At 58.4% G+C, this 97976-nt stretch carries 93 protein-coding genes, 2 tRNA genes and 3 pseudogenes (1 of these 98 cut by a window edge); 44 read left to right on the top strand and 54 right to left on the bottom strand.

Features of this window, described 5'->3' with window-relative positions; genetic code table 11:
- Both PVA19_RS19940 and PVA19_RS19935 read left to right on the top strand, forming a co-directional pair.
- A pseudogene (locus PVA19_RS19940) lies at positions 1-1063 on the top strand (ice nucleation-like protein); the annotation flags it as partial.
- A gap of 538 nt (positions 1064-1601) precedes the next feature.
- Complete coding sequence (locus tag PVA19_RS19935; protein WP_274103922.1) at positions 1602-3644, top strand: O-linked N-acetylglucosamine transferase, SPINDLY family protein; 2043 nt, start codon at positions 1602-1604, stop codon at positions 3642-3644.
- 196 nt (positions 3645-3840) lie between these two features.
- Here the strand turns inward: PVA19_RS19935 and PVA19_RS19930 are convergent, their stop codons facing one another.
- The 8 genes from PVA19_RS19930 to PVA19_RS19895 all read right to left on the bottom strand — a co-directional run bounded on the left by PVA19_RS19930 (position 3841) and on the right by PVA19_RS19895 (position 10654).
- The gene (locus PVA19_RS19930) at positions 3841-4311 is read right to left on the bottom strand and encodes a hypothetical protein (RefSeq protein WP_113271973.1); all 471 of its coding nucleotides are present in this window, start codon (positions 4309-4311) and stop codon (positions 3841-3843) included.
- A 32-nt stretch (positions 4312-4343) separates the two neighbouring features.
- Positions 4344-6263 (bottom strand): 1-deoxy-D-xylulose-5-phosphate synthase, encoded by a 1920-nt coding sequence (gene dxs, locus PVA19_RS19925; RefSeq protein WP_130977833.1) that lies wholly within the window; start codon positions 6261-6263, stop codon positions 4344-4346.
- Between the two features lie 192 nt (positions 6264-6455).
- Positions 6456-7379 carry a pirin family protein gene (locus PVA19_RS19920; RefSeq protein ID WP_153311086.1) on the bottom strand — a complete coding sequence of 308 codons (924 nt, stop codon included), beginning with the start codon at positions 7377-7379 and terminating at the stop codon, positions 6456-6458.
- A 177-nt stretch (positions 7380-7556) separates the two neighbouring features.
- Positions 7557-7811, bottom strand: coding sequence for an exodeoxyribonuclease VII small subunit (locus PVA19_RS19915; RefSeq protein WP_113266139.1), 255 nt, complete (start codon positions 7809-7811; stop codon positions 7557-7559).
- Positions 7812-7813: 2 nt separating this feature from the next.
- The gene (locus PVA19_RS19910) at positions 7814-8749 is read right to left on the bottom strand and encodes a histone deacetylase family protein (RefSeq protein ID WP_112952172.1); all 936 of its coding nucleotides are present in this window, start codon (positions 8747-8749) and stop codon (positions 7814-7816) included.
- Positions 8750-8784: 35 nt separating this feature from the next.
- Entirely contained in the window at positions 8785-9348 is a 564-nt protein-coding gene (locus PVA19_RS19905) for a biotin transporter BioY (protein WP_112952173.1), read from the bottom strand.
- Complete coding sequence (locus tag PVA19_RS19900) at positions 9345-9977, bottom strand: energy-coupling factor transporter transmembrane component T family protein (RefSeq protein ID WP_112952174.1); 633 nt, start codon at positions 9975-9977, stop codon at positions 9345-9347. The genes PVA19_RS19905 and PVA19_RS19900 overlap by 4 nt, the downstream gene beginning before the upstream one ends.
- Entirely contained in the window at positions 9974-10654 is a 681-nt protein-coding gene (locus PVA19_RS19895) for an energy-coupling factor ABC transporter ATP-binding protein (protein WP_274103921.1), read from the bottom strand. Before PVA19_RS19895 ends, PVA19_RS19900 begins: the two co-directional genes overlap by 4 nt.
- A 112-nt stretch (positions 10655-10766) precedes the next feature.
- Between PVA19_RS19895 and PVA19_RS19890 the strand changes: the two genes are divergently transcribed.
- On the top strand, positions 10767-12023 hold the full coding sequence (locus PVA19_RS19890; RefSeq protein WP_153311087.1) for a winged helix-turn-helix domain-containing protein: 1257 nt from the start codon (positions 10767-10769) through the stop codon (positions 12021-12023).
- On the opposite strand, the gene ribB is transcribed toward PVA19_RS19890, so the two are convergent.
- From ribB to PVA19_RS19875, 3 genes are all read right to left on the bottom strand, one after another.
- Complete coding sequence (gene ribB, locus PVA19_RS19885) at positions 11995-13095, bottom strand: 3,4-dihydroxy-2-butanone-4-phosphate synthase (protein ID WP_062425907.1); 1101 nt, start codon at positions 13093-13095, stop codon at positions 11995-11997. The two genes, PVA19_RS19890 and ribB, sit on opposite strands and share 29 nt — an antisense overlap.
- A gap of 14 nt (positions 13096-13109) precedes the next feature.
- Positions 13110-14207: a chorismate synthase gene (aroC, locus tag PVA19_RS19880; RefSeq protein WP_274103920.1), complete on the bottom strand. Its 1098-nt coding sequence runs from the start codon at positions 14205-14207 to the stop codon at positions 13110-13112.
- Between the two features lie 131 nt (positions 14208-14338).
- Positions 14339-16702 (bottom strand): EAL domain-containing protein, encoded by a 2364-nt coding sequence (locus PVA19_RS19875; protein WP_274103919.1) that lies wholly within the window; start codon positions 16700-16702, stop codon positions 14339-14341.
- Positions 16703-17020: 318 nt separating this feature from the next.
- Between PVA19_RS19875 and PVA19_RS19870 the strand changes: the two genes are divergently transcribed.
- The gene (locus PVA19_RS19870) at positions 17021-17281 is read left to right on the top strand and encodes a DUF1344 domain-containing protein (RefSeq protein ID WP_062425904.1); all 261 of its coding nucleotides are present in this window, start codon (positions 17021-17023) and stop codon (positions 17279-17281) included.
- 319 nt (positions 17282-17600) lie between these two features.
- On the opposite strand, the gene PVA19_RS19865 is transcribed toward PVA19_RS19870, so the two are convergent.
- The 4 genes from PVA19_RS19865 to PVA19_RS19850 all read right to left on the bottom strand — a co-directional run bounded on the left by PVA19_RS19865 (position 17601) and on the right by PVA19_RS19850 (position 21034).
- Positions 17601-18209, bottom strand: coding sequence for a histidine phosphatase family protein (locus PVA19_RS19865; protein WP_274103918.1), 609 nt, complete (start codon positions 18207-18209; stop codon positions 17601-17603).
- A gap of 94 nt (positions 18210-18303) precedes the next feature.
- On the bottom strand, positions 18304-19122 hold the full coding sequence (gene fabI, locus PVA19_RS19860; RefSeq protein ID WP_062425901.1) for an enoyl-ACP reductase FabI: 819 nt from the start codon (positions 19120-19122) through the stop codon (positions 18304-18306).
- 131 nt (positions 19123-19253) lie between these two features.
- Positions 19254-20372, bottom strand: a complete 1119-nt coding sequence (locus tag PVA19_RS19855; protein WP_274103917.1) for a DnaJ C-terminal domain-containing protein — start codon at positions 20370-20372, stop codon at positions 19254-19256.
- A gap of 212 nt (positions 20373-20584) precedes the next feature.
- Positions 20585-21034, bottom strand: a complete 450-nt coding sequence (locus tag PVA19_RS19850; protein WP_082479170.1) for an RT0821/Lpp0805 family surface protein — start codon at positions 21032-21034, stop codon at positions 20585-20587.
- A gap of 57 nt (positions 21035-21091) precedes the next feature.
- On the opposite strand from PVA19_RS19850, the gene pdxH reads away from it, so the two are divergent.
- On the top strand, positions 21092-21712 hold the full coding sequence (pdxH, locus tag PVA19_RS19845; RefSeq protein ID WP_062599446.1) for a pyridoxamine 5'-phosphate oxidase: 621 nt from the start codon (positions 21092-21094) through the stop codon (positions 21710-21712).
- A gap of 168 nt (positions 21713-21880) precedes the next feature.
- Positions 21881-22192 (top strand): MazG nucleotide pyrophosphohydrolase domain-containing protein, encoded by a 312-nt coding sequence (locus PVA19_RS19840; protein ID WP_274103916.1) that lies wholly within the window; start codon positions 21881-21883, stop codon positions 22190-22192.
- On the opposite strand, the gene PVA19_RS19835 is transcribed toward PVA19_RS19840, so the two are convergent.
- The 5 genes and pseudogenes from PVA19_RS19835 to PVA19_RS19815 all read right to left on the bottom strand — a co-directional run bounded on the left by PVA19_RS19835 (position 22189) and on the right by PVA19_RS19815 (position 25923).
- Positions 22189-22863: an HAD family hydrolase gene (locus tag PVA19_RS19835; RefSeq protein ID WP_062599671.1), complete on the bottom strand. Its 675-nt coding sequence runs from the start codon at positions 22861-22863 to the stop codon at positions 22189-22191. The genes PVA19_RS19840 and PVA19_RS19835 overlap by 4 nt on opposite strands.
- A 9-nt stretch (positions 22864-22872) precedes the next feature.
- Entirely contained in the window at positions 22873-23310 is a 438-nt protein-coding gene (locus PVA19_RS19830) for a bleomycin resistance protein (protein WP_112359393.1), read from the bottom strand.
- 26 nt (positions 23311-23336) lie between these two features.
- A pseudogene (locus PVA19_RS19825) lies at positions 23337-23839 on the bottom strand (GrpB family protein).
- Between the two features lie 9 nt (positions 23840-23848).
- A complete protein-coding gene (gene tldD, locus PVA19_RS19820) occupies positions 23849-25264 on the bottom strand; it encodes a metalloprotease TldD (RefSeq protein WP_062599450.1) in 1416 nt (471 codons plus the stop codon).
- A gap of 140 nt (positions 25265-25404) precedes the next feature.
- Entirely contained in the window at positions 25405-25923 is a 519-nt protein-coding gene (locus PVA19_RS19815; protein ID WP_062425894.1) for an invasion associated locus B family protein, read from the bottom strand.
- A 367-nt stretch (positions 25924-26290) separates the two neighbouring features.
- Here PVA19_RS19815 and coxB point away from each other — a divergent pair, with 367 nt between their 5' ends.
- From coxB to PVA19_RS19755, 12 genes are all read left to right on the top strand, one after another.
- Positions 26291-27151, top strand: coding sequence for a cytochrome c oxidase subunit II (coxB, locus tag PVA19_RS19810; protein ID WP_062425893.1), 861 nt, complete (start codon positions 26291-26293; stop codon positions 27149-27151).
- A 17-nt stretch (positions 27152-27168) separates the two neighbouring features.
- Entirely contained in the window at positions 27169-28872 is a 1704-nt protein-coding gene (gene ctaD / locus PVA19_RS19805; RefSeq protein WP_111847567.1) for a cytochrome c oxidase subunit I, read from the top strand.
- A gap of 116 nt (positions 28873-28988) precedes the next feature.
- Positions 28989-29942: a heme o synthase gene (locus PVA19_RS19800; RefSeq protein ID WP_112519221.1), complete on the top strand. Its 954-nt coding sequence runs from the start codon at positions 28989-28991 to the stop codon at positions 29940-29942.
- Positions 29939-30073, top strand: coding sequence for a hypothetical protein (locus PVA19_RS19795; protein ID WP_153311095.1), 135 nt, complete (start codon positions 29939-29941; stop codon positions 30071-30073). Before PVA19_RS19800 ends, PVA19_RS19795 begins: the two co-directional genes overlap by 4 nt.
- A gap of 28 nt (positions 30074-30101) precedes the next feature.
- Positions 30102-30710 carry a cytochrome c oxidase assembly protein gene (locus PVA19_RS19790; RefSeq protein WP_112359397.1) on the top strand — a complete coding sequence of 203 codons (609 nt, stop codon included), beginning with the start codon at positions 30102-30104 and terminating at the stop codon, positions 30708-30710.
- A 109-nt stretch (positions 30711-30819) separates the two neighbouring features.
- On the top strand, positions 30820-31704 hold the full coding sequence (locus PVA19_RS19785; RefSeq protein WP_062425889.1) for a cytochrome c oxidase subunit 3: 885 nt from the start codon (positions 30820-30822) through the stop codon (positions 31702-31704).
- A 130-nt stretch (positions 31705-31834) separates the two neighbouring features.
- Positions 31835-32215 carry a DUF983 domain-containing protein gene (locus tag PVA19_RS19780; RefSeq protein WP_062599454.1) on the top strand — a complete coding sequence of 127 codons (381 nt, stop codon included), beginning with the start codon at positions 31835-31837 and terminating at the stop codon, positions 32213-32215.
- The gene (locus PVA19_RS19775; RefSeq protein ID WP_274103915.1) at positions 32184-32960 is read left to right on the top strand and encodes an SURF1 family protein; all 777 of its coding nucleotides are present in this window, start codon (positions 32184-32186) and stop codon (positions 32958-32960) included. Before PVA19_RS19780 ends, PVA19_RS19775 begins: the two co-directional genes overlap by 32 nt.
- A gap of 94 nt (positions 32961-33054) precedes the next feature.
- Entirely contained in the window at positions 33055-34101 is a 1047-nt protein-coding gene (ispH, locus tag PVA19_RS19770; RefSeq protein WP_274103914.1) for a 4-hydroxy-3-methylbut-2-enyl diphosphate reductase, read from the top strand.
- A 31-nt stretch (positions 34102-34132) separates the two neighbouring features.
- Positions 34133-35101 carry a homoserine kinase gene (locus PVA19_RS19765; RefSeq protein WP_274103913.1) on the top strand — a complete coding sequence of 323 codons (969 nt, stop codon included), beginning with the start codon at positions 34133-34135 and terminating at the stop codon, positions 35099-35101.
- A complete protein-coding gene (gene rnhA / locus PVA19_RS19760) occupies positions 35098-35541 on the top strand; it encodes a ribonuclease HI (protein ID WP_062425884.1) in 444 nt (147 codons plus the stop codon). The genes PVA19_RS19765 and rnhA overlap by 4 nt, the downstream gene beginning before the upstream one ends.
- A gap of 56 nt (positions 35542-35597) precedes the next feature.
- On the top strand, positions 35598-35903 hold the full coding sequence (locus tag PVA19_RS19755; RefSeq protein WP_274103934.1) for a Dabb family protein: 306 nt from the start codon (positions 35598-35600) through the stop codon (positions 35901-35903).
- Positions 35904-35986: 83 nt separating this feature from the next.
- On the opposite strand, the gene PVA19_RS19750 is transcribed toward PVA19_RS19755, so the two are convergent.
- From PVA19_RS19750 to PVA19_RS19730, 5 genes are all read right to left on the bottom strand, one after another.
- Positions 35987-36883 carry a metal ABC transporter substrate-binding protein gene (locus tag PVA19_RS19750; RefSeq protein ID WP_111847574.1) on the bottom strand — a complete coding sequence of 299 codons (897 nt, stop codon included), beginning with the start codon at positions 36881-36883 and terminating at the stop codon, positions 35987-35989.
- Between the two features lie 16 nt (positions 36884-36899).
- The gene (locus PVA19_RS19745) at positions 36900-37772 is read right to left on the bottom strand and encodes a metal ABC transporter permease (RefSeq protein ID WP_274103912.1); all 873 of its coding nucleotides are present in this window, start codon (positions 37770-37772) and stop codon (positions 36900-36902) included.
- Positions 37769-38512: a metal ABC transporter ATP-binding protein gene (locus PVA19_RS19740; protein ID WP_274103911.1), complete on the bottom strand. Its 744-nt coding sequence runs from the start codon at positions 38510-38512 to the stop codon at positions 37769-37771. Before PVA19_RS19740 ends, PVA19_RS19745 begins: the two co-directional genes overlap by 4 nt.
- A gap of 280 nt (positions 38513-38792) precedes the next feature.
- On the bottom strand, positions 38793-39278 hold the full coding sequence (locus tag PVA19_RS19735) for a peroxiredoxin (RefSeq protein WP_062425879.1): 486 nt from the start codon (positions 39276-39278) through the stop codon (positions 38793-38795).
- Positions 39279-39364: 86 nt separating this feature from the next.
- Positions 39365-40210: a protein-disulfide reductase DsbD domain-containing protein gene (locus PVA19_RS19730; RefSeq protein ID WP_274103910.1), complete on the bottom strand. Its 846-nt coding sequence runs from the start codon at positions 40208-40210 to the stop codon at positions 39365-39367.
- Positions 40211-40362: 152 nt separating this feature from the next.
- On the opposite strand from PVA19_RS19730, the gene PVA19_RS19725 reads away from it, so the two are divergent.
- The 3 genes from PVA19_RS19725 (at position 40363) to PVA19_RS19715 (ending at position 42539) form a co-directional block, all read left to right on the top strand.
- Positions 40363-40968, top strand: coding sequence for a YqgE/AlgH family protein (locus PVA19_RS19725; RefSeq protein ID WP_112952189.1), 606 nt, complete (start codon positions 40363-40365; stop codon positions 40966-40968).
- Between the two features lie 103 nt (positions 40969-41071).
- The gene (locus PVA19_RS19720; protein ID WP_062425876.1) at positions 41072-41263 is read left to right on the top strand and encodes a CsbD family protein; all 192 of its coding nucleotides are present in this window, start codon (positions 41072-41074) and stop codon (positions 41261-41263) included.
- Positions 41264-41405: 142 nt separating this feature from the next.
- Positions 41406-42539: a zinc-binding metallopeptidase family protein gene (locus tag PVA19_RS19715; protein WP_111847578.1), complete on the top strand. Its 1134-nt coding sequence runs from the start codon at positions 41406-41408 to the stop codon at positions 42537-42539.
- Here the strand turns inward: PVA19_RS19715 and PVA19_RS19710 are convergent.
- From PVA19_RS19710 to thrC, 4 genes and pseudogenes are all read right to left on the bottom strand, one after another.
- Positions 42540-45353 (bottom strand): annotated as a pseudogene (locus PVA19_RS19710) (EAL domain-containing protein); the annotation flags it as partial.
- Between the two features lie 98 nt (positions 45354-45451).
- A complete protein-coding gene (locus PVA19_RS19705) occupies positions 45452-46048 on the bottom strand; it encodes a GNAT family N-acetyltransferase (protein ID WP_062438376.1) in 597 nt (198 codons plus the stop codon).
- Between the two features lie 39 nt (positions 46049-46087).
- A complete protein-coding gene (locus PVA19_RS19700) occupies positions 46088-47386 on the bottom strand; it encodes a M16 family metallopeptidase (protein WP_111847579.1) in 1299 nt (432 codons plus the stop codon).
- 21 nt (positions 47387-47407) lie between these two features.
- Positions 47408-48805 carry a threonine synthase gene (gene thrC, locus PVA19_RS19695; RefSeq protein ID WP_274103909.1) on the bottom strand — a complete coding sequence of 466 codons (1398 nt, stop codon included), beginning with the start codon at positions 48803-48805 and terminating at the stop codon, positions 47408-47410.
- 255 nt (positions 48806-49060) lie between these two features.
- On the opposite strand from thrC, the gene PVA19_RS19690 reads away from it, so the two are divergent.
- Complete coding sequence (locus tag PVA19_RS19690) at positions 49061-49591, top strand: PilZ domain-containing protein (RefSeq protein WP_337993159.1); 531 nt, start codon at positions 49061-49063, stop codon at positions 49589-49591.
- A gap of 72 nt (positions 49592-49663) precedes the next feature.
- On the opposite strand, the gene PVA19_RS19685 is transcribed toward PVA19_RS19690, so the two are convergent.
- Positions 49664-50347, bottom strand: a complete 684-nt coding sequence (locus tag PVA19_RS19685) for an HAD family hydrolase (RefSeq protein ID WP_062438368.1) — start codon at positions 50345-50347, stop codon at positions 49664-49666.
- A 148-nt stretch (positions 50348-50495) separates the two neighbouring features.
- On the opposite strand from PVA19_RS19685, the gene PVA19_RS19680 reads away from it, so the two are divergent.
- Positions 50496-51176 (top strand): GntR family transcriptional regulator, encoded by a 681-nt coding sequence (locus tag PVA19_RS19680; RefSeq protein WP_062438366.1) that lies wholly within the window; start codon positions 50496-50498, stop codon positions 51174-51176.
- A gap of 22 nt (positions 51177-51198) precedes the next feature.
- Here the strand turns inward: PVA19_RS19680 and PVA19_RS19675 are convergent, their stop codons facing one another.
- Positions 51199-52281 (bottom strand): hypothetical protein, encoded by a 1083-nt coding sequence (locus PVA19_RS19675; RefSeq protein WP_274103907.1) that lies wholly within the window; start codon positions 52279-52281, stop codon positions 51199-51201.
- A gap of 182 nt (positions 52282-52463) precedes the next feature.
- Here PVA19_RS19675 and PVA19_RS19670 point away from each other — a divergent pair, with 182 nt between their 5' ends.
- Together PVA19_RS19670 and PVA19_RS19665 are read left to right on the top strand one after the other, a co-directional pair.
- The gene (locus PVA19_RS19670) at positions 52464-52919 is read left to right on the top strand and encodes a DUF5680 domain-containing protein (protein WP_274103906.1); all 456 of its coding nucleotides are present in this window, start codon (positions 52464-52466) and stop codon (positions 52917-52919) included.
- A 167-nt stretch (positions 52920-53086) separates the two neighbouring features.
- Complete coding sequence (locus PVA19_RS19665) at positions 53087-54232, top strand: site-specific DNA-methyltransferase (RefSeq protein ID WP_274103905.1); 1146 nt, start codon at positions 53087-53089, stop codon at positions 54230-54232.
- A 352-nt stretch (positions 54233-54584) separates the two neighbouring features.
- On the opposite strand, the gene PVA19_RS19660 is transcribed toward PVA19_RS19665, so the two are convergent.
- A complete protein-coding gene (locus PVA19_RS19660; RefSeq protein WP_153311110.1) occupies positions 54585-55196 on the bottom strand; it encodes an HAD family hydrolase in 612 nt (203 codons plus the stop codon).
- Positions 55193-56320: an A/G-specific adenine glycosylase gene (mutY, locus tag PVA19_RS19655; protein WP_274103904.1), complete on the bottom strand. Its 1128-nt coding sequence runs from the start codon at positions 56318-56320 to the stop codon at positions 55193-55195. The genes PVA19_RS19660 and mutY overlap by 4 nt, the downstream gene beginning before the upstream one ends.
- Positions 56321-56432: 112 nt before the next feature.
- Here mutY and PVA19_RS19650 point away from each other — a divergent pair, with 112 nt between their 5' ends.
- The 4 genes from PVA19_RS19650 to ppdK all read left to right on the top strand — a co-directional run bounded on the left by PVA19_RS19650 (position 56433) and on the right by ppdK (position 64181).
- Positions 56433-56942, top strand: coding sequence for a DUF721 domain-containing protein (locus PVA19_RS19650; RefSeq protein ID WP_274103903.1), 510 nt, complete (start codon positions 56433-56435; stop codon positions 56940-56942).
- 137 nt (positions 56943-57079) lie between these two features.
- Complete coding sequence (locus PVA19_RS19645; RefSeq protein WP_274103902.1) at positions 57080-57754, top strand: DsbA family protein; 675 nt, start codon at positions 57080-57082, stop codon at positions 57752-57754.
- Between the two features lie 84 nt (positions 57755-57838).
- Positions 57839-61303 carry a chromosome segregation protein SMC gene (smc, locus tag PVA19_RS19640; RefSeq protein WP_274103901.1) on the top strand — a complete coding sequence of 1155 codons (3465 nt, stop codon included), beginning with the start codon at positions 57839-57841 and terminating at the stop codon, positions 61301-61303.
- A gap of 172 nt (positions 61304-61475) precedes the next feature.
- Positions 61476-64181: a pyruvate, phosphate dikinase gene (ppdK, locus tag PVA19_RS19635; protein WP_274103900.1), complete on the top strand. Its 2706-nt coding sequence runs from the start codon at positions 61476-61478 to the stop codon at positions 64179-64181.
- Between the two features lie 8 nt (positions 64182-64189).
- On the opposite strand, the gene PVA19_RS19630 is transcribed toward ppdK, so the two are convergent.
- Positions 64190-64459 (bottom strand): hypothetical protein, encoded by a 270-nt coding sequence (locus PVA19_RS19630; RefSeq protein WP_062425861.1) that lies wholly within the window; start codon positions 64457-64459, stop codon positions 64190-64192.
- Between the two features lie 240 nt (positions 64460-64699).
- Here PVA19_RS19630 and PVA19_RS19625 point away from each other — a divergent pair, with 240 nt between their 5' ends.
- Positions 64700-65620: a DUF1499 domain-containing protein gene (locus tag PVA19_RS19625; protein WP_274103899.1), complete on the top strand. Its 921-nt coding sequence runs from the start codon at positions 64700-64702 to the stop codon at positions 65618-65620.
- Positions 65621-65633: 13 nt separating this feature from the next.
- Here PVA19_RS19625 and PVA19_RS19620 read toward each other — a convergent pair whose 3' ends face one another.
- Complete coding sequence (locus PVA19_RS19620; RefSeq protein WP_062599478.1) at positions 65634-66083, bottom strand: thiol-disulfide oxidoreductase DCC family protein; 450 nt, start codon at positions 66081-66083, stop codon at positions 65634-65636.
- Positions 66080-67000: an MBL fold metallo-hydrolase gene (locus PVA19_RS19615; RefSeq protein WP_274103898.1), complete on the bottom strand. Its 921-nt coding sequence runs from the start codon at positions 66998-67000 to the stop codon at positions 66080-66082. The genes PVA19_RS19620 and PVA19_RS19615 overlap by 4 nt, the downstream gene beginning before the upstream one ends.
- Before the next feature lie 266 nt (positions 67001-67266).
- Here PVA19_RS19615 and PVA19_RS19610 point away from each other — a divergent pair.
- Positions 67267-67341 (top strand) — tRNA-Gln (locus PVA19_RS19610).
- Positions 67342-67510: 169 nt separating this feature from the next.
- On the opposite strand, the gene mqo is transcribed toward PVA19_RS19610, so the two are convergent.
- Positions 67511-69157, bottom strand: coding sequence for a malate dehydrogenase (quinone) (gene mqo, locus PVA19_RS19605; protein ID WP_274103932.1), 1647 nt, complete (start codon positions 69155-69157; stop codon positions 67511-67513).
- Between the two features lie 452 nt (positions 69158-69609).
- Positions 69610-70014: a hypothetical protein gene (locus PVA19_RS19600; protein ID WP_111847948.1), complete on the bottom strand. Its 405-nt coding sequence runs from the start codon at positions 70012-70014 to the stop codon at positions 69610-69612.
- A 242-nt stretch (positions 70015-70256) separates the two neighbouring features.
- Between PVA19_RS19600 and PVA19_RS19595 the strand changes: the two genes are divergently transcribed.
- A tRNA-Pro gene (locus PVA19_RS19595) sits at positions 70257-70333 on the top strand.
- A gap of 129 nt (positions 70334-70462) precedes the next feature.
- On the opposite strand, the gene PVA19_RS19590 is transcribed toward PVA19_RS19595, so the two are convergent.
- From PVA19_RS19590 to PVA19_RS19565, 6 genes are all read right to left on the bottom strand, one after another.
- Complete coding sequence (locus PVA19_RS19590) at positions 70463-70822, bottom strand: hypothetical protein (protein ID WP_112359421.1); 360 nt, start codon at positions 70820-70822, stop codon at positions 70463-70465.
- A gap of 5 nt (positions 70823-70827) precedes the next feature.
- Positions 70828-70983 (bottom strand): hypothetical protein, encoded by a 156-nt coding sequence (locus PVA19_RS19585; protein ID WP_153311114.1) that lies wholly within the window; start codon positions 70981-70983, stop codon positions 70828-70830.
- Entirely contained in the window at positions 70980-71207 is a 228-nt protein-coding gene (locus PVA19_RS19580) for a hypothetical protein (RefSeq protein WP_207774028.1), read from the bottom strand. The genes PVA19_RS19585 and PVA19_RS19580 overlap by 4 nt, the downstream gene beginning before the upstream one ends.
- Before the next feature lie 88 nt (positions 71208-71295).
- The gene (locus PVA19_RS19575; protein ID WP_274103897.1) at positions 71296-71484 is read right to left on the bottom strand and encodes a hypothetical protein; all 189 of its coding nucleotides are present in this window, start codon (positions 71482-71484) and stop codon (positions 71296-71298) included.
- Positions 71485-71491: 7 nt separating this feature from the next.
- Positions 71492-72487: a dihydrodipicolinate synthase family protein gene (locus tag PVA19_RS19570; RefSeq protein WP_274103896.1), complete on the bottom strand. Its 996-nt coding sequence runs from the start codon at positions 72485-72487 to the stop codon at positions 71492-71494.
- Positions 72484-72882 (bottom strand): hypothetical protein, encoded by a 399-nt coding sequence (locus PVA19_RS19565; RefSeq protein ID WP_130977793.1) that lies wholly within the window; start codon positions 72880-72882, stop codon positions 72484-72486. Before PVA19_RS19565 ends, PVA19_RS19570 begins: the two co-directional genes overlap by 4 nt.
- Positions 72883-73307: 425 nt before the next feature.
- Here PVA19_RS19565 and PVA19_RS19560 point away from each other — a divergent pair, with 425 nt between their 5' ends.
- Positions 73308-74510, top strand: a complete 1203-nt coding sequence (locus tag PVA19_RS19560) for a glycosyltransferase family 2 protein (RefSeq protein WP_274103895.1) — start codon at positions 73308-73310, stop codon at positions 74508-74510.
- 87 nt (positions 74511-74597) lie between these two features.
- Entirely contained in the window at positions 74598-76841 is a 2244-nt protein-coding gene (locus tag PVA19_RS19555) for a capsular polysaccharide export protein, LipB/KpsS family (RefSeq protein ID WP_162236278.1), read from the top strand.
- Positions 76842-77362: 521 nt separating this feature from the next.
- Here the strand turns inward: PVA19_RS19555 and cysN are convergent.
- The 3 genes from cysN to PVA19_RS19540 are packed head-to-tail and all read right to left on the bottom strand — an operon-like array spanning position 77363 to position 80591.
- On the bottom strand, positions 77363-78838 hold the full coding sequence (gene cysN / locus PVA19_RS19550) for a sulfate adenylyltransferase subunit CysN (protein ID WP_062599483.1): 1476 nt from the start codon (positions 78836-78838) through the stop codon (positions 77363-77365).
- Complete coding sequence (gene cysD / locus PVA19_RS19545) at positions 78838-79791, bottom strand: sulfate adenylyltransferase subunit CysD (RefSeq protein ID WP_062425850.1); 954 nt, start codon at positions 79789-79791, stop codon at positions 78838-78840. The genes cysN and cysD overlap by 1 nt, the downstream gene beginning before the upstream one ends.
- A gap of 32 nt (positions 79792-79823) precedes the next feature.
- Positions 79824-80591, bottom strand: coding sequence for a phosphoadenylyl-sulfate reductase (locus PVA19_RS19540; RefSeq protein WP_274103894.1), 768 nt, complete (start codon positions 80589-80591; stop codon positions 79824-79826).
- 534 nt (positions 80592-81125) lie between these two features.
- Here PVA19_RS19540 and PVA19_RS19535 point away from each other — a divergent pair.
- The 4 genes from PVA19_RS19535 (at position 81126) to PVA19_RS19520 (ending at position 85053) form a co-directional block, all read left to right on the top strand.
- Positions 81126-82151 (top strand): sulfate ABC transporter substrate-binding protein, encoded by a 1026-nt coding sequence (locus PVA19_RS19535; protein ID WP_062425847.1) that lies wholly within the window; start codon positions 81126-81128, stop codon positions 82149-82151.
- Between the two features lie 130 nt (positions 82152-82281).
- Positions 82282-83139, top strand: a complete 858-nt coding sequence (gene cysT / locus PVA19_RS19530) for a sulfate ABC transporter permease subunit CysT (protein ID WP_062438305.1) — start codon at positions 82282-82284, stop codon at positions 83137-83139.
- The gene (cysW, locus tag PVA19_RS19525; protein WP_274103893.1) at positions 83132-84004 is read left to right on the top strand and encodes a sulfate ABC transporter permease subunit CysW; all 873 of its coding nucleotides are present in this window, start codon (positions 83132-83134) and stop codon (positions 84002-84004) included. Before cysT ends, cysW begins: the two co-directional genes overlap by 8 nt.
- An 11-nt stretch (positions 84005-84015) precedes the next feature.
- Positions 84016-85053, top strand: a complete 1038-nt coding sequence (locus PVA19_RS19520) for a sulfate/molybdate ABC transporter ATP-binding protein (protein WP_274103892.1) — start codon at positions 84016-84018, stop codon at positions 85051-85053.
- Between the two features lie 457 nt (positions 85054-85510).
- Here the strand turns inward: PVA19_RS19520 and PVA19_RS19515 are convergent, their stop codons facing one another.
- From PVA19_RS19515 to PVA19_RS19505, 3 genes are all read right to left on the bottom strand, one after another.
- Positions 85511-86497 carry an NAD(P)H-quinone oxidoreductase gene (locus tag PVA19_RS19515; protein WP_062438297.1) on the bottom strand — a complete coding sequence of 329 codons (987 nt, stop codon included), beginning with the start codon at positions 86495-86497 and terminating at the stop codon, positions 85511-85513.
- Between the two features lie 105 nt (positions 86498-86602).
- Positions 86603-88351: a GGDEF domain-containing protein gene (locus tag PVA19_RS19510; protein WP_376782220.1), complete on the bottom strand. Its 1749-nt coding sequence runs from the start codon at positions 88349-88351 to the stop codon at positions 86603-86605.
- Between the two features lie 213 nt (positions 88352-88564).
- Positions 88565-88792 carry a ribbon-helix-helix domain-containing protein gene (locus PVA19_RS19505; RefSeq protein WP_113326864.1) on the bottom strand — a complete coding sequence of 76 codons (228 nt, stop codon included), beginning with the start codon at positions 88790-88792 and terminating at the stop codon, positions 88565-88567.
- A 282-nt stretch (positions 88793-89074) separates the two neighbouring features.
- Between PVA19_RS19505 and betI the strand changes: the two genes are divergently transcribed.
- From betI to betA, 3 genes are all read left to right on the top strand, one after another.
- On the top strand, positions 89075-89686 hold the full coding sequence (betI, locus tag PVA19_RS19500) for a transcriptional regulator BetI (protein ID WP_274103891.1): 612 nt from the start codon (positions 89075-89077) through the stop codon (positions 89684-89686).
- Positions 89687-89703: 17 nt separating this feature from the next.
- Complete coding sequence (gene betB / locus PVA19_RS19495) at positions 89704-91167, top strand: betaine-aldehyde dehydrogenase (RefSeq protein WP_274103931.1); 1464 nt, start codon at positions 89704-89706, stop codon at positions 91165-91167.
- Between the two features lie 103 nt (positions 91168-91270).
- The gene (gene betA, locus PVA19_RS19490; RefSeq protein ID WP_113266093.1) at positions 91271-92923 is read left to right on the top strand and encodes a choline dehydrogenase; all 1653 of its coding nucleotides are present in this window, start codon (positions 91271-91273) and stop codon (positions 92921-92923) included.
- Between the two features lie 64 nt (positions 92924-92987).
- Here the strand turns inward: betA and PVA19_RS19485 are convergent, their stop codons facing one another.
- Together PVA19_RS19485 and PVA19_RS19480 are read right to left on the bottom strand one after the other, a co-directional pair.
- Positions 92988-93287 carry a type II toxin-antitoxin system RelE/ParE family toxin gene (locus tag PVA19_RS19485; RefSeq protein WP_112952211.1) on the bottom strand — a complete coding sequence of 100 codons (300 nt, stop codon included), beginning with the start codon at positions 93285-93287 and terminating at the stop codon, positions 92988-92990.
- Positions 93284-93565 (bottom strand): YlcI/YnfO family protein, encoded by a 282-nt coding sequence (locus tag PVA19_RS19480; RefSeq protein ID WP_112952212.1) that lies wholly within the window; start codon positions 93563-93565, stop codon positions 93284-93286. Before PVA19_RS19480 ends, PVA19_RS19485 begins: the two co-directional genes overlap by 4 nt.
- A gap of 132 nt (positions 93566-93697) precedes the next feature.
- Here PVA19_RS19480 and PVA19_RS19475 point away from each other — a divergent pair, with 132 nt between their 5' ends.
- The gene (locus PVA19_RS19475; protein ID WP_162722987.1) at positions 93698-95107 is read left to right on the top strand and encodes a chloride channel protein; all 1410 of its coding nucleotides are present in this window, start codon (positions 93698-93700) and stop codon (positions 95105-95107) included.
- Here the strand turns inward: PVA19_RS19475 and PVA19_RS19470 are convergent.
- Positions 95050-95829 (bottom strand): DUF3750 domain-containing protein, encoded by a 780-nt coding sequence (locus PVA19_RS19470; RefSeq protein WP_162722988.1) that lies wholly within the window; start codon positions 95827-95829, stop codon positions 95050-95052. The genes PVA19_RS19475 and PVA19_RS19470 overlap by 58 nt on opposite strands.
- A 74-nt stretch (positions 95830-95903) precedes the next feature.
- On the opposite strand from PVA19_RS19470, the gene PVA19_RS19465 reads away from it, so the two are divergent.
- A complete protein-coding gene (locus PVA19_RS19465; RefSeq protein WP_274103890.1) occupies positions 95904-96911 on the top strand; it encodes an asparaginase in 1008 nt (335 codons plus the stop codon).
- A gap of 58 nt (positions 96912-96969) precedes the next feature.
- Here the strand turns inward: PVA19_RS19465 and PVA19_RS19460 are convergent, their stop codons facing one another.
- A complete protein-coding gene (locus tag PVA19_RS19460) occupies positions 96970-97629 on the bottom strand; it encodes a glutathione S-transferase family protein (protein WP_113179309.1) in 660 nt (219 codons plus the stop codon).
- Positions 97630-97931: 302 nt separating this feature from the next.
- On the opposite strand from PVA19_RS19460, the gene PVA19_RS19455 reads away from it, so the two are divergent.
- Positions 97932-97976 carry the beginning of a diguanylate cyclase domain-containing protein gene (locus PVA19_RS19455; protein ID WP_113179310.1) on the top strand. The gene runs 1443 nt beyond the window's last position, so the window shows 45 of its 1488 coding nt (coding positions 1-45); it begins with the start codon at positions 97932-97934; its stop codon lies off the right edge, out of view.

The following is a 97976-nucleotide window of genomic DNA, read 5'->3' as shown; positions in this document are numbered from 1 at the left end:
GACGACCAGCCAGATCGATGCGCTGAACTCCACCCAGATCGCCAGCTTGAGCTCTGCCCAACTGGCAACGCTCGACAGCGCCGAACTCGCTCTCTTCTCTACGGGAGAGGTTGCATCACTCAGCACCAAGGCTATCTCAGGCCTTTCTGCAGCGGCTCTTACCAACTTGAGCAGCGCAAGCGCAGCAGCGCTGACCAAGGCACAGATCGCAGTCATGTCTTCGACACAGCTTAACGCTCTGTCGTCCGACGCGCTCAACACCTTCTCCAGCGATGAAGTCAAGGCCATCAGCGCCCAGGCACTTGCAGGCATCACCGTCAGCAAGTTGACCACCGGCAACATTGCAAACCTGAGCGCGACACAGGCAGCAGCCCTGACCACGACGCAGTTTGCAGCGATGACGACCAGCCAGATCGATGCGCTGAACTCCACTCAGATCGCCAGCTTGAGCTCTGCCCAACTGGCAACGCTCGACAGCGCAGAACTCGCTCTCTTCTCTACGGGAGAGGTTGCGTCACTCAGCACCAAGGCACTTTCCGGTCTTTCTGCAGCGGCTCTGACAAACTTGAGCAGCACGAACGCAGCAGCGCTGATAAAGGCACAGATCGCGGTCATGTCTTCGACGCAGCTGAACGCTCTGTCGTCTGATGCACTCAACACCTTCTCAAGCGAAGAGGTGAAAGCCATCAGCGCCAACGCGCTCGCCGGTATCACGGCCAGCAAGTTGACCACAGGTAACATCGCAAACCTGAGCGCGACCCAGGCAGCAGCCCTGACCACGACGCAGTTCGCAGCGATGTCGACCGACCAGATCCAGGCTCTGACCTCCACGCAGGTTGCTGGCCTCACCGCCGCTCAGGTTGGTACGCTGAATAGCACGGAGCTCGGCCTGTTCACCACGGGTGAGATCACCGCACTCAGTGCCAAGGCGGTTTCCGGCTTGTCCACGGCAGCCATCTCTGGATTGAGCACGTCGACGGCTCGTGGCATCACAGCGCAGCAACTGCAGGCAATGAGCGACGCTCAGGTCGAAGCAGTCATCAAGGCCTATAACGGGGTCTAAGACCTGGCACTTGTCCCAAATCGAGATCAATCTTTGATATCTCGAAACCAGGACGTGACGATATGGGGCGTCGGCAAGTGCAGATGATGCCCTGACCCAATAGCTTACGACGCGGCCAAGAGCCGCGTCGTCGATCTCCAGCTCAGAATAAACAAATGCTACGAGCCGCCTCCGTGACGTCGGCATTGCGCGCTTCTGCAGCAGGCAGAGGAGCTCCCGGACAACCTGCTTTACAAGGCAAGTGATGTTCGTTCGTCGCGTGCAAATGAACCCCGCGACGTCCGCACGTTCGTATGCCTTCTTAGCTCGCGACCCCTTTCACCACGATCTTCATAGCCGACAATACCGACGGCGCGTGCAAGAATATCTCCGTCGCTACGATGGGGGACAAACATCAAAGTAACCGTGACAATAGAAGCATCGGTCGCAAGCAACCCAAGCAACACACGCGGTAAAAATACATCCAGCCACAGGCAAGTTCTCTAGAGTAGCTGAAGATCAGCTATTCCTAGCCCTTTCCGCTCTGTCGCAGGATGCCATGACCGTCAGTCCCGTCTCATCTTCGAACGATCTCGTCGCCCCGTCCGCTCTTGATCTGGCACGGCATCAACGTTTGAGCCTGCTCGATCTGATGAGCATAGCGGAAGCCCTGAATGCCGCCGGCCAGCAGGCTGCGGCAGCAGAGCTCTATAAGACCTGGGCCGCCTTCAACGACGGTAATCCTGTCATTCACATGGCCTATTTCAATTACGCGGTCACGCTGAACAAACTCGGCGATCGTGCAGGTGCCATCCAGGCTTTCCGCGCGTCCATCAAGGCCGATCCGGACTTTGCGCCAGCCTACATCAATCTCGGGCGTGTGCTGGAGGATGCAGGGATGATCGGCCACGCGGTGGAGCAGTGGTCGCGCTACGCTCAGGCAGCAAAAAACGTCGATGCTGAAGCGGTTGGCAATCGGCATATGGCCTTGCAGAACATCGGTCGTGTTCTGGAAGGCACAGACAGGCTGGACGAGGCGGAAAGCACATTGCGTCAAGCATTTGAGCTTCGGCCGGACGCGCTCGAATCAGGGCAGCACTGGATATCGTTGCGCCAGCGACAGTGTAAATGGCCCGTCCTCGAGCCCTCGACATATGTGCCGGCCCGCAAGATGCTCGACGCCATGTCCTCGCTGACACTCAGCTGTTACGCCGACGACCCGATGTTTCAGCTTGCGAAGGCCTATCGGTACAGCAAGACATTGGTCGGCCGCCCCGACCTCACGCGCTTCCCGCGCAGAAAACCGAAACAAAAATCCGGCACCGGTCAGCGGTTGCGCATCGGTTACCTGTCGTCTGATTTGCGCGATCACGCCGTTGGCTTCGCGCTGTGTGAGGTTCTGGAGCTGCACGACAAGAGCAGCGTCGAAGTCTTTGCCTATTACTGCGGTCAAATCCGCACCACCGACAGCACACAGGCCCGGATGAAGGCTGTGGTTGACACGTGGCGGGATATTCAGGATCTCGACGATGCAGCGGCGGCGTCGCTGATCATTTCCGACGAGATCGACATTCTGATCGACGTCAATGGCTACACCAAAGACGCGCGCGCGAAGATCTTTTCTTACCGCCCTGCGCCAGTCATCGTCAGTTTCTGCGGCTATCCCGGATCGATGGGAAGCCCATTCCACCAATATCTGATTTCCGACGGCTACATGATCCCGCCGGAGAACGAGATCTACTTTTCGGAGAAGGTGCTTCGCATCGCCTGCGACCAGCCGCTCGACCGTAAACGTCCCATCGCTGCCCGGCCCAGCCGCGCTGACGTCGGCCTGCCGGACGACGCGTTTGTGTATGCCAGCTTCAACGGGATGCAGAAGATCACGGAGACCTGTTTTGCGCGTTGGATGACGATCCTGTCGGAGACGCCCGGCAGCCTGCTGTGGCTTCTGGCGGGGGATGAGACGGCCAACCAGCGTCTGCGCGAGCTTGCCGAACAAAGAGGGGTGTCGGCTGATCGGCTCGTCTTTGCCCCCAAGGTTCCGAACCCGCATCATATCGCTCGCATCGGCGTGGCAGATCTCTTTCTCGACACGTTCCCTTATGGTGCGCATTCCACGGCTTCCGACGCGATCACATCCGGCCTTCCGGTCCTCACCATGCCGGGCAAAACCTTTGCCGCGCGTTTCTGCGCGAGCATCGTTAAAGCAGCCGGCGTGCCGGAAATGATTTGTTCTTCCCCGGAGGACTATGTCGCGCGCGCTATAGCCTTCGAGCGAGACCGCAAGAGCCTGTTGGCCGTTCGAGAGTCGATCGCGCGACAGCGCGACACATGCGTCCTGCGCGACATCCCCGCCTTGGCGCGGCGTCTTGAGGAGCTCTTCTGGCAGATGCAGGGCGAGTGCGAGCGCGGCGAGACGCCGGTTCCAGATCTCACCAATCTCGATGTCTACTACGAAGTGGGGGCTGAAGCCGTGCTCGAGAATATCGAGTTCGAGGATGAGCAGAGCTATCGTAACCGCTACCTCAAAAAGCTCGCCCAACTCCACGACTACGCGCCTATCCCTTATGATCGCCGTCTGTGGCAGAAGCCAGGGAACTGAGCGCCGTCCTTCCCAACCAGACAGACAAAAGCCGCAGGGTTGTCTCTTAGCCCCTAACTTAGATGTGGAATACTTGCTGTAGCAAAAATCAGTCGCGAAATTCAAAGTCATGCGACCGGCTGTTGCGGTGGAAATCTTTCCAGATTTTCCGCAAAGGTGATTCTGAAGCGAAACTTAGGGAGTTTCAAGAATAGATCTATGTTGCCTGCCACGCTTTGAGGACGTGTAAAGCTGTAGGTTTAGATTCCGGCCAAAGCTGCACAAGGTATTGATCCTCGCCGTCAAGCCCGTCTTCACTCAGAGTGTCAAGACCGGAACAGCTTACGCGCACGCCAAGCAGTCCCGCTCCCACAACAAGGCGAGGTGATGTTGATTCATCGTCAGTCATGCCAGCCAGGACGAGCTGACCCGTGGGGCATCTGAATCCGGCATCTACCACATGTTGAAATGTGTCAAGATCGGACGTGGGGCGCTGGTCATGCCACTCAACAGACACAGGTACGCTCATGTTGCGCGCGGTATGGATAATGATCCCAGTAGGCCCGGCCATTAGACGGTGCGCAATGCTCTCTTCGGTGTAGTCATCTGGCAATTCCGAGTGAGCCTCGTCGCGCAGATATATCTGGAAGTAGTCGGCGAAAATGACGCCGTGGTAAAGTGTTCTCAATTATGGGCCTCCGATCGTTTCGAAGCAGAGACCTATCCTGCGAAGCCGACGCCGACCTGTTTCTGGCCCAGAGCCTGAAATACGGTCGTGATGATGCCGGCACGGTCGAGACCCGCTTCCGCATACATGGTTTCCGGCTTTGCCTGCTCGACCCACTGGTCGGGCAGGGTCAGCGTGCGAACCTTGATTCCAGTATCCAGAAGACCGGATCCTGCCATGAACTGAAGCACCTGCGCGCCGAAGCCACCGGAAGAACCTTCTTCAATGGTCACGAGAACCTCATGGTGGCTCGTCAGCTGGCGGATGAGGTCGAGATCGAGCGGTTTGGCAAAGCGTGCATCGGCCACGGTGGTGGAAAGCCCTGCGGCATCCAGATCCTCGGCGGCCGCCAGGCATTCGGCTAGACGCGTGCCGAAGGAAAGAAGCGCGATCTTCGAGCCGTCCTTGACGACGCGGCCTTTGCCGATTTCGAGAATTTCGCCGCGGGCCGGCATATCGATGCCCACACCTTCTCCGCGCGGATAGCGGAAGGAGATCGGGCCCTCGTCATAGGCCGCGGCGGTGCGCACCATGTGCTTCAACTCCGCTTCGTCGGAAGCAGCCATGACCACCATGCCGGGGAGGGTGGCAAGGAACGTGGTATCGAAGGAGCCCGCATGTGTCGGGCCATCGGCGCCGACGAAGCCGGCGCGATCGATCGGAAAACGTACCGGCAGGCCTTGCAACGCCACGTCATGCACCAACTGGTCGTAACCGCGTTGCAGGAAGGTGGAGTAGAGCGCGCAGAAAGGCTTGTAGCCTTCCGCGGCAAGCCCTGCGGCAAAGGTTACGGCATGTTGCTCGGCAATGCCGACATCGAAGGTGCGCTTTGGGAAAAGCTCTGCGAGCTTATCGAGCCCCGTGCCGCTTGGCATGGCAGCCGTGACGCCGACGATCTTGTCGTCGAGCTTTGCTTCCTGCACCAGCGCTTCGGCGAAAACGCTGGTATAGCTCGGCGCGTTCGGCTTTGCTTTAGCCTGCGTGCCGGTGATGACATCGAACTTGTTGACGCCGTGATACTTGTCGGCAGCGGCTTCAGCCGGGGCGTAGCCCTTGCCCTTTTGCGTCACGACATGGATCAGCACTGGACCCTTCTGGTTGTCGCGGACATTGCGCAGCACAGGCAGAAGATGGTCGAATGAATGGCCGTCAATCGGGCCGATATGGTAGAAACCCAGCTCCTCGAAGAGCGTACCGCCCGTCACATAGCCGCGCGCATGGGTCACGGCGCGGGTGATGGCGCGGTCGATGGTCTTGCCGAGATAGGCCGTCAGCTTCTTGCCGAAGTCGCGGAAGCCCATATAGGTGCGGCCGGATGCAAGGCGCGCCAGATAGGCGCTCATGGCCCCCGTCGGCGGCGCAATCGACATGTCGTTGTCGTTGAGGATCACGATCAGCCGCGCGTCCAGCGCACCGGCATTGTTGAGGGCTTCGAAAGCCATGCCGGCTGACATGGAGCCATCGCCGATAATCGCAATCACCTTGCGGTCGCTGCCGTCAAGTTCTGCCGCAACCGCCATGCCAAGGCCGGCAGAAATCGAGGTGGAGGAATGGCCAGCGCCAAAATCGTCATACTCGCTTTCGGCACGACGGGTGAAGCCGGAAAGGCCGCCTTCCTGGCGTAGCGTCCGGATGCGATCGCGACGGCCGGTCAGGATCTTGTGCGGATAACACTGATGGCCGACGTCGAAGATCAAGCGGTCGTCCGGGGTGTTGAACACCTTGTGTATGGCGATCGTCAGTTCCACGACACCGAGGCCAGCACCAAGATGTCCACCGGTCTTCGAGACCGCATCGATCATTTCGTCGCGCAATTCCCTCGCCAGTTGCGGCAGGTCGCGATCCTCGACTGCTTTCAGATCGGATGGGAGTTTCACCCGGTCAAGCAATGGTGTGTCTGGCATTCCGGTCAATCGTTCGGCCTTCGTGTTTTCTTTAAAACGCACCCTCAAAATGGGGAGGGCGCAGCCTTCGGCAAGCATGTTCCCGTTCTACAGCATCGGCCCAAAAATCGAAATCGATTTTCGGAAAAGCACGATGCGTAGGTTCAAAAGATTAGAGCATCCTTTATGCGTCAGAAAGGACGCACCGCGCTCTAACGGATTTCAACCTTTGGGCAAAGGCACAAATTCCTCTTCATCCCCCGGGACGATGTCGAAACGCCCTGTTCTCCACTCTTCCTTGGCCTGCTCTATGCGTTCTTTTGATGACGAAACGAAATTCCACCAGATATAACGCCGTGAATTCAATGCGGCACCTCCGAAGAGCATGACGTGACAACCGTCGACGCCACCCTTCAGCGTGATGTCGTCGCCGGCGCGAAAAGCCAGCAACTGATCCGCGGCAAACACATCGCCGGCAACCTCAAGAGAACCGGAGAGAATATAGATCGCCCGTTCCTCGTGATCGGCAGGGAAGGGGAATTTTGCGCCAGGCGTGAGCGAAAGATCGGCGTAGAGCGTGTCGGTGAATGTTCTTACCGGCGAGCGAAGGCCCGCAAAATCCCCGATGACAACACGTCCATTTGCACCAGCAATGTCGATCAGCGGCATGGCCTCGCGTTCGGTGTGAGAGAAGTCAGGAGCGATCTCCTCCTTGTCGTCCGGCAGCGCAAGCCACGTCTGCAAACCCGACATGGACAGGGGATGCCCGCGCAGGTTTTCCGGTGTGCGCTCCGAATGCACGATGCCACGACCGGCCGTCATCAGGTTGATATCGCCTGGTCGAACGACGACCTCCGTCCCCAGACTGTCGCGATGCTTGATTTCGCCATCAAAGAGATAGGTGACGGTGGAGAGCCCGATATGCGGATGCGGCTTGACGTCGAGTGCTTCTCCAGCCTTCAGGATCGCCGGTCCCATCCTGTCGAAGAAGATGAAAGGGCCGACCAAACGGCGGTCGCGCGTCGGCAAGGCGCGACGCACGGAAAAGCCGCCAATGTCGCTTGCGCGGGGAACGATCAGGTTCTCGATGGCATCACACGCGAAGGCGTCGCCGGCGGCGGGATCATTGCCTGGGAAAAACGACATGGATTGCTCCTCCACGGTGATCGATCCGCAGACTAACACGATTTGGCGCCGTGTGTGAGTGTTGTCTGATAAATGCTGCGTGTGGTGGTGTGGGTTTACCCGCTATCGTCAACAGCCGTCAGTCAAACTTAAAAGCGTATGGCGAAGGTTTTCAGCGAGGTCCTCAAACCGTGGGCATCATTCGCCGTCCAGCGGCTCGACGCCCTGGGGTTTGCCCGCACGATCCAGACGGATCTTCTCGATGCGCTTTTCGGCGGTTGTCAGAAGTGCTTCGCAATGCTTCTTCAGGGCTTCGCCGCGCTCGTAAATGGCAATGGATTCGTCCAGGGCGACATCGCCGCGTTCCAGGCGGGCAACAATGCTTTCCAGCTCAGCAACGGCCTTTTCGAAAGAATAACCGTTAACATCGGCTGTGTTGGCATTTTCCGTCATTTTCAACCCTTCATCATTCTCAAGATATGCATGGCCGCCGATTCCGCCAGCCCTTCCAGATCATAACCGCCTTCCAGCAGACTGACGACCCGGTTGCCGGCATATTTATCCGCCATCTCCAGAATTCGCCCCGTTGCCCAGTCGAAATCCTCACCCACCAGATTGATCTGGGCGAGCGGATCGCGGTGATGGGCATCGAAACCGGCGGAGATAATAATGAGGTCGGGCGAGAAATCGGCGATGGCAGGCAGAACCCTGGATTTGAACGCCTCACGGAAATGGTCGCTTCCCGTGTTGGGCGAGAGCGGCGCGTTGACTACGTTGTTCTTCACGCCGGTTTCGTTTTTGTCGCCGCTCCAGGGATAAAGCGGCATCTGGTGGGTGGAACAAAAAAGCACCGAAGTGTCGTTCCAGAAGATATCCTGCGTGCCGTTGCCGTGATGAACGTCCCAATCCACGATAGCCACGCGCTCCGCACCATGAACCTTCTGCGCGTGACGGGCCGCGATTGCTGCGTTGTTGAAAAGACAGAAACCCATCGCTTTTTCGGTTTCCGCGTGGTGGCCTGGTGGGCGGCTTGCGACGAAGACGTTGTCGGCTTCCCCGTTGAACACGTCATCCACGGCGGCCATCGCGGCACCGATGCCGGTCAGCGCTGCCTGCAGGCTTTTCGGCGAGGCATAGGTATCTGCCTCGATGCGGTTAATCTCACCTTCCTCTTCCGGAATCTGGCGCATCACTGAGAGAAGATGGCTTTCCGGATGAGCGAGAAGCACCGCATCTTCGTTGGCCTGCGGGGCTTGCTTACGAACCAGTCGCTCGAAATTCGGATGTTCAAGCGCGATGTTGAGCGAGCGCAGCCGGTCCGGTCGCTCGGGATGCCCCTCCGGTGTAATGTGTTCCAGGAAGATCGGATGCTCGTAAAGCCGTGTGGCCATGGGTCGCTTACTCCTGAAACGCGTGAAGGTTTGGATTACGTCCGCTGCGGCAGCAAAGGATAGCCAGCCATGACCGCGCGCCCGGCAAGGGCTGCCAAGACGGCCTTGATCAGGTCACCCGGTATGAAGGCCATGGAGCCAATGAACGCCTTGCTGAAACCGATACCGGTTGCGAAAGCGAGATAGGTGATGCCGAAGGCATAAAGAACGACGACGCCACCAGCGGCACTGGCGAGGAAAAAGCCAATGCCTTGTGTCAATGCGGGCTGGCCCGCTTTGACGAAGCGTTCGGAAAGGGTGCCGGTGACGAAAGCGGCGGCGATCCAGCCAATCAGATAGCCCGTGGTCGGGGTGGTGAAGATCGAAAGGCCACCTCTGCCGCCGGACAGAACCGGAAGGCCGATAGCCGCAATCAGGATTGTCAGCAGCACGGCAAGGGTGCCTCGCTTTGCGCCAAGGACGACGCCGGCCAGCATGACGCCCAGCGACTGGGCCGTGATGGGAACCGGAATGATGCCGAGTGTAATGGGCGGCAACAGGCCAAGCGCAATGATGATGGCTGAAAACAGCGATATCAAAACCAGGTCACGGGTGGTCATTGGGCGTCTCCCTTTTGTCTGAGTGAGGTTTGACCTCTGAAGCCGCGCGCGTCAATGGCATCCGCAATCGCGTCGGCATCCTTCAACGTCATTATGATGAGTGGGACGAGTATGCTTTTGAGCTTTATACGGCTACCGCGTGCGTGGTGTGCATCGCTCAACGTGTGATATCGGCTGACGATCTCGGGGACGAAGCGAACCACAAGGCCAACCGCAAGGCCCACATCGGCTGCCTTTGCCAGGCCGAGCTTCTCAAGTGGGCGAAGTGCGAATGTGATCTCATCCATGAATTGCGAGATGCTCACACTTGCGGTTACGGCGGTCGCCAGCAATGTCAGAGCGCTCAATCTCAAAAGCGTTACGGCGGCATCCATCGCAGGGATCAGCAGAAAGCTGAACGTGGCGATGATCGCGATCGTCAGAAAGACCGGGCGAAGGCGGGAGAGCGTTTCGCGCAACCCCAGTTGCGCCTGCCAGAGAATGAAGCCTGCCAGAATGACCGCAATGCAAAGGATCAACGGATCACGCGTGAGAAACAGGCCGGCGCTGAAGGCTGCCAGCGTCAACAGCTTCACGCGGGGCGAAAGCCTGTAGAGCCAGCCCGTTCCCTCGGCGTAAAGGCTTCTCATGAGAGCGCGATCTCACGGTACCGGGCAATCACCTCTTCCGGCTCGCCATCCAGAACAAGCCTAGCCTGATGAAAGAGCAGAACGCGGTCGAATGTTTGAAGCAGGGGATGGTCATGGGTAATGACCAACACATCCTGCTCCAAGCCGAGGATCGTCCGCTCCACCACCGCGCGGTTCTTCAGATCGAGTTGGTTCGTTGGCTCGTCCAGGATCAGGATGTTTGGGCCGGTGATGGATAGCGCCGCAAGCGCTGCAAGCTGCAACTCGCCACCCGATAATTCATGGGCACGGCGGTCTGAAAGATGGGCGATACCGAAGCGCTGCAAGATCGCCGCCACAGCCGCATCGACAGCGATTTTGCCGACGCCGCGGTTTTTCAGTCCAAACGCGATGTCGTCGCGAATGATCGGCAGGATGATCTGGTTTTGCGGGTTCTGGAAGACAAAGCCCACCTGTTTCAAGACAGCATCGGCATCCTTGATCGTATCAAGCCCATTGACGATGACCCTGCCGGTGCTGGGCTTGGTAAGGCCGTTGATCAATCGGGCAAAGGTGGTCTTGCCCGAGCCATTCAGGCCGATCACGCCAATGCGTCGCTCCGATAGCGAAAGATCGAGCGGCGCAAGCGCTGTTCGCCCCTCGAAGGTCACACTTGCATTCTGGAACTGAATGTCCACGCCGTTTCCCTTATCGTCCGTTGCGCTTCTATAAACACAAAGACGCCTTGGCGAAATCAAGAACAAAAAAAGAACATTGATTTCGAGGCGGGAGACTCCTAGAGTTCAGGGCATGGCGATTCTGGTTTCCAACGAAGCAGCACGGCGTATTTTCCTGGAGAGACAGGGGCTTTCGGCACCGCCGAACAGGGCGCTGTCGAAGGATGGATTGCTCGAACTTATTACTACACTGGGCTTCGTGCAGGTGGATAGCATCGCCACGGTGGAGCGAGCCCATCACCAGATCATTTTTTCCAGAAACCAGACCTACAAGCGGGAGCATCTGACCGCGCTCCTGGAAAAAGACCGAACGCTTTTCGAGCACTGGACGCATGACGCGTCGATCGTTCCGACAGCCTTTTATCCCTATTGGAAACATCGATTCCGTCGCCGCGAGCCGATCATGCAGGAGCGCTGGCGTAAATGGCACGGGGAGGGGTTCGATTCCGCCTTTGAGGAAACCTACCGGCACATTGCGGAAAACGGTGCCGTCATGTCGCGCGACATGAAGGCAGAGGATCATCAATCCGGTGGCTGGTGGAACTGGCATCCGTCCAAGACGGCGCTTGAATATATGTGGCACACTGGCAGGCTTTCGATTGCTCGCCGTGTGAACTTTCAGAAGGTCTACGATCTCTCAGAACGTGTCATTCTGAAGGCGCATTACGAGCGGGACGTCAGTCATGAAGGGTTCATCGATTGGGCCTGCCGTGAGGCGCTATCCCGTCTGGGCTTTGCGACATCGGGAGAGATTTCCGCTTTCTTCGATCTGGTAACGCCGAATGAGGCGAAGGACTGGGTGATGTCTCACCGGGACGAACTGGTCGAAGTCTCGTTGATCTCTGCCAATGGCGCCAAGGAGCGCGCGTCCTACGCCTTCGCGAGCTTCGAAGGGGAGATGGAGGCGGAGGCGTCACTCGAGCCGCCGCAGCGGGTCCGGGTTCTCAGCCCCTTCGATCCGCTGTTGCGCAACCGCGCCCGCACCGAACGCCTTTTCGGCTTCTTTTATCGTATCGAAGTCTTCGTGCCGGAGCCGAAGCGCCAGTATGGCTACTATGTCTTCCCACTTCTCGAAGGCGACCGCATGATCGGACGCATCGACATGAAGGCCGAGCGCAAGAACGGTTCGCTCGACGTCAGACGGCTCTGGCTGGAAAAGGGCGTGCGACCGTCATCCGGTCGGTTGGAAAAGCTGGATGCCGAGTTGAATCGGCTGGCAAAATTCACGGGTGTGGAGGGTGTGCGGTATCTCGATGGCTGGCTGGCAGGCCCGGACGATACCGCGCCTGCCGGTCTCGCTATTAGCAAAGCTCCGTCGAAGCAATCTTGATGCCGAAACCTTCCAGGCCCACGTAGTGGCGCTCGCGCGTGGTCAAGAGCTTGATGGAGCTGATGCCGAGGTCTTTCAGGATCTGCGCGCCAAGCCCAATTTCTAGCCATTCTTCTTCGCGGGAACGCGCCTGTTCGTGCGATTCGTCCGCATCACGCGACTTGCGCCGGCCCTCGACCTTGCCAACGCCGACCGAGCCCTCGCGAAGATAAACGATAACGCCGCGGCCTTCTTCGGCAATCTTTTGCATGTAATGGCGTACTGGCTGCTTGCTGCCGAAAATATCGTCGGCCACATTCTCCGGATGCAGGCGGACCGGAATATCGACGCCATCGCGGATATCGCCAAAGATCACCGCCATATGCTGCATCGGATCCCAGGGCAGGGAATAGGTCTGCGCCTTGGCCGGACCGAAAGGCGTGTCGATGGTGACCTGACTTTCCATCTCCACCAGCGTTTCCTTGCGCTGGCGGTATGCGATCAGGTCGGCAACCGAGACCTGCTTGAGACCGTGGGTTTCGGCAAAGCTCGAAACCTGCGGACCGCGCATGACGCTGCCATCGTCATTGACGAGCTCGCAGATGACGCCGATCGGCGGCAGTCCGGCAAGCTTGCAGAGATCGACGGCTGCTTCCGTGTGACCGGAGCGCATCAGCACCCCGCCTTCGCGTGACACCAGCGGGAAGATGTGACCGGGACGGGTGAAGTCCGCGGGGCCGACATTGGGGTTGGCAAGATTGCGCACCGTCAAGGTGCGATCATCCGCCGAGATGCCTGTCGTGGTCCCGTGCTTGAAATCGACGGAGACCGTGAAGGCGGTCGTATGGGCGCTGTCGTTTTCGGAAACCATGGCGTTGAGGTTCAGCCTCTTGGCTTCCTCGCGCGGCATGGGGGCGCAGACGATGCCGGAGGTGTGGCGTACGATGAAGGCCATCTTTTCACCGGTGCAATGCACCGCGGCAACGATGAGATCGCCTTCGTTCTCGCGCCCGTCATCATCCATGACCACAACGATCTCGCCTGCCTCGAAGGCGCGGATCGCTTCAACGACGCGTTTCTGATCGTATGCCATGCTGTTTCTCCTGTTTATTTCAGTCTGCCGGTCTGGCCGCGGTCGCGCAGGTAATGGTCGGCCACAGTGCAGGCGACCATCGCTTCGCCGATCGGAACGGCGCGAATGCCGACGCAGGGGTCGTGACGGCCCTTGGTGCGAACATCGACATTATTGCCATCGGCATCGATGGACTGGCGTTCGGTGAGGATCGAAGAGGTGGGCTTGATGGCAAAGCGTGCAACGATCGGCTGGCCTGTCGCAATGCCGCCCAGAATGCCGCCCGCGTGGTTCGACAGGAAGAACGGCTTGCCGTCATTGCCCATGCGCATCTCGTCGGCATTTTCCTCGCCGCTGAGTTCTGCAGACGCAAAACCTTCGCCGATCTCGACACCTTTGACGGCGTTGATCGACATCAGATTGGAGGCGATATCCTGATCGAGCTTGGCATAGATCGGCGCACCGATGCCTGCCGGAACGCCCTCGGCAACCACTTCCACCACAGCACCGATGGAAGAGCCCGCTTTGCGGATCGTATCGAGATAGTCTTCCCAGATCGGCACCATGTCAGGGTCCGGGCAGAAGAACGGGTTCTCGTTGACCTGTGCCCAATCCCAGTTATCGCGGTTGATCTTGTGCTTGCCGATCTGCACGAGGGCTGCACGAACGGTCATCCCAGGCACCACTTTGCGGGCAAGGGCGCCGGCCGCGACACGTGCCGCGGTCTCGCGCGCAGAAGAGCGCCCGCCGCCTCGGTAGTCGCGAATGCCGTATTTGAGGTCGTAGGTGAAATCTGCGTGGCCTGGACGGTAGCGCTTGGCGATCTCGCCATAATCCTTGGAACGCTGGTCGGTGTTTTCGATCAGCATGGAAATTGGCGTGCCGGTGGTGATCATGGTCTCGCCGTCCTCATCCAGCATCACGCCGGAAAGAACCTTGACGATGTCATCTTCGCGTCTTTGCGTAACGAAGCGGCTCTGGCCAGGCTTGCGCTTGTCCATCCAGGCCTGCACTTCCGCGAGCGTGAAGCGAATGCCGGGAGGGCAGCCATCCACCACACAGCCCAGCGCCGGACCATGGCTTTCGCCCCAGGTTGAAACGCGGAAGAGGTGACCGAACGTGTTATGCGACATGACAATAAAACCAGACCAGGCAGCGTTTCCTATAGAGAAACGCGAAATTTACAAAAATGCGCGGTCATCTCCTTAGTGGAAAATACCTGGAAGGCAAAAGCCTTTCTTTGATCGGAATAGGACCGCCTGCATCAGGACACGCGACGCAGTTCCTGTTGCATGGCATAGGCTGAAAATTCTTGAGCCGGTAGAGGTGCGGCGAAGGCATAGCCTTGCAGGATATCGCAGCCCATGTCTTTCAGCATAGCGGCATGTTCCATCGTTTCCACGCCTTCAGCGACGGTCTCGACACCAAGCGAGCGGGCAATATCGATGATGGAACGGACCAGCGCCCGTTCCTGCGGCGAACCGAGGATTGGCATGACCAGCTGACGGTCGATCTTGAGGCGCTTCGGCTTGAGGCGCAGCAGGCTGATGAGCGAGGTATGTCCGGTGCCGAAATCATCAATCTCGATGTCGATGCCGAGCTCTTTGACCTGGTCGAGATTTTGAACCACCTGCTCGTCGCTGTCGTCGAGAAAGATGGATTCGACCAGTTCGAAAACGACTTCGCCGGGCATGATGTAAAGCTGGTGGAGGCTTTCGAGCAACTGGGCGTCGTGCAGGCGACGGATTGAAACGTTGACCGAGACGCGAGGGATTTCCAACCCCTTCAGGCTCCATAGCCGTCTGTCTTGCAGGGCGCTCTGCAACGTCAGGCGGTCGAGCGCCTGAACGACGTCCAGCTCTTCCGCGATACCCAGGAACTTGTCCGGCGTCAGCAGGCCGCGTGTCGGGTGACGCCAGCGGACCAGCGCTTCCATGCCGGCGATCTCGCCGGTTCTGGCGCAGAGTTGCGGTTGGTACCAGGTTTCGAATTCACCCTTCTCCAACCCCGCCAGGATTTCGTCGGCAGTGCGCTTGTGATTGACGATCTCGGCCTGAAGATTTTGCGTGAAGAACTCGTAGCGGTTCCGGCCCATGGCTTTGGCGCGGTAGAGTGCGAGGTCGGCGTTGATGAGGATCTTGCGTGCATCATTGTCTTGGGCGTCGCCAAAGGCGATGCCGATCGAGACACCGCATCGACATGTGAACCCTTGAAAATCGAAGGGATGCTGGAAAGCCGCGATGATGTTCGACGCTATGGATGTGACGATGTACTTGTCCGTCACCTGAGAGACGAGGATGACGAACTCGTCCCCGCCAATACGGGCGATGACGCCGGCATCGCCCACATTGAGGCGAAGGAGTTCTGCTGCCCTGGCCAGTGTTGCGTCGCCTGCTGCGTGCCCCAGCGTGTCGTTGATCTGTTTGAAGCGGTCGAGATCAAGGTGGAGGATGGCAAAACGTGCCCGGCCAGCCGCGACAGGTGAGGACGTCAGATAGTCCAACTCCAGATCCAGCTTTCGCCGGTTTGCGAGCCCGGTCAGTGGATCGTGCAGCGCGTTGTGTTCGATGTGTGACTTCGCCTCGATCAGCTCCGCATTGCGTGCCTCGGCCTCTTCTTTTGCGGCCTTCAGCTCGTCGGCAAGGCGCACATCTGCGGTGATGTCGAAAGCAATGCCGATGACCTTGCGAAGTCCATCCCGGTCAATATGGATGCTGCCCACGGAGCGAACGTAGCGCACCTCTCCATCTTGAAGCAGCACGCGCTGAATGCTGGAGAAGGGTTCGTTGTTGGCCGCGCATCGGTCGGCGTCCGCAGACGCCTTCTCCCGGTCATCTGGATGAAGACAGTTCAGCCACGTCGCTCGATCTGTATAGCCGGTTGTATAGTCCAGCCCATAGAGCTGGTGCATACGGCGGTCCCAATAGGAATGGTCGGTCGAGAGATTGGCTTCCCATATGCCACAATTGTAGGATTGGAGCGCGAAGTCGAGCCGCCGCGACAGTTCCATGAGATCGTGTTCACGGGAAGACAGTTCCTGAAGCGCAAGCTCGAGTTCGGCGTTCTTCACGTGACTGCTATAGACGGAGTTCTTTAGTGTCTCGGCCACCTGCATATCCGAGGTGACATCCCAGATGATCCCGCTCGTGTGACGCGCGCCATCCGCTGTGCTGTAGTTTGAGCCTGCCGCTCGCAGATAGCGTAGTTCGCCAGAGCGCAATTGGACCCGGTAGACTTCGGAGTGGGTCTCCTCTCCCTGAGTACAGCGGGTCAGAAAGTCCGTGATCTTTACTCGGTCTTCCGGAACGACCGCTTCCAGCCATCGTGATAGAGAAAATTCGTTCTCCGTCGTCGGATAACCATGCAGTCCCGCGGCCCGCCCATCAAGGTAGCATGCGTCGTCACCATTCAGTTCCCAAAGGCCAATATTGGACGAATCCATCGCCAGCTTGAAGCGTTGGGAGAGTTCGAGAAGCTTGCTCTCGCGAATGTGGATCATTGTCAGATTGTGGTTTCGCTCGGCAACCAGAAGCAGAATGATCGTCAGAGGCAACGCAATCCAGAAGGACGCTGGGTCGATAAAGTAGATCAGCGCAAGCGATACTCCCGCCGAAGCTCCAAACAGCATCTTTTTCCGTGTGCTCTTCTCGCGGACACTACGCGAAAATGTCGATGCTGATGCCACGTCGGAGAGTCCTCAGTCCATGCCTGGAAAACAATTCTTGCGGACAACTCTAAAAGATAATCTAAAACAAATAGTATAGCAGGCCGCGCGCGCTGGTTTTCACGGCGCCAGGTACAAAAAAAGTCTAAGCGCTTGATATTGGTTAAAATCCATTCACCAATTATACCGAAATTGACATTGTTACGGGCAAATTCCGCCACATTCGGGAGAGAAATCTTGTCGCATGCAAAACTCGTAAAGAGCCTGAAGGAGGCTAGAACCATGCGCTTGATGATTGCCGCACTTTTAGCCACTGCAAATCTGTTTGCCCCTCTGAACAGCTTTGCCCAGAGCGTCGATGTCGAGTCGACCATCAGCAAGGTCGACGTGAAGGGCCTGAACATCACACTTGCCGACGGCAAGAATTACAAAGTGCCGGAAGAGTTCAATTTCGAAGGCCTGCAGCCCGGCGTGAAGGTCCTGGTGTTCTACACCGAAGTCGACGGTAAACGCGTCGTGGACGATCTCGAAGTCGTGCAGTAAGCCTGTGTCGCGTTCAGGCCGTTGCTTTGGTTAGGCTGTTAAACCAAGCACGGTTTACTTCGGCATTTCCAACTATCGCAAGCGTTGGGCACGCAGATCCGACATCAATTTTGGCGCGTCGGTCAGTTCGAAACCCGTCCTGTATTCCACTCGCGCTTCGGATGCGGGGAGGCTTGCCCAATCGGCGCCCGACAAGGAGCTTCGGTTCCTTGGCAAGATTGCATGGCCCAAGCAAAACTGTGCAGCGCTTTGCGATAACGAATGCGACAGAAGAAGGACCTAAAGCGTAAGGAGCGAATCTGAAAGATCGCAATACGCTTTAGACGGTCTCCCTGACATCGACCCATTCGGCCAGATTCTTGTCGGTCTCGACCTTTAAGATCTTGTCTTGCGGAATGGGAATCTCGGCCGCTTCGTCCTTGTCCATACCGGAGACCAGCCGGAACATGCTGCGGATCACGCCGCCATGGCAAACACAGATGGTCTTGCGCTCGACGGATGAAAGCCAGGCGCCGATGCGCCAGGACAGGATTTCGTAGCTTTCGGCGTTCTGGCCCGGCGGAATAAAGTCCCACTTTGCAGCTTTCCGGGCCCTGACGCGGTCGGGAAAGGAAAGCTTGAGCTCGGGCAGGGTGTAGCCTTCCCAATCACCGAATGACACTTCAACGAGTCGTTCGTCGGTGCGGTAATCGGTGGGGTCGAGGCCCATGGCACCGCGCAGAAGTTCCATCGTTTCACGCGTGCGGCCCAAGGGGCTGGCCACGTAGTCGAAGTCTGGGGCTGTCGGGCCGAGGATGGCGGAGAGAGTTTTGCCGTTGCCGACGGCTTGGGAGCGGCCGAAGTCGTTGAGCGGAATGTCCTTTTGGCCCTGAAGCCTTCTGATCGCGTTCCAGTCTGTCTGTCCGTGGCGGATAACATAGACCAGCACTGCACACCCCTGCTTTTTTAACTCTGTCCTTTAAAGACGTGACGGCGCCGCACGTCAAAAATGAGGCGGCGCCAATCGTTATCGCTGAACAATGTTAGTCTTTTACGACGGAAATATCGGGCGCGTCTACAGCCTTCATGCCGATCGCGTGATAGCCCGAATCCACGTGATGCACTTCGCCGGTCACGCCGGTGGAGAGATCAGACAGCAGGTAAAGCGCGGACTTGCCGACTTCCTCGATGGAAACGGTGCGCTTCAGCGGTGCGTTATACTCGTTCCACTTCAAGATATAGCGGAAATCGCCGATACCGGCGGCGGCAAGCGTCTTGATCGGGCCGGCGGAGACGGCGTTGACGCGAATGCCGCGATTGCCGAGATCGACTGCCAGATAGCGCACGCTGGCCTCGAGCGCTGCCTTGGCGACGCCCATGACGTTGTAGTTCGGCATGACTTTCTCGGCGCCATAATAGGTCAGCGTCACCATCGAGCCACCGTCATTCATGATCGGCTCGGCGCGCTTTGCAACGGCCGCCAAAGAATAGACGGAGATGTCCATGGTGCGGTTGAAGTTGTCGCGGCTCGTGTCGAGGTAGCGACCCGTCAATTCGTCCTTGTCGGAAAAGGCGATGGCGTGCACGACGAAGTCGATCTTGCCCCAATGCGCTTCGAGATTCGAGAAAACGGTATCCAACGTTTCGAGATCGGTCACATCGCAATGGCCAGCCATGAAGGCGCCAAGTTCCTGAGCGAGAGGCTCAACGCGCTTCTTCAATGCGTCACCCTGCCAGGTGAAGGCAAGTTCGGCACCCGCATCGGCACAGGCCTTGGCAATGCCCCAGGCAATCGAACGATTGTTTGCGACGCCCATGATGAGACCGCGCTTGCCAGCCATCAGGCCGGATGTCTGAGCCATGTAATGCTCCCTCATATTCCAAAATGATCCTGCCTATGGCATAGGCAGAACCACTGTTCAAGAAGGCCTCAGATCATCTCATGTAAGGGATCGTAACAAAGGGTGCGTTGTTCACCGCTTTCACGGAGTGGTCACAGGTAAAGGCCTTCGCGCATGTGGCGCATCAGATCTGTTACTTTAGCATCCGGTGTTTCAAGCAGCACGATCCGCAGCTCGACGACAAGATCGCCAAAGGTGCCATCGTCCTTCTGCAAGCCTTTTCCAGGCACATGAATAGCCTTATCCGAACCAGACCAGGCCGGTACCGAGAGCTGCTGTTCTCCACGAGGCGATTGAACCTTGGCCTCGCAACCGAGCACTGCATCGGCCAGTGCAATCGGTAGGCTCGTGTGGATATCGTAGCCCTTCACGGTGAACGCGTCGTCGCGTGCGGTCAAAACGGTTACGACGAGATCGCCACGTGGTGCGTCCGGCAGCTTGAGGCCCTGACCCTTCAGCCGAACCACATGTCCATCCGTAGCTCCGACCGGCAATTGGAAGCGCACGTCGCGCTCGTCTGGCATGCGGAGCGTCACCTGCTTCTGAGCGATAATATCGCTCACGGTTACGATCGCTTCCGCCGTCATGTCGGGGGCTTTCTCCACGACCGGTGGAGCCGGTTTGAAGCGCCGGATAAGTGCATTGAAAAAGCCGAACGCAACAGAGTTTCCGGCTTCCGCCGTCTCCTGAGCGGATGCGTCTTCGGCAGATCCAGCCACACCGCTCTTGCCCGAGTCCACGCCGCCCTTCACCTTGGCTTCGGCGCCAAAGATACGCTCCAGCATATCCTCGGGCGTTTCCGGCTTGGTGCTTCCGCTCGTCGCGTTGGCCGAAGGACCTTCTTCGCTTTCGGCGGTCGCTTTCTCGTTGCGCGCCTGCGCCCGAGCCAATTCTTCCATCAGCTTCTCGGCGGCCTTTGCACGTTCGGCAGCCTGGCGGGCGGCCTCACGTGCGGCTTCCCGCTTCTGCATGATGGTTTGTTCTCGCTGCTTGCCGTCCGAGGCCCGGCGCGCCTGGTCATAGAGACCGCGCTTCTTCGGGTCCTTCAACAAATCATAGGCCTGACCGATCTCGGTGAAGCGCGCGTTGGCATCCGGGTCATCGCGATTGTGATCGGGATGAACGATCTTCGCCTTGGAACGCCAGGCGGCCTTTATCTCGTCCGAATCGGCATCGCGCTTGACGCCGAGAATAGAATAGGGATCACGCATCCGAACCACCAGTTACGCCCGAGACTGCAGCCGCCTGTTGAAGCGACCTGAAACAGAAGAAACTCGAGACCTGAACGTGCCAACCTTCGAAAATGTTGCACGATCAGTGTCTTGAACTGGATGGGACTGTGGCAAGAAGTTGCTAACCAGACCTTTACACACGCATGACTGAGCGTGTCGCAGGTCTCATCTCGCAGAATAAGGTAAATGCTTTACTTCTGATCGAAGCGGGTCATCAGCCATTCGCCTGTCTCAGAAAGGCAGGCTTGCCCGGTATAGCTCGCCACGCCCTCGAAGGAATGGCGCGTGGTATTGAAGTTGCGGCAGACGAAGCCCGTCGTTCTGTCTTCGCGGATTGCTGTCACGACACCGGCACTGCCGGTCGCTGCATTCGCCCAGGGAACGGGAGATTCGGCAACCTTCACCAGGTCGGCAGATGTCACGGCATTGCGAATGGTGGCATCATCGGAGAGCGCCGGCTGGGTCGGCTGGTTTGGCACGGAGGCCGTGGAGAGCGAGCGGTCGACTTTTTCGCCGCCGAAAAGATCAAGGCTGACACAGCCAGTCAGTGCAACGGCCAGAAAGCCGGCGGCAAAAACATTGACGACCGATGACAGGAAGCTCTTTGTGCGACTGTTCGACTTTGCTATGACGATCACCATCTCTTACCCAGAACTCATCTCTGGTACGCAAATCAGCTTTGGAGCATTTTATTCAATATGTCGGAATCGGGGTTAACATCTAGTGACTTCACGGAAGAAAATGAACCATTTGCGCTTTTCGCCGAATGGTTGCGTGATGCAACCGCGTCGGAGATAAACGATCCGAATGCGGTGGCGCTTGCTTCTGTGGATGAGGACGGAATGCCGAGCGTGCGAATGGTGCTGCTGAAGGCGGCAGACGAACGCGGCTTCGTGATCTACACGAATTTTGAGAGCCGCAAGGGGCACGAGCTTCTTGGGCAACAGAAAGCCGGCTTGTGCTTCCACTGGAAAAGCCTGCGCCGACAGGTGCGTGTTCGTGGGCTGGTAGAGGTGGTGTCGGACGAAGAGGCGGATGAATATTATGCTTCGCGCCCGCGCGGCAGCCGCATCGGTGCCTGGGCTTCCAAGCAGTCCCGACCTCTGGAAAGCCGATTTGCACTTGAAAAGGCGGTGGCGGAATACACCGCCAAATATGCGCTGGGTGAAATCCCGCGTCCGCCATACTGGTCTGGCTTCCGCATCAACCCGCTGACCATCGAATTCTGGCACGACCGGAAATTCCGCCTCCACGACCGGGTGGAATTCCGGCGTGAATCCACCGACGCCCCATGGACGAAGGTCCGCATGTACCCCTAAGCGCCGCGCGTCTTGTTGGACGCACAAGGGGATGCGTCATCTTTCTAAATTGGCGCGTCGTGCTTTCCGAAAATCGGGTCCGATTTCGGCCCGATGCTGTAAGGGGAATGGCCGTCGACAGTGGCGGGCGAATCGTGGTCAGTGTCGCGTGAACGAAGGGGGAACGTGATGCTGGCTGACCTGATGCAAAAATTCGAGAAAGCTTCGGCGTCCTATGCTGCGTCAAACAGTATCGAGCGTGATTCTGACTGGTTCATGCTGAAGCTGCAGGAAGAGGTCGGCGAGGTGACGCAAGCGTGGAACCGCTTGACGGCGCGTGGTCGGACGAAGGGCAAAACACCAGAGGAAATGAGGCAAGACCTTTCCGATGAAGTGGCAGACCTGCTCGGCCACGTTCTTCTGCTTGCCCGTCACAACCAGCTGGATTTGATTGGTTCGATCGAACGCAAATGGCGCTTCGACCCAGCTTCTATCGACTAGCCGAGCGTCCTTTCATCACGAAGCAAGGCAGCGACCTCCGACAGGCCGGAGCAGATCGCAACGCACGTCTCCCGCATCCGCTCGGTGGCAGGCGCGACATCCGGCACCATCACCGTCATCATCCCGGCGGAGGAGGCGGATTGAACGCCGTGATAGGAATCTTCCAGCGCCAAGCATTCCGCAGGATCGACGCCAAGACGTTGGGCAGCGGTTAGATAGGGCATGGGGGAGGGCTTCGGCTCGGTATAATCCTCGCGCGCCACGATGTGATCGAAGCGAGCCAGGAGATTATGAGGCCCAAGATGTCGATTGACGGATTCGTGCCGGGATGAGGTGGCGATGGCGCGCGGCAGCTTAAGATCGTCCAGCAGGTCGAGCATCGTCACGACACCGGCCTTTAGTTCTACGCCGCCGGCCATGCTGACGGCCAGATGACGCAGCCACGCGTCACGAAACGCATCCATTGGAAAATCAGCGCCATGTTCGGCAATGATCGTGCCGCTGATGACATCCCAGGGACTTCCGCAGACACGTTGGTACAGTTCGACCGGCAAATCGTGCCCGCCATCCTGCGAAGCCGCCAGGAAGGAATCGCGATAAAGCGTCTCGGTGTCGATCAGAACGCCGTCCATATCGAAGACGACCGCTTTGGGCATGCGAGGCAGTGTCATGTCCATCCCTTACCCGAACCGGAAGACGCGTTCGCCGAGGCTCTCGAATGGGCGAATGAGATAGCCATCCGGATCTGGGACGACGAACTGCCGGTTACCGACCTCAGTCTCCCCTTTGCGGTACCATTTCTCTTCAAGCGGAAGAAAAAGTGGCACGCGCGCAAGCTCCAGCCTGTCGAGGATGGGTTGAAGGGACGGGACAGCGAGTTGCAGGTTCATGCCCCGTCCGAAGGGGAAGTGGATTGGCGCATTCTCCTGCTCGAAGGTGCGTCCGGCGCCGATCTGGTCGATCATCAACTGGGCGTCGCCGAGCGCAAGATAGGTGAAACCTTCTTCCGGTCGCTCATAGACGACATGAAAGCCGATCAGGTCACAATAGAATGTCCGGCTCTTGTGCCAGTCCGTGACGGCCAGTTCGGGAACGAGTGCATTGGAAACGAAGGTCATCTTTTCCTGATCGGGGGAGAGGGCGCTTAGGGCGCGGATGCGGGGGACGTGTCGGTATTCAGCGTCTCGCGAATGAAGTCGGACTTGGCGCGGGTATAGGCATCGCCATTGTCCGTGTATTGCTTGGCGAGAGCCATCTTAAGCGTCGCATAGTGATTGGCAAGAGAGGGGTTCTGGCGAAGGATATCACGGAAACGCAATCTGTTCTGCTGGGTGAGGCTATTGGGCGGGCAAAGATAAACGCGCAGACCCGGCAACGGATCCCGAAGCATAAAGGCAAACACCCCGTCATCGCGGCGAGACCCGCGCGGCTCGAGGCCAGCGGCTTGCATGCGCGCCCTGCCGTCTTCCATCTGCGTGGAATGTTTCAGAACAACGTCGATATCAATATAGGGCTTGGCGGCGTGCTGCCGACATGCTCGATGCCTTCGGTAATCTCGCCCAACAACGCTTCGAGACGGTCTTGGGTCTCGCGATAGAGGCGCGGCCAATCAGCATTATAGGGAACGATCTTGACGAGCGTCCCCATCTGCAGACCTCAGGCCTTGGTGCCGCCGACCGTGATCTGGTCCATGCGTAGATGCGGCTGGCCAACGCCAACCGGCACCCACTGGCCGGCCTTGCCGCAATTGCCGATGCCGGTGTCGAGCTTCATGTCGTTGCCGATCATCGTCACACGCTTCATCGCATCCGGTCCGTTGCCGATCAGCATGGCGCCCTTGACCGGCGCGCCGATCTTACCGTTCTCGATGAGATAGGCCTCCGTGCAGCCGAACACGAATTTGCCCGAGGTGATGTCCACCTGGCCACCGCCGAAGGAGACGGCGTAGATGCCCTTCTTGACCGACGCGATGATCTCGTCCGGTGTCTTGTCTCCGCCGAGCATGTAGGTGTTGGTCATGCGCGGCATAGGAACGTGGGAATATCCCTGGCGGCGTCCATTGCCTGTCGCCGTCATGCCCATCAGCCGGGCGTTTTGACGATCCTGCATATAGCCGACAAGCTTGCCGTTTTCGATCAGCACATTGTAGCCGGACGGCGTGCCCTCGTCGTCCACCGTCAGCGAGCCGCGACGGTTGTCGATGGTTCCATCATCCACCACTGTGACGCCAGGTGCTGCGACCATCTCACCAAGCAGGCCTGCGAAGGCCGATGTCTTCTTGCGGTTGAAATCACCCTCGAGACCATGCCCGACCGCCTCGTGCAGCATGACGCCGGGCCAGCCGGAGCCGAGCACGACATCCATTGTGCCGGCAGGCGCGTCGATTGCCGTCAGATTGACCAGCGCCTGGCGCAGCGCCTCGTCAGCGCCCCGCTGCCAGTTCTCGGTTGTAATGAAATCACCGAAGCCGACACGTCCGCCAATACCGTAGGAACCGGTCTCCTGGCGATCGCCTTCACCGGTGACCACGGAGATATTGATGCGTGTCATGGGGCGAACGTCACTGACGCGGTGCCCATCGGCGCGCAGAATATCGACGATCTGCCAGCTTGCCGCAATCGATGCCGTCACCTGGCGAACCTTGGGGTCTTTGTCGCGCAGATAGGTGTCGATCTCGGTCAGAAGCTTGACCTTTTCCTCGAAGGAGGGCGAGCCGATCGGGTTTTCGTCGCCGTAGAGCTTCTTGTTGGTGCGCTGGGGTGCCGCCGCATAGGAGCCGGAGTAGCCCTTGGTGACGGCGCCGACCGCATCGGCTGCGCGTTGCAGCGCGGCAGTCGAAAGCTCGCCCGCATGGGCGTAACCGACCGTCTCGCCGACAACGGCGCGAAGGCCAAAACCCTGATCGGTATTGAAACTGCCGCCTTTCAGGCGGCCATTGTCGAAGGTGAGCGATTCCGCCTGGGCATGTTCGACGAAGAGTTCGCCGTCATCGGCGCCTGCAAGGGCGTCCGCGACGCGGCTCCGCAAGGTCCCCTCATCGCAATCGAAAAGCGTCAGAAGGTCTTGGGTCATCGCGTACTCCAGGCGTCAGCATCCATCATCTATTCATGTGAGATTTAGGTGCTGGGATGAGCCGGCGCAAGCCGCCTCAGGGGTCTGTTTGGGAATTGTCGATCGGGCACAGCGCATCTGTCCGCCAGCCACAGCATACGTCAAGGGAGCGCGTCATAGCCTTCAGCAAAGCCGCTGAGTTCGATCGGAATACCCACGCGATCCTGGTCGACCGATTCACGCAATGCGAAAACCGCGTGCTTTCCCGCACGCAGAACCTTCATCAGCTCATCGTCGATGTCGACTTCCACATAGCAGCCCTCGGAAAAGCAGCGGGTGAAATAGGCACGGCCGATATTGTTATTGTCGATGTAGAGTTCCATTCCATCCTTGAGCAGCACGCCAAGCGGTGCGAGGATGCGAAGAATGCGGGATTTGCGGTCGGCGGTCTTCAGCACGACGACCGAAAGGCCGACTTCCGGGCGGTCGTCGGCAATGACGTTCTGCATCAATGCGCATTGCTCTTCGGACGCGCCCGCGGGCTTGTCGCAGATCACCGACCATGAGCCGTGCGTGGACTTCGGCGTACCAGGCGGCTGCTGGGCGACGCTCGCGCCGGACGCGAGAAGAGAGAAACCGGCGGCGACAAGAGCGGCGCGCGCAATCGGGGGCAGACGCATGGATACCTCTGGAATTCGAATCAGTGCGGCTATTTTGACGTCCGGTGCTGGAAATGAAAGAGCCGGGTCTCTCATTTCCAAGTGAGTACGGCCAAAATAGGACCTGTGGAGGCTTAAATCCAATACGGCCTCAGGAATGATGAGTGCCGTTTTTGGTTTTTCGATATGGTTTCAACGATGCGTGAGTGGGAAAAATTAGGGGGAAGAAAAATGCCACTCTGCAAAAGCTGGGCGATATTGCGGCGGCGGGCAAACTATGATTTGAGTCTAATACTATAAGCATGGATTCTGTGCCTGGGATTGATCATGACCGGGTGCGTGAGGGAGAGGTACCGTGATTACTAGGATTAACGCAGCGTTTGCGGGCATGATCTGTCTGCTCTCGGCTGTCGGCGCCCGCGCTGACCAGCCGAAGGATTGGCAGATGGGATTGCAGGAGGCCGCAACGCCAATCATGCACGAAATTCGTTGGTTTGAACAATATACCCTGTGGTTTATCGTTCCCGTCACGCTTTTCGTTCTCGTCCTGCTCATTCTCGTTGTTGCGAAGTTCAGGGCATCCAAGAATCCGGTACCGTCCAAGACCAGCCACAATACGGCGATCGAAATCATCTGGACGCTGGCTCCCGTTCTCATTCTTCTTTTCCTGGCATTCCCGTCCTTCAACCTGCTCAACGCGCAGCTGACGCAGCCGGAAAATCCTGACCTGACATTGAAGGCAACCGCCACCCAATGGCAGTGGAACTACGAATACCAGGCGGCAGAAGGTTCAGAGCCTCTGGCCTTCGACAGCTACTTGTTGAAGGATGCCGACCGCGCTGCTGCTGGCAAGGAAAACCGCGCGATCTATCCTCGCCTTCTCGCCGTCGATAATGAAATGGTTGTTCCGGTGAACAAGACGGTTCGTCTTCTCGTCACCGCTGCGCCGACGGATGTCATTCATGCGTTTGCGATGCCGGCCTTCGGTGTCAAGATCGATGCCGTTCCTGGCCGTCTGAACGAAACCTGGTTCAAGACGGAGAAAGAAGGACTTTACTACGGTCAGTGTTCCGAGCTTTGCGGCAAGGATCACGCTTTCATGCCGATTGCCATACGGGTGGTTTCCGAAGAGCAATATAAAACCTGGGCTGCTGCCGCTGCTTCTGATTTGAGCGGTGCCAACCGGGCGCTGATGGCTTCTGTGGATGGCGCAAGCGCCCTTCGCGTCGCTGCAAATGAAACCAACTAAGGCAAGGGGTGAGGACAATGGCTGGACATTCCGCACACGACGACCATCACTCTCATGATCGTGCCGCCCATGGCGCGCATGGCGACGATCACGCGCATCACGATCATATGCCGAGCTTTGCGCAGCGTTGGTTCTTCTCGACCAACCATAAAGATATCGGCACGCTCTATCTGATCTTCGCAATCATTGCCGGCATCATCGGCGGCGGCCTTTCGGTCGTCATGCGCATGGAGCTGCAGGAACCGGGCATCCAGATCTTCCACGGCCTGGCAACCATGGTCTATGGCTTCGAAGGTGATGCGGCCATCGACGGCGGCAAGCACATGTACAATGTGTTCACCACCGCGCATGCGCTCATCATGATCTTCTTCATGGTCATGCCCGCCATGATCGGCGGTTTTGCCAACTGGATGGTGCCGATCATGATCGGCGCGCCGGACATGGCTTTCCCGCGCTTGAACAACATCTCCTTCTGGCTGCTCGTGCCCGCCTTCATTCTGCTTCTTCTTTCGCTCTTCGTCGAAGGTCCGGCAGGTGCCTATGGTGTGGGTGGTGGCTGGACCATGTATCCACCGCTATCAACGAGCGGTATGCCGGGGCCGGCGGTCGATCTTGCGATCTTCGCGCTTCACGTTGCCGGTGCATCCTCGATCCTCGGTGCGATCAACTTCATCACCACGATCCTCAACATGCGCGCGCCCGGCATGACGCTGCACAAGATGCCGCTGTTTGCCTGGTCCGTGCTCGTTACCGCCTTCCTTCTGCTTCTGTCGCTTCCGGTTCTGGCAGGTGGCATTACCATGCTTCTGACGGACCGCAATTTCGGCACCACCTTCTTCTCTCCTGACGGCGGCGGCGACCCGATCCTCTACCAGCACCTGTTCTGGTTCTTCGGCCACCCGGAAGTGTATATTCTGATCCTGCCCGGCTTCGGCATCATCAGCCACATCGTGTCGACCTTCTCGCTGAAGCCGATCTTCGGTTACCTCGGCATGGCCTATGCCATGGTCGCGATCGGTGCCGTCGGCTTCATCGTGTGGGCACACCACATGTATACCGTCGGCCTCTCGCTTGAAGCGCAGCGCTACTTCGTCTTTGCAACCATGGTGATCGCGGTGCCGACCGGCATCAAGATCTTCTCCTGGATCGCAACGATGTGGGGCGGCTCGCTGACCTTTACGACACCGATGATCTGGGCAATCGGCTTCATCTTCCTCTTCACGGTGGGTGGTGTTACCGGCGTTCAGCTCGCCAATGCCGGTCTCGACCGTTCGCTGCACGACACCTATTACGTCGTAGCGCACTTCCACTACGTGTTGTCGCTGGGTGCCGTCTTCGCGATCTTTGCTGGCTGGTACTACTGGTTCCCGAAGATCACCGGCTACATGTACAACCAAAAGATCGGCAATCTGCACTTCTGGGTCATGTTCGTCGGCGTCAACCTGATCTTCTTCCCGCAGCACTTCTTGGGTCTGGCCGGCATGCCGCGCCGCTATATCGACTATCCGGATGCCTATGCGGGCTGGAACCTGGTCTCGTCCTACGGCTCCTACATCTCGGCGGTTGCTGTCCTGATCTTCCTCTTCGGCGTCTGGGAAGCCTTCGCCAAGAAGCGTATCGCTGGCGATAATCCCTGGGGTCCAGGTGCCACCACGCTGGAATGGCAGCTGTCGTCTCCTCCGCCGTACCACCAGTGGGAGCAGCTTCCGCGCATCCGCTGAGGCATTTTGTCCGAGCGTTTTGTCCGGCGTAACATGATAGATGTCAGTTTTACGCCGGGCGAAATGAGAAATGGCGCCGCATTGCAATGGGGCGCCTTTCGGGAAAGCAGGAAATAATGACCGTTATTGACAATCACGACACGCTGGCAATCGACTCCGCCTCGCTTTCGGAAGCCGGCGCGCGCGATTACTTCGAGCTCTTGAAACCCCGCGTGATGTCGCTCGTGGTTTTTACGGCCTTTGCCGGACTTATTCTCGCCCCGGGTCAAATCAACCCGATCCTCGGCGTGATTGCGATCCTTTGCATCGCGGTCGGCGCAGGCGCGTCGGGCGCGTTGAATATGTGGTACGATGCCGATATCGATGCGGTCATGTCTCGCACGGCCAAGCGCCCCATTCCATCTGGCCGGATTGCGCCGGGTGAGGCGCTTGCCTTCGGACTGACGCTCTCGGTCTTCTCGGTTGCTATTCTGGGTCTCGCGGTCAACTGGTTTGCTGCCGGTCTTCTGGCCTTCACCATCTTCTTCTATGCCGTCGTCTATACGATGTGGCTCAAGCGCTCGACGCCACAGAACATCGTGATCGGTGGGGCTGCAGGTGCTTTCCCGCCCATGCTCGGCTGGGCTTGCGTCACGGGTAACGTGTCCCTCGACAGCACCATCCTGTTTCTGATCATCTTCCTGTGGACGCCCGCGCATTTCTGGGCCTTGGCGCTGTTCAAGATGCGCGACTACGGCTCCGTCGGCATCCCGATGATGCCGAATGTCGCTGGTGAACGCTCGACCAAGAACCAGATGATTGCCTATTCCGTGCTGACCATGGCGGTTGCCGTGGCACCCTATTTCTCCGGTCTCGCCGGATTGGGCTATGGAATTTTCGCTGCCGTGCTGAGCGTCATCTTCGTCTACTGTTCTATCACCGTTCGGCGCATGCCGGATGGCGATGAAAAGATGATGCCGGCAAAGAAGATGTTCGCTTACTCGGTATTCTACCTGTTTGCGATTTTCTCCGCGCTTCTGGCCGATCATCTCGTGCCGTCCTTTGTCACGATGTTTGGGGGTGCGGCATGATCGAGACCGTAAAGCTCAACGAAGCGCAGAAGAGATCGAGGCGCGGGAGAAATATCGCGCTGGGCCTCACGCTCGCGGCCCTGGTGGTGCTCTTCTACATCATCACCATCATCAAGATCGGCGGTCACTAGACCGGACGACGCTCGGGAGGAGGGAGACATGGCAACAGCTCAAAAGACGACGGGAAGCAGAAAGACGAGCAACGGCTCGATCCTTGTGCTGTGTCTCGTCTTCGTCTGCGGCATGGTCGGCATGGCCTATGCCTCCGTGCCCCTCTACCGCCTGTTCTGCCAGGTCACCGGCTATAACGGCACCACCCAGCGCGTCGAGCAATATTCCGATGTCATCCTCGACAAGACGATGAAGGTGACGTTTGATTCCAACACCTCCAACGGTCTGAACTGGGACTTCCGACCGGTGAACAAGATGGTCGAGCCTCGGATTGGCGAGACGATCCAGGTGACCTTCAAGGCGACCAACCGTTCTCCCGTGGCAACGACGGGGACCGCCGTCTTCAACGTGACGCCGATGGAAGCCGGCGCCTATTTCAACAAGGTGCAGTGCTTCTGCTTCACCGAGACGACGCTTCAGCCGGGTGAGACGCTGGAAATGCCGGTGGTTTTCTTTATCGATCCGGAAATCGTCAAGGCTCGGGAAACGAAGAACATTCATACACTGACCTTGTCCTATACGTTTTACCCGTCGAAAACGGAAAAACCGGTTGCGTCCTTGCCGGCAAAGACGGAACGTGACGAAACGAGACTTTGAGAGAGGGAGGCGTGGTTGCAAGATCGCGCCAGGGAATGAACCGGTCGCCTGATATCAGGTCAGCGAGACGGGTTCGCGAAATTGGGAAGAGCCTTCGGGGATTGATCACATGGCAGATACGCATCAGAAGAACCACGACTACCATATCATAAGCCCGAGTCCATGGCCGCTTCTGGCATCGATCGGCGCTTTCGTGCTGACCTTTGGCGGCATCTGTTACATGCGCTACCTGAATGGCAGTTCCTTCAAGCTGTTCGGCTTCGAACTTGCCAATCCCTGGATGTTCTATATCGGCCTCGTGATCGTTCTTTACACCATGTATGCGTGGTGGGCGGATACGATCAAGGAAGGCGACGAGGGACACCATACGCCGGTCGTCTCGCTGCATCTGCGCTACGGCATGATCATGTTCATCGCCTCGGAAGTCATGTTCTTCGTGGCATGGTTCTGGGCGTACTTCGATGCGAGCCTCTATCCGCATGAAGCCATCCAGGCCGCGCGTCTTGCTTATACGGGCGGTCAGTGGCCGCCGAAGGGCATCGAGGTGATCGATCCGTGGCATCTGCCGCTCTACAACACCATCATCCTGCTGTTGTCGGGAACTTGTGTTACCTGGGCGCACCATGCTCTGCTGCACAATGACCGCAAGGGCATGATAACCGGCCTGGCTCTGACCGTTGCACTTGGCGTGCTTTTCTCGGCCGTACAGTTTTACGAATACGTCCACGCTCCGTTCGATTTCAAGAATTCGATCTACGGCGCGACATTCTTCATGTCCACGGGCTTCCATGGTTTCCACGTCTTCGTTGGAACGATCTTCCTGCTGGTCTGCCTGTTCCGTGCCATCGCTGGCGGGTTCACTCCGAAGCATCACTTCGGCTTCGAAGCAGCGGCGTGGTACTGGCACTTCGTTGACGTTGTCTGGCTTTTCCTCTTCTTCGCCATCTACATCTGGGGCGGCTGGGGCGCGCCACTGGCGGAGACTGGCCACTGAAGAGGCTTGTAGAGGGCGGTGCAATGCCGCCCCTACGCTTGATGGCGAAGGGCAGGTGTCGCTTCATCTAGCGGCGAAATGAGCGCGGCAGGTTGCCGCGCTTCTTGTGTCCAGGGATGGAGGAGCTAGGATGCACGATACTGGAGAGTTCCCTCCCGTCGATCCTATCAAGGTCGGACTGCAAGGCTGCTGCCCCCGCTGTGGGCGCGGCAAACTGTTCGATGGATTTATCAAGCTAAAACCACGTTGCAGCGCGTGCGGGCTGGATTATGCTTTTGCCGACGCTGGCGATGGTCCGGCCGTCTTCGTCATGCTGATCGTCGGTTTTCTGATCATCGGCCTTGCACTCTGGTTCGATTCCGTTTTCGCGCCGCCAGTCTGGCTTCATGCCTTGATCTGGCTTCCCTTGACGGTGATCGTTTCGCTACTTCTGCTGCGCAAGTTCAAGGGTATCATGGTGGCACTGCAATATCGCAACAATGCCAGTGAAGGTAAAATCGACCATGGGTGACCCCGCCGGTCTCAAGCCATCTCACCGGCGCTTATGGTTTGCCGGTCCGCTGGTGCTTTTGTTGCTGATTATTCTGCTGTCGCTCGGCACTTGGCAGGTGAAGCGCCTCTACTGGAAGGAAGCCCTGCTGAGCGAAATTGACCTCCGGGTCCATTCCGCTCCTATTGAACTGAGCGAAATCCAGGCGATCGCCTCGTCGGGTGGTAACATCGAATATCGCACCGTTCGGCTTTCTGGCATTTTCGATCACGCCAGGGAGCGGCACTTCTTCGCCACGCATCAGGGGCAGACGGGCTATTATGTCTATACGCCGCTGACGCTGGATGATGGTCGGGAGATCTTCATCAATCGTGGCTTCGTACCTTACGACATGAAAGATCCAGCCAAGCGTGAGCAGGGGCAGATCGCTGGTCGCGTCACGATCGAGGGGCTTGCGCGCGCGCAGCTTGCGGCCAAGCCATCCATGATGCTGCCCGACAACGACCTTGCCAAGAATATCTTCTACTGGAAAGATATTCACGCCATGGCCAAGAGTGCCGGCGTTCCTGCCGAAAAGCTCGTGCCGTTTTTCATTGATGCCAATGACGCACCCAATCCGGGCGGTTGGCCAAAGGGCGGCGTGACGCTGATCGACCTGCCCAATAATCACCTGCAATATGCGATTACATGGTACGGTCTTGCAGCCGCCCTTGTCTTCGTGGCCGGTTTTGCCTATGTGCGGAGCATGAAAGGCCCGAAGGAGTAGGGCAGCCTCGCTTGCACGGCTTGCTGCTGGCGGGCGACAATCATCGGGCAACGCTTGCGGTGTCTATGAAATGCGGCAGGCGAAAGGAGCAGGAATGAACAAGGCCGTGTCCAAGCCGCCTCTCACTATCAGGCTCTGTGGCCCGCGCGGTTTCTGCGCCGGTGTCGACCGGGCGATCCAGATCGTCGTGCTGGCGCTGAAAGCCTATGGCGCTCCGGTCTATGTGCGCCACGAGATCGTCCATAACCGTTACGTCGTCGAGGGGCTGGAAGCCAAGGGTGCGATCTTCGTCGAGGAACTCAACGAAATCCCTGCCGAACATCGCCAGCAGCCTGTGGTGTTCTCCGCCCATGGCGTGCCGAAATCCGTGCCGGAAGACGCGCAGGCGCGCAACCTCTTCTATCTTGATGCCACATGTCCGCTTGTCTCCAAGGTCCACAAGCAGGCCATGCGCCACCAGCGACTTGGTCGCCATGTCATCCTCATCGGCCATGCCGGCCATCCGGAAGTCATCGGCACCATGGGGCAGTTGCCCGAGGGCACCGTATCGCTGATCGAGACGGTGGAAGACGCAGCGCTTTATCAGCCGCTCGATGCCGAAAACCTCGGATTCGTGACGCAGACGACGCTCTCCGTCGATGATACGGCGGGCGTTATCGCCAAGCTGCAGGAACGGTTCCCGGCCATGCAGGCGCCAGCCGCCGACAGCATCTGCTACGCCACCACCAACCGCCAGGATGCGGTGAAGCAGGCGGCCCCCGGCTGTGACCTCTTCATCGTCGTCGGCGCACCGAACTCGTCCAATTCGAAGCGTCTGGTGGAAGTTGCCTTGCGTGCCGGCGCTCAGCGCTCCGTGCTGGTGCAGCGTGCCGCAGAAATCGACTGGAGCGAAATCGGCGACGTGCGCACCGTAGGCCTATCGGCAGGTGCATCCGCGCCGGAGGTCATCGTCGACGAAATCATTCAGGCCTTTAAAGAACGCTTCGACACGACACTTGATCTTGCCGTAACGGTAGAAGAGACCGAGCATTTTCTGGTGAATCGCGAGCTTCGCAATATTGAACTCACCACCGAAGACATGGCATTCGTCAATGGCAGTGCGAGCGACGCGCTTCCTGCGAAAGCCGCGCTGAACGGCTAATCCTTTTTCATTCCTTTTCAAGAGAATTCCATTGGCAGTTTACACGGACATCACCGAAGACGAGCTGAGACAGTTTCTTGGCCAATATGACGTCGGCGAATTGACCTCCTATAAAGGGATCGCCGAGGGTGTCGAAAACTCCAATTTCCTGCTGCACACGACGAAAGACCCGCTGATCCTGACGCTCTACGAGAAGCGCGTGGAGAAGTCTGATCTGCCCTTCTTTTTGGGACTGATGCAGCATCTGGCCGACAAGGGGCTGTCCTGCCCGCTGCCCCTGCCGCGAAAAGACGGTGCGCTACTAGGCGAGTTGTCCGGCCGGCCGGCAGCGCTGATTTCGTTTTTGGAAGGCATGTGGCTTAGAAAGCCTGAGGCTAAGCATTGCCGGGAAGTCGGCAAGGCGCTGGCGGCCATGCACGTGGCAGGCGAAGGATTCGACATCAAGCGGCCGAACGCTCTTTCGCTCGAGGGCTGGAAGGTGTTGTGGGAGAAGTCCGAAGCCCGCGCCGACGAAGTCGAAAGTGGTCTGAAGGACGAGATCGATCCGGAAATCGCCTTCCTCGCCGCCAATTGGCCGAAGGATTTGCCGTCGGGCGTCATCCATGCCGATCTCTTTCAGGACAATGTCTTCTTCCTGGGCGATGAGCTCTCCGGCCTGATCGACTTCTATTTTGCCTGCAACGATCTTCTCGCCTATGACGTCTCGATCTGCCTCAATGCCTGGTGCTTCGAGAAGGATGGTTCCTATAACGTCACCAAGGGCAAGGCACTGCTTGAGGGCTATCAATCGGTACGCCCGATGAGTGAAGCCGAGCTGGAGGCCATGCCGATTCTGGCGCGTGGCTCCGCACTGCGCTTCTTCCTGACCCGCCTCTATGACTGGTTGACGACGCCCGCTGGCGCTCTGGTGGTCAAAAAGGATCCGCTTGAATATCTGCGCAAGTTGCGCTTTCACCGCTCCATTGGCCATGTGGCCGAATATGGTCTGGTGGAAGAATGAAGCATGTCGATATCTTCACCGATGGCGCCTGTTCGGGCAATCCCGGACCGGGCGGCTGGGGTGCCGTACTTCGCTATGGCGAGGTGGAAAAGGAACTGAACGGCGGCGAGGCGGACACCACCAACAATCGCATGGAACTAATGGCGGCCATTGAGGCGCTCAACGCGCTGAAGGCGCCGTGCGAGGTCGATCTTTACACCGATAGCGCTTACGTCAAGGATGGCATCACCAAGTGGATTTTCGGCTGGAAGAAAAAGGGCTGGAAGACCGCCGACAATAAACCGGTCAAGAATGTCGAACTCTGGCAGGCTCTGGAGACGGCGCGCGAGCGACACAAGGTCACGCTGCACTGGGTCAAGGGTCATGCCGGACATCCGGAAAACGAACGCGCCGATGAACTGGCGCGAAAAGGCATGGAACCGTTCAAACGGCGGTCATGAAGCGATGGTGTAGTCTCGGACCGAGCTGCACAGTCGAAGAGGAGAGACACTTGACGATACTTCACTGCGTATTCCTGCGGTTTAAATCCGCAACCACCACGTCCGACAAACAGGCGATCTATGAGGCAATCATGGCGCTCAAGGACGTCATTCCCGGCATTTCCGACATCAAATGCGGCCAGAACGTATCGTCGGAAGGCTTGAACGGTGGGTTCCTGGATGGCTTCATCGTCACCTTTGAGAGCACAGAAGCGCGAGACGACTATCTCGTGCATCCGGAACACATCGAGGTTGGTGAACGCCTGGCTGGCCTGACCGATGGCGGCCTGGCCGGCATCCTCGTTTTCGACATGGCTGTCTGACCACACGCAGCCAAGTTTCCGACATCGATGATGAATGGCCCTCATCACCCGGCTTGGGGTAACGAGGGCCATTCAGTTTCAAATCAACTGGACTTGTTGATGGCATCGGCGATCTTGTCGACGTTGTAGCGGAACATCTTCTCATATGTCGGTGCAGGGCCATTCGCCTTGGAGAGGGACTCGACATACAGTTCACCGCCGGGGGCAGCGCCCGTTGCCTTGGCCACCTGCTTGACCAGTCTCGGGTCATTCGAGTTTTCGAAGAAATAGGTTTTGACGTGCTCTGCCTTGATCTGCTCGATCAGCTTTGCCACGTCGCCGGCAGAGGCTTCCGTTTCCGTCGAAACGCCGAGCGGCGAGAGAAACGTGACGTTATACTCACGGCCGAAATAACCGAAGGCATCGTGGCTTGTGAGGATCTTACGGCGATCCTGTGGGATGGGATCGAACTTCTGGTGCGCGTAACGATCCAATTCATCGAGCTTCTGAAGATAGGCGGCAGCATTTGCCTTGAAATCATCCTTGTCGGCGGGGTCGGCCGCGGCAAGCGTCGTCTCGATATTCTTTACCCATACCTTGACGTTGACCGGGCTGTTCCATACATGCGGATCGGTCACCGTCTTGCCGTCCTCATCCATCTCGCGCGTCTTGATGCCCTGGGACACATCGACAGGTGTTCCCTTGTAGCCCGACGCGGAAATCAGCCGGTCCATCCATCCTTCCAGACCAAGCCCGCTGACAAAGACGACATCTGCGGCATTCAGGCTTTTCGCATTCGCAGGCGACGGTTCGAATTCATGAGGGTCGCCATCCGGCTTGACCAGGCTGGTAACGGTCACATGCTTGCCGCCCACCTGCTTCACCACATCGGCAAGCACGGTGAAGGAGGCGACGGCTTTCACCTCTCCCGCCAAAGCGGCGGTGGAAAAGGCCATGGCGATGGGAAGTGCGGTAGAAAGAAGGAAGAGGCGTGGTGACATTGGCATTCTCCTAAAATTAGCCCTTTAGATGAGGGCGGGTGAAAATGCGGGAACCAAGGCCCGCTGGCGCAACCAGAATGGAGAGCCCGTAGAGACAGGTGGCCGCGATGATGATGGTTGGTCCGGACGCCGTCTCGAAATGGTAGGAAGCAACGAGGCCCAGATAGCCGGAGGCAGCGGCACTGCCGCTGGCAATCGCCAGCATGGCGGGCAGGCTGCGTGCCCAAAGTTGGGCGATAGCTGCTGGCAGCATCATCAGGCCGACAGCCATCAGTGTTCCAAGCGCCTGGAAACTGGCGACCAGATTGATGACGACGAGCAGCAGGAATGCCACATGATAGATTGGGCCCCGGCCGCCGACGGCGCGTAAGAATCCGGGGTCGAAGCACTCGGTGACCAGTGGTCGGTAGATGATTGCCATCACCACCACCGTCAGCGAAGTAATCGCACCGATCTGATAGAGCGCTGGCGCATCGATCGCGAGGATCGTGCCGAAGAGCACATGCAGCAGATCGACATTTGAGCCGTGCAGGGAGACGATCAGGACCCCAAGCGCCAGCGACGCCAGATAGAAACTTGCAAAGCTCGCATCTTCCTGAAGCGGAGTTACGCGGCTGACGATGCCGGAAAGAAGTGCAACCGAAAGCCCCGCAACGAGACCTCCAAGCCCCATGGCGGTCAGAGACAGCGAGCCGGCCACCAGATAGCCAATTGCCGCACCCGGGAGAATGGCGTGGCTCAGGGCATCCCCCATCAGGCTCATCCGCCGCAGGGCAAGCAGGACACCGATGGGGCTTGCGCCAACCGAGAGGCAAAGGCAGGCGACGAGTGCCCGACGCATGAAGCCGTAATCCTGAAACGGCGCAATCAAGAGATCATAGGCCGTCATGCGGCGGGCTCGCAGATGTCGCTATTCTCGTCCCAACGTTCGGCCATGGCGCGGGCGCGCAGGAGATTGGCGGGTGACATGACATCGGCAGTCGCACCCCAGCCAACGAGGTCGCGGGCGATCAGCAGCGTCTGAGGGAAGTGCGCCCGCACCTGATCGAAATCGTGCAGGACGGCAATCACGGTACGCCCTTCGCCATGCCAGCGCGCGACGATGTCGAGCAGATCCCGGGTCGTTCTGGCATCGATAGCGGTGAAGGGCTCATCGAGCAGAATGACCTTGGCATCCTGCACCAGAAGCCGTGCGAAGAGCACACGCTGAAACTGCCCGGCCGACAGTGAGCCAATCGGTCGTCTCTCGAAGCCCTCAAGACCGACCGCCAACAATGCGTGGCGACCTGCGTTCAACTGCTCAGCCGTGACGCGCCCAAATGCGCCCGCCGCCTTCCAAGCTCCGAGCAATACGGTATCGAGAACGGAAATCGGAAAGCGCCGGTTGATATCGGCGGCTTGCGGAAGATAGCCAAAATCGGAGCGCTTCAAGGAGTGAATGATCCGCCCCTCCGATGGCCGCAACTCGCCGATGATGGATTTGAGCAGTGTGGATTTGCCTGCACCGTTTGGTCCAGCGATGGCCGTCAGGCTTCCGGCATGAAAAGCACCGGAGATATGATGAACCGCCGGATGGCGCTCATAGGCTACGGTGAGGTTCTCGATCTGAAGAACGGGCGTGTCGATCATGGCAAAACCACAGCCCAATAGATCGCGGCCCAAAGAGGCAGGAGGAGCAGGAAAACCAGAAGAATTCGGTGCGCTGCGGATTGGCGCAGCAGGGGGGACGGGAAAAATAAACGCAACATGGCGCGCTCACAAAAATGTTATACCGTTACTGTTATGGTGTAACAATTGAGGCGGAAGAAAGGCGCGCTTCATCAGTTTCTTCGAGCGTCACGATGTCCCTTGAATGCAAAAGGCCCGACGCGATGTCGGGCCAATTTCGATGACGTATCGACCGTAAAGATCAGAGCTGTTCGATCATCGTGGCAGCGGAGGAAACCGTTGCCTGGCCGGGATTTTCTTCGATGTTCAGAGACTTGACCACGCCGTCATCCACTAGCATGGAATAGCGCTTGGAGCGCACGCCGAGACCGCCGCCGGAAAGGTCTGCATCAAGGCCAAGCGCCTTGGTGAAGGACGCGTCCCAGTCTGCGAGGAAGTGGATCTTGCCCTGGCCACCGCTCGATTGAGCCCATGCGCCCATGACGTGCCAGTCATTGACCGCAACGACGGCAATATCGTCCACGCCACGTGCGAGGATGGCGTCACGATTTTCCAGATAGCCGGGCAGGTGGTTCAAAGAGCAGGTTGGTGTGAATGCGCCTGGAACGGCAAAGACGACAACCTTCTTGCCGCTGAAAAGCTCGTCGGTCGTGGTTTCGACAGGGCCATCCGTGGTCTTTTCCTTGAAGGTCGCGGAGGGCAGCTTGTCGCCGATCTTGATGGTCATAATATCGCTCCTGTGGCAATGACGGCGCGACTATAGAGCATGATCGAGAAAACTGTGAAGCCGTTTTCTCGGATAGCTGAGATCCCTTACTGAGCAGGGAAATTCAGCGGTGCTTCCATGGCGCGCGCGCCGGATTTGACCAGAATGTGCCAGCTCTGCCCCTTTGGATTGTAGCTCTTCGGTAGACCCTTGATGTTCATGTAGAAGGAGAGTTTGCGCTTGTCGCGCACCAGGTTCTGCGGCTCGAAATAGGCATAGCCAGATGGCCCGGCGACATAGATGTCGGCCTCTTTCGGCGCTCCCTCGGGCAAATACAGCTCCACGCCGAGCAAGGTCTTGTCCGGCGTGATGTGAAAGTTGACCACCTTGAAATCGTCCGATGGCGCCTCTGGAAGATTTGCCTTGCTCGACTGGATGAAGGCGACCTCGTCTTCCGTTGCCTCTGCCTTCCTGTCGATGTCGAAGCTTGCTTCGAAAGGGATGCAGATATTGAGGCAGACGCCGATGAAAGCCGTCAGCTTTGCCGCGTCGGTGTCATGGCCTGCGCCGGACTGCAAGGTAATCGGAAAGTTCACCGGCTGGTCGTAGCCAATATCGGTGATGTCGTCATTCTTGATCAGCTTCGGCACGGGGAACGACATGGAAGACAGTGTCACGCCGCTTGCCGGGTCGGGCTTCAACTGCGGCGGTATGCCCGCTTCCCCCGGCTCACGCCAATAGGTGATCCAGCCAGGCTTGAGATCGATCTGAAGCACCGCCTCGATTTTTCCGCTGCTATCCGGCGGCAGGCTTACGACGCGCATGCGCCCGCCTTCGCTCGTTGCCCATTCGGTCGTGTCGGCCTTGGCAGCCTCTGCAATGACTATCGTTGAAACAAACGCGATAAAGGCGATCAGAAAGGTGCGAAGGGGGGAGGAGATCGAACGGGTCATACTCTTCGTCTAGCGCAACCCGGGTGAAGCGACCAGTTACGATTTTGTCTCATTCATCATTTTCGGTTGATTGATAGGTCGCTATGCCTCATCCTTACCAAAAGGTGAAACCACACCGGCGTCGCTATGGGGCGCTGAAAGGGGAGGCGCTCTTGGTTTTTTCGACCCTCATGGACAAGAAGGAACGGGGCTTTCTGGATGGTCAGTTTCTGATCGCCATGCCGGGGCTCGCCAACAGCGCCTTTGAGCGCTCTGTCATTTATATATGTGCGCATTCCCAGGCCGGTGCCATGGGGTTCATCATCAACCGCGGCCAGCAGATCACCTTCACCGATGTTCTCCTGCATCTGAAGATCATGGACAGCAACGATGCGATCATGCTGCCCAACCGCACGCGCGACTTTCCCATCCAGTTTGGTGGACCGGTGGAGACGGGCAGGGGCTTCGTGCTTCATTCCGATGATTACTCCAGCGAATCCAGTATTCCTGTCAGCGACGACATCTCGTTGACAGCCACACTAGACATCGTGCGCGCCATTTCGAACGGCCGAATGCCGCAGCGCGCCACCATGTTGCTGGGTTATGCCGGCTGGGCAGCGGGTCAGCTTGAAAACGAAATCGCCAATAATGGCTGGCTGAATTGCCCGGCCTCGGAAGAGCTGATCTTCGACCGGTCTTTGGATGACAAGTATGAGCGCGCGCTTGCTTTGATGGGGGTCGACCCACGCATGCTTTCGGCCGAAGCAGGGCATGCTTGATCTTCGCTTTGAAAGCGTAAGATGACGAGGAACAAAATTATATTCATGACGTTTTCTCCCCGGTAGCCAGCACCGAGCCTGGCATAAACTAGGGAGAATAGTCATGGGTAGCACATCCGATAAGATCGCTGGTAAGGCAAATGAAGTTGCTGGCAAGGTAAAGCAGGGCGTTGGCTCGGCTACCGGCAATGACCGCATGCGCGCCGAAGGTGCTGCTCAGGAAACCAAGGGCAAGGTCCAGACTGCTGCTGGCAAGGCCAAGGATGCCGTCAAGGATACCGTCGACAGAATGTAACAGGAGACGCGCTTCCTCTCAGTGAGGAGGCCGTACCTGAATGACCTCAAAGGTCACAGAGCGCATGTGTTGAAATACGACACATGCGCTCTTCGCTTGCGCAGTCAATTTCCCAATCAATCGTGATGCCCAGGAGATAGGGATGCAACTTTTCTCGTGTGCTGCCTGCGGACAGCCCGTTCACTTCGACAACCGCTCCTGTGTTCGGTGCGGCCATAGGTTAGCTTTCGTACCGGAGACGCTTTCAATGGAAGCGTTGGATCCAGCCGGCGACCCACTCTGGACGCTGGTATCGAAGCCGGATCATCAGGTCCGCTTCTGCGCCAATGAAGTCAACGACATCTGCAATTGGGCAGTCCCAGCCGATAGCGAAACGCCTTTCTGCCCCGCCTGTAACCATAACCGTCTTGTTCCGGATACCTCCACCCAGGACGGCATTGAACAATGGCGACGCCTTAGTCAGGCGCAGCGGCATCTCTTCTACTCGATGTTGCGCTTTAATCTGCCCCACCCGAACCGCGATGCCGATCCGCAGGGCGGCTTGGTGTTCGACTTCCTGGTCGACGAGATCGCTGCGGACGGATCCGTGATCCCCGCCATGACGGGCCATGACGAGGGCCTCATTGCCATCCGTGCGGCCGAAGCGGATGATGTGACGCGTGAGCAGGTTCGTGCCAATATGAACGAGCCCTACCGCACCATGCTTGGCCATTTCCGTCATGAGGTCGGGCACTTCATCTGGAACAAGCTGGTCCGTGACGCCGGCCGTCTCGAAGCGTTCCGCGCTGCTTTCGGTGATGAACGTGAAGATTACGGCGAAGCGCTGAAACGAAATTACGAAGAGGGACCGAAACCGGGTTGGCAGGAAATCTATATCAGCTCCTATGCCTCGGTTCACCCGTGGGAAGACTTTGCGGAGTGCTTCGCCCACTATCTTCACATCGTCGATACGCTTGAAACGGCCCATGCCTTCGGCATTGCCATCGAGCCGGAAGGCCATGAAGACATGGCCACCGAAGTGGCGTTCGACCCCTACCGTGCCCGCAGTGCACAGCGTCTCGTCAATGCCTGGGTGCCTCTCAGCGTCGCACTGAACTCCATGCAACGCAGCATGGGTGAAGCCGATCTCTACCCGTTCGTGCTGACGCCAGCCGTGGTCGAGAAGTTGCAATTCATCCATGACCTCGTGCATGGTAAAATTCCGGCAAACTCTGACCTCAACGCGCCGGCGCCAGTCTCAAACAACCAAGCTTTTCAGCCGCAGGCTGCAGAGTAATCAGGCGCGTTTGAAGACCTGAAAGCGCTCGCGCAGCAGGCGAAGAGCGGCTTCCGGAGTATCCGGCGTGCCGAAAAGGAAGCTTTGCCCGTAATGACAATTCATGCGGGCAAGCTCTGCTGCATCCTCAGGCGTTTCGATGCCTTCGGCCACCACCTGCATTTCAAGTGCACGCGCCATGGCGATGATCGAGCGGAGCAGCACATTCCGCTTGTCGCTGGTATTGGCGATCAGTGCCTTGTCGAGCTTGATGGTGTCGAAGGGGAAGCGGGTGAGATAAGCGAGCGACGAGTAACCCGTGCCGAAATCGTCGAGCGCAAGACTGAGGCCCGTCTCCTTGAGCTTCGCCAGCACAAGCCGCGCCTGCTCAGGATTTTCCATGACGATCGATTCCGTCAGCTCCAGCTTCAGCTGCTGCGGATTGCAGCGCGTCCGCTGTAGCATGCTGCGAACGTCATTGTAGAGTTCGTTGTTCAGCAACTGCGCGCTGGAGATGTTGACGGAGATGAAGATCGGCAGCTTGTCGATGGCATGTTGCCAATCCATCAGATCGTTCGCCGCCCGCTCCAGTGCAAACATGCCGAGCGGCTCGATAAGGCCGGAGGCTTCGGCAATCGGAATGAACTCGCTTGGCGGGATGTTGCCGCGCTTGGGATGTTCCCACCGCATCAGCGCTTCAAATCCGGCAAGATCGCCATTGTCCAGCTTGACGATCGGCTGATAGGCGAGCGTGAGCTCCTTGCGTTCAAGTGCGCGGCGCAGGTCGCTTTCCATCTGCAGACGGTCGGTCCCGGAGGTACGGAAGGCAGGCCGGAACGGCTCGACGCGGTTGCCGCCGGCGCGCTTGGCGCGATACATGGCAAGTTCCGCGTCGCTCAACAGACCGGCAGCACTTTCCTGCTGGTCGATCCAGGAGACGAGGCCGATCGAAGCCGTCAGAATGATCTCGCGATTGGCGAAATTGATCGGCACCATGATGGCCTTGTTCACCGCATCGGCAAAGTCGGCCACGCGCTGTGGGTCGCGCTCCGAGACGAGGATCAGGCCGAATTCATCGCCGCCTAGACGGGCCAGCGTATCCTGCGGTTTTAGAAGACGGCGCAATCGACGTGTCAACGCGATCAGAATGTTGTCGCCAGCAGCAATCCCAAGCGTATCGTTCACGAGCTTATAGCGATCGATATCGATCGCCATCACCGTGGGGCGAACCGTGTCGCCATCTGGCGCCAGGTTCAGCATGGATTGCAGACGGTCGAGGAAGACCTGACGGTTCGGAAGGCCGGTCAGATTGTCGTTCAGCGCGTCCTGCAACAGGCGCTCGACGGAATTCTTCTGTTCCGTAATGTCGGTGATGGTGCCAACGCAGCGGATGATTTCGCCGTTGGAACCGAGAACCGGGCGCGCGCGAATCTGTAGCCAGTGGAAGTGGCCGTCTTCGGCGCGAATACGGAACTCATGATTGAGCCGCCCTTTGCGATGATCCAGCAACACGTCGAGCGTTGCCTTGAACCGATCGCGGTCGTCCGGGTGCAGGCGCGGCAGCCAGTTGCGCGCAGCACCATGCATGGTGCCGGGGTGCAGTCCGAGCTTGATCGAAACGTCTGGCGTGGTGACGATGCGGTCACGCGTCACGTCCCAGTCCCACACCGTATCGCCGCTACCGGTGAGCGCCAGCGACTGCCGCTCGAGATCGGAGAATAGGCCTTGTTGATATGCACTTCCGGCGAAGGCATGCTGAATAACGGTAAAGCCGATCAAGAGCACGATCAGTACGAGACCGCCGCCGAGTGCCGGCTGAATGATGTCATTGTCCAGCTGTCCGGTGACCGTCAGCCAGCCGCCGAAGAGCCAGACCAGGATCAACGCCCAGGAAGGCACGAGCAGAATGGCACGGTCGTAGCGGTTGAAGCCGAGATAGATGATCAGCACGATCCCGACCGTGGCCGTCAACGCGAAGGAGACACGCGCGATACCCGACGCAATGGACGGATCATAGATTGCCACGCCGAAAAGCGCGCCCAGCCCGATGATCCAGGCGAATGTCGCGTAACCCAGATGCGCGTGCCACCGGTTCAAATTCAGATAGGTGAACAGGAAGACCACGAAGCTGGAGGCGAGCGCCACTTCGGCGCCCGCCCTCCACATTCGCTCGTCGCTTGAAGTCACGGTGATCAGCTTTTCGAGGAAGCCGAAATCCACGCAGATATAGGCAAGAACCGCCCAGGCGAGTGCTGCCGAAGCCGGCAGAACCGAGGTGCCCTTGACGACAAAAAGGATGGTGAGAAGGACTGCGAGAAGACCGGCAATCCCGAGCACGATGCCGCGGTAAAGCGTAAAGGCGTTGATCGTGTCCTTGTAAGCTTCCGGCTCCCACAGGTAGAGCTGTGGCAGTTGCGGCGTGGAAAGCTCGGCCACAAACGTGATGACAGCACCGGGGTTCAGCGTGATGCGGAAGACGTCGGCATCGGGGCTTGGTTGGCGATCCAATGCGAAGCCTTCACTCGGGGTGATGGCGATGATGCGCTGCGAGCCGAGATCGGGCCAGAAGAGCTTGGAATTGACGAGACGAAAGTGCGGCGCGACGATGACGCGCTCAAGCTGTTCTTCCGAAACGTTGGCAAGCGCAAACACAGCCCAGTCGCCCTGGTGGGCGGGAGAGCTTGCGCGCACTTCGATACGCCGGCGAATACCGTCCGGCCCGGGTGCGGTCGAAACCTGGAAGGCCTCGCCCTGGTTGGCGTAGATATCGGTGGTCGCGGTCAGATCGAGCGCGTTGTCGTCTCGGGAAATCTTGACCGGCTCGAAGGCAAGAGCTTGGCTGGAGAAGATGGCGCAGAAGCACAACAGCGCTGTGGCACATGCTTTCGCCGGTAGATGTTTCAACAGGCGCGACACGAGGCTCATATATGTCATCAATCTCGCTCAGTCCTGCCGGAACCGTGTTTATCGGCAATCAGCGAAAACATGACGTGGTCCCGCCACTCGCCGTTTATTTTCAGATATTCGCGCAAGAGGCCTTCCCGCTGAAAGCCGGCATTTTCGAGCAGCCGGATGCTTTTGAAGTTGTCTGGAATACAGGCTGCCTCAATACGGTGCAACTGAAGTCCATTGAAGATATAGGGTATTACCAGTTTTAATGCGGCAGACATATGGCCGTGACGCGCATGGGCTTCGCCCATCCAATATCCGATCATACAGCTCTGCGCCGCACCCCTGCGGATGTAACCGATGGTGATGCCGCCAATCAGCGTTCCATCCGCAAGGAACAGCAGAAGCGACACGGCCGTGCCGGAGGAAAATTCCTGATTGTTGCGGGTCACGCGCACCCGAAACGAGCTTTCGGTCAGTTCGTCGCTGCGCCAGGTCGGCTCCCATGGCTGAAGAAAGCTGCGGCTGTCCGAGCGCAGCCTGTGCCACTGCCGGTAATCCGAATATCGCGGCAGTCTCAGCAGATAATGTGCGTTGCGAAGTTCCGGCGTATCGCTGTTGCGGGAGAGAAAACGCAGCATCTAGTCATCCAACACCATGCTGCGGATCAGTCTCTGCCGTCAGCCGTTTGCCGTTATCTTCATGGATGGCGCCGCGGAAAGCCCCGCCGTGATGTCAGACAGCGGCGCGAGATTTTCCAGGGGACCGATTGCCGATAAGGTCGGAACTTTATCGAAAAACAGACGCCCTGCAAGATCGGTCAAGCGCTCACGGGTGATGTCTCCAAGACGCGTCATCATCTCGTCATTGGGGATCGGACGACCGTAGAGCATCATCTGGCGAGCGATCTGACCGGCACGCGCTGCCGGGCTTTCCTGGCCCATCAGCAACTGCGCGCGGATCTGCGCGCGAGCGCGGTCGATTTCTTCCTGATGGATGACCTCGGAGGACTTGCGCAGTTCCTCGGTGATAACCGGAACCAGTTCCGCCAGATCGCTGCTGCCGGTTGCTGCATGAATACCGAAAATGCCGGTATCGGAAAAACCCCAATGGAAGGCATAGACCGAATAGCAGAGACCGCGATATTCACGCACTTCCTGGAAGAGGCGAGACGACATGCCGCCGCCGAGAATGTTTGCGAGAATCTGCGAGCAGTAAAAGTCACGGGCGTGATAGGCCTTGCCCTCGAAGCCCAGCAGGATTTGCGCATCCATGAGATCGCGCGTCTCGCGGATTTCGCCACCGGTATAGATGGCTTTCTCGATGATCGGCGTGGCCTCCGGCTTTTGCGGCAGGCTGGAAAAGCGCTGCTCGACCTGCTTGACGAAGGTTTCGTGATCGACAGCGCCGGCCGCGACGACGAATATCCGGTCCGTCGTATAATTGCGACCGAGATAATGACGGATCTGCGCGGTGGTGAAGGACTGCACCGTCTCCGGTGTGCCGAGGATCGGACGGCCGATCATCTGGTCGCGATAGGCGACGCCGGAAAAATTGTCGAAAACGACGTCATCGGGTGTATCGGTGGCAGCACCGATTTCCTGCAGGATGACGTTCTTTTCGCGTTCCAGTTCCGCCTCGTCGAAAGCGGACTCGGTCAGGATATCGGCAAGGATATCGACTGCCAGCGGAACGTGATCCTTCAGCACGCGGGCATAATAGGATGTTGTCTCGGTGGATGTCGCGGCGTTGACTTCGCCGCCGACATTCTCGATCTCCTCGGCGATCTGCCGGGCGGTACGGCGCGCCGTACCCTTGAAGGCCATATGCTCGAGCAGATGCGCGATGCCGTGCTCGTCATCCGTCTCGTTGCGCGAACCTGATTTTATCCACACGCCGAGAGCAACGCTTTCGAGGTGAGGCATTCTTTCGGTGACGACTGTCAACCCGGACGAAAGCCGGGTTACGTTCACATTCATTTCCACGTCTTTCCGCGTTGGTCAGTCCTTGGCGCGAGCATGCTTGCCGATGAAAGTTTCCACGGCCTCAAGCTCTGCTTCCAGGACGTCGAAACGCTCCTCCCGGTTCATAAGATCAGCAAGCCATACTGGTAGGGCAGGATCGATTGCGCAAGCGGATTTTACGGCGTCAGGGAATTTCGCCGGATGCGCGGTGGAAAGAACGACCATCGGACTGTTTGTTTTTTCGTACTTTTTCGCCACGTGAACGGCCGTTGCCGTGTGCGGATCGAGCAGATAGCCGGTCTCGCTCAGCGTGTCGCGAATGGTCGCGGCGACCTGCTTTTCGGTCGCGCGACCTGCGCGGAAGTCGCGCTTGATCATCTTCATGGCCGCTTCGGAGATCTGGAAGGCGCCGGATTGCTTCAAACCATCCATTGAGCGCTTAATCTCGTTTGGTTCGCGATCATAGGCTTCGAACAGCAGGCGTTCGAAGTTCGACGAAATCTGGATATCCATGGATGGCGAGGTAGTGGCCTGAACGCCGCGCATCTCGTAACGACCCGTCTTCAGCGTGCGGGCAAGGATATCGTTGTCATTGGTGGCAATCACCAGCTTGTCGATTGGCAGGCCCATCTGCTTGGCCACATAGCCAGCAAAAATATCGCCGAAGTTGCCGGTCGGCACGGTGAAGGAGACCTTGCGGTCCGGCGCACCCAACGAAATCGCGGCGGTAAAGTAATAGACCACCTGCGCCATGATGCGCGCCCAGTTGATCGAGTTGACACCGGAAAGCTTGACACTGTCGCGGAATTTCGCGTCGTTGAACATGTCCTTGACGAGGTTCTGGCAGTCGTCGAAGTTCCCGTTGATCGCAAGCGCATGCACATTCGAAGCAGTGGAGCTGGTCATCTGCCGCTGCTGAACCGGCGACACCTTGCCATGCGGGAACAGGATGAAGATGTCGGTGCGATCTCTACCGGCAAAGGCATCGATGGCCGCGCCGCCCGTATCACCGGATGTCGCGCCGACGATCGTCGCACGTTGCCCGCGTTCGGCGAGCGTGTAATCCATCAGGCGGGCGAGGAGCTGCATGGCGACGTCCTTGAACGCAAGCGTCGTGCCGTGGAAAAGCTCGAGGATGAAGCTGTTCGGTCCAGTCTGGACCAGAGGCGCGACCGCCGGATGACGGAAGGTCGCATAGGCCTCATCGATCATCGAACGAAAATCCTTTTCCGGAATTTCGCCGCCGGTGAAGCGATAGAGAACCTCGAAAGCGACCTCCTGATAGGTCTTGCCTCGAAGGGCGCGAATTTCCTTCTTCTTCATCGTCGGCCACTCGCTTGGAACATAGAGGCCGCCATCGCGCGCCAGGCCAGCCAGCAGCGCATCGGAGAAACCAAGCGAAGGGGCGCTGCCCCTGGTCGAAACATATTTCACGGAAATCGTCCTTCGTCGTCGTCACCAGTCAAGCCGTAGGAACCGCTTTGTGCGGGAATCTCGTCCATTTTGCAAAAATGGCGCAAATCCGAATGCAACCATCGATTTTTTCCGGCGCCGCTGCTATAGACCATCGCCGACAGGCAAGGAAGGCCAATAAATAGCATCTCCGGCCTGTTGCGGAATTGTTTTAGAGGGTGGAACACAGTGACAGGGACTATTTTGCGTTTATCCGCCGCAGCATCGCTGCTTGCCATGCTTGCGGGTTGCAATTCTTCCAATCCGTCGGACTCGCTGGCGGTCAATCCGCCTGCTACGCAGGCCGCAACCGCCCCCGTCGTGCAGGCGAACTGCCCACCCATTACTGTGCTCGATACCAATGCCGTCCATCAGGTCTATGCCGGAGCCAAGGGTGATCCGAGCAAGCTCGTCTATCAGGCGTCCTTATCGGACACCACGCGCTCATGCAGCATGAATGAGTCCACGCTGACCGTAAACGTCTTCGCGCAAGGCCGTGTGGTTCCAGGACCTCTCTCCAAGCCAGGTCGTGTCAATCTGCCAATCCGTGTAACGGTCAAAGATGGCGACGGCGAAATCTTCTCGCAGGTCACCAGCCTTGGCGTCGATGTTCCGGCAGGTACGGCAGGCACCCAGTTCATCTTCAACAACCCGAACGTTGCCATTCCGAATGGCCCGAGCGGTGCGTCGAAGCAGACCAACGTCTTCATTTCATTTGATGAAGGTGGTGCCAAGGCCAGCGGCAAAAAGGGCGGTCGCAGGGGCTGAGATCAGACCCGACTGCCGGAAAATTTTTATCGAAGCCGGATCGCCTTATGCGGTCCGGCTTTTTTGATGGGTTCAGATCGCCCACTCGGACAGTGCAGCAATCGTTGCCGGCAAATCCTGCATGCGGGAGATGACGGTTTCGGCGCCCGCGTCGGTCAGCTTGTCCGCATGGCTGGGATAGCTGTGCGATGCGCCGGTAAAGCCGATGACGCGCATGCCGGCCGCCCGCGCACCTGTGATACCGTGGACGGAATCTTCGATCACCACCACCCTGTCGGGCGAGACGGCGAATTGCTTGGCGCCGTGAAGGAAGATGTCTGGCTTCGGCTTGACGCGGTCTGCGCCGAGATCTTTTGCGGAATAGACATGGCTTTCGAAATAGGGCTTAAGGCCGACCTTGGTCAGCATCATGTCGAGCCGGGCGCTGGACGAATTCGAGCAGATGCAGCGCTGTGTCGTCAGCCGCGACAGCGCAAACTTCACGCCTTCGATGACTTTGACATCGCGTGCCAGGCGGGCATCCAGAAGCTTTTCGGATTTGTCGAGGAGCGTGGCCGAAATCGGAATGCTCGCCTCGCGCTCAACCTCAAGCAGGATGTTCTTCCAGGTCATGCCGGAGAAGCGCTCGCCCATTTCCTCAACGGAGATCGGGTAGCCGGCCTCCGTCAACAGGCGGGATTCGACCTGTGCAGCGATGATTTCCGAATCGACCAGAACGCCGTCGCAGTCGAAAATGATAAGGTCGAAGCCGCTCATATGCGCTCCCTTGATGTCGATGAAGGAATGGGATGGGGTTGGCGGCTTTTAGACCAATTGAAGCACAAGCTCAACCGGTTGGAATGCAGGGGAGCTTGCGGCTTATCGCATCGCTCGACAATTCTCCAACCTCGCCCTATGTCAGGTCATGGTCAAGATTCCAAAAGCCAAGCCGGATGATACGATTGCCGCCAAGATCAGCCGCACGCTCGCCGAGCGTATTGTGCGCGGCGAGTTTGCGCCTGGCGAAAGGCTGCGGCAGGATCATATTGCCGAGGAATTCGGTGCCTCTCATGTGCCGGTGCGGGAAGCCTTTCGTCGGCTGGAAGCGCAAGGCCTTGCCGTCAGCATTCCGCGCCGAGGCGTTCGCGTGGCCGATTTCGGCCTTGCAGATGTGCGAGAGGTCGCGGAAATGCGTGCGGCGCTTGAAGTGCTGGCGCTCCGCAACGCCATCCCCAACCTGACTACGGCTATTCTCGATGAGGCAGAAGCCGCGACGCATGAGGGTGACGATGCGCAGGACGTTCGCCGATGGGAAGAGGCAAACCGACGCTTTCACCGGCTGATCACCGCACCCTGCAACATGCCTCGATTAATGGAAGCGATCGACGGATTGCATGCAGCCAGCGCCCGCTTCCTGTTCTCTGCCTGGCGTGCGGGCTGGGAGCGCCGCACCGACACCGATCATCGTGCGATCATCGACGCACTTCGCGGCGAGCGGGCCGAAGAGGCCATCCGCATTCTCCACGGCCACGTGCAGTGGATTGGCCGGACGGCCGTGCGCACACCAACGGGATCCACGCGCGACGCTTTCGCTATCGTCGGCTAAGCTCGAGCGCGGCTTTCAAAAATCAATCGGTAATGTTGATCTCGGTGCGCTCCGATGCCGTCACCGTGGCGCTGACTTCCTTCGGCTCGCGATTGGCCTTCTTGTCGTAGGTTACTTTCACCGCATAGGTGCCGGGGTGAAGCGTCTCCTGGTGCGTCGTGCCGTAGCGACCGGAGATTTCTTTCTGTGTGCCCTGCAAGTCCTTGGTGGTTTCGACAATGTCGATCCGCTCCGCCTGAGGCGCTGAGACAACCAGCACGCCTGCATCGAGATCAATGCTGAGATCGGTGCGCTGACCCGCCGTCACGCTGAAGGGCTTCTCGACGGTGACCTTGCCAAGCTTCGCTCGCATGATGAAGTTTCCAGCCGGCATCTGCATGATCTTGCCGGGGCCATAGGTGCCGGTGATCGTTGTGCGCGTGCCGTCCAGTGTTTGCGTGTCGGACAGCGCCTCGAAGCGAATGCTATCGGTCTCGACCTGACGACCGCCTTCTTTGTAGACGGCATTCGTTACGACCACGCCGCTTGGAATGATGACATCGTGGCTCACGGTATCGCCGGCTTTGACAGTGATCGTTTCCTCTGCGACAGCCGGACCGATGCGGCCCTCGAGCTTCAACTCGCCGGCCGGCACGAAGAGTTCTTTCGATCCATAGACACTGTCGCTGAACGCGTCCTGCGTTACCGTTACGCGCGCGAGCGGCTCGGCCTCTTTGCTATCGGGGCTGCGCTTCGGTACGAGGGTAAGTTGAGCTGCTTCGAAATCGACCGCAAGCTCGGCGACGGCGCCGTCCTTGACCTCGAAAGCGATCTCACGGGTGATATTGCCGAGTGCGGCGACTGCGACATATTTGCCGGGCGGAATTTTCTCCTCGAAGGTCGCATCGTAAGCACCGCCGACATTGTCGTCGCTGCGGCCGCCCGTGCTGTCCGCCTTGTAGAAGTCCCATCGGACCTTGTCGCTATCGCCAAGCGAGGGGCCGCCTTTGAACATGACGGCGTCCGTGCGCACATTCACCTGTGGCTTTGGAGCCTGCGGTGCAGGCTGCTGCGAGAAGGCGGCGCTGGCATAAAGCGTCGCGGCGATCATCAAAGCTATGCGCATTTTGTAACTTAACCCCTGCACCCGTCACTGGCACCATAATACCGCCAGCGTGGAAAATTCCTAAATCAAAACGTTAAAAATAAAATCCGGTTCCATTAGCCGTTTCTGCAACGTGAAGATGGGTTTTCGTCTTGACGAAAAATGCGTTTTGTTCACTATATGTTCTTTTAAGTGAGACTGCCGTGGGCAACCTCAATGATGTCATCGTGCGTGCAAAAGCAGCCTGTTACGTCGGAGGTGGAGCGAAGGCAGAGCCGAGTAGACAAGGCTCCCAAGACCTCATCTGGTCTGATGCTGAGTGGGAGTACCGCGACAGCTATTTCGGCGGCACAAACTTCATTGGGCAGGAGGTTCTCTGGCTCAGGCGTACACCCTATTGGGCGATGAACTATTACGGCTTCATCATCCGTCCGGACTTGATCGATGGTGAGCGAGCCGGATCCACGATCAAGGCTGCTCTGTCCACGATGTATCGAGCCGGTCGGTTCCTCGGTGGTTTCGAATGGACGGGTGAATACGGGACCTACATCGACAGGAGCGAGGGGGACGCCCGCCATTTCCACGGGCGTGAGGTGATCATGGTGGGCGGTGAAGAAGCTTATGCACTTCACTATTGTGGGGGCCTCATCATCCCCTAGCTGCGGCCGCTTCCGCTTGCCGATCTCGCGCCTGGACCTCGATAATCTATTTTCTCGCATTTTTATGCACTTAACCCGGAACTTTCTTTCACTCGTTCAGCCTTTGATAACCATCTTCGGTAACCATAAGGCCAGTTCAGTTGAGTAAGCGTATGGAGCGAGTACCCATGGCATCAGTGTTTCCACTGGCCGATTTTCGGCGCGCCGGTTTTGATCTTGCAGGCGAGAGCGATGCCTGGAAGGACAGCATCATCAAGGGTGACTGCGTCGCCGCTCTCGAAGCGCTGCCGAGCCAGTCCGTCGATGCGATCTTTGCCGATCCGCCCTATAACCTTCAGCTAGGCGGCACGCTGCATCGTCCAGACCAGTCGCTGGTGGATGCGGTGGATGATGAGTGGGACCAGTTCGCCTCCTTCGAGGCCTATGATGCCTTCACCCGCGCCTGGTTGCTGGCCTGCCGCCGCGTCTTGAAGCCGAATGGCACCATCTGGGTCATCGGCTCCTATCACAATATCTTCCGCGTCGGCTCCATCCTTCAGGACATGAACTTCTGGATCCTGAACGATATCGTCTGGCGCAAGACCAACCCCATGCCGAACTTCAAGGGTCGACGTTTCCAGAACGCCCATGAGACGATGATCTGGGCCAGCCGCGATGCGAAAGCGAAAAGCTACACCTTCAATTACGAAGCGCTGAAAGCGTCGAATGACGACGTGCAGATGCGCTCCGACTGGCTGTTTCCGATCTGCAGCGGCTCAGAGCGGTTGAAGGGCGATGACGGCAAGAAGATCCACCCGACCCAGAAGCCGGAAGCTCTGCTGGCGCGTATCATCATGGCTTCAACCAAGCCCGGTGATGTAGTGCTCGATCCGTTCTTCGGCTCCGGCACGACCGGTGCGGTGGCAAAGCGTCTCGGTCGCCATTTCGTCGGCATCGAGCGCGAGCAGGATTACATCGATGCGGCATCCGCGCGAATCGCTGCGGTCGAGCCGCTCGGCAAGGCGGAGTTGACGGTGATGACCGGTAAGAAGGCCGAGCCGCGGGTCGCCTTCAATGTTCTCCTCGAAAGCGGCCTCGTGCGCCCCGGTCAGGTCCTGACGGATGCCAAGCGCCGTTACACCGCGATCATTCGTGCCGACGGCACCGTGTCGTCCGACGGCGACGCAGGTTCTATCCATCGCCTGGGTGCCAAGGTGCAGGGTCTCGATGCGTGCAATGGCTGGACCTTCTGGCACTATCAGGATGGCGATGCCCTGAAGCCGATCGATGATCTAAGAAGCGTTATCCGTACGGAATTGGCTAAAGCCGGCTAATCTGCGATCCACCGCCTTATGTTGCTTTCGCCACAGGCTTCATCTGGTTTAGTACCTTCAGTCCCGGATGAAGAACAAGCAAGGCCCGGCGTCCACTGGACGTCGGGCCTTGTTGTGAGTTCTTTTGGATAAAGAATTTTCCCAAAATATTTCAATTGCCTGGCAAGCCTGGAGCAAGTAAGCCGCCTTAATCAATCTCGCCAAGGGACGAGGGCGAGCCGCTGGCGCATCGAACAGATGCGCAAATCCAAGAAGACGGATGCTTCCCTGTTTGACGATTCTTCAGATCTGGCCGTTCGCGGCTGGACTGGCGCAGGATGGGGACCGCCATTCCCGCCTGCGCCAGGAATTCTCAAACCTTGATGCCGTAGCCTTCAAGATCGGCCTTCAGCTTTTCCGCACCGGTGAAATGCACCGCCTGCCAGCCGGCTTCCTTCGCGCCGTCCACATTGGCAATCGAATCGTCGATGAAGATGCTGGTCTCAGGATTGAGACCGAAGGTCTCGGCATGCAGCTTGTAGATTGCAACATCCGGCTTGATCAGACCGACATCGCCCGAGACCGTCACGCCACGGGAAAGCGTCAGGAACGGATACATCTTCTGCGCCTCGCGGAAGGTGTCGGAGGCAAAGTTTGTCAGCATCGTTACGTCATGGCCGCTATCGATCAGACCTTTGAGGATGGCGACGGAATCGTCATAGGAGTGGGAGACCATCTCGTGCCAATGTTTGCGGAAGGCGCGGATATGCTCTTCCCGGTCCGGATGATTTTCCAGCAGCAGGGCTTCGGCATCCGCCCATTTGCGACCGCGATCCTGCTCCAGGTTCCAGTCATGGGTGCAGACATTCTCGAAGAACCAGGCGCGTTCGGCATCGTCAGGGATCAGGCGGCTATAGGGGATATGCGGATCGTAATGAATGAGAACCTTGCCGATATCGAAAACAATATGATTGATCTTGCTCATGAAACTTTCCTGCTTCTCGAAGACTGCTGCGTTTTTTCGGTCTTTGCCGCAAACGCCAATGGAATAGCCTGAGAGATCGCCTTTTTCATCACCGTTGGCAGCGCCTGGGCATCAAGATTTGTGACCGGCTCCCACCATCCGTCATCGGCTTTGACATCGTTTGCGACTTTCGCCCGGTAGATCGATAGTCTGAGTTCAAAGTGGGTGAAGACATGCACGATGGTGCCGGCCAGCTCCCAGTCCGCGTCAAAAGGCGCATGCGTTTTTTCCGTTCCCCCATCCAGACGCGCGGTCCAGGCCGTCGTCGGTACCTCCGTCATGCCGCCAAGCAGGCCGCTATCGATGCGCCGCCGCAGCAAGATTTCACCCTTGTCGTTGACCGCGACGAAGGCTGCGCCCACCCGCACGGGCTTGTCCTTCTTCTTGGCTTTGACCGGAAGCCGCTCAGGTTCATCCTGCGCCAGGGCCAAGCAGTGGCCGTTGAAAGGACAGAGCGCGCAGGCAGGGCGCTTGGGCGTACAGATCGTGGCGCCAAGATCCATCATCGCCTGGGCAAAATCGCCCGGTCGGTCGTTTGGCGTGATCTCCGCTACGCGAGCTTTCATCAAAGGCTTCGAGCCGGGCAGGGGCGAATCGATCAGGAACAGGCGCGAGATCACCCGCTCCACATTGCCATCCATGACTGCAGCCTGTCGGTTGAAGGCGATGGCAGCCACCGCCGCTGCGGTATAATCGCCGATACCCGGAAGCGCTCTCAATCCGTCCTCCGTATCGGGGAAGGTACCACCATGCTGATGAGCAACCGCTTCGGCGCATTTCTTCAAGTTACGTGCTCGGGCATAATAGCCAAGTCCCGCCCAGGCAGCCATGACGTCCTCGGTGGGCGCTGCCGCCAGATCGTTGACCGTCGGCCATGCCGCCAGAAACTTGGTGAAGTAAGGCTTCACCGCCTGCACCGTCGTCTGCTGCAGCATCACTTCGGACAGCCAGACATGATAGGGATTGGCCCGCAGGCCTTTTGCCGCCATGGACGGGGAGGTGCGCCACGGCAGGTCGCGATGATGGCGATCATACCACGCAAGCAATAGCTCAGCGTAAGCCGGCCCTTCGATTTTATGAAGCATATGTGCAGTCTGTTCCGATTTGGCTGATGGCGTTTCCAATTGACATGGAAACGTCCTATACTTGGTCCATACGCTTCGCCCGATCAAGCCGCGAGTTCAGAGTTGTGTGACCATGCGACAGCCCCGTAAAGGTGTCCTTCAGATTGCCGAAGTTGCAAACGGCATCATCGATCCCGTTTTAGCAAAGAGAGCCGGAATCAGCACGGCACTTCTCGGTTCCTGGGACGAGATCGCCGGCGATGATTTTGCCGATTGCACCCGTCCCGAAAAGATCACCTGGCCGCGTCGCGACGAGGGGCCGGACCGCGGCGGTTATCAGGCGGGTGTTCTGACGATTGCCTGTGAGGGCGCACGCGCGCTTTTTCTGACCCATGCGCAGGGCGAGTTGATTGCCCGGATCAATGGCTTCTTCGGTTTTCCTGCAGTCCGTCAAATCCGCATCGTGCAAAAGCCGGTGTCGACGGCGTCCACCCGCCGGCGAAAGCCGCAACCATTGCGAGGTGAGGCGGCAAAGCGGCTCGACGACATGATGCAGGGGATAGAAAGCGAAGCGCTGCGCAAAGCGGTAGAGCGGCTTGGGACGGCTGTTATGCAAAAGCGGACCATAGGTCGGACACTGTGAAGCAGGAAACTGGAAAGAACAGTCCTTGACTGGTCACAATTCTTTGACAAGAACAGGTGAACGCGCCGCTTGTTGGAAACGATGTGTGGCTATATCGGAATCATAGACATTTGCGTCTTTCACAAACAGGTGCTTCCATGCATTTCCCAGAACTGAACCTCACCCGCCGCGCTCTTCTCGGCACTGTTGCCATGGCCTCCGTCGTGGCCGCATTGCCGATGCTTGCAGGCAGCGCCTTTGCACAGGATGTCCCGGAGTCCTCCGGTGATGTCGACATGGCCGCGGTGCTGAAGCCCGGTCCATTGCCGGATCGTGCTCTTGGCGATGCGAACGCGCCTGTGAAGATCGTAGAATATATGTCGATGACCTGCCCGCACTGCGCGCATTTCCACAACACGGTGTTTGACGAGATCAAGAAGAAGTACATCGACACCGGCAAGGTTTACTTCATCATCCGCGAGTTCCCGTTCGATCCGCGCGCTGCTGCCGCCTTCATGCTGGCCCGTTGCGCGCCTGAACAGCAGTATTTCCCCTTCGTCTCCATGCTGTTCAAGCAGCAGCAGAGCTGGGCGACCGCGCAGGATGCCCGCGCAGCACTGCTGCAAATGTCGAAAATGGCCGGTTTTTCACAGGAGAGCTTCGAGGCCTGCTTGACGAACCAGAAACTTCTGGATGATGTGAACGCAACGATGCAGCGCGGCGCGACGGAATTCGGCGTAAACTCCACGCCGACCTTCATCATCAACGGCAAGAAGTACTCTGGAGACATGTCGGTTGAAACCATGTCGGCCCTTATCGACAAACTTCTCTAATCGACGCCGCCGCATTCTGACGGGCGCCGGAGATTTCCGCGCGCCCGTTTTGATGTCTTGCCACCGACAGGCCGAGGCAGCGGCATGAAGTTCAACAAGCTGCGCTTGCTCGGTTTCAAGTCCTTCGTGGAACCTTCGGAATTCATCATCGAGCCAGGCCTGACCGGTGTTGTCGGACCGAACGGCTGCGGCAAGTCCAATCTGGTCGAAGCGCTTCGCTGGGTGATGGGCGAAAACTCCTACAAGAACATGCGCGCATCCGGCATGGATGACGTGATCTTCTCCGGCTCCGGCAATCGTCCTGCGCGCAACACCGCAGAAGTCGGCCTTTATCTCGATAATTCCGATCGCACCGCGCCCGCGGCCTTTAACGATGCGGACGAAATCCAGGTGACGCGCCGCATCGAGCGCGAAAACGGCTCGGTCTATCGGATCAACGGCAAGGAAGCCCGCGCCAAGGATGTGCAGCTTCTGTTTGCCGATGCCTCCACCGGCGCACGCTCGCCCTCCATGGTGGGGCAGGGACGCATCGGCGAGTTAATCAATGCCAAGCCGCAGGCACGCCGGCAATTGCTGGAAGAGGCGGCGGGCATTTCCGGCCTGCATTCGCGTCGCCATGAGGCGGAACTGCGCCTGCGTGCCGCCGAAACCAATCTGGAACGGCTTGAGGATGTGACGGCACAGCTGGAAAGCCAGATTGAGAGCCTGAAGCGCCAGGCTCGTCAGGCCAACCGCTTCAAGATGCTCTCTGCCGATATCCGCGCCCGCGAAGCCACACTTCTGCATATCCGCTGGGTGGATGCCAGCGAGGCAGAGCGCGAAGCCGACAATGCGCTGAACATCGCCACCAATCTGGTTGCCGAAAAGGCGCAGCGACAGATGGAAGCGGCAAAAGAGCAGGGCGTCGCCAGCTTCAAGCTTCCCGAACTGCGCGAGAATGAAGCGAGGGTCGCCGCCGCTTTGCAAAGATTGCAGATCGCCCGCACCCAGTTGGATGACGAGGCCAATCGTCTGCTACGCCGCCGCGATGAACTGGCGCGCCGCCTTTCGCAACTTGGCGAGGATATTCAGCGCGAAGAGCGGCTCGTTTCTGACAATGCCGACATTCTCTCTCGCCTTGATACGGAAGAAGCCGAGCTTCTCGACATCCTGGCCGATTCGGGTCGCTACGCCGAGGAAACGCGAGAGGCTTTCGAGGAGGCTGCGGCCAAGCTTTCCGAAAGCGAGCGGGTCTTTGCCGCGCTGACGGCAGAACGTGCGGAGGCTGCGGCGTCTCGCGCTCAGCTCGAACGCTCCATTCGTGACCTTGCCGACCGCAAGATGCGTCTGGAACGCCAGTCTTCCGAGGCTGCTTCCGAAATCGAAACAATCGATGACAAGCTCGCTGAATTGCCCGATCCCGCCGAAAAACGCGAAAGCGTGGAAGCGGCGGAAATGGCGGCGGAAGACGCGCTGATTGCAGCCGAGGATGCGGAGACAGCGGTGGCTGAGTCCCGTTCAGCCGAGGCTTTGGCACGCGGACCCGTCGATGTGGCCCGCAATCGTCTCAACGCGCTGGAAACCGAAGCACGTACCATCGCCAAAATGCTGGCCGCCGGTGCTGCTTCCGGCTCCTTCACGCCAGTGGCGGACGATCTCAAGGTGGATCGTGGTTTCGAGGCAGCTCTCGGTGCAGCCCTTGGTGACGATCTGGAAAGCCCTCTGGATCGAACCGCCCCCACCTATTGGACAGCAAATGGCGAAGGCGCAGACGATCCCACCCTGCCACAGGGCCTTTCCTCGTTGATATCGCACGTCGCCGGCCCCGACGCCTTGAAGCGTCGTCTTCGCCAGATCGGTATCGTTGCGAGCGTCGAAGAGGGTCAGCGACTGATGCCGCTCTTGAAGCCTGGCCAGCGCCTGGTCACGAAAGACGGCGCGCTGTTTCGCTGGGACGGTCATGTTGCAAGCGCAGACGCACCGGGAAGTGCGGCCCTTCGGCTGGCACAGAAGAACCGCCTTGCGGAGATAGAGAGCGAAATCGATGAAGCCCGGTTCGTGCTGGAAGAGGCGCAGGAGCGGCTTTCCGTCTCGGCGGATGCGATCCGTATGGCGGAGGCGAGCTTGAATGAAGCGCGCGAGCGCAGCCGTCTTGCTGCCCGTCAACTGACCGAAGCGCGTGATGCGCTCTCTATGGCGGAGCGTGCCTCCGGCGATCTCCTTCGCCGTCGCGATGTCGTCTCCGAGGCTCTCAACCAGATCGGCGGCCAGATCGAGGAAATCGCGGTTCAGGAAGAGAATGCCCGGATCGAGCTCGAAGACAGCGCAGATCTCTCCAGCCTCGATGAACGCTTGCGCGACAGCCAGCTTGAGGTCGCAACCGATCGCAGCCTTCTGGCAGAGGCACGCGCGCGCCATGAAGGCTTGAGCCGGGAGGCAGATGCCCGCCAGCGCCGCGTCAATGCCATTGCACAGGAACGCGCCACCTGGGCCGCCCGCGCTGCAAGTGCTGCGGACCACATCGCCACGCTACGCGAGCGCGAGGAGGAAGCGCGCGAAGAGCTGGCGGAACTCGATAGCGCGCCTGAGGAATTCGACGAGAAGCGCCGCAACCTGCTGAGCGAGTTGCAGAAGATGGAGGAGGCGCGCCGTGCCGCGGCAGACCGTCTGGTCGAGGCCGAAAATCTCCAGCGGGATGCGGACCGGGCTGCCGCGACGGCGCTCTCCGAACTGGCGGAAGCGCGCGAAAAGCGTGGCCGCGCTGAAGAGCGACTGGTGTCCGCCCGCGAGAAGCGGCAGGAAAGCGAGCACCGCATTCGCGAGGCTTTGAACGTCGAACCCCATATGGCGCTGCGTCTCACGGGCCTGGCACCGGGCGCGCCGCTGCCGGAAGTGCGCGATGTTGAGCGCGATCTCGACCGGTTGAAGATCGAGCGTGAACGTCTTGGCGCGGTCAATCTGCGCGCTGATGAGGAGCAGGCGGAACTCTCCGCCAAGCTTGCCGCCCTCATCAAGGAGCGGGACGACATTATCGATGCCGTCAGGAAGCTGCGTGCTGGTATTCAAAATCTCAACCGCGAGGGTCGTGAGCGTCTGGTCGCTGCATTCGATGTGGTCAACACCCAGTTCCAGCGGCTCTTCACCCATCTCTTCGGCGGCGGCACGGCGGAGCTGCAACTGATCGAGTCCGACGATCCGCTCGAAGCGGGGCTGGAAATTCTGGCCCGCCCACCGGGTAAGAAGCCGCAGACCATGACGCTCCTGTCCGGCGGCGAGCAGGCCTTAACCGCAATGGCACTGATCTTCGCCGTCTTCCTCACAAATCCGGCCCCCATCTGCGTGCTGGACGAGGTGGATGCGCCGCTTGATGACCATAATGTCGAGCGCTATTGCAACCTGATGGATGAAATGGCGGCCTCTACCGAAACCCGTTTCGTCATCATCACCCATAACCCGATCACCATGGCCCGGATGGATCGCCTCTTCGGCGTCACCATGGCAGAGCAGGGCGTCTCGCAGCTGGTTTCGGTCGATCTGCAAATGGCTGAAAGGCTGGCGGAAGCCGTCTAAAAAATCTGATCGCTGAGTCGTTCGGATTTCGAAAGCGCCACACCCCATCGCTCTCCGAGTGCCGCAATTATGCTGCACTGCACTGTCATCTTGTGTTCTCTGGCGTTCCCAACAGTGTGACAATGCTATAATGGGTTGAAAAACAAGAACGCTTCTGGGTGGAGAGCGTATAATGAAGAAATGGGTTTATACCTTCGGCAACGGTGCTGCCGAAGGCCGTGCTGGTGACGTTGCCATATTGGGAGGCAAGGGTGCGCATCTTGCCGAAATGGCAAGTCTTGGCCTGCCTGTTCCGCCCGGCTTTACCATTATCAGCGAAGTCTGCGGTCGCTACCACCAGGGTGGACGCCAACTCCCCAATGATCTGAAGCTCCAGGTTTCAAGCGGCATTGCCGGGATGGAAGTGATGACCGGCCGCAAATTCGGTGCAGGTCCGCGCCCACTCCTGATCTCCATTCGCTCTGGTGCGCGTGCCTCCATGCCCGGCATGATGGATACCGTCCTCAATCTGGGTCTCAATGACGAGACGGTGCAGGCGCTCTGCGAGGATTCCGGCGACGCCCGTTTTGCATGGGATAGCTATCGCCGCTTCATCCAGATGTATGCCGACGTCGTCATGGGTCTTGACCATGAAGTCTTCGAGGAAATCCTTGAGGACGAGAAGGGTCGCCTCGGCCACGAATACGATACGGAACTGTCCGCCGACGAGTGGCAGCATGTGGTATCGCGCTACAAGCAACTGGTCGAAGACGAGCTGGATGAACCCTTTCCGCAGGATACCGAAGTTCAGCTCTGGGGCGCGATCGGCGCTGTCTTTTCAAGCTGGATGAACACACGCGCGGTTACCTACCGCCATCTGCACAATATCCCCGGCGACTGGGGGACGGCAGTGAACGTTCAGGCCATGGTGTTCGGCAATCTCGGCTCCACCTCCGCCACCGGCGTTGCCTTCACCCGCAATCCCTCGACGGGGGAGAAGGAACTTTACGGCGAGTTCCTCGTCAACGCGCAGGGCGAGGATGTCGTCGCCGGTATCCGTACGCCGCAATCCATCACCGAAGCGGCACGTCTTGCATCCGGCTCAGACAAGCCGTCGATGGAAAAGCTGATGCCAGAGGCATTTCAGGAATTCCTCGCGATCTGCAAGCAGTTGGAAACCCATTACCGCGACATGCAGGATATGGAGTTCACTATCGAGCGCGGGCAGCTCTGGATGCTTCAGACCCGTTGCGGCAAGCGCACGACGCGCGCTGCCATGAAGATCGCGGTCGATATGGTCGAGGAAGGCCTGATCACCGCCGATGAAGCGGTCTGCAGGATCGATCCGTCATCGCTCGATCAGTTGCTGCACCCGACGATCGATTCCTCCATCGAAAGACCCATTATCGGCTCCGGCCTTCCGGCGTCCCCTGGCGCCGCATCCGGAGAGATTGTTTTCAGCGCCGAAGAAGCGGTTGCCGCCAAGGCGGAAGGTCGCCGCGTCATACTGGTGCGCATGGAAACCAGCCCCGAAGATATTCATGGCATGCATGCGGCGGAGGGCATTCTCACCACCCGCGGCGGTATGACGAGCCATGCGGCGGTGGTTGCACGCGGCATGGGTATCCCTTGCGTCACCGGCGCTGGCTCCATGCGCGTCGATTTGCGCAATGGCGTGCTGATCGGCATCGGCTGCATGCTGCGCAAGGGTGACGTCATCACCATCGATGGATCGTCCGGTCGCGTGCTGAGGGGCGAAGTGCCGATGACGCAGCCGGAGCTTTCCGGCGATTTCGGCAAGCTGATGGAATGGGCCGATGGCGCGCGCCGCATGACGGTGCGCACCAATGCAGATACGCCAGCCGATGCGCGTGCAGCCCGCGCTTTCGGTGCCGAAGGCATTGGCCTTTGCCGTACCGAGCACATGTTCTTCGAAGGCGAGCGCATTCATGTGATGCGCGAAATGATCCTTGCCGAGGATGAGGCGGGCAGACGCTCCGCACTCGACCAGTTGCTCCCCATGCAGCGCGAGGATTTCACCGAGCTCTTCTCAATCATGCATGGCATGCCGGTGACGATCCGCCTGCTCGATCCGCCGCTGCACGAGTTTTTGCCGAAGACCGACGGCGAGATTGTCGAAGTGGCCGCCGCCATGGGCATGCCGCAGACTCTGTTCCGCCAGCGGCTCGATGCGCTGCACGAATTCAACCCCATGCTTGGCCACCGCGGTTGCCGCCTGGCGATCTCCTACCCTGAAATTGCCGAGATGCAGGCTCGCGCCATATTCGAGGCAGCGGTGGAAGCCGCGCGTCGGACGGGCGCCCCCGTGGTGCCCGAAATCATGGTGCCGCTTGTCAGCCTCCGTTCGGAATTGGATTACGTTCGTGGTGTGATCGACCGCGTTGCAGCGGAAGTTGCGGCCGAAACCGGCATGACGCTGGAATATTTGACCGGCACGATGATCGAGCTGCCGCGTGCCGCTCTTCGCGCCCATGTCATCGCCGAAGCCGCTGAATTCTTCTCCTTCGGCACCAACGACTTGACGCAGACCACCTTCGGGATTTCGCGTGACGATGCCGCGCGCTTCATGAACACCTATCAGCGCAAGGGCATCATCGAGCGCGACCCCTTCGTCTCACTGGATTTCGACGGGGTAGGGGAGCTGATCCGCATTGCGGCGGAGCGTGGCAGGCAAACGCGCTCGGAGCTCAAGCTCGGCATATGCGGCGAGCATGGCGGCGATCCGACCTCCATCGATTTCTGCGAAAATGTCGGGCTGGACTACGTATCCTGCTCGCCCTTCCGCGTGCCGATCGCACGGCTGGCGGCTGCCCAGGCCACACTATCCCAGGCGGAAAAGCAGCCGAGTACCTCTCCTAAGAAGGTGGTCGCGCTTTAAGGTCGGAGTTAGCGGTTTTCGACGATGACGCGCCGCTCGACGACAACCGGCGACCAGAACATGTCGCGGTTGACCTGCGCCTGCCACGCACGATTATCGGCGCGGCGGTCGAGATCAAGGTCCAGAAGGCAGCGCGCCATCTGGTCGGTGTTCGGGCGGAAGCCATAGCCGCGGCAGGTCGCTTCGTCGCGCGCGCGGCGCTCTTCCGGTGTCAGCGTCTGGCAGGCGGTCAGCGCCAGCATGGCGGCAAGTGAACCGAGAACGATCGAAACACGCATAGTCATCACTCCTCTGGAAGCCCTGATCCCAGCTTGGCGTTTTCTTGCTCTGATACGCCCAATTGGTGATGTGTAAAAGTCCCGCTTTCGGGAAAGGTTGCGGTACCCGGTTAAGCAAAGCGGGTGGAGCGATTCCATTTCCCTCGAAAACGCTCTATGACAACCCGGTATCGGTGATTCAGGCAGACAAATCTCTCTGGGGCGCTTTTTGGCAATGCATGTGTATGCGGGTGCTGCTTCATGACAGTGCGTTTCGTTAGACCCGTTTCCCATGCGGCCTATCTCTCCCGCTATCTCGGCCTTGCGGCGCTGCTGCTCTTTCTGATTGCAGCACCCTTGCACCGTTTCGGTCCGCTGACGACGCCGGACTTCATTGCGCTGACCCTGATTTCCGCTGGCATTGCTGCGGTGTCTGTCGTGCTTGCCCTCATTGGTCTTCAGCGTCTCTGGTCTGTCGGCGCAAGGGGCGGGGTGTGGTCGCTTTACGCCTTGCTGCTTTCTGCCATTCCGCTTGGCGTGGTCGCCTATGGCGGCTTCCTCTATTGGCAGAACCCGAAAATTTACGATGTGACGACCGACACGGCCGATGTTCCAAACTGGCTGTCGATCCTCTCGGCAAACCAGCAATGGCTGCCGCGCCCGGCCGCCGTCTCCAAGGCCGATCGCGATGCGCAGATGGAGGCCTATCCCGGCTTCCTCGGCCACCGCTACGAGGGTGCGATCGACCGGGTCTACACCGCCGCCCGGAAGGTGGCGAAAGCCCAGCACATCCGCATCTTGCACACCGACGGTCTGATCGGCGCCTTGCCGGACGCGCAGCCGGGTGCCCCGAAGCAGGACGTCCATGACGGTGCGGCAGACACCCCCGTCGAAGACTTGCCCGCCATCGTGCCTGTACCACTGGCGCGCCCGGCGGAAGCGCCGGCGCCGACCTTCTTCAATGGCAGCGGCACGGTCATGATGCAGGGAGATATGCGCACGCTGATCTGGGGCGCACGTTTTGATGTGCTGATCCGCCTGCGCGAAGATACCGAGACAACGCTGGTCGACGTGCGCGTCGCCTCGCGCTTCGGCCCGCATGATCTCGGCATGGGCAAGAAGATCGCCGATAGCTATCTCGATGCGCTGGATGCTGAAATGCAGGGTCTCAACGATAACTAAAAGCGGGCCGCGCTTATAGAAAGCGCTCGCGCTCTTCCGGCGTCGGTGCCCGGCACGTCTGCCGTCGTCCGGCAATCTTCATGCGGTTTCGAGCAACCACACGGTAGACGCCATCGCGAATGAAGCGTGGCACAAGGCGCATCGCCGTCGCTGTCATCCCCATCATGCCGCCAAGCAGTTCGACCACGCGTAGCACGCTGTCGGAATAGATGTGAGCGACGCCGGCTTCGATGAGCAAGCTCGTCTCGTAATCATCCGTGCGGAAACCGTAATGGCGCATCAGCGCGGTGCCCAGCGGAGATTGCGCCGGCGTGAAGCGAAACAGCCCCTGCTTGTCATGACGAAGAACGAAATCGACATCCCGAGAGCAGAACCCGCACTCACCATCGAAAATGATCAGCGGCTTGTCGTCGGGGAAGTCCGGAACGGAAGGGTCGTTGCGATAGCTATAGGCGGCGCTCATGCATTCCCCTGTCTCGGCAGATAGATACCGGTCAGCGACGGCGGACCATCCGTCTCAACCAAACCTTTTTCAATCAGATCTTCGATATGGGCGAGAACGGAAAGCGCCGCTGCGCCATGCAGGCGCGGATCGGTGCTGCGGTAGATCACCTTGACCATCTCTGCAATCGTCCGGTCGCCTGCCTTGATCCTTGTCAGCACGGCCTTTTCCCGCATGCGGCGATGGGTGCGAAGCCCGCGCATGAAGGCTGCCGGATCGTTGACCGGGCCGCCATGGCCGGGCAGGAAAAGCCTGTCATCCCGTTCGAGCAATTTGTCGAGCGACGCCATATAGTCGCTCATCGCGCCATCCGGTGGTGCAACAATCGTGGTTGCCCAGGCCATCACGTGGTCGGCGGAAAAGACGATGCCATCGCGATCCAGCGCGAAGGCAGCATGATTGGCGGTGTGGCCCGGCGTGTGAAGCGCGGTCAGCGCCCAGCCATCGCCGGTAACGCTCTCATTGTCGCCAAGCGCCAGATCCGGGACGAAATCGCTATCGGCGCTTTCCGCGAAAGGATTGCGCTCGCCTTCGTGCAACGGTCGCGCCGCGCGATGCGGCCCTTCGGCCACGGTTATCGCGCCGGTCGCTGCTTTAAGCCGTTTCGCCAAAGGCGAGTGATCCCGATGCGTATGGCTGACGAAGATATGCGTCACCTCACGGCCTTCCAGCGCACGCATCAGCGCCTGAAAATGAGCCTCATCCTCCGGCCCCGGGTCGATGACCGCCACCGAATGACCGCCGACGATATAGCTGTTGGTGCCGTGGAAGGTGAAGGCTGACGGATTGTTGACGGTCAGCCGCTGAACATTCTCCGCCACCTTCACCGCCGTGCCATAGGCCGGTTGAAATTCAAGATCGAATGCAGGGTCTGCCATGGTTCGAAAGCTCTTCACAATGCCTGGAAAGCGAAACGCGATCCGTCAAGGTCGCGACACACCTCACGCTGTTTTGTCGCGCATCGGCTCATCGCGAAACCGCTTGGGGTCTAATGCGTGTCATGCTGATGGTTCACGACCTAACACGAAGATCGATCAGCACCCACAAGAAATCTGGACCAGCCCAAACTTAATGATTGCCGCTGCCGCCATGCTTTGCTAATCAGGCGCCGTTCAGGCAGTGGCGTTTCGCCCACCTGCTTCGTTGGGGCGTCGCCAAGCGGTAAGGCACCGGTTTTTGGTACCGGCATTCCCAGGTTCGAATCCTGGCGCCCCAGCCATTTTTTCTTTCATTTTTGACGGTGGACCGCGGAGCGGATGCAGGTGCTGACCGGATGCTAAGGCTTGCTCAGATTCTGGTTTCCTTCGCGCCGGGCTCTTTTTCCGGGCAAAAGAAAAAGCCGCGCCCATAGGGTACGCGGCTTTTGAAAAAGCGATGCGTCGCTTCGATCAGAGCGCCATATCCGGCGTCTTCTTAACCGGCGCGTCGGCCGGAGCCGATGTGCTCAGCGCGCTCACGTCGATGCGCGGCGGTGTCGGGAGTTGCAGGTATTCGGCGGTATAGTCCCACTCCTGCTGAACTTTCTCCGGATCCGCATTCAGCTTCGTGCCGTAGCTTGGAACGATCTCGCGGAGTTTCGCCTGCCACTCTGGCGAAGCCACCTTGTCCTTGAAGACCTTTTGCAGCACGCCAAGCATGATCGGTGCGGCTGTGGAGGCGCCCGGTGAAGCGCCGAGCAGGCCTGCAATGCTGCCATCCTTGGCGGCAACCACTTCCGTGCCGAGCTTCAGAACGCCGCCCTTTTCCGGGTCGCGCTTGATGATCTGCACACGCTGGCCCGCCTGCCACAGGCGCCACTCATCCGCCTTGGCCTTGGGGAAATATTCGCGCAGTGCCGCGATGCGGTCCTCATCGGACAGCATCAACTGACCTGCCAGATATTCGACCAGAGGATATTCCTCGACACCGACCTGCATCATCGGCCAGATGTTGCTCATGGTCGTAGATGTCAGAAGGTCGAAATAGGAGCCTTCCTTCAGGAACTTGGTGGAGAAGGTTGCGAACGGTCCGAACAGCACGATGCGCTTGCCGCCGATGACGCGCGTGTCGAGATGCGGCACGGACATGGGCGGAGAGCCGACCGACGCCTTGCCGTATGCCTTGGCCAGATGCAGCATGCTGACATCCGGGTTCTCGTTCACCAGGAATGAGCCGCCGACGGGGAAGCCGCCGTAATCTTCAGCTTCCGGAATGCCGGACATCTGCAGCAGATGAAGCGCGCCGCCGCCTGCACCGATGAAGACGAATTTCGCATCGATGGTGTGCTCGGAGCTGTTCGCCGAATTGGTGTAGCTGACACGCCACGAGCCATCGGAGTTGCGCTCGATGGCATCGACTTCGCTCGAAACCTGCAGGTCGAAATTCGGCGTGCTCTTCAGGTGAGAGACGAACTGGCGGGTGATTTCGCCAAACTCCATATCGGTGCCGAGCGGCGACCATGTCGCGCCGATCTTCTGTGAAGGATCGCGTCCTTCCATCATCAGCGGCACCCACTTCTTGATCTGCTCCGGATCGGTGGAGTATTGCATGCCGGCAAAGAGCGGGCTCGCCTTCAGCGCCTCGAAGCGCTTTTCGAGATAGGCGACGTTCTCATCGCCCCAGACGAAGCTCATATGCGGCGTGTGGTTGATGAAGGAACGCGGGTTTTTCAAAACGCCATTGCGCACCTGCCAGGCCCAGAACTGACGAGAGATCTGGAAGGACTCGTTGATGTCGATCGCCTTGGAAATATCGATGCCGCCATTGGCCGTTTCTGGCGTGTAGTTCAGTTCCGCAAGTGCAGAGTGACCGGTGCCGGCATTGTTCCAACCGTTGGAGCTTTCCAGAGCCACCGCATCCAGACGCTCGAGCATCTGGATCGACCAGTTCGGCTCGAGTTCGCGCAGCCAGATGCCGAGCGTCGCGCTCATGATACCGCCACCAATCAGAAGCACATCGACTTTCTTGTCGGCCGATTGCGCCAAAGCCGGAACGCTGGGGAAAGCGGCGGCAGCAAGGCCCGCGAACGCGGTCCCGAGCACCTGACGGCGGTTCATAGTGAAGGTGTCGTGGGAAAATTCGGTTGGCAGTGTGCTGCCCTTATCGTTTTTGATCACGTCTCTACCTTAATTATTGCGCTTCATCAGATTTTGTGCGCCGCAATAGACTATCGACCGCCATGTCACAACATGGTCAAGCCGTGGCCGAAATCGTTCATTTTGATGTCAGGGAGATGTGAGTGCCGGATGCCAGACACGGTGCGACAAATTGCTGCTGAGGCATTTTGCCAGCGTTTCCGGGGACATAGGCAGTGCCGTTTCGCTCTGGTTGAGACAGCGATGTTAAAGCTATGACTAAATTTAATCGGTTTAGTCGAGAGGTATGCATTTTTGCATGACTGGCATGCAGGGCACCTCAAGCGTCGATAAGCTGCGTTTTTCGCCGCGAAAAAGAAAACCCGCCTGACGAAATCAGGCGGGCGGTTCCATGCTTGGATGGCATCCAGCCTTTATTCGCTGGCGAGGAATTCCGCGCAGTAGCTCGGACCGTTGACGCCCGGGCGATCGGACACGGTGCGGATCGAGCTGATCTTGTAGCTCGAATCGACGGTCAACTGCACGGTGCACGACAGGGAAGCGCTGCGGGCTGGAGAGATCTGCCGGCCACGCTTGCCGTCTTTTTCCTCATACTTCGCCGGGATCTTCGCCTTCTTGTAGCCGCCGCGCCATGTGTAGGTCGTGCTGCTGCCGTTAGATACATCGCTCAGCGGCGGACCGAATTTTGCAAAGAAGATGCCAGCCGACTGGCCGACCCAGCGGGTCTCGACCGGGCTCTTCGTGGCGATGGAGGGCGTGGTGGTGCAAGCGGAGAGGGCGATGGAGAGGCCCGCGAGCAGTGCGATGCGCAAACGCATGGTGAAAGGTCCTTTGTGCCTGTCCGGCATCGTCGCCGGGAAATGCGTTCCCCTAACAGATTTACAGGAACTGGGCAGCGCCAAGTGAAGCTTTGCGCAAAATTTCTTGCCACAATTGCTTTTTTGTAACGATCCCTGCGCCGCCTAACACCTTCGTTTCTTTGCGAAGCGCACGTCATAAAATTTTCGTAACCGCCGCTTGTCGAGAACCGGATGCTGGTCTATAGAAACGCCGCTGGTCACGGAGTGTAGCGCAGTCTGGTAGCGCACGTCGTTCGGGACGACGGGGTCGGAGGTTCGAATCCTCTCACTCCGACCAGCTTGACACTGTCCGATCTGGACACTCTTCCAAATCAAAGCAGACTATTATCACAATGCCTCAAACACTTATCGTGTCTTGGACGAAGCATTCATTGTCGTCGCACGTCAATATCCAGGCGTCTGCGGCCTAGCGCTTTTGCGGTTTGCCCAGCCATGGCATCTCCACCGGTGAAATGACGAAGATGCTGCCGTGATCGTCATCCGACCAGATGATATAGTATCTCTGTTGGCCCGATGATGGCAGGACGCCGATATGAGGTTCTTTCAGGAAGTGTCCGTCGGAGCCCATGCTCCGTGCCATGTCGATCGCATCCCAGTATAGGCTTTCGAAATCGTGGATGGCTGTCAGGCGGTGGGCACGTTCCTGCCGCTCTTCAGCGCGGCAGAAGCTCTCGGAGAGCATCTTGCGGTAGGCGCTGCAGCTTGTCAGCAGCGTCCAGTCGACGAAACCACTCTCAAGGCAATAACCAATCAGGTCTTGTCTCATTGGGATTACCGTATCGCCAGATAGATCGTCGGCGCGACGACGAGGCCGATGGCGAGCGAGGCGATCACCGCAATCGCGAAGATTTCCGCTAAGGCATGGAGGGTCAGCGCGAGAATGCTCTTGTGATCGGGCTGTATTTTTCCGCCGGAAATCATGGTCACTGTCGTGTTCCTCTCAGCTCTTCGGCGGGGGAGAAGAGGTCGGCTAATTCCAGTCGCGAGACTTCCGCGACGGAAATGTCGATTGGCGCAACGTCGGCACTTTCGACTTTGACGAAGTGCAGGGCGGCTTCACGATTGGTAAAGAGGCCACCGACAAGGCCCATACGGTCCGCGACGATCCAGCGACCGTTGCGACTTGGGCCGACAAGGAAACGACACGGCAATGGTCGAGCTCTTTGCGTGAGTGTTGCGTTGCGCAGCATTTGCGACATCTTCTTTCTGATGCTCCAGGTGGTCTTGGTGTTTGGGTTGTCATTGAACCGATTGCATGATGAGCGAGACCGCAAGCAGCAGTCCCCCTGTCACGGCGATGAGCCGAAGAAACATGATGCCTTCGGATTCGCGTCTCGGGCGAGGGCGACTGTGCTGCAGCAGCGCCTCGTTTTCCTTTTTCTGCCGTTCTTCACGAAGCCGGTAGTACATTCCAAGCGGTAGGGTCATGCTGTCCTCACAGGATCGATGAGTATGATTTCGAGATCAGGGCTTCGGCCGAGATGGCAGGCTGCAAGACGGCTCTTGCAACGCGCGCTTCCTGAACCAGTGAGCTGGCAAAGCGCTGACGCCGCAGAACACGAAGACTGCGCAGGGAGCGTTCGACCGATCTGGCGGCCTCGGGATCGACCGGCGTCAATGGCAACCGCGCCGCGTTATCGATCCCGCGAAGACAGGAAACGGCATATTTCAGCCAGGCCACATCGCCGCCATTTTCCAAAGCGGCGGCGAGTTCGATGATCCGTTTCAACTGGACGCCGAAACCAGTGGCGTCGCCTTCCTGACCCAGCTGCTGCATACGTACGATAAGATCGGGTATGACATTCGCCACGGGTGAGATGCAGCAGGCGCGCTGTCGGTGCATGAGGGGGGAACTTGTTTCTCCCCCGGTCATATGGAGGGGCCGTCCAAATATGGCTTCGTACGGAGACGGCGCCGTGCGCGCATCCGACGTATCCTTGAGAATGCCGACGATGTTCGTGATCTGCAGGAGCGTTTCGATCGTCTCAACCTTCATCGCGACGCCTGCATGCTGCGGGTCGTTGTCGAGAATGAGTGGGATACGGGTCGCGCGGGCGGTCTGCTCGAAGTGGTGAATGATGCCCTTCTGCGTTGGCCGGTTGTAATAGGGCTGTACGACGAGTGCGAAATCTGCACCCAGTTCATGCGCTTCTTCGGTCTGGCGTATTGTCGTTCCCGTCGAATAGGTGCCGGTCTGCACGATGATGACCGCGCGGCCTCTATTGAGCTGCACAGCGCGGCTTATCAGAGCGCGCCGTTCGCTGGCCGATAGCGTCGGGCCTTCCCCCGTCAGGCTATGCAGAAGAAGGCCCGCTATGCCTTGTTCCACCTGCCATTTGACGAGGTGGTCGAAGGCGAGATAATCGATCTCGCCTCCCCGAAACGGAGTGATGAGAGGCGTGATGACGCCGTTCAGAAGTGGTGTGCTCACGATATTGCGCCCTGTTTGGAAGGAATGCCGGGGCGGGTGGTTGCGCTGGAGAGCTTCAACAAGGTGAGAAAGATCGCTCCCTCAAGCGTCTGATGCAGTGCCTTGACCGGCTTCGACGGCGGCTTTGCCGCCGCAGCGCAAATCCAGCCATGGCGGACCCGTTCAAACGAGCATAGCTCGGCTGGCGAGGTCAGGTCTTGCGCCAGAAAAAGGAGGGCTTCGAGGATTGCGCCGGCATCCAGTAGGGCGCCGAAGCGCTTGCTGGATGGGTCATGCCGGTTTGAGAGGGGACTTTCGCTCAGTTTGACATAGGACCAGACATGCTCTTCCCGCACTTTCCCGCCAAGAAGAATGCGATCATTCAGATCGACCAGTGAGAGTTCGCCGTGTGCCATGAAATTCACTTTTGTTGAACGGACCCTGATCTAGGGCTGATCGACGTAGGATTTCGATTGCGAATTGGGCAGCACCCAATAAGGAAAAGGTAAGGGCGGAACTCCCAAGCAGGGCGGTCGTTTTTAATCGAATCCTCAAATGTCGCCGCATCTGCAAGGGCTACCGCGATTGCAGATCAGCGAAAATGCATGAAAACCGGACCATAAGTTTCGCAAAAGCCGGACGCGCTATGGCTGTCTTGATGATCCGTCTTCCCGCTTTTGTTACGGGGCGAAAGAGGGTGGGTCGGACCAAAGATCAATCCGCATCCGTCTTCGGGCTTTGCGAATTTCCCCGGCAGTTGAGGCGTTGAAGCCGTGTTCCTGCCCCAAGGAGAATTCGTCCTGTTGGTCGATGTCATCGTTGTTTGCAGGCGGTCGTCGCGATGTCGAATTCTGAAATTCTTCTGTCTATCTGTGTTCCCACCTATAATCGCCAGTTCCTGCTGGAGCGGAATGTGTCTTTCCATCTGGAGCGATTCCGGGAACTGCAGGTGCCTTTCGAAATCGTCCTCGTCGACGATTGTTCGACGGATAACACTGCGGCCTATATCCAGTCTCTCGAGGGTATCCCCGAGATCAATGCCTATCGCCGGGTGAAGAATTCGGGCTTTATCAGCAATTACGCCTTCGCCATGCGCCGCGCCCGTGGGCGCTATGCCGTGTTTCTCGGCGATGACGACCTGTTGATCCCGGAAAAGGTCAAGGAATATGTAGAGATCATGGAGCGCGATCCTGGTATCGGCATGGTGCAGGCACCGTGGATGCTGGTGGATGCGCGCGGTGGACAACGAGACGTCGGGCCCTTCTACCGCGTCCCTGGGCCCACGCGGATCTCGCAAGGTGATTACTCCGCCTTTCTCAATTTCATCTTCGCCAATCACGCATTCCCGGAATTCCTGATCGTTCGCCGCGACGTTTTGGCAAAATCGATCTCCAGTGCGACGCCCTTCATTTTCTGGGCCTATCTCTATACCGGACGGGCCCTAGACAAGACCGACATCCTATTCATGCCCGAGCCATTCGCGCGTGTGACAGCCGTGTCCGACGACCCACGCATGCAGCAGGGGAACAATGAATGCATGTTCCAGTGGGACACCTATCGCGGCGGGCTGGAATACCTCGCATCGCTGATGTGGCGCGATAAAACGCCATCCTCCTTCGAACGTGAGGAGTTTATGCGAAAGCTGATGGAGTTCATGATCAACCGCCAGGGCGTCGCACTCAGGCTGCATATCGAAACCGGGAATTGGCCGGAGGCCTACATCCTCTACCACCGCATGTCGGCTTACGCGAACCTGCCGATTTCAGGCTCTTCGCCGGACACGATCAAGAAACTGGCCGGCCTGTTCGTCGCCACCAAAGAGGCGGAAGCCTACAGCCTCCAGCCGGTCATTGTCGACCCGATGCTTACCGACGAGATCGTCAACCTGTTGCCGGCAAGTCTGAAGGGACGTTTGACACGGCAGATACCCGCCAGCGAAAGCGGTCCTCATGCATGGTTGCGAATGGACCCGAACTTTGGGGAGCCGATGAAACGCGGCGATGCCGGCTTCGACGTTTCCACCTATCTCGATCAGTTCATTTGATGAACGCATGTCGCCAGTCCTGTGCAAGGCTGGTCTGTTAACTGCGTTGGTATCTCGCGGATGGAGAAGTTGTTTATGGAAGCGATAATGAAGTTGAACTCCCCTCTCGCGTCAGCGTCTGCCGATCTGCCGATGGGTGAAGTCAGATTGCAGAGAATCCCAGTCGATCTTGAAGTTCCGACGACTTGGTTTCCCTCGGTTCTAGATGGCGAGCGTCATCGGGCGATGTTTGCGCAGCTTTGCACCGTGCTCGCGTCCCATCACTTGGATGTCCACCTCAAGCCCGTGGCGCATGGTATGCATCATGTAGCACGCCTTGCGCGGCCGAATGGCGTGGTGTTTTCCTATCACTCGATTGGTACAGAGCCAAATGTCTGGCGGATCAAGGAAACGCCGATTGCGGGTTGGTACTCGGTTGATGCGAATGGCTTTTCGGGCTGGAGTTCACTTGCGAAGTTTCCGGCACCTCACCTGGCTCGTATGCAATCGCTGGACCCAAGCATCAGTCGCGCCTATGTCTCGCACCTGAGAGAAGAACTCCAGCGCAAAAACGTCTCTAAGTACAGTCAGTCGTCGGAAGAGTTTTACGTCGATAAGCCATATGTATATTTTCCATTGCAACTGATCGACGATCCTGTCAGCGAGTTTTGCCGTATCAACCCCTTCGATGTCATGGTGAAGGCCGCAGAGCTGGCGGAAGAGAGTGGCTATCCGCTCGTGGTGAAGCGTCATCCACTATGTCGCTCTCAGGAAGTTGCCGAGGTTCTTCACGAAATTCAAAAGGCTTTTCCATCGGTTATTATTTCCAACGCATCAATCCATCAGCATCTGAATGGATGCCGATCTGTGATCGTAGCCAATTCGGGCGTTGGCATGGAGGCTTTGATGTACGCAAAGCCGGTATTCTCTTTCGCTGCCAGTGAATATGAGCTTGCAACGACCCCGATCACTTCACTTCAAGAGTTGGAGGTTGCCTTCGCGGCGGAGCTTCCGGACACTTCGGTTCGCGCGGCGCAGTATTTATACTACTACTTGGAGCAGTGCTGCTTCTCCATCTACGACACCGCAACGGTACAACGACAGGTTGGCCGTGTGCTTGCAAGTATCTCTGGCGTTCAGGCTCAACCCGCATCGGATGACGCAACTCTCCTGCAGGAGAATGAGCAGCTACGGTCCGCTCTCAAAAGCGCACAATCAGAGAACAGCCACCTTCGTACAGTCGCCACGCAAGCGGTAGAACTCGCAACCCGGCTGCAGCAACAATCCGGTGACACATCGGGCGCTCAATCGCGCAACGCTGCTCAGAATTTGGGCCAAGCGATAGCGGTGTCGAAGTCTCTCTATGGCGGCGCCATGGCTGCCAGTGTCGGTGAGACCGTTCTCGCAGAAACAATCCGTTCAGCCTACTCAGCCTATGCAAATATGGCTATCACCGCCATGCAAGCACCGGAGTTGAAAGGCCAGGTTGAGTCGGAAATGCTGATATCCGGATACGCCGCTGGTACGGATCCGACGCTTGCGCACAAAAATCGCAGTGCCTCCGATTATCAAAAGCTGCATGATTTTGACCGTGGCTATCAGGACAATAACTGGCTGGTCGATCATTGCGATGTCGTCGCATCGACGAGGCCTGGATTGGTCATCGAGGTCGGTTGCGGCAACGGTCGATTTCTACGCAAGATTTCCCCTATGGTCCCGAATGTAATTGGCTTGGACTGGGCGCGCTCTCCTCAACTTTCGGTTATTCCGGACAACGTTCAATTTAGAACGGCCGACGTTCTGAAGGACGAAATTCCGCAAGGCGACGTGTGCGTCTCCGCTGACGTACTGGAGCATTTCGAGCCTAGCGCCTTGCCGCCATTGTTGGAGAAGCTTCATCAGGCTGCGCGCTATAACTACCACGTAATCGCCTGCTACGACGATGGCCATAGTCATTGCTCTGTCTTCCATCCGGGCCAGTGGCTCGGATTATTCAAGGCGATTTCTCATGAGTATCGTCTGGTCGCTACCATTACTCGTCCAGGTCGCCCAGATCGCATCGCCTGCGTTATTACCAACATGCCTGGAACTGAAAAATTCTTCCCGAAGATCGGTCCTTTGGTTGGAAGTTGGCAAACAGACACTGGACAAGAAATCACGTTTTCCAACAACTATTCATTCAGTGTCGGCGGTGCGCCCGCAGGTGCATGGTTCCCAATGGCCAACGGAGCGGGAGCTATGAAGTGGAACGGCCGGGACATGGTCGATCTGCTGTCGCTCGGCGCAGACGGCAACACTCTGGGTGTTCAAAACATTGAAGGTGCAAAATTCTCTGTCCGGAGAATTGCATAATCACCTCATGAACCAAGCAAGACCAGTGCGACTTGTTGGATATTCTCAACCGCGCTGGACTTGTTTGGCTCTTTAGATCCTCGCCAACCTGACATCTGCTACAGAATCGGATTCGATTTTCGGAAAAGCACGATGCGTCGATTATAATAGGTGGGACGCGCGCTGCTGCTCTGGGGTTCGTGATAATCCGCGCGAACACAATCCATAGCGCCGTGTTGCGTAGCGCATTTAATGCCTGCGACGTACGAGTCGCTTCTCCTTCTGTGGCATCCAACAATAGGTTTGCCGGACAGTTGCATCCATCGGGTATGGGAGATATCGATTCTTTTTGGAACACGCAGAAGTCGCAGACGTTTTCCCCTCGACAAACAGGAGGAGATGTCATGCTAAAAGGATTGCTGTTGTGGGCGCTGGGCGTCCCGTTTTTTGTCGTCGTTCTGCTTTGGATGTTTGTGTTCTAAGCACCACAGAGACGATCATGGAATCGAAAAAGGCGCCGGGACAATCCGGCGCCTTTTCGTTTATTCCAGCTCGTCCAGAAGTCTGGATGCGGATTTTGCATTCGTCCTTCGAATTTCGATCTCATCACGCCTGGACGCGAGCAATTCACCAGCGAGCAGCGCTTCCGCAAGATCGGCGGGGAGCGAGAGGATGACGCGTTCGCCGTCGGAAATCTTGCCCGTGTCGCTACGCTTGCCGACAATCATGCCGCCCGCCACCGTGTTGTTGGTGTCCGGATCGATCAGGATGAAGGAGCCCGTGGAGCGGTTCTGCTCGTAAGGGTCGAAAATCGCCGTTTCGTCAAAGCTCAGGCGTACCTTGCCGATGGCGTTCATCGGCAGTGTTTCGGCATGGGCCTGCCAGTGGCCGTTTTTCAGGTCCAACTGGGTGACCGGCTGAACGCTGACGCGCTGGCGGCGGCTGCCGCTCTTGAGCCAGTAGCGCTTGTTCGGCTCGATGCCACCCGGCTGCAGTGCGACGATCTGCGCGTCGAAAGCGAGACCCGTCTGGGGTTGGGCGTCGATGGACACGATCATGTCGCCGCGCGAGACATCGACCTGACGATCGAGAACCAGCGTGATCGCGTCACCGGCAACGGCAGCATTGCGCACCAGATCGAAGGTGACGATCTGCTTGACGTTGGCCACCATGCCCGATGGCAGGATGACGACAGAGTCACCAGGCTTCACAGCGCCGCCAGCCACGGTGCCTTGATAGCCGCGGAAGCTTTCGCCTGGGCGAGAGACGCGCTGAACGGGCAGGCGGAAGCCGCCTGTCTGGGTGGAGCGAACCGTTGCAAGCTCCAGCGTCTCGACGAGCGTCGGGCCATCATACCAAGGCATGGAGGCCTTGCCGGAGAGAACGACATTCTCGCCCTTCAGCGCCGACATCGGAATGGCGACGATCTGCTTGATGCCGAGCGACAGAGCAAATTCCTTGAAGTCGTGCGCGATCAGCTCAAAACCGGCCTTGTCGTAATTGGTCAGGTCGATCTTGTTGACCGCGAGCACGAACTGGCGAATGCCCATCAGCGCCGCGATCGTGGCGTGACGGCGCGTCTGTTCCAGAATTCCGGTGCGGGCGTCCACCAGAAGCACCGCAAGATCGGCGGTGGAGGCACCGGTTGCCATGTTGCGGGTATATTGCTCGTGTCCGGGCGTATCCGCGACGATGAAGGCACGCTTGTCGGTGGCGAAATAGCGATAAGCGACATCGATGGTGATGCCCTGTTCGCGCTCGGCCTGGAGACCGTCGAGAAGCAGCGCGAAATCGGGGAGGCCGAGGTCGTTCTGCTTACCGCTGTCGCGTCTCAGCGTTGCGGCCTGGTCTTCCTTCACCGCCTTGGTGTCCCAGAGCAGACGGCCGATCAGTGTCGACTTGCCGTCATCCACGCTGCCGCAGGTGATGAGGCGAAGCGGTCTTGTATCCTTGACGGCTTTCGCCGGCTCGACGAAGGGCAGGATGGTGGCGGATTGCGCCGTGGAGGTCTGTGTCATCAGAAGTAGCCCTCGCGCTTTTTCTTTTCCATGGAACCCGACTGGTCGCGGTCGATGGCGCGGCCCTGTCGTTCGGAGACGGTGGCGATCTCAAGCTCGGCGATGACCTCGTCCAGCGTCGTGGCCTCGGAATGGATCGCGCCCGTCAGCGGGAAGCAGCCGAGTGTGCGGAAGCGGATCGAATCATATTTCACTTCTTCGCCGGGCTGCAGTTCCAGCCGTTCGTCTTCGGCCAGGATCATCATGCCATCGCGCTCGATATAGGGGCGCTCCTTGGCGTAGTAGAGCGGAACAAGCGGGATGTTTTCCGCCTGGATGTAGCGCCAGATATCGACTTCCGTCCAGTTGGAGAGCGGGAAGGCGCGCACGCTCTCGCCCTGGCGCACCATGCCATTATAGATGTTCCAGAGTTCCGGACGCTGGTTGCGCGGGTCCCATTTGTGGTCGGGCGTGCGGAAGGAATAAATGCGCTCCTTGGCGCGGCTGGCTTCCTCGTCGCGGCGCGCGCCGCCGAAAGCGGCATCGAACTTGCCGGCGTCGAGCGCCTGACGCAGTGCTTCCGTCTTCATGATGTCGGTGTAGAGCGCAGAGCCATGGGTAAATGGCGTCACATTCTCTGCAGCACCACGCGGGTTGGTGTGCGAGATCAGATCCAGATCGTATTCCTTGACGATATTGTCGCGAAATTCGATCATTTCCTTGAACTTCCAGCCGGTATTGACGTGCAGAAGCGGGAAGGGGATGCGGCCCGGAAAGAACGCCTTGCGCGCCAGATGCAGCAGCACGGAGGAATCCTTGCCGATGGAGTAGAGCATCACGGGACGCTCGAACTCTGCGGCAACTTCACGAAAAATATGGATGGCTTCGTTTTCGAGGGCTTTCAGATGGGGATCGAGCGGCTGCTTGGGTGTGCTGACGCTGGTGCCTTCCGTTTCCGGAACTGCATTGGACATTTTAAACTCCGGCAATGTACTGAATTGAACTGTTAGTTTTGTGGGGCGGGACTGATCGAGCTTTGCGCGGCTTCAGCCACATGCAGACCGCATTCGCGCTTCTCGTCATTTTCCCACCACCAGCGACCGGCACGCTCTGGTTCGCCGGGCTTGATGGCGCGGGTACAGGGCTCACAGCCGATAGACGGGTAACCGCGTGCATGGAGAGGATTGACGGGAATATTCTCCGCCGCGACATGGGCCTTGATCGCATCGATGTCCCAGTCCGCAAGCGGGTTGATCTTGATGAGGTTGCGCTCGGCATCATACTCGGCAAACGGCGTTGAGGCTCGATTGCCTGATTGCCCCCGGCGCAGGCCGGTTATCCAGAAACCGGCGCCTTCAAGCGCTTTGGCAAGCGGAATGAGCTTGCGCACATGGCAGCAGGCGTGACGCGCTTCCACGCTTTCATAGAAGCCGTTCAGCCCGTATTTCGCCGCATAGGCGTCGATGTCGTCCTGTTCGGGATGGAAACGGGTAATGGTGATCCCATACCGATCTTCGGTCTCGTCGATCAGGCGGACGGTTTCGGCAAAGAGACGCCCGGTCTCAAGCGTCGCCACGTCGATCGGCAGACGATGCGTGCCGATCGCTGCGGTAATCACCTGATCTTCGATGCCGAGGCTGGTCGTAAAGACTGAACGCGATCCAAGACCCGCGACGAAGGCCAGTCTCTCCGCAAGGGAAAGATCCTTCAAGGTCGCATCGAGCGAGCTCACATCCTGTAGGGAAAGGGTCTGCGGAGGCGTGTTGATCGTCATTTCTCGATTCCGAAACTTTACTGTCTCGATAATCTTCGAAAGGCGTCATCTTTTACAGAAACGCGCGTGCTTCTGTCGGTCGCTCGCGAGCAAATATCTCTCCTGCGACGACGTTACGCGCAAAAGACTCCCAAGAGGACAAGATAGCTCCCAAACCAATCCTGGCAATAAAACCTCAACCGTCTCGAATTGCAAGAGGATCAAGATATTTTCTGTAATTTTTGTAGAATATTGCTGGGTGCTGTTCTCATTCTTTCGTTTGAGGTCGTCGGCGACCAGCCCATTTTCGCGCAATACCATTCCGGTAACATAATTTTTGCGTGCAAGAAGTCGTCAAAGAGGGCAAGATTGCGAACTGGTTTTGCGCGTTGAGGGATTTCCGCGCATGAGTTGTTGCGTCGATCTTTCGCATCGCGGCGTTTTTCTTATTGCCGTAGCATGCCGCAGGGAAACACTTTTGCGAATAAATCGCAGCTGATTGACCGTAAGTTCTTAAACGCTACTGTGAAGCCGTACGCATCCAGGAGGGTAGTGATGTCGAAATTTCTTTCCAGCCTCAGCGCCATTGCGCTCAGCCTGTCAGTCACATTGGGTGCAGTCGGGCCGGCACTGGCCGACACAAAGCTCTTGAACGTGTCCTATGATCCGACGCGCGAGCTTTACAAGGATTTCAACGAGGCCTTCGCCAAGAAGTGGAAGGCCGATACGGGTGAGGATGTCAGCATCCAGCAGTCGCATGGCGGCTCGGGCAAGCAGGCCCGCTCGGTCATCGACGGTCTCGAGGCCGATGTCGTCACGCTGGCGCTCCAGAGCGATATCGACGCCATCGTCAAGAACAGCGGCAAGATCAATCCCGATTGGCGCACCCGTCTGCCGCATAATTCTTCGCCCTATACGTCCACCATCGTCTTCCTCGTCCGCAAGGGCAACCCGAAAGGCATCCACAATTGGGGTGATCTGGTGAAGGGCGATGTGCAGATCGTCACGCCAAACCCCAAGACGTCGGGTGGCGCACGCTGGAACTATCTCGCGGCCTGGGCCTGGGCGAATGAAGAATTCAAGGGCGACCAGGAAAAGATCAAGGCCTATGTCGGCGATCTCTACAAGCGCGCCCCGGTGCTCGATACCGGTGCTCGCGGTTCGACAGTCACCTTCGCACAGCGTCAGATCGGTGATGTTCTGCTGGCATGGGAAAACGAGGCCTATCTTGCGGGCCAGGAATTTGGCGAAAATGCCTTCGATATCGTCGTCCCGCCGATCTCGATCCTGGCGGAACCGCCGGTGGCCGTGGTTGACGCCAATGTCGATGCCAAGGGTACGCGCAAGGTGGCAGAGGCCTATCTGCAATATCTCTACTCCGACGAGGGTCAGAATATTGCGGCCAAGCACTTCTATCGCCCAAGCAACCCATCTGTCGTCTCCAAGGATCTCTTGAAGCAACTGCCGGATATCAAGCTCGTCACGATCGACGATCCGATCTTTGGCGGATGGGCCAAGGCGCAGCCGGAACATTTCGGCGATGGCGGCATCTTCGACCAGATTTACAAGCCCGCCCAGTAAGTGGATGATGTGCGAACGTCCGGGTGGCCAAGTGCCGCCCGGCCTGGAGCAGAATGGATCGACTGGCTTCACCGCCGGTCGAAAGCGCGTATGATGGCTGGTTCAAGCCATTCGTTTACCCGGAGCATCGATGAGCAATACCCCATCGCAAAGCGGATGGAAGTGGCGTCAGTCTAGCGTCTTGCCAGGTTTCGGCCTGACGCTCGGTTACACGATTACCTATCTCTTTCTCATTATTCTCATTCCCCTCGGTGGCCTTATCTGGTCCACCGCCCATCTCGGATTTGCCGAGTTCGTCGCGATCGCCACCGATCGCAGAACCTTGAACGCGCTTCGTGTCAGTTTCGGCACGGCCTTCATCGCAGCACTCGTCAACGCCTTTTTCGGCGTCATCATCGCTTGGGTCCTTGTCCGCTATCGCTTTCCGGGTCGCCGCTTTGTCGATGCGATCGTGGATCTTCCCTTCGCGCTGCCGACCGCGGTTGCCGGCATTTCGCTGACGACGCTCTATTCCAATAGGGGCTGGATCGGTTCGCTGTTCGAACCGCTCGGCATCAAGATCGCCTTCACGCCGATCGGCATCGTCATTGCCCTGATCTTTATCGGCCTGCCCTTTGTCGTGCGCACGGTGCAGCCCGTCATGGAAGAGATCGACCGGCAGGTTGAGGAGGTTGCAGCGACGCTCGGTGCAAACCGTTTCCAGACGATTACCCGCATTCTGCTGCCGGGCCTCGTTCCCGCCATCCTCACGGGTTTCGCGCTCGCCTTTGCCCGCGGCGTCGGGGAATATGGCTCCGTCATCTTCATTGCGGGCAACATCCCCTATGTGTCGGAAATCGCCCCACTCCTGATCGTCATCCGCCTTGAAGAATTCAACTATGCGGGCGCGACGGGCATCGCCACAATCATGCTGATCATCTCCTTTGCGATGCTCTTCGTCATCAATCTCATTCAGGCCTGGAGCCGTAAGAGGTATGGTTATGCCTGATAAAGCTCAAACCCTCCCGTCCAGGCCGTTCCGCGATCCGGCAAGCGAGGGGCTGCCAGCAAAGCTTGCCCTTTTTCTTGTCGTCTTCCTGTTCTTGGCGCTCTTTCTCGTGCTGCCTCTGGTAGCCGTCTTCGTCGAAGCCTTCCGCAAAGGTATCGAATCCTTCTGGGAGGCGATCGTAGAGCCGGATGCGCTTGCCTCCATCCGCCTGACGCTTCTGGTCGCCGCCATCTCCGTGCCACTCAATCTGATCTTCGGCGTGGCAGCTGCCTGGGCCATCGCCAAGTTCGAGTTCAAGGGCAAGGCCTTCCTCATCACCTTGATCGACCTGCCGTTCTCGATCTCGCCGGTGATTTCCGGTCTCGTTTACGTCATCCTGTTTTCGTCCCACAGCGTGCTCGGGCCCTGGCTGAAGAGCTATGGCATCGAGGTTCTGTTCGCCGTGCCGGGCATCGTCCTTGCGACCATTTTCGTCACGTTTCCCTTCGTTGCCCGCGAACTGATCCCTCTCATGCAGGATCAGGGAACCGGCGACGAGGAGGCCGCGATTTCGCTTGGCGCCTCTGGCTGGCAGACCTTCTGGTATGTCACCTTGCCGAACATCAAATGGGGTCTACTCTACGGCGTGCTTCTGTGTAACGCCCGCGCTATGGGCGAATTCGGTGCCGTTTCAGTGGTGTCGGGCCATATTCGCGGCGAAACCAATACCATGCCGCTGCATATCGAAATTCTTTACAACGAGTACAATATGGGCGCCGCTTTTGCGGTGGCCACACTGCTGGCGGGACTGGCGCTCGTCACCCTTGTACTCAAAACCATTCTCGAAATACGCTTTGGCGCGGGCAACGCTGCCGGCAAGCATTGAAGGGCATATTCATGGAAGTGAAAGTTTCCGGCATCACCAAGCAGTTTGATCGCTTTCCAGCGTTGAACGACGTGTCGCTCAACATCCGCTCCGGCGAGTTGATTGCACTGCTGGGTCCTTCCGGCTCCGGCAAGACGACGCTTCTGCGTCTGATCGCCGGCCTTGAGCAGCCGACCGCCGGCCAGATTTTCTTTGGCGATGAGGATGCCTCCCACCGTTCCGTCCAGGAGCGCAATGTCGGCTTCGTTTTCCAGCATTACGCGCTGTTTCGTCACATGACGGTGGCGGAAAACATCGCCTTCGGCCTGAAGGTGCGACCCTCTGCAACACGGCCGGCTAAGTCGGAAATCCGCAAGCGCGTCTCGGACCTTTTGGACATGGTGCATCTGTCCGGGCTGGAAAGGCGCTATCCCAACCAGTTGTCCGGTGGCCAGCGCCAGCGTGTTGCGCTCGCCCGTGCCGTTGCCATTGAACCCCGTGTCTTGCTTTTGGACGAACCTTTCGGTGCGCTGGATGCCAAGGTGCGCAAGGAGCTTCGTCGTTGGCTTCGCGAATTTCACGACCGTACCGGCCACACGACCGTCTTCGTCACCCACGACCAGGAGGAGGCCCTGGAACTGGCAGACCGCGTGGTGGTGATGAGCCAAGGCAAGATCGAACAGGTCGGCACGGCGGATGATGTCTATGACACGCCGAATTCCCCCTTCGTCTTCTCCTTCATCGGCGAATCGTCCAACCTTCCGGTCAAGGTCCAGAACGGCCAAGTCGTGTTTCAGGGAGAGAGCATCGGCCTCGCTGAGACCGGAGACGGGGAGGGCGACCTGTTCTTCCGTCCGGAAGACGTGGTGCTGACGAATGAGCGAGACGCACTTTACGGGAAGGTGACCACCTGTCGCCGCCTGGCCGGCACGCGCATTGCGGAAATCGATATCGCCAATAATGGACACGAACCCTATCATCTCGAAATCGAGGTGCCGCTGGATGCCTCTGTTTCCGTTGGCAACGACGTGCGCTTTCGTCCTACTCGTTGGCGGGTTTTCAGAACGTAAAAAGTAGAAAAGGAAAAGGGCCGCTTCGAGCGGCCCTTCCATGAGTTTGGTCATTGTCTCAGACCCGAAACGTTTTGCAACGCTTCGAAGGGAAGGCGGATCAGGCCGAGGGCTGCCTCGTCAAAATCAAATCCTTTCCATTGCCTGCTGCCAAGACCGAAATCTCATTAGACATTGGATCACCTTCCTTTCTCTACGTTGAACATAGTATGAAGGTAATCCGATTCGCGCCGATTGCAAGAGGGCGCGTTTATATCGATGCCGCCAGCCGAACAAGCCCCGATAGAGCGCTGTGCGTCCTATTCGACGCGCAAAGGGCGCCCCATCTCTTTTGATCTACGCATCGTGCTTTCCGAGAATCGACTCCGATTTTCGGGCCGATGCTGTAGCCCGCAAACGGCTGTGCGGTGCCGGAAAAGCTTTCAAGCCCGCCGGCGCCTAGCTCAAATCTCTGATATTACTCGCTGATACGCATCACGATCTTGCCGATATGGCTGCTGCTTTCCATCAGCCTATGGCCTTCCGAAACCTGATCGAAGTCGATCACGTCATGAATGACAGGGGCCACCTTGCCGGCTTCGAGCAGCGGCCAAACCTGCTCGACGAGTTCATCGCGAATGGCGCGTTTCTCGTCAGCCGTGCGTGGCCGCATGGTGGAGCCGGTGACGGTGAGGCGTTTGACCATGATGGGGCGTAAGTCCACCTTCTCGGCAATCGTACCGCCGAGGAACGCGATCATGGACAGGCAGCCGTCCTTGGCAAGCGAGGCGATGTTTTTTTCAAAGTAGGATGCGCCGATCATGTCGAGAATGACATCCACGCCCTTGCCGCCGGTCGCGTCCTTGATGACGGCGGCGAAGTCCTCTTGTTTGTAGTTGATCGCCCGCTTGGCGCCAAGCGTCTCGCAGGCGTCACATTTCTCCTTCGAACCTGCCGTGGTGTAGACCTCGGCACCAAAGGCCTTTGCAAGCTGGATTGCCGTGGTGCCGATACCGCTGCTGCCGCCATGGATAAGGACACTTTCGCCTTCCGTCAGGCCTGCCATCTGGAAAAGGTTGGCCCAGACGGTGAAGAAGGTTTCCGGCACCGCCGCCGCCTTCACCGCATCATAACCTTTGGGGAAGGGCAGGGCCTGGCCAGCGGGCACGACGCAATATTCGGCGTAGCCTCCGCCATTGGCAAGCGCGCAGACCCGGTCGCCAACTTGGAAATCGCTGACGCCTTCACCTAGCGCGACGACTTCACCGGCAACTTCAAGACCGAGAACGGGGCTTGCATCTTTCGGCGCGGGATAGTTTCCCTGACGCTGCGCCACATCCGGGCGGTTGATCCCTGCTGCCTGAACCTTGACTAGAAGTTCCCCGGCCTTGGGTGAGGGCAAAGGCCCGTTTGAAAACGTCATGACCTCAGGTCCGCCAAAGTTGGGCAGATCGACAAAACGCATGGTGGACGGCAGTGACACGGGTGGCCTCCTCAAAGCTTTCTTACGGTCCGCTAAACTTAGGTGACCCGTGTGGCTTATGAAAGAAGGCGTAATGCCGCTCCCCCCCTATTTCATTTCGCCATGGCTGCAGATGACGAGACCGGCATCGCTTTCCTTGGCCGCCTTCTTGATGTTGGCGATTTCGGCGCCAATCCCCTCGGGATTGCCGATCAACATGCCCTTGGGCAGTTGAAGAACGCCGATGGAGCAACGCAGAAGCGCAAATTCCCGCTCGTTGCCGAAGCGGTCGAAGCCCTTGATCTGTCCAGCGAGACGATCTTCTTCCGAATAAAGCGAGATGACGTCGTCGTGGAAATCGCTGAGCAACCGCTCCAGAATTTCCGTAACCTCGTCCTTCGTCCAGTCGCGAACGCCGATGAAAAAATCATCGCCGCCGATATGGCCGAGGAAGCAGTCGCCGGAGAAGAAGTATCGTTTCATCAGCGCCGAGAACAGGCTGATCGCGTGGTCGCCGACATGGAAGCCGTATTTGTCGTTAAAGGGTTTGAAGTTGTCGAAATCGCAATAGCAGAAGAAGCGATCCTCATCGCTGTCGCGGCAGGATTCCTCGATGAAGCCGCTGATCGCACGGTTGCCGGGAAGCGCCGTCAGGGGGTTCTGCTCCTGTGCCAGCTTTAATTGTTTTTCGTTGATGACCTTGATCAGCGAGGCGGCCGAGACGACGCCGACATAGCGCATGTTTTCGGTGAGGATGACGCAGGCGCTGCCGCCCATATTGGCGAAGATATTCATCAGCCGATCCGCATCCGCATCCAGCCCGACGATCGGGGCGCGATCGACAAAATGCGAGATCGTCCGCTCATAGACCTTGTTCTTCAAGAGATCGCGGCCAAAGGGCTGATAGATGTATTCCTTCAGATGATACTCGTTGATCACCCCGCGCGGTTCGCCATTGGCGTTGAGAACTGGAAAGAAAGCCTGCTCCGGATTGCGGCGGAAGAGTTCGAAGACGCTGTCGATGCTGTCGTTCTCATAGACAGTGGGCAGGTGCTCGATCTGGCGGCGGATCAGGATCTCGTCGAGTGTCTGACGATTGCGCCGGTTTTCGCCGAGAATTTGGAGATGCGGAAACGATGTCTGCAATTCCTTGACGAAGGTCGTGGGGCGAGAGACGAACCAGCCTTGGACCAGATCGACGCCCATCTCCCGGCAGGCGAGGAATTCACCTTCCGTCTCGATGCCTTCGGCAATGACGCGCACGCCGAGCACATGGGCGATGTTGACGATGTTCTTGACCATGTGCCGCTTGCGCGGATTGCGCTCGACGTCCTGGATGAAGTAGCGGTCGATTTTCAGATAATCGACGTCGAAATCGCAAAGCAGCTTCATCTCGCCGTGGCCGACGCCAAAATCGTCGATGGCGAGCTTGAAGCCTTCCTTGCGCATGCGGTTGATCAGGGTACTGAATTCCGGCACGCTGGTATTGTCGAAGCGTTCCGACAGCTCGAAGCAGATGGAGGAGGGCGGGATCTTTGCCTGCGCCAATTGTTCCAGCAGCTTGTCGACAATGATGTCGCCGTGGGGAATGAGCCTGACATCGAGGTTGAGAAACAGCGTGGCGGAGGCCAAATCCGGAAGCGTGGAAAACTTGGCGAGTGCGCGGCTCGCAATCATCTTCTCCAGTTCGATGAGCTGGCCGTCCGCTTCGACATGATCGAGAAGTTCGAGAGGGTTGGAAAAGCCGATGCGGTCATATCCGCGCATCAGGGATTCATAACCGAAGACGGTGCCGGTCGTCGCTTCGACGATCGGCTGGAAGGCGCATTCGAGCACCAGCTTTGCCATGGAAATCATCTGGCCGCTGGAAAACCGTCTTATGATATTTGGCTCGGCACTTATCGACACCACGCGTTTTCTCCACCATTGCAGGATCGTTTGCAGCAATCCTGCCCGACCCTATGTTTTTAGGCGGGAGTGTGGAGAGAACTCCTCAATGAAAACTTTACGGCAGATGAAACTTTGGTGACAGTTTCATGTCCGGTCAGGTGGCGTCAAATCAGATGTCGCTCAGCGTCTATGTGTGTTGTGGAAGGCATAGAGCTCCGCCACATTGACGGCCTCGCTATCGCTCTTCCGGCGCTCGACGAAGCCGCCCTTGTTTCTTTGCTGTGTCTCTGCCCAGAGCTTCAGCGCGGCGCGCACGACTTCGCTGCTGGAGGCGTAGGCACCGCAGGCCACGGCTTCGTGCATCTTCGCAGCCTGTTCCGGAGAGATCGATACGGTCAACACTGGCATGGTGGTCCTCCCTATTGCCAAGCTGCGGGATTTTTCCCGTCAGCCGCATTTGCCGTCGTAAACTCACTTTGCAGCATGTGCATATTCTGTGGATCGCAAGGCGGCGGTCGAATAGAACGTGAGAAGTTATTCTTGGTTCCCGCTAAAAACACTCAGAGCTAGAAGAGTGTCGAACACGTGATCGATCCTCTCATTGACATGGCGCAAACCAGGTGAAAACTCGTCGCATTTTTTATTGATTGATCAGTCAATCAATAATAAAAAAACCGAAAGGAGATCTGTATGCCCAAAGTCGGAATGGAGCCATTGCGGCGCAAAGCGCTGGTCGATGCAGCTCTACGCACCATAGGCCATCATGGTTCGCTGAATGTGACGATGTCGGACATCGCACGAGAGGCGGGGGTCTCGGCGGCCCTCGCGCACCATTACTTCGGCAGCAAGCAGCAACTCCTGCTGGAGACGATCCGCAGCCTGTTGCGGGATTTGCGGCGGGATGCTGTTGCGGCGTTGACTCGGGCGTCCGGCGCGCGCGAGCGCCTCAGCGCCATAGTGCGGGTGTCGTTTCAAAGCGACCAGTTCACCCAGGAAACGGTGGCGGCGTGGCTGGCCTTTTATGTCGAGGCGCAGCGCTCAGAGGAAACCCGCCGTCTTCTCGTCGTCTATACCAAGCGCCTTCGCTCCAACATCATGAATAGCCTCGGTCGTCTTTGCCCGCCCGACGACGCGGCAAGGATCGCCGAAGGGGCAGCGGCCCTGATCGACGGGCTTTATATTCGCCACAGTCTGCATGCCGCACCGCTTGGCATCTCCGCCGCGGGCGCTCTGGTCGAAGATTACTTCGACGTGCAGCTGAAACGCTTTCTGGACAACAAGCCGTCCACCCGCATTCTTTAAGGACACTGATCATGACGTTGAAAGCCCAGCCGAAAGCCTCGCACTTCATCGATGGCGACTATGTTGAAGATGATAAGGGAACGCTGATCGAAAGCATCTATCCGGCGACCGGTGAAGTCATCGCGCGCCTTTATGCGGCGACCCCTGCCATTGTCGAGCGAGCAATCGCCTCGGCGAAGCGCGCGCAGAAAGAATGGGCTGCGATGAGCCCGACGGCACGCGGGCGTATCCTGCGCCGTGCTGCAGACATTATGCGCGAGCGCAACCGCGAGCTTTCTGAACTTGAAACGCTCGACACCGGCAAGCCTATTCAGGAAACCATCGTTGCTGATCCGACCTCCGGGGCTGATTGCTTCGAATTCTTTGGCGGCATCGCGCCGTCTGCGCTGAACGGCGATTACATTCCGCTCGGCGGCGATTTTGCCTATACCAAGCGTGTCCCGTTGGGTGTCTGCTTCGGGATCGGCGCCTGGAACTATCCCCAGCAGATCGCCTGCTGGAAAGCGGCCCCCGCGCTCATCGCCGGCAACGCCATGGTCTTCAAGCCATCGGAAAACACCCCGCTGGGCGCCTTGAAGATTGCCGAAATTCTCATCGAAGCGGGACTGCCGAAAGGTCTCTTCAACGTCATTCAGGGGGATCGCGACACCGGCCCGCTCCTCGTCAACCATCCAGATATCGCCAAGGTGTCATTGACCGGCTCGGTTCCGACGGGCCGCAAGGTCGCTGCCGCGGCTGCGGGCCATCTGAAGCATGTGACGATGGAACTCGGCGGCAAGTCGCCGCTCATCGTCTTCGACGACGCCGATATCGAAAGTGCGGTTGGCGGCGCCATGCTCGGCAATTTCTATTCCTCGGGGCAGGTCTGCTCCAATGGGACGCGCGTCTTCGTTCAGCGGGGTGCAAAACAGCGTTTCCTCGACAATCTCAAAAGCCGCACCGACGCCATGATCATTGGCGACCCCATGGATGAGACAACCCAGATCGGCCCGCTCGTCTCGAAGGCGCAGCAGGAGAAGGTGCTGGCCTATATGGAGAAGGGCAAGGCCGAAGGCGCAACGCTCGTGAGCGGGGGAGGCATTCCCAACAATGTCTCCGGCCAGGGCTATTACGTGCAGCCCACCGTCTTTGCCGATGTGAAGGACGACATGACGATTGCCCGCGAGGAGATCTTCGGGCCGGTGATGTGCGTGCTGGATTTCGACGATGAAGACGAGGTCATTGCCCGCGCCAATGCGACCGAATTCGGTCTCGCGGGCGGTGTCTTCACCGCCGATCTGTCGCGTGCGCATCGCGTCGTCGACCAGTTGGAGGCCGGCACGCTCTGGATCAACACCTATAATCTGTGCCCGGTCGAAATGCCCTTCGGCGGCTCCAAGCAATCCGGCTTCGGTCGGGAAAACTCGGCCGCAGCCCTCAATCATTACAGTGAGTTGAAGACGATCTACGTGGCAACAGGCAAAGTCGAAGCGCCCTATTGATGGGGCGCTGCTCCCCTGCTCAGGGAGTATCCAATCGATCCGGCTACCCGCCAGTCGCCTTTCGGCCCTGACGGCGGGTAATTAACACCAAGAGAGATAACAGATGCTAGAGGCAGATTTCGTCATTGTCGGTTCCGGGTCCGCTGGCTCAGCTATGGCCTATCGCCTGTCGGAAGACGGCAAGTATTCTGTCCTCGTCATCGAGGCAGGCGGATCGGATTTCGGGCCATTCATCCAGATGCCGGCGGCACTGGCCTGGCCGATGAGCATGAAGCGCTACAATTGGGGCTATCTCTCCGAGCCGGAGCCGAACCTCAACAATCGCCGCATCACCGCACCCCGCGGCAAGGTCATTGGCGGCTCATCCTCCATCAACGGACTTGTCTATGTCCGTGGTCACGCGGAAGACTTCAACCGCTGGGAAGAACGGGGTGCGCAGGGCTGGGCCTATGCGGATGTATTGCCTTACTTCAAGCGCATGGAACATAGCCATGGCGGTGAGCAAGGCTGGCGCGGTACGGATGGGCCTCTGCATGTGCAGCGTGGTCCAGTGAAGAACCCCTTGTTTCATGCCTTCATTCAGGCGGGCGCACAGGCCGGGTTTGAACTGACCGATGATTACAATGGTTCGAAGCAGGAAGGCTTCGGCCTGATGGAACAGACGATCCATGACGGTCGTCGCTGGTCCGCAGCAAACGCGTATCTGAGGCCGGCTCTGAAGCGCGGCAATGTTACGCTCGTGCACGGCTTTGCGCGCAAGATCGTGATCACCAATGGCCGCGCGACAGGCGTCGAGATTGAACGCAAGGGTGCCGTCGAGACGATAAGCGCAAACCGCGAAGTGATCGTTGCGGCCTCGTCCTTCAACTCGCCGAAACTGCTGATGCTCTCCGGGATCGGTCCGGCGCAGCATTTGCAGGACATGGGTATCGAGGTGAAAGTGGACCGCCCGGGCGTCGGTGCCAATCTGCAGGACCATATGGAATTCTACTTCCAGCAGGTCTCCACCAAGCCTGTATCGCTCTATTCATGGCTACCATGGTTCTGGCAGGGCGTGGCGGGTGCGCAGTGGCTGATGACCAAGGGCGGGCTTGGTGCCTCCAACCAGTTCGAGGCCTGCGCCTTCCTGCGCTCCGCACCAGGATTGAAGCAGCCGGATATCCAATTTCATTTCCTCCCCGTCGCCATTTCCTACGACGGCAAGGCTGCCGCCAAGAGCCATGGCTTCCAGGTGCATGTCGGCTACAACCTGTCGAAATCCCGCGGCGACGTTAAGCTTCGATCGTCCGATCCGAAGGACGACCCGGTGATCCGTTTCAACTATATGAGCCATGCAGAAGACTGGGAGAAATTCCGCCATTGCGTGCGCCTCACGCGCGAGATTTTCAGCCAGAAAGCCTTCGACGAGTTCCGCGGTCCTGAAATCCAGCCGGGTGAAAAGGTTCAGTCCGATGCGGAGATCGACGCCTTCCTGCGTGAACATCTGGAAAGTGCCTACCACCCCTGCGGCACATGCCGGATGGGTGCCAAAGACGATCCTTTGGCCGTTGTCGATCCGGAGTGCCGCGTCATTGGGGTCGATGGCCTACGCGTGGCGGATAGCTCGATCTTCCCGCATGTGACCTATGGCAACCTCAATGCACCCTCGATCATGACAGGTGAAAAGGCCGCCGATCATATTCTCGGTCGACAGCCATTGCCGCGGTCCAATCAGGAGCCTTGGGTCAATCCGCGGGCGGCGGTCAGCGATCGCTAGAGCTCCGCGCGTCCTTTTGGATGCGAGGGACGCTCTATGTCTTTGAAAACACGATGCGTAGGGCTCAATGATAGTCGTCTTCGCGCTGGTGGCGGACTGCGGCTATCGTAACGGTTTCCGGACCGTCGATACGGAAGAGAACCACATAACCTGATGAGCCGAATGGAACAAGGAGCTCGCGCATAACGCTGGTTCCACCATCCGCGCGGCGGCAGCTGAATGGAAAATCAACAAGAATACCAAGCCCTGCGCTTATTGCCCTTAGGGCCCGTTCGGCGGTCTCGATGTCATATTCGATCAGGTAACCGTAAATGCGTTCAAAGTCTTCCAGCGCTTCAGCGGTGTAACGCAGAGTATAAGTCATTTGTGCTTGGAAGCTCTCGCCGCTTTAGCGGTCTTAAGTTTCTGCCGCATCGAGGATAATACGTCCTCAGTCGTGTAATATACCCCTGTGCGTTCGGCCTCCTCCAAAGACGCCAAACCTCTGGCGATGAATTCCGCCTGCGATTTGCGGATTTCCACCTGTTTGCGCACGGCTTCTTCGATGAAGCTAGACAGGGTCTCGCCCTCTCTCAGCACGCTTTGTGCTTTTTCTCGAAATTCCGGTTCGACCCGAAGGGGCGGCAGCGTCGCGCTTTTCATCGGAATGGCTCCTGCATTGCAATTGCGATACGCAAATCTGCGCCTTTCCATAGCATTTGTCAAAGACATGGTTGCAATCGACGCGCCTGGGTCCGATAAGAAATCTTGCCCTTTGAAATGCAGAAACGTACCATGCCTGCCACTTACAAGAACATGAAAATGGTCCGCCGTTCCCGCGTCATGTGGGGATCGTGGCGGATCTGGAAGCCAAGAGCCGTCTTCTGGCTCGGGGCCATTGCGGTAGGGCTGATCAGCGTCGCCTTTGCCAAGGCGGCAGATTGGGCGCAGCACGTTTTTTCCGCGACCACAACGTCAGGCGAGTGGGCATTTCTTCTGCCGCTGATTATCACGCCGCTTGGCTTCGTTCTTTGCGCCTGGCTGGCAATGGTGGTGTTTCCAAATTCCGGCGGAAGTGGCATTCCTCAAGCCATCGCCGCGCGCCATTTCCATCATGACGAAGACCGGTCTCGCCTGTTGTCGATCAAGCTTGCCGTCGGCAAGATCGTGCTGACGGTTGTTGGTCTCATGTCCGGCGCATCCATTGGGCGCGAGGGACCAACGGTACAGGTCGGCGCCTCGATCATGCTTCTGGCCGCACGGGTTGGCGGCATGGCGCAGGCGAGGGGGCTGATCCTCGCCGGATCGGCAGCAGGGATCGCTGCGGCCTTCAACACACCACTTGCCGGCGTCGTCTTTGCTATTGAAGAGATGAGCCGGTCCTATCAGTCCCGCGCCAACGGCCTGGTGCTGACCGCCGTCATCCTTTCGGGTTTGGCGTCGCTCGGACTTGTCGGCAGCTACACCTATTTCGGCACCAGCACCGTCATGATGCAAACGGGGAAGGATTGGAGCCTCGTTCTCATCTGCGGTATCGGCGGCGGCTTTCTGGGTGCCATCTTCAGCGCGGGCGCGCTTCGTGCCTCGCAGCGCATTCGCCGGTGGGCGCATACGGTTCCGTTGAAGCGCATGCTGATTGTTGCAGCCGTCTGCGGCTTGGCCTCAGCCATCATCGGCGTCCTCAGCGGTGGTGCGACCTTTGGCACTGGCTATGAGCAGGCGAGGGCGGCCGTCGAGGGTGAGCCCGCGCCGATGTTGTTCTTTGCCGAGAAGCTGATGACGACATTCCTCGCCATGCTGTCGGGCATTCCCGGCGGCATATTCGCCCCATCGCTTTCCGTCGGTGCGGGCTTCGGCAGCACCGTCTCTTCTCTTCTTGGCAGCAGCATCGCGCTCGGCGCCATCCTTGGCATGGCAGGTTATTTTGCCGGTGTCGTTCAGGCCCCGATGACGGCTTTCGTGATCATCCTGGAAATGACGGGCAATCATGACGGCGTCATCGCGATCATGGCCGCGTCGATGCTGGGCTACCTGACCTCACGAATGATCTCTCCTGAGCCCCTCTACCATGGCCTGTCGCGCGTCTTCATCGCGCAGGGAATCAGGGCGAGGCGCGCGAGCGAAGCCGAGCACCACGAAAGCGATGCTCAGGCGGAGCCGGGTGCGCGCTCCGGCGCCGGTTCGAACGAGTTGACGCCGAAGTAACCGAGCCCCGGGATTTTGATGCCGGGGTTCTGGATGTCGATGCCAGCGACGAGGCCGAGGAAATTGATTTCAAAGCCGCTGCGTAAACCGGCGGACAGTCCAAACAGTCCACCGAGCGAAATGCTGACATCCTTCCAATCCTCGGCAATATGGACGAACTCGCCGTTCGGCAGATAGTCGCGGCCGACGGCGTCGGGTGGCAGCACCACGCCGAGTTCCGGCACGCTGCGCAGAACATGCGCAATAAAGGTATTGGAATTGGGCCCGGGGTAAATCCGGTAGCCGCCTGCCTTGGCGTAAGGATAGTCGGCGACCGCCTGCTGGATTTTCGGGATCAGCCTCTCGGCTTCTTCACCGTGCATTTCCAGAACCTTGCGGGGCATGTTCGAATACCAGTAGGCATCCGGCGCGTAGGCGTTGCGGCGGATGGGCGAGCCCCAGCCGACCTTGTCGTAGCGCTCATAGCTCGCAGCACCTTCCGGCTTCATCACGATCCAGGCGTGGCTGGCAATCGAGCCTTTGAAGCCGCCGGTCATGGCCGAGTAGACATAGATCGCCGCAGGCTTGTCCGCTGCCGCCTCCGGCAGAATGCGCGCGGAAGACCAGCGCGCATTGCGGTAGCCGGTGGGATGGTCCTTCATTACCCACAGACCCGCAGAGGCGAGGGCAGGCAGGAGATAGACGAGAAAAACGACGGCCAGAAACCGTTTGGCAAATTTCAATGGAGTGCCCCGTGCATGATGCGAACAATAGGGTTAGATAGGGATCGCATTTCGAATTTTTTGAGGCCGGCATCATGCACAACCCCGTTACCGTTGAGGTCACCCGCGGCAACCTCGTCGAAAGCCGCCATCGAGGCATGGCCGTCGTGGTGGATGGCGATGGCAAGGTTGTCTTTTCGGCAGGCGATGCCGAGAGCGCGGTCTTCCCGCGTTCCGCATGTAAGGCCATGCAGGCCTTGTTCATGGTGGAAAGCGGTTCTGCGGATGCTTACGGTTTCGGCAACCGAGAGCTCGCACTCTCCTGCGCATCCCATTCGGGAGAAGAGGCGCATGTGGAACTGGCAGCATCGATGCTCGCATGGGCGGGCCATGATCTCAGCGCGCTGGAATGCGGTGCGCACTGGTCGCTGGACCAGAAGGCGCTGATAGGCCAGGCGCGCAGCATGGAGAAGCCGACTGCGCTGCACAACAACTGTTCCGGCAAACATTCCGGCTTCATCTGCGCCTGCAGCCATAATCGCATCGAGACGAAAGGTTACGTCAATGCCGAGCACCCGTTGCAGCGCGAAATCCGCGCAACGATGGAAAGCCTCACGGGCGCTGCCATCGCCGAGGACAGTTGCGGCATCGATGGATGTTCCATCCCGGCCTATGCCGTACCGCTAAAATCGCTGGCGCACGGTTTTGCCAAGATGGCGACCGGGCAAGGGCTGGAGCCGATCCGCGCTCAGGCCTCGCGTCGGCTGATCGAGGCTTGTATGGCCGAGCCCTTTTACGTTGCGGGAACGGGCCGCACCTGCACCAAGCTCATGGAAATCGCCCCGGGTAAGATTTTTGCGAAGACCGGCGCCGAAGGGGTTTTCGTCGGCATCCTGCCGGAGAAGGGATTGGCCATCGCGGTCAAATGCGAGGACGGCACGACCCGTGCCGCCGAGGCGATGATTGCCGCTCTACTGGCGCGATATTTCGATAAGGACAGCGTGGAAGCGCATGCTCTCGACGCGATCGCGAACCGCTCCATGAAGAATTGGAACGGCATCCATGTCGGTGACATCCGTGCGACGTCGGCTCTAACGCTTTGATTTAACACATCGTACTTTCCGGAAACCAATTCCGATTTCCGGATCGATGCTTGAGCGCTTAAGCCGGTTCGGCAGCTCTCGCATCCCACATTGCCTTGAAGGCCGGGCGGGACTGGCAACGCTCCAGCCATGCCTTCACGGCAGGATGCGCATCAAAAAGCGGCGCGTGCGCCTGCGCGTAGCGAACCACTTCCGCAGCGTTCAGATCGGCAACGGTGAAGCGGTCGCCGACCAGATAGTCTTTGTCCGCCAAGTGCTGTTCCAGCACGCGGAAGGGCCGGCGCAACATGCGCGCTGCTACCTCGATGACGGCTTTGCCTGTTTCGCTGTCGGCCAGGCCCTCGGCAAAGGTCGAGGAAATCTTCAGCGCAGTCGTCTCGATTTCCGTCGCGGCGAAGAAGGACCATTGCAGCATATGCGCATCTTCCGCCGCGTCGTTTGGCGCGACGGACGTGCCGTATTTCCGCGCCAGATAAAGATTGATCGCCATAGACTCGTAAAGCACCATGCCGTCATCGTCGATGCAGGGGATCGTTCCCATCGGGTTGATGGCCAGATAGGAGGGCGTCAGCGTGTTGAGCGGCGCATCGGCTGCCATCGGATCGGCGAGCCGCCGCGCCTGGATGACGGGCACATGGTCGAACGCAATATCAAGTTCTCCTGCAAGCCATAATGTCCGCGTGGCCCGGGAGCGATAGACGCCATAAATTGTCAGCACTGCAAAACCCTCTGATGTTTATAGGACGTTAGAGCCATTTCTGGCCGAATCCAACGTTTATGTCACGTTTCGACAGGAGGTGTAGTTCAGCTGGCGAGATTCTGATATATGTAGGCATTCTAATAAAAAGTATGCAATATTGACAGTATTACTAGGAGAGCGCCGCGTTGACGGCAGACGGTAGAGACTGAATTTTGTTAATTCAGTATAAGTATATCTTCTATAGGCTAAATCCCATTGCTCTCCAGCCCGTTTGTGCTGACCATCGATCATAAGCAAATGCACCAGACTGAAGAATTTTAATGGAGTTTCATAAGATGCGTGAAGAAAACGGTCCAATACCGTCA

The sequence above is a fragment of the Agrobacterium sp. CNPSo 3708 genome (assembly GCF_028674915.1).
GTDB lineage: Bacteria > Pseudomonadota > Alphaproteobacteria > Rhizobiales > Rhizobiaceae > Agrobacterium > Agrobacterium cavarae.
This window is presented reverse-complemented; position numbering and strand designations above follow the sequence as displayed.

What these genes read in the sequence shown, in the direction of transcription:
- PVA19_RS19935 (WP_274103922.1), top strand. Translation starts at nt 1,602, where the DNA reads ATGACCGTCAGTCCCGTCTCATCTTCGAACGATCTCGTCGCCCCGTCC.
- PVA19_RS19920 (WP_153311086.1), bottom strand. Translation starts at nt 7,379, where the DNA reads ATGTCGTTTTTCCCAGGCAATGATCCCGCCGCCGGCGACGCCTTCGCG.
- PVA19_RS19915 (WP_113266139.1), bottom strand. Translation starts at nt 7,811, where the DNA reads ATGACGGAAAATGCCAACACAGCCGATGTTAACGGTTATTCTTTCGAA.
- PVA19_RS19910 (WP_112952172.1), bottom strand. Translation starts at nt 8,749, where the DNA reads ATGGCCACACGGCTTTACGAGCATCCGATCTTCCTGGAACACATTACA.
- PVA19_RS19905 (WP_112952173.1), bottom strand. Translation starts at nt 9,348, where the DNA reads ATGACCACCCGTGACCTGGTTTTGATATCGCTGTTTTCAGCCATCATC.
- PVA19_RS19900 (WP_112952174.1), bottom strand. Translation starts at nt 9,977, where the DNA reads ATGAGAAGCCTTTACGCCGAGGGAACGGGCTGGCTCTACAGGCTTTCG.
- PVA19_RS19890 (WP_153311087.1), top strand. Translation starts at nt 10,767, where the DNA reads ATGGCGATTCTGGTTTCCAACGAAGCAGCACGGCGTATTTTCCTGGAG.
- ribB (WP_062425907.1), bottom strand. Translation starts at nt 13,095, where the DNA reads ATGGCATACGATCAGAAACGCGTCGTTGAAGCGATCCGCGCCTTCGAG.
- aroC (WP_274103920.1), bottom strand. Translation starts at nt 14,207, where the DNA reads ATGTCGCATAACACGTTCGGTCACCTCTTCCGCGTTTCAACCTGGGGC.
- PVA19_RS19875 (WP_274103919.1), bottom strand. Translation starts at nt 16,702, where the DNA reads ATGCTGTTTGGAGCTTCGGCGGGAGTATCGCTTGCGCTGATCTACTTT.
- PVA19_RS19870 (WP_062425904.1), top strand. Translation starts at nt 17,021, where the DNA reads ATGCGCTTGATGATTGCCGCACTTTTAGCCACTGCAAATCTGTTTGCC.
- fabI (WP_062425901.1), bottom strand. Translation starts at nt 19,122, where the DNA reads ATGGCTCAGACATCCGGCCTGATGGCTGGCAAGCGCGGTCTCATCATG.
- PVA19_RS19855 (WP_274103917.1), bottom strand. Translation starts at nt 20,372, where the DNA reads ATGCGTGATCCCTATTCTATTCTCGGCGTCAAGCGCGATGCCGATTCG.
- PVA19_RS19850 (WP_082479170.1), bottom strand. Translation starts at nt 21,034, where the DNA reads ATGGTGATCGTCATAGCAAAGTCGAACAGTCGCACAAAGAGCTTCCTG.
- pdxH (WP_062599446.1), top strand. Translation starts at nt 21,092, where the DNA reads ATGTCGGAATCGGGGTTAACATCTAGTGACTTCACGGAAGAAAATGAA.
- PVA19_RS19840 (WP_274103916.1), top strand. Translation starts at nt 21,881, where the DNA reads ATGCTGGCTGACCTGATGCAAAAATTCGAGAAAGCTTCGGCGTCCTAT.
- PVA19_RS19835 (WP_062599671.1), bottom strand. Translation starts at nt 22,863, where the DNA reads ATGACACTGCCTCGCATGCCCAAAGCGGTCGTCTTCGATATGGACGGC.
- PVA19_RS19830 (WP_112359393.1), bottom strand. Translation starts at nt 23,310, where the DNA reads ATGACCTTCGTTTCCAATGCACTCGTTCCCGAACTGGCCGTCACGGAC.
- tldD (WP_062599450.1), bottom strand. Translation starts at nt 25,264, where the DNA reads ATGACCCAAGACCTTCTGACGCTTTTCGATTGCGATGAGGGGACCTTG.
- PVA19_RS19815 (WP_062425894.1), bottom strand. Translation starts at nt 25,923, where the DNA reads ATGCGTCTGCCCCCGATTGCGCGCGCCGCTCTTGTCGCCGCCGGTTTC.
- coxB (WP_062425893.1), top strand. Translation starts at nt 26,291, where the DNA reads ATGATCTGTCTGCTCTCGGCTGTCGGCGCCCGCGCTGACCAGCCGAAG.
- ctaD (WP_111847567.1), top strand. Translation starts at nt 27,169, where the DNA reads ATGGCTGGACATTCCGCACACGACGACCATCACTCTCATGATCGTGCC.
- PVA19_RS19800 (WP_112519221.1), top strand. Translation starts at nt 28,989, where the DNA reads ATGACCGTTATTGACAATCACGACACGCTGGCAATCGACTCCGCCTCG.
- PVA19_RS19795 (WP_153311095.1), top strand. Translation starts at nt 29,939, where the DNA reads ATGATCGAGACCGTAAAGCTCAACGAAGCGCAGAAGAGATCGAGGCGC.
- PVA19_RS19790 (WP_112359397.1), top strand. Translation starts at nt 30,102, where the DNA reads ATGGCAACAGCTCAAAAGACGACGGGAAGCAGAAAGACGAGCAACGGC.
- PVA19_RS19785 (WP_062425889.1), top strand. Translation starts at nt 30,820, where the DNA reads ATGGCAGATACGCATCAGAAGAACCACGACTACCATATCATAAGCCCG.
- PVA19_RS19780 (WP_062599454.1), top strand. Translation starts at nt 31,835, where the DNA reads ATGCACGATACTGGAGAGTTCCCTCCCGTCGATCCTATCAAGGTCGGA.
- PVA19_RS19775 (WP_274103915.1), top strand. Translation starts at nt 32,184, where the DNA reads ATGCCAGTGAAGGTAAAATCGACCATGGGTGACCCCGCCGGTCTCAAG.
- ispH (WP_274103914.1), top strand. Translation starts at nt 33,055, where the DNA reads ATGAACAAGGCCGTGTCCAAGCCGCCTCTCACTATCAGGCTCTGTGGC.
- rnhA (WP_062425884.1), top strand. Translation starts at nt 35,098, where the DNA reads ATGAAGCATGTCGATATCTTCACCGATGGCGCCTGTTCGGGCAATCCC.
- PVA19_RS19750 (WP_111847574.1), bottom strand. Translation starts at nt 36,883, where the DNA reads ATGTCACCACGCCTCTTCCTTCTTTCTACCGCACTTCCCATCGCCATG.
- PVA19_RS19745 (WP_274103912.1), bottom strand. Translation starts at nt 37,772, where the DNA reads ATGACGGCCTATGATCTCTTGATTGCGCCGTTTCAGGATTACGGCTTC.
- PVA19_RS19740 (WP_274103911.1), bottom strand. Translation starts at nt 38,512, where the DNA reads ATGATCGACACGCCCGTTCTTCAGATCGAGAACCTCACCGTAGCCTAT.
- PVA19_RS19735 (WP_062425879.1), bottom strand. Translation starts at nt 39,278, where the DNA reads ATGACCATCAAGATCGGCGACAAGCTGCCCTCCGCGACCTTCAAGGAA.
- PVA19_RS19730 (WP_274103910.1), bottom strand. Translation starts at nt 40,210, where the DNA reads ATGACCCGTTCGATCTCCTCCCCCCTTCGCACCTTTCTGATCGCCTTT.
- PVA19_RS19720 (WP_062425876.1), top strand. Translation starts at nt 41,072, where the DNA reads ATGGGTAGCACATCCGATAAGATCGCTGGTAAGGCAAATGAAGTTGCT.
- PVA19_RS19715 (WP_111847578.1), top strand. Translation starts at nt 41,406, where the DNA reads ATGCAACTTTTCTCGTGTGCTGCCTGCGGACAGCCCGTTCACTTCGAC.
- PVA19_RS19705 (WP_062438376.1), bottom strand. Translation starts at nt 46,048, where the DNA reads ATGCTGCGTTTTCTCTCCCGCAACAGCGATACGCCGGAACTTCGCAAC.
- PVA19_RS19700 (WP_111847579.1), bottom strand. Translation starts at nt 47,386, where the DNA reads ATGAATGTGAACGTAACCCGGCTTTCGTCCGGGTTGACAGTCGTCACC.
- PVA19_RS19690 (WP_337993159.1), top strand. Translation starts at nt 49,061, where the DNA reads ATGCTTGCGGGTTGCAATTCTTCCAATCCGTCGGACTCGCTGGCGGTC.
- PVA19_RS19685 (WP_062438368.1), bottom strand. Translation starts at nt 50,347, where the DNA reads ATGAGCGGCTTCGACCTTATCATTTTCGACTGCGACGGCGTTCTGGTC.
- PVA19_RS19680 (WP_062438366.1), top strand. Translation starts at nt 50,496, where the DNA reads ATGGTCAAGATTCCAAAAGCCAAGCCGGATGATACGATTGCCGCCAAG.
- PVA19_RS19675 (WP_274103907.1), bottom strand. Translation starts at nt 52,281, where the DNA reads ATGCGCATAGCTTTGATGATCGCCGCGACGCTTTATGCCAGCGCCGCC.
- PVA19_RS19665 (WP_274103905.1), top strand. Translation starts at nt 53,087, where the DNA reads ATGGCATCAGTGTTTCCACTGGCCGATTTTCGGCGCGCCGGTTTTGAT.
- PVA19_RS19660 (WP_153311110.1), bottom strand. Translation starts at nt 55,196, where the DNA reads ATGAGCAAGATCAATCATATTGTTTTCGATATCGGCAAGGTTCTCATT.
- mutY (WP_274103904.1), bottom strand. Translation starts at nt 56,320, where the DNA reads ATGCTTCATAAAATCGAAGGGCCGGCTTACGCTGAGCTATTGCTTGCG.
- PVA19_RS19650 (WP_274103903.1), top strand. Translation starts at nt 56,433, where the DNA reads ATGCGACAGCCCCGTAAAGGTGTCCTTCAGATTGCCGAAGTTGCAAAC.
- PVA19_RS19645 (WP_274103902.1), top strand. Translation starts at nt 57,080, where the DNA reads ATGCATTTCCCAGAACTGAACCTCACCCGCCGCGCTCTTCTCGGCACT.
- smc (WP_274103901.1), top strand. Translation starts at nt 57,839, where the DNA reads ATGAAGTTCAACAAGCTGCGCTTGCTCGGTTTCAAGTCCTTCGTGGAA.
- ppdK (WP_274103900.1), top strand. Translation starts at nt 61,476, where the DNA reads ATGAAGAAATGGGTTTATACCTTCGGCAACGGTGCTGCCGAAGGCCGT.
- PVA19_RS19630 (WP_062425861.1), bottom strand. Translation starts at nt 64,459, where the DNA reads ATGCGTGTTTCGATCGTTCTCGGTTCACTTGCCGCCATGCTGGCGCTG.
- PVA19_RS19625 (WP_274103899.1), top strand. Translation starts at nt 64,700, where the DNA reads ATGACAGTGCGTTTCGTTAGACCCGTTTCCCATGCGGCCTATCTCTCC.
- PVA19_RS19620 (WP_062599478.1), bottom strand. Translation starts at nt 66,083, where the DNA reads ATGAGCGCCGCCTATAGCTATCGCAACGACCCTTCCGTTCCGGACTTC.
- PVA19_RS19615 (WP_274103898.1), bottom strand. Translation starts at nt 67,000, where the DNA reads ATGGCAGACCCTGCATTCGATCTTGAATTTCAACCGGCCTATGGCACG.
- mqo (WP_274103932.1), bottom strand. Translation starts at nt 69,157, where the DNA reads ATGAACCGCCGTCAGGTGCTCGGGACCGCGTTCGCGGGCCTTGCTGCC.
- PVA19_RS19600 (WP_111847948.1), bottom strand. Translation starts at nt 70,014, where the DNA reads ATGCGTTTGCGCATCGCACTGCTCGCGGGCCTCTCCATCGCCCTCTCC.
- PVA19_RS19590 (WP_112359421.1), bottom strand. Translation starts at nt 70,822, where the DNA reads ATGAGACAAGACCTGATTGGTTATTGCCTTGAGAGTGGTTTCGTCGAC.
- PVA19_RS19575 (WP_274103897.1), bottom strand. Translation starts at nt 71,484, where the DNA reads ATGACCCTACCGCTTGGAATGTACTACCGGCTTCGTGAAGAACGGCAG.
- PVA19_RS19565 (WP_130977793.1), bottom strand. Translation starts at nt 72,882, where the DNA reads ATGGCACACGGCGAACTCTCACTGGTCGATCTGAATGATCGCATTCTT.
- PVA19_RS19560 (WP_274103895.1), top strand. Translation starts at nt 73,308, where the DNA reads ATGTCGAATTCTGAAATTCTTCTGTCTATCTGTGTTCCCACCTATAAT.
- PVA19_RS19555 (WP_162236278.1), top strand. Translation starts at nt 74,598, where the DNA reads ATGAAGTTGAACTCCCCTCTCGCGTCAGCGTCTGCCGATCTGCCGATG.
- cysN (WP_062599483.1), bottom strand. Translation starts at nt 78,838, where the DNA reads ATGACACAGACCTCCACGGCGCAATCCGCCACCATCCTGCCCTTCGTC.
- cysD (WP_062425850.1), bottom strand. Translation starts at nt 79,791, where the DNA reads ATGTCCAATGCAGTTCCGGAAACGGAAGGCACCAGCGTCAGCACACCC.
- PVA19_RS19540 (WP_274103894.1), bottom strand. Translation starts at nt 80,591, where the DNA reads ATGACGATCAACACGCCTCCGCAGACCCTTTCCCTACAGGATGTGAGC.
- PVA19_RS19535 (WP_062425847.1), top strand. Translation starts at nt 81,126, where the DNA reads ATGTCGAAATTTCTTTCCAGCCTCAGCGCCATTGCGCTCAGCCTGTCA.
- cysT (WP_062438305.1), top strand. Translation starts at nt 82,282, where the DNA reads ATGAGCAATACCCCATCGCAAAGCGGATGGAAGTGGCGTCAGTCTAGC.
- cysW (WP_274103893.1), top strand. Translation starts at nt 83,132, where the DNA reads ATGCCTGATAAAGCTCAAACCCTCCCGTCCAGGCCGTTCCGCGATCCG.
- PVA19_RS19520 (WP_274103892.1), top strand. Translation starts at nt 84,016, where the DNA reads ATGGAAGTGAAAGTTTCCGGCATCACCAAGCAGTTTGATCGCTTTCCA.
- PVA19_RS19515 (WP_062438297.1), bottom strand. Translation starts at nt 86,497, where the DNA reads ATGCGTTTTGTCGATCTGCCCAACTTTGGCGGACCTGAGGTCATGACG.
- PVA19_RS19510 (WP_376782220.1), bottom strand. Translation starts at nt 88,351, where the DNA reads ATGATTTCCATGGCAAAGCTGGTGCTCGAATGCGCCTTCCAGCCGATC.
- PVA19_RS19505 (WP_113326864.1), bottom strand. Translation starts at nt 88,792, where the DNA reads ATGCCAGTGTTGACCGTATCGATCTCTCCGGAACAGGCTGCGAAGATG.
- betI (WP_274103891.1), top strand. Translation starts at nt 89,075, where the DNA reads ATGCCCAAAGTCGGAATGGAGCCATTGCGGCGCAAAGCGCTGGTCGAT.
- betA (WP_113266093.1), top strand. Translation starts at nt 91,271, where the DNA reads ATGCTAGAGGCAGATTTCGTCATTGTCGGTTCCGGGTCCGCTGGCTCA.
- PVA19_RS19485 (WP_112952211.1), bottom strand. Translation starts at nt 93,287, where the DNA reads ATGACTTATACTCTGCGTTACACCGCTGAAGCGCTGGAAGACTTTGAA.
- PVA19_RS19480 (WP_112952212.1), bottom strand. Translation starts at nt 93,565, where the DNA reads ATGAAAAGCGCGACGCTGCCGCCCCTTCGGGTCGAACCGGAATTTCGA.
- PVA19_RS19475 (WP_162722987.1), top strand. Translation starts at nt 93,698, where the DNA reads ATGCCTGCCACTTACAAGAACATGAAAATGGTCCGCCGTTCCCGCGTC.
- PVA19_RS19465 (WP_274103890.1), top strand. Translation starts at nt 95,904, where the DNA reads ATGCACAACCCCGTTACCGTTGAGGTCACCCGCGGCAACCTCGTCGAA.